Source organism: Mesorhizobium sp. M0052, assembly GCF_040323255.1.
Taxonomy (GTDB): Bacteria; Pseudomonadota; Alphaproteobacteria; order Rhizobiales; family Rhizobiaceae; genus Mesorhizobium.
On sequence record NZ_JAMYUS010000016.1, the window covers coordinates 1 to 112,792 of the forward strand.

General features: G+C 63.4%; 107 protein-coding genes and 1 pseudogene. 49 read left to right on the top strand and 59 right to left on the bottom strand.

The annotated features are described in order from the left end of the window. Nucleotides 1-149 precede the first annotated feature (149 nt). Together tdh and NKJ77_RS21115 are read right to left on the bottom strand one after the other, a co-directional pair. Entirely contained in the window at nt 150-1,184 is a 1,035-nt protein-coding gene (gene tdh, locus NKJ77_RS21110) for an L-threonine 3-dehydrogenase (protein WP_023832869.1), read from the bottom strand. 44 nt (nt 1,185-1,228) lie between these two features. Further along, on the bottom strand, nt 1,229-2,416 hold the full coding sequence (locus tag NKJ77_RS21115) for a glycine C-acetyltransferase (RefSeq protein WP_023832868.1): 1,188 nt from the start codon (nt 2,414-2,416) through the stop codon (nt 1,229-1,231). Between the two features lie 310 nt (nt 2,417-2,726). Between NKJ77_RS21115 and NKJ77_RS21120 the strand changes: the two genes are divergently transcribed. After that, nucleotides 2,727-4,793, top strand: coding sequence for a putative bifunctional diguanylate cyclase/phosphodiesterase (locus NKJ77_RS21120; protein ID WP_023724848.1), 2,067 nt, complete (start codon nt 2,727-2,729; stop codon nt 4,791-4,793). 21 nt (nt 4,794-4,814) lie between these two features. Here NKJ77_RS21120 and NKJ77_RS21125 read toward each other — a convergent pair whose 3' ends face one another. Continuing rightward, a complete protein-coding gene (locus NKJ77_RS21125; RefSeq protein WP_023672921.1) occupies nt 4,815-5,219 on the bottom strand; it encodes a MarR family winged helix-turn-helix transcriptional regulator in 405 nt (134 codons plus the stop codon). 192 nt (nt 5,220-5,411) lie between these two features. On the opposite strand from NKJ77_RS21125, the gene NKJ77_RS21130 reads away from it, so the two are divergent. Continuing rightward, nucleotides 5,412-5,819, top strand: a complete 408-nt coding sequence (locus NKJ77_RS21130) for a hypothetical protein (RefSeq protein ID WP_023682929.1) — start codon at nt 5,412-5,414, stop codon at nt 5,817-5,819. Between the two features lie 220 nt (nt 5,820-6,039). Here NKJ77_RS21130 and NKJ77_RS21135 read toward each other — a convergent pair whose 3' ends face one another. Beyond that, nucleotides 6,040-8,085 carry an oxidoreductase gene (locus NKJ77_RS21135; protein WP_352535708.1) on the bottom strand — a complete coding sequence of 682 codons (2,046 nt, stop codon included), beginning with the start codon at nt 8,083-8,085 and terminating at the stop codon, nt 6,040-6,042. A gap of 140 nt (nt 8,086-8,225) precedes the next feature. Here NKJ77_RS21135 and queF point away from each other — a divergent pair, with 140 nt between their 5' ends. Next, nucleotides 8,226-8,687, top strand: a complete 462-nt coding sequence (queF, locus tag NKJ77_RS21140) for a preQ(1) synthase (protein ID WP_023832866.1) — start codon at nt 8,226-8,228, stop codon at nt 8,685-8,687. Nucleotides 8,688-8,906: 219 nt separating this feature from the next. Here queF and NKJ77_RS21145 read toward each other — a convergent pair whose 3' ends face one another. From NKJ77_RS21145 to NKJ77_RS21160, 4 genes are all read right to left on the bottom strand, one after another. Then, nucleotides 8,907-9,518, bottom strand: a complete 612-nt coding sequence (locus tag NKJ77_RS21145; protein ID WP_352535709.1) for a hypothetical protein — start codon at nt 9,516-9,518, stop codon at nt 8,907-8,909. Between the two features lie 4 nt (nt 9,519-9,522). Then, a complete protein-coding gene (locus tag NKJ77_RS21150; protein ID WP_023832865.1) occupies nt 9,523-10,002 on the bottom strand; it encodes a DUF3828 domain-containing protein in 480 nt (159 codons plus the stop codon). Between the two features lie 92 nt (nt 10,003-10,094). After that, nucleotides 10,095-11,744, bottom strand: coding sequence for an ABC transporter substrate-binding protein (locus NKJ77_RS21155; RefSeq protein WP_023682934.1), 1,650 nt, complete (start codon nt 11,742-11,744; stop codon nt 10,095-10,097). 61 nt (nt 11,745-11,805) lie between these two features. Continuing rightward, the gene (locus tag NKJ77_RS21160; RefSeq protein ID WP_023832864.1) at nt 11,806-13,356 is read right to left on the bottom strand and encodes a trimethylamine methyltransferase family protein; all 1,551 of its coding nucleotides are present in this window, start codon (nt 13,354-13,356) and stop codon (nt 11,806-11,808) included. 89 nt (nt 13,357-13,445) lie between these two features. Between NKJ77_RS21160 and NKJ77_RS21165 the strand changes: the two genes are divergently transcribed. Both NKJ77_RS21165 and mutL read left to right on the top strand, forming a co-directional pair. Continuing rightward, nucleotides 13,446-14,348 carry a LysR substrate-binding domain-containing protein gene (locus NKJ77_RS21165; RefSeq protein ID WP_352535710.1) on the top strand — a complete coding sequence of 301 codons (903 nt, stop codon included), beginning with the start codon at nt 13,446-13,448 and terminating at the stop codon, nt 14,346-14,348. Nucleotides 14,349-14,622: 274 nt separating this feature from the next. Further along, nucleotides 14,623-16,476, top strand: coding sequence for a DNA mismatch repair endonuclease MutL (gene mutL / locus NKJ77_RS21170; RefSeq protein ID WP_352535711.1), 1,854 nt, complete (start codon nt 14,623-14,625; stop codon nt 16,474-16,476). A 25-nt stretch (nt 16,477-16,501) separates the two neighbouring features. On the opposite strand, the gene NKJ77_RS21175 is transcribed toward mutL, so the two are convergent. Beyond that, nucleotides 16,502-16,900, bottom strand: coding sequence for a hypothetical protein (locus NKJ77_RS21175; protein ID WP_352535712.1), 399 nt, complete (start codon nt 16,898-16,900; stop codon nt 16,502-16,504). A gap of 469 nt (nt 16,901-17,369) precedes the next feature. After that, nucleotides 17,370-18,263 carry a DMT family transporter gene (locus NKJ77_RS21180; protein ID WP_023724840.1) on the bottom strand — a complete coding sequence of 298 codons (894 nt, stop codon included), beginning with the start codon at nt 18,261-18,263 and terminating at the stop codon, nt 17,370-17,372. A gap of 90 nt (nt 18,264-18,353) precedes the next feature. On the opposite strand from NKJ77_RS21180, the gene NKJ77_RS21185 reads away from it, so the two are divergent. Then, nucleotides 18,354-19,280 carry a LysR substrate-binding domain-containing protein gene (locus tag NKJ77_RS21185; protein WP_023724839.1) on the top strand — a complete coding sequence of 309 codons (927 nt, stop codon included), beginning with the start codon at nt 18,354-18,356 and terminating at the stop codon, nt 19,278-19,280. 17 nt (nt 19,281-19,297) lie between these two features. Here the strand turns inward: NKJ77_RS21185 and NKJ77_RS21190 are convergent, their stop codons facing one another. Next, nucleotides 19,298-19,903 (bottom strand): hypothetical protein, encoded by a 606-nt coding sequence (locus NKJ77_RS21190; RefSeq protein ID WP_023832860.1) that lies wholly within the window; start codon nt 19,901-19,903, stop codon nt 19,298-19,300. A gap of 112 nt (nt 19,904-20,015) precedes the next feature. Between NKJ77_RS21190 and NKJ77_RS21195 the strand changes: the two genes are divergently transcribed. Then, entirely contained in the window at nt 20,016-20,249 is a 234-nt protein-coding gene (locus tag NKJ77_RS21195; RefSeq protein WP_023694434.1) for a DUF2093 domain-containing protein, read from the top strand. Between the two features lie 230 nt (nt 20,250-20,479). On the opposite strand, the gene lpxK is transcribed toward NKJ77_RS21195, so the two are convergent. The 7 genes from lpxK to epmA all read right to left on the bottom strand — a co-directional run bounded on the left by lpxK (nt 20,480) and on the right by epmA (nt 27,312). Further along, entirely contained in the window at nt 20,480-21,508 is a 1,029-nt protein-coding gene (gene lpxK / locus NKJ77_RS21200; RefSeq protein ID WP_352535713.1) for a tetraacyldisaccharide 4'-kinase, read from the bottom strand. Further along, on the bottom strand, nt 21,509-22,825 hold the full coding sequence (waaA, locus tag NKJ77_RS21205) for a lipid IV(A) 3-deoxy-D-manno-octulosonic acid transferase (protein WP_023694436.1): 1,317 nt from the start codon (nt 22,823-22,825) through the stop codon (nt 21,509-21,511). After that, the gene (locus NKJ77_RS21210) at nt 22,822-23,610 is read right to left on the bottom strand and encodes a lysophospholipid acyltransferase family protein (protein ID WP_023682942.1); all 789 of its coding nucleotides are present in this window, start codon (nt 23,608-23,610) and stop codon (nt 22,822-22,824) included. Before NKJ77_RS21210 ends, waaA begins: the two co-directional genes overlap by 4 nt. A gap of 5 nt (nt 23,611-23,615) precedes the next feature. Then, a complete protein-coding gene (locus NKJ77_RS21215; protein WP_023682943.1) occupies nt 23,616-23,861 on the bottom strand; it encodes a DUF4170 domain-containing protein in 246 nt (81 codons plus the stop codon). Between the two features lie 68 nt (nt 23,862-23,929). Further along, on the bottom strand, nt 23,930-24,736 hold the full coding sequence (locus NKJ77_RS21220; RefSeq protein WP_023747735.1) for a 3'(2'),5'-bisphosphate nucleotidase CysQ: 807 nt from the start codon (nt 24,734-24,736) through the stop codon (nt 23,930-23,932). Further along, nucleotides 24,723-26,066, bottom strand: coding sequence for a TldD/PmbA family protein (locus NKJ77_RS21225; protein ID WP_023756405.1), 1,344 nt, complete (start codon nt 26,064-26,066; stop codon nt 24,723-24,725). The genes NKJ77_RS21220 and NKJ77_RS21225 overlap by 14 nt, the downstream gene beginning before the upstream one ends. Nucleotides 26,067-26,265: 199 nt before the next feature. Further along, nucleotides 26,266-27,312, bottom strand: a complete 1,047-nt coding sequence (epmA, locus tag NKJ77_RS21230; protein ID WP_352535714.1) for an EF-P lysine aminoacylase EpmA — start codon at nt 27,310-27,312, stop codon at nt 26,266-26,268. A 129-nt stretch (nt 27,313-27,441) separates the two neighbouring features. On the opposite strand from epmA, the gene efp reads away from it, so the two are divergent. The 3 genes from efp to NKJ77_RS21245 all read left to right on the top strand — a co-directional run bounded on the left by efp (nt 27,442) and on the right by NKJ77_RS21245 (nt 30,370). Beyond that, nucleotides 27,442-28,011: an elongation factor P gene (efp, locus tag NKJ77_RS21235; protein WP_023682947.1), complete on the top strand. Its 570-nt coding sequence runs from the start codon at nt 27,442-27,444 to the stop codon at nt 28,009-28,011. 71 nt (nt 28,012-28,082) lie between these two features. Next, nucleotides 28,083-29,543: a phospholipase D-like domain-containing protein gene (locus NKJ77_RS21240; protein WP_352535715.1), complete on the top strand. Its 1,461-nt coding sequence runs from the start codon at nt 28,083-28,085 to the stop codon at nt 29,541-29,543. Between the two features lie 26 nt (nt 29,544-29,569). Further along, nucleotides 29,570-30,370 carry an endonuclease/exonuclease/phosphatase family protein gene (locus NKJ77_RS21245; RefSeq protein WP_023671569.1) on the top strand — a complete coding sequence of 267 codons (801 nt, stop codon included), beginning with the start codon at nt 29,570-29,572 and terminating at the stop codon, nt 30,368-30,370. A gap of 1 nt (nt 30,371) precedes the next feature. Here NKJ77_RS21245 and NKJ77_RS21250 read toward each other — a convergent pair whose 3' ends face one another. The 5 genes from NKJ77_RS21250 to NKJ77_RS21270 all read right to left on the bottom strand — a co-directional run bounded on the left by NKJ77_RS21250 (nt 30,372) and on the right by NKJ77_RS21270 (nt 36,992). Next, nucleotides 30,372-32,339, bottom strand: coding sequence for a glycoside hydrolase family 127 protein (locus tag NKJ77_RS21250; RefSeq protein WP_352535716.1), 1,968 nt, complete (start codon nt 32,337-32,339; stop codon nt 30,372-30,374). A gap of 38 nt (nt 32,340-32,377) precedes the next feature. Continuing rightward, nucleotides 32,378-33,235: a carbohydrate ABC transporter permease gene (locus NKJ77_RS21255; RefSeq protein WP_023682951.1), complete on the bottom strand. Its 858-nt coding sequence runs from the start codon at nt 33,233-33,235 to the stop codon at nt 32,378-32,380. Continuing rightward, nucleotides 33,235-34,155 (bottom strand): carbohydrate ABC transporter permease, encoded by a 921-nt coding sequence (locus tag NKJ77_RS21260; protein WP_023832853.1) that lies wholly within the window; start codon nt 34,153-34,155, stop codon nt 33,235-33,237. Before NKJ77_RS21260 ends, NKJ77_RS21255 begins: the two co-directional genes overlap by 1 nt. Nucleotides 34,156-34,574: 419 nt before the next feature. Then, the gene (locus tag NKJ77_RS21265) at nt 34,575-35,816 is read right to left on the bottom strand and encodes an ABC transporter substrate-binding protein (RefSeq protein ID WP_023724832.1); all 1,242 of its coding nucleotides are present in this window, start codon (nt 35,814-35,816) and stop codon (nt 34,575-34,577) included. Between the two features lie 117 nt (nt 35,817-35,933). Next, nucleotides 35,934-36,992: a LacI family DNA-binding transcriptional regulator gene (locus tag NKJ77_RS21270; RefSeq protein WP_023832852.1), complete on the bottom strand. Its 1,059-nt coding sequence runs from the start codon at nt 36,990-36,992 to the stop codon at nt 35,934-35,936. Between the two features lie 412 nt (nt 36,993-37,404). Here NKJ77_RS21270 and NKJ77_RS21275 point away from each other — a divergent pair, with 412 nt between their 5' ends. Next, nucleotides 37,405-39,330 carry an adenylate/guanylate cyclase domain-containing protein gene (locus tag NKJ77_RS21275; RefSeq protein WP_023832851.1) on the top strand — a complete coding sequence of 642 codons (1,926 nt, stop codon included), beginning with the start codon at nt 37,405-37,407 and terminating at the stop codon, nt 39,328-39,330. A gap of 234 nt (nt 39,331-39,564) precedes the next feature. Here the strand turns inward: NKJ77_RS21275 and NKJ77_RS21280 are convergent, their stop codons facing one another. Further along, nucleotides 39,565-40,458, bottom strand: coding sequence for a LysR family transcriptional regulator (locus NKJ77_RS21280; RefSeq protein ID WP_352535717.1), 894 nt, complete (start codon nt 40,456-40,458; stop codon nt 39,565-39,567). A 148-nt stretch (nt 40,459-40,606) separates the two neighbouring features. On the opposite strand from NKJ77_RS21280, the gene NKJ77_RS21285 reads away from it, so the two are divergent. From NKJ77_RS21285 to NKJ77_RS21325, 9 genes are all read left to right on the top strand, one after another. After that, a complete protein-coding gene (locus NKJ77_RS21285) occupies nt 40,607-41,797 on the top strand; it encodes an MFS transporter (RefSeq protein ID WP_352535718.1) in 1,191 nt (396 codons plus the stop codon). After that, the gene (locus tag NKJ77_RS21290) at nt 41,794-42,264 is read left to right on the top strand and encodes a cyclophilin-like fold protein (RefSeq protein WP_502902120.1); all 471 of its coding nucleotides are present in this window, start codon (nt 41,794-41,796) and stop codon (nt 42,262-42,264) included. The genes NKJ77_RS21285 and NKJ77_RS21290 overlap by 4 nt, the downstream gene beginning before the upstream one ends. 19 nt (nt 42,265-42,283) lie before the next feature. Further along, nucleotides 42,284-42,679 (top strand): (R)-mandelonitrile lyase, encoded by a 396-nt coding sequence (locus tag NKJ77_RS21295; RefSeq protein ID WP_023682960.1) that lies wholly within the window; start codon nt 42,284-42,286, stop codon nt 42,677-42,679. 25 nt (nt 42,680-42,704) lie between these two features. Continuing rightward, nucleotides 42,705-43,721: a zinc-dependent alcohol dehydrogenase family protein gene (locus tag NKJ77_RS21300; RefSeq protein WP_023724824.1), complete on the top strand. Its 1,017-nt coding sequence runs from the start codon at nt 42,705-42,707 to the stop codon at nt 43,719-43,721. Nucleotides 43,722-43,778: 57 nt separating this feature from the next. Then, nucleotides 43,779-44,213: a lipocalin-like domain-containing protein gene (locus NKJ77_RS21305; protein WP_352535719.1), complete on the top strand. Its 435-nt coding sequence runs from the start codon at nt 43,779-43,781 to the stop codon at nt 44,211-44,213. Nucleotides 44,214-44,242: 29 nt separating this feature from the next. Then, nucleotides 44,243-45,424 (top strand): arabinose transporter, encoded by a 1,182-nt coding sequence (locus NKJ77_RS21310; RefSeq protein WP_352535720.1) that lies wholly within the window; start codon nt 44,243-44,245, stop codon nt 45,422-45,424. A gap of 304 nt (nt 45,425-45,728) precedes the next feature. Next, a complete protein-coding gene (locus NKJ77_RS21315) occupies nt 45,729-49,817 on the top strand; it encodes a Pls/PosA family non-ribosomal peptide synthetase (protein ID WP_352535721.1) in 4,089 nt (1,362 codons plus the stop codon). Beyond that, nucleotides 49,817-50,275, top strand: coding sequence for a GNAT family N-acetyltransferase (locus tag NKJ77_RS21320; RefSeq protein ID WP_031199606.1), 459 nt, complete (start codon nt 49,817-49,819; stop codon nt 50,273-50,275). Before NKJ77_RS21315 ends, NKJ77_RS21320 begins: the two co-directional genes overlap by 1 nt. Then, nucleotides 50,272-50,940, top strand: coding sequence for a 4'-phosphopantetheinyl transferase family protein (locus NKJ77_RS21325; protein ID WP_023832847.1), 669 nt, complete (start codon nt 50,272-50,274; stop codon nt 50,938-50,940). The genes NKJ77_RS21320 and NKJ77_RS21325 overlap by 4 nt, the downstream gene beginning before the upstream one ends. A gap of 307 nt (nt 50,941-51,247) precedes the next feature. Here the strand turns inward: NKJ77_RS21325 and NKJ77_RS21330 are convergent, their stop codons facing one another. The 5 genes from NKJ77_RS21330 to NKJ77_RS21350 all read right to left on the bottom strand — a co-directional run bounded on the left by NKJ77_RS21330 (nt 51,248) and on the right by NKJ77_RS21350 (nt 57,850). Continuing rightward, a complete protein-coding gene (locus NKJ77_RS21330) occupies nt 51,248-52,108 on the bottom strand; it encodes a patatin-like phospholipase family protein (RefSeq protein WP_023832846.1) in 861 nt (286 codons plus the stop codon). Continuing rightward, nucleotides 52,105-53,481 (bottom strand): M16 family metallopeptidase, encoded by a 1,377-nt coding sequence (locus NKJ77_RS21335; protein WP_023832845.1) that lies wholly within the window; start codon nt 53,479-53,481, stop codon nt 52,105-52,107. Before NKJ77_RS21335 ends, NKJ77_RS21330 begins: the two co-directional genes overlap by 4 nt. 188 nt (nt 53,482-53,669) lie before the next feature. Further along, a complete protein-coding gene (locus tag NKJ77_RS21340) occupies nt 53,670-55,025 on the bottom strand; it encodes a M16 family metallopeptidase (protein ID WP_031195979.1) in 1,356 nt (451 codons plus the stop codon). A 96-nt stretch (nt 55,026-55,121) separates the two neighbouring features. Beyond that, a complete protein-coding gene (gene rsmD, locus NKJ77_RS21345; RefSeq protein ID WP_023832844.1) occupies nt 55,122-55,676 on the bottom strand; it encodes a 16S rRNA (guanine(966)-N(2))-methyltransferase RsmD in 555 nt (184 codons plus the stop codon). A gap of 47 nt (nt 55,677-55,723) precedes the next feature. Further along, nucleotides 55,724-57,850: a pseudouridine synthase gene (locus NKJ77_RS21350; RefSeq protein WP_023832843.1), complete on the bottom strand. Its 2,127-nt coding sequence runs from the start codon at nt 57,848-57,850 to the stop codon at nt 55,724-55,726. Between the two features lie 180 nt (nt 57,851-58,030). Between NKJ77_RS21350 and NKJ77_RS21355 the strand changes: the two genes are divergently transcribed. Continuing rightward, nucleotides 58,031-58,483, top strand: a complete 453-nt coding sequence (locus NKJ77_RS21355) for a nucleoside deaminase (protein WP_352535722.1) — start codon at nt 58,031-58,033, stop codon at nt 58,481-58,483. A gap of 28 nt (nt 58,484-58,511) precedes the next feature. On the opposite strand, the gene NKJ77_RS21360 is transcribed toward NKJ77_RS21355, so the two are convergent. The 3 genes from NKJ77_RS21360 to NKJ77_RS21370 all read right to left on the bottom strand — a co-directional run bounded on the left by NKJ77_RS21360 (nt 58,512) and on the right by NKJ77_RS21370 (nt 63,408). Next, entirely contained in the window at nt 58,512-59,195 is a 684-nt protein-coding gene (locus NKJ77_RS21360) for a hypothetical protein (RefSeq protein ID WP_023832842.1), read from the bottom strand. A 201-nt stretch (nt 59,196-59,396) separates the two neighbouring features. Beyond that, nucleotides 59,397-62,369 carry an isoleucine--tRNA ligase gene (ileS, locus tag NKJ77_RS21365; protein ID WP_023832841.1) on the bottom strand — a complete coding sequence of 991 codons (2,973 nt, stop codon included), beginning with the start codon at nt 62,367-62,369 and terminating at the stop codon, nt 59,397-59,399. Between the two features lie 235 nt (nt 62,370-62,604). Next, entirely contained in the window at nt 62,605-63,408 is an 804-nt protein-coding gene (locus tag NKJ77_RS21370) for a MipA/OmpV family protein (protein WP_023824511.1), read from the bottom strand. A gap of 212 nt (nt 63,409-63,620) precedes the next feature. On the opposite strand from NKJ77_RS21370, the gene NKJ77_RS21375 reads away from it, so the two are divergent. From NKJ77_RS21375 to NKJ77_RS21390, 4 genes are all read left to right on the top strand, one after another. Continuing rightward, a complete protein-coding gene (locus tag NKJ77_RS21375) occupies nt 63,621-63,926 on the top strand; it encodes an ArsR/SmtB family transcription factor (RefSeq protein ID WP_023832839.1) in 306 nt (101 codons plus the stop codon). Further along, on the top strand, nt 63,923-64,405 hold the full coding sequence (locus NKJ77_RS21380) for an SRPBCC family protein (RefSeq protein WP_023730459.1): 483 nt from the start codon (nt 63,923-63,925) through the stop codon (nt 64,403-64,405). The genes NKJ77_RS21375 and NKJ77_RS21380 overlap by 4 nt, the downstream gene beginning before the upstream one ends. A 12-nt stretch (nt 64,406-64,417) precedes the next feature. After that, nucleotides 64,418-64,831, top strand: a complete 414-nt coding sequence (locus tag NKJ77_RS21385) for an MAPEG family protein (RefSeq protein ID WP_023671536.1) — start codon at nt 64,418-64,420, stop codon at nt 64,829-64,831. Between the two features lie 128 nt (nt 64,832-64,959). Further along, nucleotides 64,960-65,514: an HdeD family acid-resistance protein gene (locus tag NKJ77_RS21390; protein ID WP_352535723.1), complete on the top strand. Its 555-nt coding sequence runs from the start codon at nt 64,960-64,962 to the stop codon at nt 65,512-65,514. 29 nt (nt 65,515-65,543) lie between these two features. On the opposite strand, the gene NKJ77_RS21395 is transcribed toward NKJ77_RS21390, so the two are convergent. Further along, nucleotides 65,544-66,527, bottom strand: coding sequence for a bifunctional riboflavin kinase/FAD synthetase (locus NKJ77_RS21395; RefSeq protein WP_023682976.1), 984 nt, complete (start codon nt 66,525-66,527; stop codon nt 65,544-65,546). A gap of 9 nt (nt 66,528-66,536) precedes the next feature. Then, on the bottom strand, nt 66,537-67,397 hold the full coding sequence (locus NKJ77_RS21400) for a TIGR01459 family HAD-type hydrolase (protein ID WP_023832838.1): 861 nt from the start codon (nt 67,395-67,397) through the stop codon (nt 66,537-66,539). Between the two features lie 429 nt (nt 67,398-67,826). Here NKJ77_RS21400 and NKJ77_RS21405 point away from each other — a divergent pair, with 429 nt between their 5' ends. The 4 genes from NKJ77_RS21405 (at nt 67,827) to NKJ77_RS21420 (ending at nt 72,551) form a co-directional block, all read left to right on the top strand. Continuing rightward, nucleotides 67,827-68,855 carry a pilus assembly protein TadG-related protein gene (locus tag NKJ77_RS21405; RefSeq protein WP_352535760.1) on the top strand — a complete coding sequence of 343 codons (1,029 nt, stop codon included), beginning with the start codon at nt 67,827-67,829 and terminating at the stop codon, nt 68,853-68,855. A 253-nt stretch (nt 68,856-69,108) separates the two neighbouring features. Continuing rightward, entirely contained in the window at nt 69,109-71,082 is a 1,974-nt protein-coding gene (locus NKJ77_RS21410; protein WP_352535725.1) for a TadE/TadG family type IV pilus assembly protein, read from the top strand. Nucleotides 71,083-71,241: 159 nt separating this feature from the next. Next, complete coding sequence (locus NKJ77_RS21415) at nt 71,242-71,874, top strand: LysE family translocator (protein ID WP_023671530.1); 633 nt, start codon at nt 71,242-71,244, stop codon at nt 71,872-71,874. 146 nt (nt 71,875-72,020) lie between these two features. Next, nucleotides 72,021-72,551 (top strand): CAP domain-containing protein, encoded by a 531-nt coding sequence (locus tag NKJ77_RS21420; RefSeq protein WP_023671529.1) that lies wholly within the window; start codon nt 72,021-72,023, stop codon nt 72,549-72,551. 29 nt (nt 72,552-72,580) lie between these two features. Here the strand turns inward: NKJ77_RS21420 and NKJ77_RS21425 are convergent, their stop codons facing one another. From NKJ77_RS21425 to NKJ77_RS21445, 5 genes and pseudogenes are all read right to left on the bottom strand, one after another. Then, complete coding sequence (locus NKJ77_RS21425; protein WP_245263080.1) at nt 72,581-75,199, bottom strand: EAL domain-containing protein; 2,619 nt, start codon at nt 75,197-75,199, stop codon at nt 72,581-72,583. A 334-nt stretch (nt 75,200-75,533) separates the two neighbouring features. Continuing rightward, nucleotides 75,534-77,069: a DHA2 family efflux MFS transporter permease subunit gene (locus NKJ77_RS21430; RefSeq protein ID WP_023671527.1), complete on the bottom strand. Its 1,536-nt coding sequence runs from the start codon at nt 77,067-77,069 to the stop codon at nt 75,534-75,536. Nucleotides 77,070-77,418: 349 nt separating this feature from the next. Beyond that, nucleotides 77,419-78,612, bottom strand: a complete 1,194-nt coding sequence (locus NKJ77_RS21435) for an HlyD family secretion protein (RefSeq protein WP_352535726.1) — start codon at nt 78,610-78,612, stop codon at nt 77,419-77,421. Then, on the bottom strand, nt 78,609-79,079 hold the full coding sequence (locus NKJ77_RS21440) for a MarR family winged helix-turn-helix transcriptional regulator (RefSeq protein WP_023705728.1): 471 nt from the start codon (nt 79,077-79,079) through the stop codon (nt 78,609-78,611). The genes NKJ77_RS21435 and NKJ77_RS21440 overlap by 4 nt, the downstream gene beginning before the upstream one ends. A 126-nt stretch (nt 79,080-79,205) precedes the next feature. Beyond that, nucleotides 79,206-79,414: pseudogene (locus NKJ77_RS21445) on the bottom strand (iron chelate uptake ABC transporter family permease subunit); the annotation flags it as partial. Nucleotides 79,415-79,541: 127 nt separating this feature from the next. On the opposite strand from NKJ77_RS21445, the gene NKJ77_RS21450 reads away from it, so the two are divergent. Beyond that, nucleotides 79,542-80,372 (top strand): AraC family transcriptional regulator, encoded by an 831-nt coding sequence (locus tag NKJ77_RS21450; protein WP_352445829.1) that lies wholly within the window; start codon nt 79,542-79,544, stop codon nt 80,370-80,372. Nucleotides 80,373-80,378: 6 nt separating this feature from the next. Here the strand turns inward: NKJ77_RS21450 and NKJ77_RS21455 are convergent, their stop codons facing one another. Further along, a complete protein-coding gene (locus tag NKJ77_RS21455) occupies nt 80,379-81,314 on the bottom strand; it encodes a bifunctional helix-turn-helix transcriptional regulator/GNAT family N-acetyltransferase (protein ID WP_352535727.1) in 936 nt (311 codons plus the stop codon). A 79-nt stretch (nt 81,315-81,393) separates the two neighbouring features. Continuing rightward, entirely contained in the window at nt 81,394-82,581 is a 1,188-nt protein-coding gene (locus NKJ77_RS21460; protein WP_352535728.1) for an MFS transporter, read from the bottom strand. Between the two features lie 169 nt (nt 82,582-82,750). Between NKJ77_RS21460 and NKJ77_RS21465 the strand changes: the two genes are divergently transcribed. Further along, nucleotides 82,751-83,377, top strand: a complete 627-nt coding sequence (locus NKJ77_RS21465; protein ID WP_023682986.1) for a TetR/AcrR family transcriptional regulator — start codon at nt 82,751-82,753, stop codon at nt 83,375-83,377. Here NKJ77_RS21465 and NKJ77_RS21470 read toward each other — a convergent pair. Then, nucleotides 83,374-84,243: a hypothetical protein gene (locus tag NKJ77_RS21470; protein WP_352535729.1), complete on the bottom strand. Its 870-nt coding sequence runs from the start codon at nt 84,241-84,243 to the stop codon at nt 83,374-83,376. The two genes, NKJ77_RS21465 and NKJ77_RS21470, sit on opposite strands and share 4 nt — an antisense overlap. 83 nt (nt 84,244-84,326) lie before the next feature. On the opposite strand from NKJ77_RS21470, the gene NKJ77_RS21475 reads away from it, so the two are divergent. The 3 genes from NKJ77_RS21475 to groL all read left to right on the top strand — a co-directional run bounded on the left by NKJ77_RS21475 (nt 84,327) and on the right by groL (nt 87,325). Then, nucleotides 84,327-85,124, top strand: coding sequence for a class I SAM-dependent methyltransferase (locus tag NKJ77_RS21475; protein WP_023689544.1), 798 nt, complete (start codon nt 84,327-84,329; stop codon nt 85,122-85,124). Nucleotides 85,125-85,309: 185 nt separating this feature from the next. Further along, on the top strand, nt 85,310-85,606 hold the full coding sequence (gene groES, locus NKJ77_RS21480; protein WP_352535730.1) for a co-chaperone GroES: 297 nt from the start codon (nt 85,310-85,312) through the stop codon (nt 85,604-85,606). A 63-nt stretch (nt 85,607-85,669) separates the two neighbouring features. Further along, complete coding sequence (groL, locus tag NKJ77_RS21485) at nt 85,670-87,325, top strand: chaperonin GroEL (RefSeq protein ID WP_023709705.1); 1,656 nt, start codon at nt 85,670-85,672, stop codon at nt 87,323-87,325. A gap of 221 nt (nt 87,326-87,546) precedes the next feature. Here groL and NKJ77_RS21490 read toward each other — a convergent pair whose 3' ends face one another. Beyond that, a complete protein-coding gene (locus NKJ77_RS21490; RefSeq protein ID WP_352535731.1) occupies nt 87,547-88,155 on the bottom strand; it encodes a TetR/AcrR family transcriptional regulator in 609 nt (202 codons plus the stop codon). A 102-nt stretch (nt 88,156-88,257) separates the two neighbouring features. Here NKJ77_RS21490 and NKJ77_RS21495 point away from each other — a divergent pair, with 102 nt between their 5' ends. From NKJ77_RS21495 to NKJ77_RS21510, 4 genes are read left to right on the top strand one after another with little or no spacing between them, the layout of a single operon-like run. Beyond that, the gene (locus NKJ77_RS21495) at nt 88,258-88,557 is read left to right on the top strand and encodes a hypothetical protein (RefSeq protein WP_352535732.1); all 300 of its coding nucleotides are present in this window, start codon (nt 88,258-88,260) and stop codon (nt 88,555-88,557) included. Then, nucleotides 88,464-89,261 (top strand): zinc-dependent alcohol dehydrogenase family protein, encoded by a 798-nt coding sequence (locus tag NKJ77_RS21500; protein WP_502902125.1) that lies wholly within the window; start codon nt 88,464-88,466, stop codon nt 89,259-89,261. Before NKJ77_RS21495 ends, NKJ77_RS21500 begins: the two co-directional genes overlap by 94 nt. A gap of 41 nt (nt 89,262-89,302) precedes the next feature. After that, on the top strand, nt 89,303-89,749 hold the full coding sequence (locus NKJ77_RS21505) for an OsmC family peroxiredoxin (protein WP_023832827.1): 447 nt from the start codon (nt 89,303-89,305) through the stop codon (nt 89,747-89,749). Between the two features lie 15 nt (nt 89,750-89,764). Further along, entirely contained in the window at nt 89,765-90,151 is a 387-nt protein-coding gene (locus NKJ77_RS21510) for a nuclear transport factor 2 family protein (protein ID WP_031195969.1), read from the top strand. 71 nt (nt 90,152-90,222) lie between these two features. Here NKJ77_RS21510 and NKJ77_RS21515 read toward each other — a convergent pair whose 3' ends face one another. Then, a complete protein-coding gene (locus NKJ77_RS21515; protein ID WP_023671510.1) occupies nt 90,223-90,738 on the bottom strand; it encodes an OsmC family protein in 516 nt (171 codons plus the stop codon). A gap of 56 nt (nt 90,739-90,794) precedes the next feature. Next, nucleotides 90,795-91,220: a GFA family protein gene (locus tag NKJ77_RS21520; RefSeq protein WP_352535734.1), complete on the bottom strand. Its 426-nt coding sequence runs from the start codon at nt 91,218-91,220 to the stop codon at nt 90,795-90,797. Between the two features lie 182 nt (nt 91,221-91,402). Between NKJ77_RS21520 and NKJ77_RS21525 the strand changes: the two genes are divergently transcribed. After that, entirely contained in the window at nt 91,403-92,395 is a 993-nt protein-coding gene (locus NKJ77_RS21525) for an AraC family transcriptional regulator (protein WP_023832825.1), read from the top strand. Nucleotides 92,396-92,418: 23 nt separating this feature from the next. Here the strand turns inward: NKJ77_RS21525 and NKJ77_RS21530 are convergent, their stop codons facing one another. The 8 genes from NKJ77_RS21530 to NKJ77_RS21565 all read right to left on the bottom strand — a co-directional run bounded on the left by NKJ77_RS21530 (nt 92,419) and on the right by NKJ77_RS21565 (nt 96,265). Beyond that, nucleotides 92,419-93,030, bottom strand: coding sequence for a LysE family translocator (locus tag NKJ77_RS21530; RefSeq protein ID WP_352535735.1), 612 nt, complete (start codon nt 93,028-93,030; stop codon nt 92,419-92,421). Between the two features lie 69 nt (nt 93,031-93,099). After that, nucleotides 93,100-93,432: a YkgJ family cysteine cluster protein gene (locus NKJ77_RS21535; protein WP_023671506.1), complete on the bottom strand. Its 333-nt coding sequence runs from the start codon at nt 93,430-93,432 to the stop codon at nt 93,100-93,102. Nucleotides 93,433-93,484: 52 nt separating this feature from the next. After that, the gene (locus tag NKJ77_RS21540) at nt 93,485-93,649 is read right to left on the bottom strand and encodes a hypothetical protein (RefSeq protein WP_023671505.1); all 165 of its coding nucleotides are present in this window, start codon (nt 93,647-93,649) and stop codon (nt 93,485-93,487) included. Nucleotide 93,650: 1 nt separating this feature from the next. After that, complete coding sequence (locus tag NKJ77_RS21545) at nt 93,651-94,058, bottom strand: hypothetical protein (RefSeq protein ID WP_023832823.1); 408 nt, start codon at nt 94,056-94,058, stop codon at nt 93,651-93,653. After that, a complete protein-coding gene (locus NKJ77_RS21550) occupies nt 94,058-94,282 on the bottom strand; it encodes a hypothetical protein (protein WP_023671503.1) in 225 nt (74 codons plus the stop codon). The genes NKJ77_RS21545 and NKJ77_RS21550 overlap by 1 nt, the downstream gene beginning before the upstream one ends. Before the next feature lie 293 nt (nt 94,283-94,575). Then, nucleotides 94,576-94,785, bottom strand: coding sequence for a cold-shock protein (locus NKJ77_RS21555; RefSeq protein ID WP_023671502.1), 210 nt, complete (start codon nt 94,783-94,785; stop codon nt 94,576-94,578). A 466-nt stretch (nt 94,786-95,251) separates the two neighbouring features. Beyond that, nucleotides 95,252-95,581, bottom strand: a complete 330-nt coding sequence (locus NKJ77_RS21560) for a YciI family protein (RefSeq protein ID WP_050589967.1) — start codon at nt 95,579-95,581, stop codon at nt 95,252-95,254. A gap of 30 nt (nt 95,582-95,611) precedes the next feature. Then, nucleotides 95,612-96,265 carry a glutathione S-transferase family protein gene (locus tag NKJ77_RS21565; protein WP_023671499.1) on the bottom strand — a complete coding sequence of 218 codons (654 nt, stop codon included), beginning with the start codon at nt 96,263-96,265 and terminating at the stop codon, nt 95,612-95,614. Between the two features lie 171 nt (nt 96,266-96,436). On the opposite strand from NKJ77_RS21565, the gene NKJ77_RS21570 reads away from it, so the two are divergent. Beyond that, nucleotides 96,437-96,616, top strand: coding sequence for a CsbD family protein (locus NKJ77_RS21570; RefSeq protein ID WP_023832821.1), 180 nt, complete (start codon nt 96,437-96,439; stop codon nt 96,614-96,616). Nucleotides 96,617-96,666: 50 nt separating this feature from the next. On the opposite strand, the gene NKJ77_RS21575 is transcribed toward NKJ77_RS21570, so the two are convergent. Beyond that, on the bottom strand, nt 96,667-97,791 hold the full coding sequence (locus tag NKJ77_RS21575; protein ID WP_031195963.1) for a metallophosphoesterase: 1,125 nt from the start codon (nt 97,789-97,791) through the stop codon (nt 96,667-96,669). A gap of 132 nt (nt 97,792-97,923) precedes the next feature. On the opposite strand from NKJ77_RS21575, the gene NKJ77_RS21580 reads away from it, so the two are divergent. Next, nucleotides 97,924-98,517 carry a hypothetical protein gene (locus tag NKJ77_RS21580; RefSeq protein ID WP_023727888.1) on the top strand — a complete coding sequence of 198 codons (594 nt, stop codon included), beginning with the start codon at nt 97,924-97,926 and terminating at the stop codon, nt 98,515-98,517. A gap of 18 nt (nt 98,518-98,535) precedes the next feature. Here NKJ77_RS21580 and NKJ77_RS21585 read toward each other — a convergent pair whose 3' ends face one another. Further along, nucleotides 98,536-99,222, bottom strand: coding sequence for a TetR/AcrR family transcriptional regulator (locus NKJ77_RS21585; protein ID WP_023832818.1), 687 nt, complete (start codon nt 99,220-99,222; stop codon nt 98,536-98,538). Between the two features lie 85 nt (nt 99,223-99,307). Between NKJ77_RS21585 and NKJ77_RS21590 the strand changes: the two genes are divergently transcribed. The 6 genes from NKJ77_RS21590 to NKJ77_RS21615 all read left to right on the top strand — a co-directional run bounded on the left by NKJ77_RS21590 (nt 99,308) and on the right by NKJ77_RS21615 (nt 105,239). Beyond that, on the top strand, nt 99,308-100,069 hold the full coding sequence (locus NKJ77_RS21590) for an NIPSNAP family protein (RefSeq protein WP_352535736.1): 762 nt from the start codon (nt 99,308-99,310) through the stop codon (nt 100,067-100,069). Between the two features lie 127 nt (nt 100,070-100,196). Further along, nucleotides 100,197-100,958 carry an SDR family NAD(P)-dependent oxidoreductase gene (locus NKJ77_RS21595; RefSeq protein ID WP_023832816.1) on the top strand — a complete coding sequence of 254 codons (762 nt, stop codon included), beginning with the start codon at nt 100,197-100,199 and terminating at the stop codon, nt 100,956-100,958. Nucleotides 100,959-100,962: 4 nt separating this feature from the next. After that, nucleotides 100,963-102,048, top strand: coding sequence for a glycosyltransferase family 10 domain-containing protein (locus NKJ77_RS21600; RefSeq protein ID WP_245264530.1), 1,086 nt, complete (start codon nt 100,963-100,965; stop codon nt 102,046-102,048). Nucleotides 102,049-102,626: 578 nt separating this feature from the next. Further along, complete coding sequence (gene fumC / locus NKJ77_RS21605; RefSeq protein WP_023832815.1) at nt 102,627-104,024, top strand: class II fumarate hydratase; 1,398 nt, start codon at nt 102,627-102,629, stop codon at nt 104,022-104,024. Nucleotides 104,025-104,272: 248 nt separating this feature from the next. Then, a complete protein-coding gene (locus NKJ77_RS21610; protein WP_023671490.1) occupies nt 104,273-104,695 on the top strand; it encodes a DoxX family protein in 423 nt (140 codons plus the stop codon). A gap of 136 nt (nt 104,696-104,831) precedes the next feature. Next, the gene (locus NKJ77_RS21615) at nt 104,832-105,239 is read left to right on the top strand and encodes a DoxX family protein (protein WP_023712732.1); all 408 of its coding nucleotides are present in this window, start codon (nt 104,832-104,834) and stop codon (nt 105,237-105,239) included. Between the two features lie 262 nt (nt 105,240-105,501). Here the strand turns inward: NKJ77_RS21615 and ppx are convergent, their stop codons facing one another. Together ppx and NKJ77_RS21625 are read right to left on the bottom strand one after the other, a co-directional pair. After that, nucleotides 105,502-107,034: an exopolyphosphatase gene (gene ppx / locus NKJ77_RS21620; protein WP_023697723.1), complete on the bottom strand. Its 1,533-nt coding sequence runs from the start codon at nt 107,032-107,034 to the stop codon at nt 105,502-105,504. Continuing rightward, nucleotides 107,034-109,226, bottom strand: coding sequence for an RNA degradosome polyphosphate kinase (locus tag NKJ77_RS21625; RefSeq protein ID WP_023700662.1), 2,193 nt, complete (start codon nt 109,224-109,226; stop codon nt 107,034-107,036). Before NKJ77_RS21625 ends, ppx begins: the two co-directional genes overlap by 1 nt. A gap of 232 nt (nt 109,227-109,458) precedes the next feature. Between NKJ77_RS21625 and NKJ77_RS21630 the strand changes: the two genes are divergently transcribed. After that, on the top strand, nt 109,459-109,704 hold the full coding sequence (locus NKJ77_RS21630) for a zinc-finger domain-containing protein (protein WP_031195957.1): 246 nt from the start codon (nt 109,459-109,461) through the stop codon (nt 109,702-109,704). A 19-nt stretch (nt 109,705-109,723) separates the two neighbouring features. Beyond that, the gene (locus NKJ77_RS21635) at nt 109,724-110,962 is read left to right on the top strand and encodes an FAD-dependent monooxygenase (RefSeq protein ID WP_352535737.1); all 1,239 of its coding nucleotides are present in this window, start codon (nt 109,724-109,726) and stop codon (nt 110,960-110,962) included. Between the two features lie 222 nt (nt 110,963-111,184). Here NKJ77_RS21635 and NKJ77_RS21640 read toward each other — a convergent pair whose 3' ends face one another. Next, complete coding sequence (locus NKJ77_RS21640; RefSeq protein WP_352535738.1) at nt 111,185-111,850, bottom strand: TIGR02117 family protein; 666 nt, start codon at nt 111,848-111,850, stop codon at nt 111,185-111,187. Between the two features lie 99 nt (nt 111,851-111,949). Continuing rightward, nucleotides 111,950-112,753, bottom strand: coding sequence for an amino acid ABC transporter ATP-binding protein (locus tag NKJ77_RS21645; RefSeq protein WP_023671483.1), 804 nt, complete (start codon nt 112,751-112,753; stop codon nt 111,950-111,952). Nucleotides 112,754-112,792 lie beyond the last annotated feature (39 nt).

The window sequence follows — 112,792 nt, forward strand, 5'->3', positions numbered from 1 at the left end:
GCGCGAGCACAAGAAGCTCGCTCTGCGCCAAGCCGCATGACCAGCATCATGATCGCCCATTTTGCAGAACTTGACGCACACAACCTGGCCGGCAGGCCAGAGGGGGGTGCTGTCCCGCCGGCTTCTCCAGCTAGAACGTGCCTCTGCGCCTACCAATCCATCACCACCTTACCCGAACTGCCGCTCCTCATCGCATCGAACCCCGCCTGAAAATCATCGATACCGATTCGATGCGTGATCAGGCCGCTGACATCCAGCGGCCCCTGCACCAGGGCGATCATCTTGTACCAAGTCTCGAACATCTCGCGGCCGTAAATGCCCTTCAAGTGCAGCATCTTGAAGATGACCTTGTTCCAGTCGATCTCAAAGCCGGTCGGCGCGATGCCCAGAATGGCGATCTTGCCGCCATTGTTCATGGTGTCGATCATGTCGCGAAAGGCGGGCGCGGCGCCCGACATTTCCAGGCCGACATCAAAACCTTCGGTCATGCCGAGCGCCGGCATGACATCCCTAAGCTTTTCCTTCGAGGCGTCGACGACATGCTGGACGCCGAGCTTTTTGGCCAGCGCCAGCCGCACCGGGTTGATGTCGGTGATGACGACTTTTCGCGCGCCCACACATTGCGCCACCAGCGCGCCCATGATGCCGATCGGACCGGCGCCGGTGACCAGCACGTCCTCGCCGACCAGATCGAAGGACAGAGCGGTGTGGACCGCATTGCCCAAGGGATCGAAAATCGCCGCGATCTCGTCGGGCACATCGTCGGGGATAGAGACGACATTGTGCTGCGGGATCGCCAGATACTCGCCGAAGGCGCCGGGGCGGTTGACGCCGACGCCGAGCGTGTTACGGCAGAGATGGCCCCTGCCGGCGCGGCAATTGCGGCAATGGCCGCAAACGATGTGGCCTTCGCCGGAGACGCGCTGGCCGACCTTGTATTCGGTGACCGCAGCGCCGAAATCGGCCACCGTGCCGACGAATTCATGGCCGGTCACCATCGGCACCGGCACGGTCTTCTGCGCCCACTGGTCCCAATTGTAGATGTGGACGTCGGTGCCGCAGATCGCCGTCTTCTTGACCTTGATCAGCACGTCGTTGGGGCCGATCTCCGGCACCGGTACCTCTTCCATCCAGATGCCCGGTTCGGCCTTGGCCTTCACCAGCGCCTTCATCATGTTCGACATGCTTTTGTCCCTTGAATCCCTTGATCCGGAATCGCTTTTGGCGATCAGGAAATGACGCCCAACTCTTTTCCCACCGCCGCGAACGCTGCCACGGCGCGGTCGATGTCGGCGCTGGAATGCGCCGCCGACATCTGCGTGCGGATGCGCGCCTGGCCTTTCGGCACCACCGGGAAGGAAAAGCCGATGACATAGATGCCGCGCTTCAGCATGCGCGCCGCCATTTCCTGCGCCAGGCTGGCATCGCCCAGCATCACCGGAATGATCGGATGATCGGCGCCGGCCAGCGTGAAGCCGAGCTTGCCCATTTCGGAGCGAAAGCGCGCCGCATTGGCATAGAGGCGTTCGCGCAGGGCGTCGCCATTTCGGATCAGCTCGAACACCTTGATCGAGGCGCCGGCGATCGCCGGCATCAGCGTGTTGGAGAAGAGATAGGGCCGCGAGCGCTGGCGCAGCCAGTCGACCACCTGACCTTTGCCCGAGGTGTAGCCGCCCGAGGCGCCGCCCAGCGCCTTGCCGAGCGTGCCGGTGATGATGTCCACCCTGCCCTCGACGCCGCAATGCTCGGCCGAGCCGCGGCCGTTCTTGCCGACGAAGCCGACGGCATGGCTGTCGTCGACCATGACCATGGCGTCGTATTTTTCCGCGAGGTCGCAGACGCCTTTAAGATTGGCGATGATGCCGTCCATGGAGAACACGCCGTCGGTGGCGATCAGGCGGAAGCGGCAGTCTTTCGCCTCTTTCAGCCGCGCTTCGAGGTCGGCCATGTCGTTGTTGGCATAGCGGAAACGCTTGGCCTTCGACAGCCGCACGCCGTCGATGATCGAGGCATGGTTCAGCGCATCGGAAATGATCGCATCCTCCTCGCCGAGCAGTGTCTCGAACAGGCCGCCATTGGCGTCGAAGCAGGAGCCGTAGAGGATGGTGTCGTCCATGCCGAGGAATGATGAAATCGTTGATTCAAGCTGCTTGTGCTCTTCCTGCGTGCCGCAGATGAAGCGCACCGAGGCCATGCCGTAACCGTAGCGGTCCAGCGCGCCTTTGGCTGCATCGCGCAATTCTGAGCTGTCGGCGAGGCCGAGATAGTTGTTGGCGCAGAAATTCAGCACCTTGTCGCCGCCGACTTCGATCTCAGCCGACTGGGTCGAGGTGATCACCCGCTCGGATTTGTAGAGCCCGGCGGATTTCAGCCCTTGCAGTTCGTTGTCGATATGGGAGAGGAATGCCGCGCTCATGGATCAGGTCCTGTTGAGATTGGCGCGACTGTCGCGCTACGCGCACTAAAAATCCATCGCAAAAGCGACCGTTTCGGTGGCACGGCGGGCTCAACCCTGGCGCGACCCGATCGCATGGCCCGCATGCTGGAGTAGCAGGCACGCGAATACGGCTATGCCGCGAAAGAACATGATAACCATCTCGGCAGCTTTCGTTTACTGCCGAAGCAACAGTTCCGCCGGCTTCCAGACCTGTTAACCCTTTCAAGCCAATGGTCTTCTCGCCACGAATCGGTGGCAGAATCAGTTCGACCGAGGGGTCACCTAGAATATGTCGCAGCAGCCGGCGCAAACCGTCTCGGGCAAACTCATCCTGCTGATCAAGAGCGGCTATTGGCTGGCGCTGCTGATCATCGCCGCCATGGTGATGGCCTCCTTCATCCTGCTGCAGCAGATGATGGCGGCGCAACAGCACAACCATACTCTGCTCGACATCGTCAGCACCCAGAAGGCGCTGTCGCAGCGCATCGTCTTTTTGACCAGCGCAACCGGCTCCGCCGCGCGTGACAAGCAGCCGGCCCTAGTTGCCGCGCTGAAACAGGCGACCGCCGAGTTCGAGACGAACTACGACCTGCTCCTCAAACAGACGGGAGCCGACCCGCTGTCGCCGGCATTGTCCGACCCAAGGTCGATCGAGAGCGTGCTCTACGGCAAGCCGTTCCACCTCGACTATTTCTCGGTCGGGCTGGTCGCCAATGGCGAAAGGCTGATCTCGTCCTTCGAATCCCAGCTCTCCGGCAATGCCGCCTACAAGGGCGGCGGCGAGCGCGTCAATCTCGATGCTTCCGTCGCCAATGCGACGCTGTCGGGTTATGCCGCGCTCGGCCAACGCATCGCCGCATTCGCAGACGAGCGGTCGGAAAAGCTCCTCGATCTCCATCGCACCTTGTTCTACGCCACCATCGGCGTCATCGTCCTGGTGGCGCTTTTCATCTTCCGGCCGATGTCGAAGGCGATCCTGCGCAAGACGCACGAGCTTGTCGATGCCCGCAACTCGATGGCCTTCATCGCCGTACATGACGGGCTGACCGGCCTGCACAACCGCACCTTCCTGACCGACCACTTCGAAACGCTGATCAAGGGCGCGCATCGCCGGCGCGAGAGGCTGGCGGTGATCCAGCTCGACCTCGACCGGTTCAAGCAGATCAACGACACACTCGGCCACGCCGCCGGCGACTATGTGCTGGTCGTCACCGCGCAGCGCATGCGCGATTCCTGCCGTGCGTCGGATCTCTGCGCGCGCCTTGGCGGCGACGAATTCGTGATGATCCTCAATGGCGCCGGCGGCCCCGAGGACATCAACATGCTGGCCCGGCGCATCCTGGAGGAGATCAACGAGCCGATTACCTTCCAGGGCACGACCATCCTTCCAGGGGCCAGCGCCGGCATTGCCGTCTATCCCATCGACGCCGACAATGCCGAGGATCTGCTCGTCCACGCCGACCTCGCGCTCTATTCCGCCAAAAAGCTCGGCGGCGGCAGCTTCTCGTTCTTCTCCGAGGAACTCAGGCGCGAGCTAGACTACCGCAAGCAGCTCGAGCACGACATCAAGGTCGCGATTTCGGAGAACGCCTTCCAGGTCTATTTCCAGCCGCAGGTGTCGCTGAGCAACGGCGCCATCAGCGGCATCGAGGCGCTGGTGCGCTGGAAGCATGCCGAGCGCGGCATGATTGCGCCGGGCGAGTTCATTCCGGTCGCCGAAAAATGCGGCTTCATGCCCGAGATCGGCCGCATCGTCTTTACCAAGGCGATCGAGCAAGCAGCCGAATGGGATCGCGCCGGCATTGCCTTCGGCCGGCTTGCCGTCAACGTGTCCGGCACCGAGCTGCGCGAACCCGACTTCGACCGCTTCCTGTTCGCGACGCTGGAAAAGGCGGGCCTGGCGCCGCAGAAACTGTCGCTTGAAATCGTCGAATCCGTCATTCTCGACGACGAGAAGACGGGCATCGCGGCGAAGCTGCGCCACATCCGCGCTGCTGGCGTCCATCTTGAGCTCGACGATTTCGGCACCGGCTATGCCTCGCTCAGCCACGTCAATCCCAACGAGATCGACCGGCTGAAGATCGACCGCCGCTTCGTCCAGAACATCAACGAGAATGGCGACAACACCAAGATCGTGCGCGCCATCACCGAGCTGGCGCGCGGTCTCGGCATTTCGATCGTCGCCGAGGGCGCGGAAACCGAAGCCGAGCTCGATTCGCTGATGGCAATCGGCTGCGACCAGGTGCAGGGCTATTCCATCGCCTTCCCGATGCCGCAGGACAAAGCGCGCGAATGGCTGCTGGCGCGCAGCCCGAAGAAAGCCAAGCTGAAGGTGCTTCAGGGCAATTTAGCCTAGACTATTGCCCACCGGTGCCGGTCATTTGGCCGGCGCGACATTCGCCCGCAATGCCGCCAGCACCTCGGCGAACTCCGCCAGCCTGTCGTCCGGCAATCCCGCGCGCAGCCGCTTGTCGAAGATGAGAGCCGCCGCCCGCAGCTTCAGGAACATCGTTTCGCCCGCCTGCGTCAGCTCGACCAGATGAACCCGGCGGTTGTCCGGATCGCGGCGGCGCGTCAGCAAGCCTTGCGCCTCCATGGCGTTGAGATGGTGGGTGAGCGTGGCGCCCTGGATGCCGATCATGCCGGCAAGTTCGCGCTGGTTGGCAAGCTCGCTCGACTTGACCGAAAGCAAGGTCAGCCACACCGGCAGCGTGCCGCCGGCCTCGACCAAAGCGGCGTCAAAGGCCTGCGCCACCAGCTTGGAGGTGCGCGCGAGATTCATGCCGATTGGCGGACGGTCAAAGGGAGTCATGCGCCGACAGTAGAACAAGGCGCCGAGCGATGGAACGCGGCATTATACATTGACATCGAACCATTTGATATCTAACTATCATGCGTGTCGATCTACCGAGTTCGTATCATCCTGCATTCGACAGGGATCCGAGGACGGGCGGCGGGCAAGGAGGAAGCGGTCATGCAATATGTCTACATCGTCGTTATCGGCCTTCACGTCATGGCCGGTGTGTTCTGGGCCGGCACCACCATCACGCTTGCCCGCGACCCCGAGATCAGGGCGGAGCGCTTTATCGGACCGCAAATGGGCTCGGCCGGCATGGTGTTCGTGACCGGCGCCCTGCTCTGGTATTTCTTCCACGGCGCCTATTTCGGCTCGATGGAAATGGTGCTGGCGCTAGGCATCCTGGCCGCCTTCGCCGCTGCCGGCGTTCTCAGCGTCGTCGTCCGCAAGACCAGCCGGCAGCTTGCCGGCGCGGACGTCGCAACGGAAGCGGCGCTGCGCACCAAAATGGCCCGCGGCGAGCGCATCGCCGCCTGGCTGCTGGTGCTCACTGTGCTTTGCATGGCGACCGCCAGGATGATTTGAGCCCTGCCGCACGTCGCCTCCCGGTTGAAGACCATTCCGCATCGTGCGTCGCCTGGCTCTCGGCTGGTGGCGTACGCGGCGCGCAGTTCGGATGGATGTGCAAGGTGGCTCTCCGCACAGAGGTTTGGCTGCGCGCCACCCATCACTTTGATCGATCGAGATGCGCCCGCCGGAAGGGTGAGATCGAGCTTTGGAACAAGCCGTAGGCCGGCTTGTAGGCTCAAACCCGCAAGCCGAACCTGATGCCATCATAGATGGCGGCGTGGATGTTGCGCGAGGCGACCGCATCGCCGATGCGCAACAGCACGAAGCCGCCTTCGGGGTTGCGTGAAGGAAAAATATCGCCGCCGCCGACCAGCCGCTCGTAATCGACCGCGCCACCATTCTTCGACAGCGGTTTCAGCTGGAGATAGAGATCGTCGAGCGGCGCCGTGCCGTGCTCGACCACCACCTGGTCGACCCGCCTTTCGCCACGCCAGCCATCGGCAAAGTCGGAGGCGAGTTCGGCGACCAGCTGGTTGCCCTCGCGCCGTACCGAGCGCAGCCTGGTGTTGATGGTGATGGTGACGCCCTTCTCCTGGAAGGCGCGCATATAGGGCACGTGGTTCATGCCGCCCATTTCGGGGGCGAAGAAGCGCTCCGGCGAAACCAGTTCCAGTTTTGACCCTGCATTGGCGATCAGCTCCGCCGCGCCCATGCCCTGGTGGCCACCATTGTCGTCGAAGAGCAGCACGTTCTCCGCCGGCTTGATGCTGCCGGCCATGATGTCCCAACTCGACGTGACGAGATTGTCGCCTGATGTCAGCGGCGGGTTCTGTGGCAGGCCGCCGGTGGCGATCACCACCACGTCGGGCGACAGCGCCAGCACTTCGTCCTGCTCGGCCCAGGTGTCGTAGCGGATCCCGACGCCGAGCCGGTCGAGTTCGGCCAGCCGCCAGTCGATGATGCCGATCAACTCCTTGCGGCGCGGGTTCTGCGTCGCCAGCCGAACCTGGCCGCCGGCCTGACCGGAGGCTTCAAGCACCGTGACATGATGGCCGCGTTCGGCCATCACGCGAGCTGCCTCGAGCCCGCCAGCGCCAGCGCCAACGACAACGACGTTCCGCCTGGGCCCTTCGGTCTTCAGGATGATATGCGGAATCTCGGCCTCGCGGCCGGTCGCGGCATTGTGGACGCACAGCGCCTCGCCGCCTTCATAGATACGATCGAGGCAATAGGTGGCGCCGACGCAAGGCCGGATCTCGTGCTCGCGGCCTTCCATGACCTTCTTGATGATGTGCGGATCGGCGATATGGGCGCGGGTCATGCCGACCATATCGAGCTTGCCGGTGGCGATGGCATGGCGCGCCGTGGCGACATCGGAAATCCGCGCCGCATGGAAGGTCGGGAACTTCGTCGCCGCCCTCACCTCGCCGGCAAAATCGAGATGCGGCGAAGAGCGCATGCCGGCGACCGGGATGACCTTGGTTAGTGCCGCATCGCTCTCGATCGAGCCGCGAATGATGTTGAGGAAATCGACCTTGCCGGAACCGGCCAATCGCCGGGCGATCTCAACGCCCTCCTCCTTCGACAGGCCTTTGTCAAAATCCTCATCGGCGACCATACGGATGCCGACGACGAATTTTTCGCCGACCGCCGCCCGCACGGCATCCAGCACCATGTCGGTGAAGCGCAGCCGGTTGTCGAGCGAACCGCCGAACTCGTCGTCGCGATGGTTGGTGGCCGGCGACCAGAAGCCGTCCATCAGATGGCCGTAGGATTCGAACTCGATGCCGTCGAGGCCGGCGGCCTGGCAGCGCTGCGCAGCGGACGCATAGTCGGCGACGATACGCTCGATGTCCCAGTCCTCGATGGTTTTGGGGAACGCGCGGTGTGCCGGCTCACGCACCGGCGAAGCCGACAGCACCGGCAGCCAGTCGGCCTTGTTCCAGCCGGTGCGGCGACCAAGATGGGTGATCTGGATCATCACCTTGCAGTCATGCTCGTGGCAGGCGTCCGCCAGTTCGGCCAGCCACGGCACGATGCGGTCGTCATAGACATGCAGATTGCCAAAGGCGGCCGGACTGTCGCGCGAGACGATCGCCGAGCCCGCCGTCATGGTCAGCGCCATGCCGCCCTTGGCCTTTTCGGCGTGGTAGAGCCGGTAGCGCTGTTTCGGCATGCCGTCCTCGGAATAGGCCGGCTCGTGGCTGGTCGACATCACCCTGTTCTTCAGCGTCAGGTGTTTGAGCTGGTAAGGCTGGAGAAGCGGGTCGTTGCTGGTCATCATCTTCCTGCGATTCCAATTTGTGTCGGAGCAGCGCGTGCTGCTCCAGTTCTTGTCTTAAGCATCGAATTTATTCGAAAATCGCTGCACACTTTTCGGTCCGGTGCTAATGAGCGCGGAAAATCCCCAGGAAAACCGCGATGATCGATGCCAAAACCCTCACCCAGCTCGGCGCCCACGTCGAGACGCCACAGAGCCCGGAGACCGCGGTCCTGGAGACCGTGCCGTTCCAGCGCGGCGACGGACCGCCGGCGATCGTGCGCTTCACCTGCCCGGAATTCACCTCGCTCTGCCCGGTAACCGGACAGCCGGATTTCGCTCATATCGTCATCGACTACGCACCCGATGCCACGCTCGTGGAATCGAAGTCGCTCAAACTGTTCATGACCTCGTTTCGCAACCATGGCGCTTTCCATGAAGACTGCACGGTGATGATCGGCCGCCGCATTGTGGCGGCAACGAAGCCGCTGTGGTTGCGCATAGGCGGCTATTGGTATCCGCGCGGCGGCATTCCGATCGATGTCTTCTGGCAGACCGGCGCTCCGCCCGAAGGCGCCTGGTTGCCCGACACCGGCGTTGCCCCCTATCGCGGAAGGGGCTGAAGCTATTTTGCGGAACTTTAGCGGGACAGCGCCCCCCTCTGTCCTGCCGGACATCTCCCCCACACGGGGGGAGATTGGCCGCCACATAGGCTTTAGCTAATCTCAAATGATGCGGAGCGGGCGAGACGCTGGAACTGCTGATCTCCCCCCGTGTGGGGGAGATGTCCGGCAGGACAGAGGGGGGCGCGAAGGATCGCAGGCGCTGATCCTCAATCAACATTATTCGCACTGGTACTGGCTGAGCGCCCATTCACCGGTCACCGAAAGCAGATCGGATATCTTCCAGTCGCCGTCGACTTTCCTGAATTTCCATTCAAGGCGATGCGGGTTGCCGGCGACGACGAAGGCGACAATGACCTTGGCCTGGTCGCCATTGATCGCTTCGAGTGTCTTCAGGCTCTTATCGATCTCGGTCTTGTCATAGTCGGCATTGTCGAGCGCCATGTTGGGGTCGAGACATTCTCCCTGCCCGGATGTGCGCAACGCGTCGCTCTTGTCGAGAACGGTTTTTGCCGGGTCGATGAAGTGGCTGCGCTGCGCCGGATCGATCTCCAGTCCCACCTGATCGTAAAATGGCCGCACCACCGCCGTCGGGGATCCCGGCAGAATGGGTGCGGCCGGTGGGGCGTCGGCCGGCGGCCACCCAACCGGCGGTGTCGCCGGTTCCACCGCTGTCCCGGGTGGATTTGCGGGCGGTGCTGGGCCGGCCGGTGCCGTCACGGCCGGCGCATTGGCTGGCGGCGGGCCCAACAGGCCTTGTGCTGCGGCTGCGCTCATACCCACCGACAGCACGCACATGGGCGACAGCGCCAAGGCAAGACGGCGGAGCACGGGATCACTCCGGCGCTTTGTCGGGCATGCATTCCAGCGCGCTCAGCGTCCAGTTGCTGGTCTTGGAGGTAATGTCGGCGACCTTCCATTTGCCGTCGATTTTCTTCAGCGACCACAGCATTTCGCGTTTGGAATCATCGCCTTCCGCAAAAAGGCTGAAGGTGGCGGTGACTTCGGCCGTATCGCCATTGACGGTCTCGGCCAGCTTCAATGTCTTGGCAATCGACTTCTGGTCGAAATCCTGGGCGTCAAGGCCGGGATCGAAGTCGAGGCAGGCGACTTCGTCGGGCTTGTTCTTCGTTGCCAGATCGTTGAGATCGAACAGCTTGGTCACCGGCTCGGTGAAGCGGTCGCGGTACTTTGCATCTCCCTCGAATTTCACTTCAGGCACATAAAAGAACTTGACGGCGTTGGAAGCCGGCCCGGCCAGCACCGTCGCAGGCAAGGCAATCGAAAAGACAGCGGCAAGCACTATCGGTTTCATGCAGGATCTCCGGACGTTTGGCGGCAAGGTGCAATACCAGACATCCTGCATATCGGTTTTTTTGCGGCTCATGAAGCCCCGGCTGCACCGTCTCAGCCATCAAGCCAGACGTTCTGCAGGTCCATCTCGAAGGTCTGGTGGACGCCGTAGTTCTTCACCTTCTTGTTCATGTGGCTGTAGAGCTTCTGCCAGAAGGGTTGAATGATGACGCCGGAATCCTGCAGGATCTGCTCGACATCCTTCATCACCTCACGCCGCTTCTCCACATCGATCAGCGACAGCGCCTGCTTCAGCTTGGCGTCGAAGTCCGGGTTGGAATAGGCCGATTCATTCCAGGCCTCGCCGGTGCGATAACCAAGCGCCAGGACCTGGACGCCAAGCGGGCGCATGTACCAGATGGTCATCGAATAGGGATATTTCGTCCAGTCGTTCCAGAAGGTCGAGCCCGGCAGCACCGTGCGCTTGACCTTGATGCCGGCGTCGCGCAGTTGGCCGGCAATCGCGTCGCCGGTGTTCTTCTGCCAATCGTCCTCGACGGTGATCAGCTCGTGCTCGAAATCGGCCTGCCCAGCGTCGGCCATCAGTTTCTTGGCGCCGGCCGCGTCGCGCGTCTTCTTGGGCAGCGCGAAATATTCAGGATGGATAGGGCTGACATGGTGGTTTTCACCGACCGTCCCTCGCCCGGCATAGCCGAGTTCCAGCACCGCATTGTTGTCGACCGCCATCTGCAGCGCGTTGCGCACCCGCTGGTCGTCATAGGGCTTGTGGGTAACGTTCGTGCGGGCAACCAGCGTGGTTGCCGTCGCAACCTCGGACTTCTCCAGCCCCATCTTATCCAGGATGTCGATGAAGTCGGCCGGCGTCTCGAAATTGAGGTCTATCTCGCCGGATTCGAAGGCGTTGATCGAAGCGTTGAAGTCGGTGCCGTAGTCGATGAACTCGACGCTGTCGAGCGGCGCTTCACCACCCCACCACTTGCCGTTTTCACGACGCTTGACCACCGCCTTCTGGCCAACATCGTAGGAGACCAGTTCGAACGGGCCCGTGCCGATCGGCTTCTTGACCGGGTCGGCGCCTTCGGCGTCGAAATTGCGGTGGACGACGAGCGCGGGATAATCGGTGAGGTTCGGGATCAGCGAAATGTCGGGCGCGCTGAGCGTCAGCTTGACCGTATTGTCGTCGACCTTGGCGATCGCGCCTTCCCTGGCCTTGCCCGACTTTTCGTCGATCAGCCCGCCGACGCGAGCGGCCATGGAGTTGCCGGCGACCTTCTTCTCGCACCAGCGGGTAACATTGAAGACCACGTCATCGGCGTTGAAGGCATCGCCATTGTTCCAGGTGATGCCCTTGCGCACATGCAACGTGTATTCCGTGGCGTCGTCATTGATGTCCCAGCTTTCGAGCAGCACTGGCTCGAAGGTGAATTCCCTGGTGTAGCGGACCAGCGGCTCCAGCCAGCAGCGCGAGATGTTGGCCAGTTCCACCCAGTCATAGGTGCGCGGATCTTTTTGTGCCTTGACCGACATCGATATGTGCAGCGTGCCGCCCTTCTTCGGCTCCTCGGCAAAAGCCTGTCCCGGCGCGGCAAGGCCGATCATGCCGTAGGCCAGCGCCGTCGATGCGCCGAACGCACTTGCCAATGCAAGAAACTCGCGCCGGTCCATACGGCCAGCACGCGTCTCTTGCGCCATCGCCTCGATGGCCGTCGGCACGCGATCGCCATTGCTTTTGAAAAGTGTCATGTCTTTCTCCCTTGCGGTTCCCATCGGGTCTTCGCCCGTTATCAACTCATTCGTCGTTCTCTTAGCTAACGCTGTCGGGCAGCCTCTCTTCGCGCTGCGCGATAAAGTCCCTGAGGCCCTCGGCAATGCCCTCATCGAGTTTCGGCTCTTCATAGTCGGCCAGCATGTTGCGGGCTTTCTCGCGGCCGCGCGTGTCGTGGTCCTTCGCCCCTCCGGCCTTCCATTGTTCGTAGGAGTTGAAATCCATGATGGTGGGCATGAAGAATGCCGACTCGTAATGATCGAGCGTGTGCTGGGTGCCGAGGAAATGGCCCTGCGGCCCGACTTCGCGGATCGCCGCCATGGCCTCCTTGAAATCGTCGAACGGCAGGCCGCCGGCATATTTATACCAGCCGACAAGCTGCTCGCAGTCGGTGGCGAATTTCGAATAGCCGCATGTCAGCCCGGCCTCCAACCAGCCGGCGGAGTGCCAGATATAATTGGCGCCGGCGAGGATGGCGGCATGCATCAGCATGTTGGATTCATAGCCGGCCTGGGCGTCGTTGAGCTTGGAGCCGACATGGAAGCCGGAGGTTCGCCAGGGCAGTTTGTATTTCCGCGCCAGCGCGCCCATCAGATACATCATCTGGGCGGCTTCCGGCGTGCCGCCCATCGGCGCGCCGGTCTTCATGTCGACCGTCACCATGAACTGGCCGTAGATTTGCGGCGAACCCGGGCGCAGCAGTTGGGTGAAAGCGACGCCGGCCAGTGCTTCGGCATTGACCTGCGCCACCGCGCCGACGGCCGAGGCCGAAGTCGATGCGCCGCACAGCGCAAAGGGAGCCAGGATCAGCGGCTGATTGCTGCGCGCATAGACCTTCATCGCGTCCAGCATGGTGGCGTCCCACACCAGCGGCGAGTTGCAGTTGGTAATCGACACCAGCACCGGGTTGTCGCGAACGAAATCTTCGCCAAAGACGATGCCCGCCATCGCCATCGTGTCTTCGGCGCGGTCTTTGGAAGTAACGATGCCCATGAACGGCTTGTCGGAATGCTTCAGCGCCGAATGGATGATGTGGAGATGCCGTTTCGGCACCGCGATCTCCATCGGCTCGCAGATGATCGAACTCGACGAATGCAGCGCCGGGGCCATGTAGGCGAGCTTGTGGAAATTGTTGAGGTCTTCAAGCGTGCCATAACGCCGGTTGTTGTCGAGGTCGCGCACGTAAGGCGCGCCATACATCGGCGCGAAGATGGAGTTCTTGCCGCCGACGCTCACGGTGCGCTCGGGATTGCGCGCATTGAGGGTGAACTCGGACGGAACCTTCGCGACCAGTTCCATCAGCAGGCCGCGGTCGATGCGGACGCGTGTCTCGGACACGTCGGCGCCCGCCGCCTTCCACATGGCGATCGCCTCGTCGTCGCGGAACTCGCAACCGACCTCTTCGAGGATGGCGAGTGACTCCTGGTGGATCAGTTCCACCGCCTCGTCCGGGACCATCTGGTAGGTGGGAATCTCGCGGACCAGCGTTGGGAACGAGGTGACGGGGGCGCTCCTCAGCGCCTTGCGTCCGAGGCGACCACCGCCGCGGCGGTGGGTTTGCTCGGTCAGTTCAGCGGCCGGTGCGTTCATGGAGCCTCCTCATTCCGTCCAACCAAGTTAGCGAGAGGAAATATGGATGTGACGCTGGAAAATCCTGATCTCTTGTATAAGCTCAGCTTATGCGAAGCCTGCGCCACCTCCTGCCCTCGGCCGGCAGCCTGATCGTCTTCGAGGCGGCGGGCCGGCTGTCGAGCTTCACCGCTGCCGGGCGCGAGCTCGGCATGACGCAGGCCGCCGTCTCCTATGCGGTGCGCGGGTTGGAGGAACAGCTTAGCGCGCAGCTGTTCCAGCGCCGCCACCGCCAGGTCGTCCTGACAGAAGCGGGCGAACGCTTCCATGCCGACGTCTCGCTCGGTCTGTCGCATATCCGCAAATCGGCCGAGGATCTGCGCCTGCAGGCGAGCGGCGGCCATGTCACGCTGGCGGCGTCGACCGCCTTCGGCTCGTTCTGGATGATGCCGCGCCTGCAGCAGTTCCGCGACGAACTGCCGGGCATCGACTTGCGCATCCAGACCGCCGACCGCGATCTCGACATCATCGCCGAGGGCATCCCGCTCGCCGTTCGCGGCGGCGAACCGCGGGACTGGGCCGATTATTATTCGCTGCCGCTGGCCGACGAGGAGATTTTTCCGGTGGTTGGCGCCAGCTATCTCGCGAAATTCGGCATGCCAAGGAGCGTCGCGGAGCTGGCGACGCATCGCCTGATCCACCTCGAGGAGCCCTACCGCGAGGCGGCTAGCTGGGACGAATGGTTCCAGTCTGCGGGCGGCAGGCTCGACAACACCGCGCGCGGCCTGCGCATCAACGATTACGGCCTCGTGATCCAGGGCGTCATGGAGGGCCAGGGCATCGCGCTCGGCTGGCGGCATCTGGCCGAACGGCTCCTGGCGTCGGGGCTGCTGGTGCCGGTGACCGACCATGTGCTGAAAACCGGCAAGGCGTTCTATGTGGTTTGGCCGAAGAACCGGGAGTTGAGCGAGAATGCGCGGAAAGTCAGGGACTGGCTGGCGGCGCAGGCTTGAAATCGGTTGCAGCGTAGTCACTATCGCGGAGTTCCTTCACACCCCCCTCTGTCCTGCCGGACATCTCCCCCGCAAGGGGGGAGATTGGCAGTTCATATGTCGCGTCACCCTTCAAGCATTGAAGATTGGCGAAAGCCGTCGTGACATCTGATCTCCCTCCTTGCGGGGGAGATGGCCGGCAGGCCAGAGGGGGGTGCTGTCCCGCTGGCGTCTCCAATGTCCGGCATTCATTGAAGCCTTCCGCACACCCTTCGAATCCGCCTATAATACCCCCATGCCCATTCGCCAGCTTTCCGAAACGATGATCAACCAGATCGCCGCCGGCGAAGTCATCGAGCGTCCGGCGAGCGTGGTGAAGGAACTGGTCGAAAACGCGCTCGACGCCGGCGCCTCCCGCGTCGAGGTCGTCACTGCCGGCGGCGGGCTGAACCTGATCCGCGTCACCGATGACGGCTCCGGTATCCCCGAACAGGAACTGGCGCTGGCCATTGCGCGCCACTGCACCTCGAAACTTGCCGACAACATTCATGATATCCGCTCGCTCGGCTTCCGTGGCGAGGCGCTGCCGTCGATCGGTTCGGTGGCGCGGCTGTCGATCCGTTCGCGCACGACCGCAGGCGACGCTGCCGCCGAGATCGCCATCGAAGGCGGCCGCGTTTCGGCGGTCAAGCCGGCGGCGGCCAATCGCGGCACAACGGTCGAGGTGCACGACCTGTTCTTTGCCACGCCGGCGCGGCTCAAATTCATGAAGGGCGAGCGGGCCGAAAGCTCGGCCACCAGCGACGTGGTCAAGCGCATCGCCATCGCCTTCCCCGCCGTGCGCTTCACGCTGGCCGGCTCGGACCGCTCGACGCTGGAATTGCCGGCGACCGATGACAGTACCGAGGGCAGCCTGCGCCGCGTCGCTCAGGTGATGGGCGCCGAGTTTCCCGACAATTCCATCGCTATCGACGCCAGCCGGGACGGCGTGCACCTGACCGGCCACGTCTCGATCCCGTCCTTCACCCGCGCCAACGCGCTGCAGCAATATGCCTATGTCAACGGCCGTCCGGTGCGCGACAAGCTGATCGCCGGCGCCATTCGCGGCGCTTTCGCCGATGTGCTGCCGCGCGACCGGCACGCGGTGACCGTGCTGTTCCTGACGCTCGATCCGGCGACCGTCGACGTCAACGTCCACCCAGCCAAGGCCGATGTGCGCTTTCGCGACCCCGGCCTGGTGCGCGGGCTGATCGTCGGCGCCATTCGCGAGGCGCTGGCCAATGCCGGCATCCGCGCCGCCACCAGAGGGGCCGCCGGGATGGTGGCGGCGTTCCGGCCGGGAGCCGCCTCCTACGCCCATGCGGGTCCTGCCAACGGTCATCGCAGTTATGACGCGGCCTACCGGGCCTCGGGCTTTTCGGGCTTTGACCGCTCGCCACAGCGGCCGCTGGATATGGGATTTAACGGCGTCGGCTTCCGCGAAAACGACCAGGCTGCATTCGACGCCGGTCCGCTCGCCAGCGCCGATGCGCGTGCCGGCTTAGCCGAGCCGGCCGAGACGCTGCTCGGCACCGCGCTGGGCGCCGCACGCGCGCAGGTCCACGAGAACTACATCGTCGCCCAGACCAGGGATTCGCTTGTCATCGTCGACCAGCACGCGGCGCATGAGCGGCTGGTCTACGAGGCGCTGAAGAATGCCCTGCACTCGCGCGCGGTGCCCTCGCAGATGCTGCTTCTGCCGGAGATCGTCGACCTGCCGGAGGAGGACGCCGAGCGGCTGGCCATGCATTCCGAAACGCTGGCCCGGTTCGGCCTCGGCATTGAGCGTTTCGGTCCCGGCGCGGTGGCGGTGCGCGAGACGCCGTCGATGCTCGGCGAAACCAATGTCCAGCAATTGGTGCGTGATCTTGCCGACGAGATCGCCGACAACGACACGATCGAGACGCTGAAGGAACGACTGGACAAGATCGCCGCGACTATGGCCTGCCACGGCTCGGTCCGCTCCGGCCGCCTGCTCAAGCCTGAGGAGATGAACGCGCTGCTGCGCCAGATGGAAGCAACGCCGGGCTCCGGCACCTGCAACCACGGCCGCCCGACCTATATCGAACTCAAGCTCGCCGATATAGAGCGGCTGTTTGGGCGGCGGTGAGCACAAGCCAGGTCAGGGCACACGCTCAATTCACCAACAGGCGATAATCCTTGAACCTATGAGAGAAAACGTAATCCCTTGAGTAACCGGCGCTACCGCCGCGAAAATTCACGGAGATTATCTCGAAGCTTCTCCCAACCTGTTTTTGAACATTCATGTAGATGGGAGTCATCAGCATGCCGGCATCGCAATCGTCGTCATCGAAAGCGATCTCCTGAACGACCTTCTTTTTCTTCTTATCGATGACCCGCAGCTTATTCATGCAGACGAGAAAGCCCGCTTTCTCGTAGACCCCGGCAAATCTGTGGGTGGCTGTCTGCGCCCAGAAGGGAATCTCGACGGTGCCGTCAACCTTCGCCTCACCGGTATCATCGAGGCTTGCGACTTCAGCGTGATCGGGAACTTGTCCGAGCCCTTGCTCCAAGTCCCTGTTGCGCCGCTTTCGCCAAGGTCGAGAGAAAACGGACATCCGGCGGTGCCAACGGGCGTTTTCGATCCCATGACCAGCACCCGGTCGAACTCCCTGTCGTCCGCAATCTCGCAAAGGAAGACGCTGGTGCCACTGATCTTGCCGTACACCGCTATCGGGCTTTGCTTCGCGTCGTGGAAATAGCTCCCCTCGACCGTAATCCCGCTGCCGAAACTGTCATATCTCTGCAGCGATAGGTGGACGGGGTTAGGTCCGATGGAGCCTTCGTAGTTTTCGACCTGATACCAGCCCGCGGCGGCTTTCCCGGTCAGCAGCAAAACGCAAAAAAATTGCCGATATGAACAGTCTTGCCATTCCGTCCCCCAGTGAAGGCAGCGTACCATAGCTGTCCTTCCTCTGGGTGTCTGCATTCTGATGGAAGCGGTTCTCGGTTTGAGTCCGAAAACAGCTCAAATCATTTGTTTTAACGCTTTAAATTCACCACGATCACGCCGCCCAGCGCCAGTGCGCCGCCGAGGATACCAAGTAGCGTCGGCACTTCGCCCAGCCAGAAGAAGCCGATCAGGGCCGACATGGGCGAGACCAGATAGAGGAAGTTCGACGCGCGCGCTGCCGGGAGGCGCGACAGTGCGGTTGCCCATGCGGCATAGGCGATCAGGCTGGGCACGATGCCAAGAAAGATCACGGCGCCGATACCGGCCGTGTTGGCGGCCGCGGCCTGCGCAAAGCCGCTTGGCAGAAAGGGTGCCAGGCAAAGCGCGCCAAGGATCATGTTGGAGGCCGAAATGGTCAGCGGGTGATGGCGGGCAAAGAGCGGCTTCTGGACGATCGTGTTGACGGCCGAGCACAGCGCGGAGCCAAGAACCAGCAGCGCGCCGGTGTCGAAACTCAAGCCATTGCCGTCGGCCACGGCGATGATGCCGATGCCGGCGAAAGAAATCGCCGTGCCGAACCAGGCCCAGCTTGAGAAGCGCTCGCCCAGCAATGCCATTGCCATGATGGCGGTGAAGACCGGACTGACATTGATGATGAAACCGGCGGCACCCGCCGACACGGTCAGTTCGCCGAAATTGAGCATGACAGTGTAGAGCGCGACGAAGATGGCGCCGCCAAAGACCAGGCGCCACACTTCGTCGAGCCTCGGCAGCGCCGGGCGCTTGACGGCAAGAAAGATCGCCGCCGGCACCGCGGCAATGGCAAAGCGCAGCGCACCGAGTTCCAGCGGCCCGAAAGCGGCGAGGCCGGCACGGATCGCCGGAAAGGCCGAGGCCCAGCCGACCACCGTCAACGCCACGGCGATGGCCGCCGTGGTGTCCATCCGCTGTGTCGGATTCGACGTGCTAGTCGTTGCGCTCATCTGCCTGTCCTCGGGTTCCCAGAGTTGAAAGGCAGAAAGCGCCTTTTCGGCGCCGTTGACAAACGATCAAATCGAGGATCACCTGTGACTATGGATCACAGCTCAGACACAATGGTGCCGCTCGAGACCCTGCGCGCCTTCGATGCGGCGGCGCGAACGGGGAGCTTTTCGGCCGCGGCCGAGAAGCTCAACATCACCCACGGCGCCGTCAGCCGGCAGATCGCCAAGCTGGAGGACTGGCTGGGCTTGAAAGTGTTCGACCGCGGCGCGCGCGGCGTCTCGCTGACCATCGAGGGCAACCGCCTGCATCTGCGCACGGCGGAAGCCTTTGCGCTGATCTCCAGCCATTCCGACCGCTGGGTCGAGCCGCGCGGCACCGCCGTGGTGCGGCTGACCTCGATACCCTCCGTCAGCGGGCTGTGGCTGATGCCACGCATGGCGGCGCTGGAGAACAATCCCACCAAGCTGCGCATCGTCCTCGACGTCGACATCCGCCAGGCCGACCTTGCCGATGAAGGCATCGACCTGTCGGTCCGCTGCGGCCGCGGCGGCATTCCGGGCCGCATCTCGGTGAAGCTGTTCGAGGAACATGTCTTTCCCGTCGCCGCGCCCGGCCTTGCCCGCGAGATCGGCCGCGGCGACCCGGCCCGGCTGCTGAGGTTTCCACTGATCAACGATTCCGACGCCTCCGGCTGGCGTGCCTGGTTTGCCGCGCAAGGGATGGACTACCGCCCGCGCCCGCAGGATCGCCGCTTCGAGGACTACAATCTCGTGCTCGACGCCGCAGCTTACGGGCTCGGCATCGCGCTGGCGCGGCCACCGCTGACCGGACACCAGTTGGAGGCAGGCCGCATCGTCGCCGTCGACGAGCGCAGGGCGCTGAACCCGGTGTCGTACTGGCTCGACCGGCCGCTGGGGCGGCCGCGTACGGCTGCCGCCGAACTTTCACGCCGTATCGCTGTCGAGGCGGGGCTGGCGATGGACAAGATGGAAGCTTTCCTCGAAGCCGAGCGATAGCGGCGATCGTTCGGTGCTCAGCCAAGCACCAGCAAGGCGAGCCCGACAATGGCGACGGCCAGAAACCCGGCTGCCAGCGCCATCAGGCCGACACGCATCTGCTGCCGGCCTTCGGGCTGGACCGTGTCATTCGACCCAGACATCGCCTGCCCCCGCTTCGCCGCCGCGTCGGTGGCGGAGGCGCGGCGCGGCGGCGAAACCCCCGGTGCGAGAAGCGCAAACCAGGGCAGTCCTGCCGGCTTTGCGGCAGCGCCATCATCGGCCCTGGCCGGCGGCACCGGCAGACCGCGCTGTGCATCGTCGTTGGCTGGCGTCGCCTTGCCTGTCGCAGCCGTTGTCGGCCCGAAATCGTCGGGCGCCGCGTCACCCGGTTCGGCAAGCGCCAGATAGGCCTGCAGGATCTCGGCAGAACCCGTCTGCTGCCCCTTTGCGGTGGCTGCGGACAACAGCGCCTGCAGCGCCGGCGCCGCTGCCGGCTGCAAAGGCGCGCCGGACGGCGTCGGCGGCTGCACCAGCGCCTTTATAAGTGCTGCTTTCGCCGGATCGGCCTTCGCCGACGGCAACGCTGCCAACATCATGGCCTCACGCAGCAGCGCGGTCAGGCGGGCGGATGAAATGTCCATGCCGGTCCCATAAGAATGGTTTGGAGCGACAATAGCGCCTCAGCATTGCGTCAAGCTTGACCTTGCCGGCAATTTATGGCGATGAAATCAGCATGAACCTTGGCACCACTCCATGATGAACCGCTTCGAAGGCCCCGGCGGCAAGGAAGCCCGTATCCGCTATCTCGACGGCGACTTCCAGGTCACCAGCCCCGGCGCCTTCGTGCGCTGCGCGGTGACCGGCGAGAGCATTCCGCTGGACGAGCTCAAATATTGGAGCGTCGCCAGGCAGGAGCCCTATGTCAGCGCCGCCGCCTCGCTGCGCCGCGAGATCGAGATGCATCCGGACCTGCGCAGCCGGGGTTAAAGGCGCGCACAGAGCCGTTGGTCGCGTTCCTTCACACCACCCTCTGTCCTGCCGGACATCTCCCCCGCAACGGGGGAGATTGGATGATCATCTTTGCTTTCGCCAAATCAACAGCGTTGCAGAATGAGCGCCATTGGCAAAGCTGCTGATCTCCCTCCTTGCGGGGGAGATGGCCGGCAGGCCAGAGGGGGGTGCTGTCCCGCCAGCATCTCCGCGTGACGCTGCACGCCCTACCCTCGCAGCTTCCGCTGTCTCCAGGCATCCAGCGTCTCGTCGATGATGCGCTCCGGCACAGTGTCGAGTTCGAACGTGGCGTCGATCTCCAGCACGGCGAGTTCAGCGAGGAAATCGGCCGGGGCAGCGCCGTGGCGCAGCCGGGCGGCGTCCTTGGCGGTGGTGACGAGGCCCAGTCCATCGCGGCGCGCGGTTGCCGCCAGTTCGGCGAGTTCGTCGGGGGCATAAAAATGATGGTCCGGAAACGACCGGCTCAGCGCCACTTCCGCACCACTGCCGCGCAGCGTGTCGAAGAATTTTTCGGGGTGGCCGATGCCGGCAAAGGCGAGGAACCGCCGGCCGGCGAACCGCTCCTTGGCCGCGGGCTCGGCATGCGCCTCGAAGATCGGCCGGCCGGCGCGCGCCGCTTGGCGCACGACCTGGTCGGCGGCAGCGCCCTCGCCCATCTTCAACAGCCCGTCGGTGAACACCAGTTGGTCGACGATGTTGGCTCTCAGCGGACCGCCCGGAATGACCCGGCCGTTGCCGATGCCGTAACGGGCGTCGACGACGACCAGCGCATAATCGATATGGATGCGTGCGCTCTGAAAACCGTCATCCATGATCAGGAAATCGCAGCCATGGGCTTCCATGAGCAGCTTGGCGCCGGCAGCGCGGTTGGGGCTCACCGCAACCGGCGCGTGCTCGGCCAAAAGCAGCGGCTCGTCGCCGACATGCTTTGCAGCGTCGTGACTGGCATCGACGACATGCGGCTGCGCGAACGAGCCGCCATGGCCGCGCGACAGGAATCCGGGATTGAGCTGCATGCGCCGGGCCTGCTTGGCCAGCGCGATGGCGATCGGCGTCTTGCCGCTGCCGCCGACGGTGAAGTTGCCGACGCAAAGCACTGGCGCGTCGATCTTTTCACGTACCGCCCGATGCATGCGGCGGCCGGCGACGATGCCATAGACGGCTGATAGCGGCGACAGCGCAAAGACCCGCCAGTCCGGCGCTTCCCACCAGAAAGGTGGTGCTTCCGACGCCACCTATCGCCCGTCGGCGCCCTTCAGGCGCGACTTGACGATCAATGGCTGGATATAAGGCTCGAGCGACTTCAGCGTGTGCGCCAGCGCACCGCGCATCTGGTCGACTGTGGCGGCACCGGCCGCCATCATCTCATGGCGCGCAACTTCATTGCTCAGCAGGAAATTGACGGCGCCGGCCAGCATGTCGCGGTCGCGCACCAGCTTGGCGCCGCCGCTGTCGAGCAGGCGCTGATAGGCCTCGCGAAAATTCTGGACGTTGCGGCCGGCCAGCACAGCGGTGTCGAGCATGGCCGGCTCCAGCGGATTCTGGCCGCCTTCCGAGGTCAGCGAGCGGCCGACAAAGGCGATTTCCGTCAGCCGGAGATAAAGCCCCATCTCGCCGATCGTATCGCCGAGCAGGATATCGGTGTCGGCGGTGATCCGGTCGCCCTTGCTGCGCCGCGCCAGCTTCAGGCCCATGCCGGAAATCTGTGCGGCCAGCGCTTCGGCGCGGTCGGGATGACGCGGGACGATGATCGTCAGCAGGCCATGGTGGCGCTTGTAGAGCGTGGCGTGGACTTCCGCCGCGACCACCTCCTCGCCGTCATGGGTCGAAATTGCCGCCCAGGTCGGGCGGCCGGCGATCTGGCGCTTCAGCGTCGCCAGCGCCCGTTCGTCGACCGGCGGCGGCAAGGTGTCGACCTTGAGGTTGCCGGACACGGTGACCGGCCGGGCGCCAAGCGCGCGAAACCGTTCGCCGTCGACATCCGACTGGGCAACGACGTGTGCGAGGTTCTCGAACAGCGCCTCGGCGATGTTGGCGCGCTTCTTCCAGGATCTGAACGAACGGTCGGAGAGCCGGCCGTTGACCAGCACCTGCGGCACGTGTCGGGCGCCGAGTTCGAGGATGGTCATCGGCCATATCTCGGATTCGGCGATGATAGCCAGGTCCGGCCGCCAGTGATCGAGAAAGCGGCTGACGGCCGGCTTGAGGTCGAGCGGAACATATTGGTGGATGATGCGGTCGCCCAGCCGTTCGTCGGCAACCTGCGCCGAGGTCACTGTTCCCGTCGTCAGCACGATGTTGACACCGTAGTCGAGGATGCTTTGCACCAGCGGCACGACCGCAAGGGTCTCGCCGACGCTTGCCGCATGGATCCAGATCACCGGCCCTTCGGGGCGCGGCCGCCCGGCAACGCCGTAGCGCTCACGGCTGCGGCTGCGGTCTTCCTTGCCCTGCGATGTGCGCCAGGCGACATAGGGACCCATCAGCGGATAGGCGGCTGCACCGGCAAGGCGGTAGGCCGCCAGGAAGGCGCGCGCCCAGCCGACGCTCATGGCCTGCCGTCCACGAGCCGATAGGCCTCGGCGGTTGCGGCATTGAGCGCGGCCGTGACTTCCTGGCGCTTGCGCTCCATTTCGGCCTCGTCGGCATTGGCCGGCACGAAAACCGGCGTTCCGATGACGATCGAGGAGCGGCCGAACGGCAGGTTGATGGTGGTCTTGTCCCAGCTCCTTTCCAGCACCTTGCGGCGGCTGGTGGCGATGGCGGCAGGCATGATCGGCCGGCCGGAAAGGCGTGCCAGCAGAACGATACCAAGCCCCGCGTCGCGCGGCGTGCCGTGGGGAATGTCGGCGATCATGGCGACGTTCTTGCCGGCCACGAGTGACTTTTTCAGGGCGATGAGCGCCTTGGCGCCGCCCTTGTCGAGATGCTTCGTGCTTTCACGCCCGCCGGAGCCGCGCACCGCCTCGATGCCGAATTTTTCGATCATCAGCGCGTTGAGTTCGGCGTCGGCGCTGCGCGAGACCATGGCGACCAGCGGCCGTCCCTTGGGATAATAGGCTGGGGTCAGCAGATGCTGGCCATGCCAGAGCGCGATGATGCCGGGTTCGAATTCGGCGTAGTCGCCGCCTGAAAATTTAGCCGAGCCTTCGACCACGCGGTTGGTCAGGCGCACCAGGCGGACGAACTGGGCGAGCAGGCTGACGATCATGCTCTTGACGATTCGCGACTGCGCCAACGGCTCGCGGATCTTGCGCCAGAATGTCTTCGAACTGCCGCCGCGTCTTCTTCGGACCGCGGCGCCGGTGGGCTGCCCTTTCACCGCTTCATGCTCCATCGCTGTCAACCGGCGGCCTTGCTTTCAGGGTCGAGCAGCCGGTGCAGATGGACGACGAAATAGCGCATATGGGCATTGTCCACGCTGGCTTGCGCCTTTGCCTTCCACGCGGTGTGCGCGGTTTGATAGTCCGGATAAACCCCAACGATGTCGAGCGCGTCGAGATCGCGGAACTCGGTGCCTCCCAGCTTCTTCAGCTCGCCGCCGAACACCAGGTGCAAAAGCTGTTTCTTTCCGTCTTCCGCGGCCATTTCGGTCCTTCACATATTGTGAGTTTGCGACAGGTCTAGCCCAAAGCTGCCGACTTTGGAACCTTCGATCACGCTTCCGTATCGGCAATGACGCCGGCAAGCACGGTCAGCAACTGCCCGCTGCCGGCGACCAGCGCGCCGTGACGGATGATCTCCCCGGCATAAAGCGGCGCGCGGCCATGGCCGTCGAGCACGGCGCCGCCAGCCTCGCGCAAGATGAGATCGGCGGCGGCGATATCCCAGTCATGCGCGTTGGGCTTGACGAAGGTTGCGTCGAGCGTGCCGTTGGCGACCATGGCCAGCCGGTAGGCGAGCGAGGGAATGTGCGCCGCGCGCCGCACCCGGCTTTGCCATTGCGCCGGCATCAGGTCGATCAACTGCTTCAGCCCGCCGATCTCGACCGTCTTACCCAGGCCGCGCACGGCAATCGGCTTGCCGTTGCGGAAAGCTCCATGGCCAGGCAGCGCCCAATAGGTTTCGCCCTTGGCCGGACATTCGAGCACACCGGTGAGCGTGCGGCCATTCTCGACCACCGCGACGCTGACGCACCACGAGCGCAGACCTTCGAGAAAGCCGCGGGTGCCGTCTATGGGGTCGACGACAAAGGTGCGCCGCGCCAGAAGCCGCGCCGGATCGTCAGTCGTTTCCTCCGACAGCCAGCCATAGTCCGGCCGGGCCGCCAGCAGGGTATCGCGCAGATAGGCGTCCGCCGCGTGGTCGGCTTCGCTGACCGGCGAGGTGCCGCCCTTCATCCACACTTGCGGGTTTTTGCCGAAATAGCGCATGGCGATCGCGCCCGCCTCGCGGGCGGCGTCGCGCAGCAGATCGAGGTCTTCCGAGGCCCCGGCCGATATGACCGGGTCACGCTCCGGCAAGGGTCATTCCTTCGATCAGCAGCGTCGGTGCGGCAGTGCCGAAATCGCGGTCAAGATCGCTCGCCGGAACCATATTGAGGAACATCGTCTTCAAATTCGAGGCGATGGTCACCTCGGCCACCGGATAGGCAAGCTCACCATTGTCGATCCAGAAGCCGGATGCGCCACGGCTGTATTCGCCGGTCACCATGTCGACGCCCTGGCCGAACACTTCAGTGACATAAAAGCCGGATTTTAGCGACCTGATCAGGTCTTCCGGCGTCCTGTCGCCCGGCTCGATGGCGAGATTGGTCGAAGACGGCGATACCGACGAGCCGCTGCGCGCGCCGCGTCCGTTGGTGGTCAGCCCCAATTCCCGCGCGGCGGACGTCGACAGGAACCAGTGCTTCAGCACGCCGTTCTCGACCATCAACAGCTTTTCGCCCTCGACGCCTTCGCCGTCGAACGGGCGCGAGGCCTGGCCGCGACGCCGCAGCGGTTCGTCGGTGACGGTGATGGCAGCCGACGCAACCTGCTTGCCCATCATCTCGCGCAAAAAACTGGTCTTGCGCGCCACCGAAGCGCCGTTGATGGCGCCGGCGAGATGGCCGGCAATGCCGCGCGCGACGCGCGGGTCGAACACCACGTTGACCGGACCGGTCGCCGCCTTGCGTGCGCCGAGGCGGCGCACGGCGCGCTCGCCGGCCTTGCGGCCGATCAGGTCCGGCGCGTCGAGATCGGAAAAATGCTGGTTCGAGGAGTATTCGTAGTCGCGCTCCATGCCGGTGCCTTCGCCCGCAATAACGCTGGCCGAACGCGAAAAGCGCGATGCGACATAGTGGCCGACGAAGCCGTTCGACGTGGCCAGCACCAGCCCGCCAAGACCGGCGCTGGCGCCGCTGCCGGCCGAATTGGTGACGCCCTTGACGGCAAGGGCTGCTTCCTCGGCGGCAAGGGCCGCTTCTTTCAACTGATCGGCCGAAACCTCGGTGGCGTCGAACAGATCGAGGTCGCGCACCTTGCCGACCAGCAAAGCCGGATCGGCGAGACCCTGATAGGGATCCTCGGGCGAGACTTTGGCCATGGCCACGGCGCGCTCGGCCAATGCCCTGGGGTCCGATGCCGCCGTCGCCGAGACGCTCGCCACCCGGTTGCCGACGAAGACGCGCAGCGAGACATCGTCGCCCTCGGACGCCTCAGTGTTCTCGACCTTGCCCAGCCGCACCGACACGCCGATCGAGCGGCCGCGCACGGCAACCGCGTCGGCGGCGTCGGCGCCGGCCCGCTTGGCAGCCTCGACCAGTGCCGCGACGCGGTCGGTCAATTTCGCTGCCTCTGATGTATCGGTCATGCGCGTGGTCCTGGCTGAAGCCGCGCCGGGCGGTAGCGGCTGTTGCACCATCTATTGTCCCAATGCGGCTTGTGCAATGGCGCACGGGCAATTGTCCCGCTGCGGCATAGCGCCCAAGCGGCCCGCAAAGCCCATCCGCGGCGGCCGCCACAGACGCGCGGCTTGACCGGTTTGTGAGTTTAACCGAGGCCGATTTCCGTCAAGGAGTGGCGACCGGCGTCCAGATCACGTCATCGATCCTCGTCGCGCCCGTTGCCAGCATCACCAGCCGGTCGAAGCCAAGCGCCGAGCCGCTGGCTTGCGGCATGATGGCGAGGGCGGCGAGAAAATCCTCATCCAGCGGATAGCGCTCGCCATAGACGCGCTCCTTCTCGTCCATCTCGGCGGCAAAGCGCCGGCGCTGCTCGGCCGGATCGGTCAGTTCGCCAAAAGCATTGGCGAGCTCGACGCCGCAGCAATAGAGCTCGAAGCGCTCGGCCACGCGCTGGTCCTCCGCGCTCGGCCGGGCGAGCGCCGCTTCCGAGATCGGATAGCCGTACAAGATGGTGGCCCGCCCCTGCCCCAGCACCGGTTCGACCTTCTCGACCATTACCCGGCTGAACAAATCGGCCCAGTTGTCATCGTCGGCCGTGCGCAGGCCGGCCTTGACCAGAGCATCATGGAGTGCGGCGCGGTCTGTGCTGCCATCGGCAGAAACGGTGGCAAGAAGATCGATGCCGGCGTAACGCGCAAAAGCTTCCGCCACGCTCACGCGTTCCGGCTCGGCAAACGGATCGGCCTCGCGGCCGCGGAAGCGGAAGGTTTTGGCGCCGGCCCGCTCAGCCGCGAGCTTCAGCAGTTCGGCGCAATCGGCCATCAGGCTGTCATAGGTTTCGCCGACCCGATACCATTCCAGCATGATGAATTCGGGATGGTGCAAGGGGCCGCGCTCGCGGTTGCGCCAGACGGCGCCCAGGCTGAAGATGCGCCGCTCACCGGCGGCCAGCAGCTTCTTGCAGGCGAACTCCGGCGAGGTGTGGAGATAAAGCGGCCGGCGCGCGCCGTCGGCGCCGATCGCCTCGGTGGCGAAGGCTGAGAGATGCGCCTCGTTGCCGGGCGAAATCTGCAAGGCCGCCGTCTCGACCTCGATGAAGTCGCGCTCGCCAAACCAGCCGCGCATTGCGGCAGCTATGGCGTTGCGGGCCATCAGCCGCGGCCGGCGGTCGGCGTGAACATCCGGCGTCCACCAGGGCGAAGCGCCAGTCATGGGTTTGCCGGGCAACGGAATTGCTGACAGGGCTGGCGGTTCGGGCCAAGATGCGCTACGGCGACGGCTCTCGCAGCCGATTTGCGCCGAACGATCGTTTCAGGCCAACGAAGTCTAGGATTGAAAACCGTGGTGAAGGTCATCGCCAGTTCGCTCCGTAAAGGCAATGTCGTCGACAAGGACGGCAAGCTTTACGTCATCCTCTTTGCCGAAAACATCCACCCTGGCAAGGGTACGCCGGTCACCCAGCTCGACATGCGCCGCATCTCCGACGGGGTGAAGGTTTCGGAGCGCTACCGCACCACCGAACAGGTCGAGCGCGCCTATGTCGAGGAGCGCGAGCACACCTTCCTCTACGCCGACGCCGAGGGGTATCACTTCATGAACCCGGAAAGCTACGACCAGGTCGCGGTGCCGGAAAGCGTGGTCGGCGACATGGCGCCCTACCTGCTCGAAGGCATGGCGGTGCAGATCTCGCAGTTCAACGGCATCGCCATAGCCCTGGTGCTGCCGCAGCGCGCTACTTTCGAAGTGGTCGAGACGGAGCCGACGACCAAAGGCCAGACGGCGTCCTCGTCCTACAAGCCGGCCGTGCTTTCGAACGGCGTGCGCACGCTGGTGCCGCCGCACATCGCGCCGGGCACCCGCGTGGTGGTGATGACGGCTGACGGTGCTTATGTGGAGCGGGCGAAGGACTGAGGCGCGAGCGCCTCCGTCCTGGTTGATCCGTTGCATTGCCTTCTGCGGCCGCTGGCTCGATAGTCCTGCCGATGTGGCAGACCTTTGTGACCTACTGGCCTCTGATCCTTGTGATCATTCCGATGCTGATGGCCGCCATCGGCATCGTCCACGCAATCATGACCAAGGAAGACGTGCGCGCCGCCACCGGCTGGGTCGGCGTGATGATCTTGTCGCCGTTCCTTGGCGCGATCATCTATGCCATTGCCGGCATCAACCGCATCCGCCGCGCCACGATCAGCGCCATGCGGCCCGTCGCCGGTGAAGCCGAGACAGCCAAACACGACCACGACATTGCGCTCGAAACACTCATCTCAGCCGAATTCGGCCAGCGCTTTGCCGGCCTGAAGACGCTAGGCGACAGGGTGGCGCGGCGCGGCCTGCTTTCGGGAAATGCAATCACCATCCTGAGGACCGGCGACGAAGCCTACGCGGCAATGTGCGGGGCGATCGACGGCGCACGGCGCAGCATCCTGCTCGAGACCTACATCTTCGACAATGACGAGATCGGACGACGTTTTGTCGGATCGCTGGCCGGAGCGGTCCGGCGCGGTGTGACGGTTCGCGTGCTGATCGATGCGGTGGGCGTGCGCTATTCCGTGCCCAGCATTCTTGGGACACTCCGGGAAGCCGGCGTCACCGTCGATCTGTTCAACGGCAACATCGTCATGGGCCTGAGACTTCCCTATGCGAATTTGAGGACGCACAGGAAAATTCTGATCGTCGACGGTGTGGTGGCGTTCACGGGAGGCATGAACATCCGCAAGGGATTTTCGGCCGAATGCGCCGGCAGCGCCAGTTCGGCGGATACGCATTTCCAGGTGACGGGGCCGGTCGTGGCCGACCTGTTCGCGGTTGCCGCCGAAGACTGGCGTTTTGCCGGCAACGAGGCCCTCAAGGACGAGGTCTGGCACGTGGCAAAGCCCTCGCCGCCTCCCGGTCAGCCGATCCTGGTGCGGGCGGTGGCGTCGGGGCCGGACGCCAGCATCGAAACCAACCACAAATTGCTGACGGGGGCATTTTCCGTCGCCCGCAAATCGATCCGCATCATGTCGCCCTATTTCCTGCCGGACCGGGAATTTGTCAGCGCGCTGGTCACGGCTGCCCGGCGCGGCGTCGAGATCGACATCGTCGTGCCCGCGGTCAACAATCTCTTCCTGGTCGGCCGCGCCATGACGGCGCAATACGACCAGGTGCTGAAGCACTATTGCCGCGTCTGGCGGCATGAAGGGTCGTTCGACCATTCGAAGCTGTTGTCGGTCGATGGCGTCTGGGCCTATGTCGGCTCCTCCAACCTCGACGCGCGGTCGCTGCGGCTGAATTTCGAAATCGACCTTGAGGTTCTGGATACCGGCTTTGCCGCCGAGATCGAGGGGCGCATCGGAGCGGCAATCGCTTCCGCCAAACCCGTCACACTCGCAACCCTAAGAGCGCGGCCATTTGTCATCCGGGTTTTTGACCGGTTGTTATGGCTGGGATCGCCCTATCTTTAGAATCAGGACAGATTGAACGCAGGCCTATGGACATAAACGGACGCAGCCTTCCTGAAACAGTGCTCCTGTCGATCCGCGGCAGGAAAGCGCGCAAGGCGAACGCGACGCCGCGCAAGCACATTGAAGGCGCCCAGATGGTGGTCGCCTCCTACAACGTCCACAAATGCATCGGCACCGACCGCAGGTTCGACCCCGAACGGACCGCCCGCGTCATCCGCGAGATCGGCCCCGACGTCATCGCGCTGCAGGAGGCCGACAACCGCTTCGGCGACCGCGCCGGGCTGCTCGACCTTGCCCGGATCGAACACGAAACAGGGCTTGTGCCGGTGCCGGTTTCCGGAAGCGGCAAGGGCCATGGCTGGCGCGGCAATGTGCTTTTGTTCAAGCGCGGCACCGTGCGCGACGTCCATCAGATCAAGCTTCCGGGACTGGAGCCCCGCGGCGCGCTGGTTGCCGAGATCGACCTCGACGAAACGCGCACTCTGCGCGTCATCGCCGCGCATCTCGGCCTGTTGCGCCGCTCGCGTTCGGAGCAGGCCCGCGTCGTGCTCGACATCATGAGCAACCAGGATGAAAGGCCGACCTTGCTGCTCGGCGACCTCAACGAATGGCGGCTGGGCAACCGCTCGGCGCTCAAGACGCTGCACGCCACCTTTGGTTTCACGCCGGCGGCGGTGCCGACTTTCCCCTCAGGCCTGCCGGTGCTGGCGCTCGACCGGATCATGGCCAACCGGCACGGCATGGTATCGTCGGTGGAAGCCCATGACACGCCGCTGTCGCGGGTTGCGTCGGATCATTTGCCGCTGACGGCGTTCGTCAGCCTGTAACTCATCCGTCCCGCAGCCAGACCAGCATCTCACCGGGTTCGCGGTTGTCCCAGGCAAAGTACGGGACGGCGGTGATTTTCGTTTCGCTCACCGCCGGCGGATCGGTGCGATAGAGCCCGGTTTCCCAGTTTTCCTGGGCTTCCTTGCTGCCAAGTGCCGAAAGCGTGACGATGCCGCCGAGCAGGTTCGGCTCGGCATGCGCCTCGATTGTTGCCGTTCGCGGCAGAGCGATCCGATGCAACTGGCCGGGATTGTCGGTCTCCTCGACGCAATAGATCAGCGGACCGCGCGCAAGTGCGACGCGGCCGATGTCCTGACGCACCTCCGGATTGGCGAACAGACGGGCGATCGACATTTCGAGATCGAGTTCGACCCGGTCGCCCTGGCGCCACTCGCGCCGGATCGCGGCATAGCCGTCGCTGGTGATGCCGTCCAGATCGACCGCGGCGCCGTTGATCTTGAGCGCCGCCTTGCCGCACCAGGACGGGACGCGCAGGTGCAAGGTGAATTCCACCGGAGCGTCGGCTTCGATCCGGATCGAGACCGCGCCATCCCAGGGATAATTGCTGGTCTGAATCAGACTGACCGCCCGGTTCGATATGTCGAAGCGCGCGGTGCTGTCGCCGTAGAGATGGACCGCCAGCGCATCATCCGAGAGGGAGTAGAAATAGCTGCCGATGGAGGCGACCATGCGGCCGATATTGGGCGGGCAACAGGGGCAGCGATGCCATTTCCAGCGATTGTGCCTGCCCCGGCTCTCCAACGGGTTCTCGTAGAAGAACAGGGAGCCGTCGAGCGACAGGCCGGAGATCGAGCCGTTGTAGAGCGCCCGCTCCATCATGTCGGCGTAGCGGGCGTTGGGACCCATGCCGAGCATGCGACTGGCCCAGAACACCAGGCCGACCGAGGCACAGGTCTCGGCATAGGCGGTTTCGTTGGGCAGGTCGTAGTCGCTGGTAAAGCCCTCATTGTGCGCCGACGGCCCGAGGCCGCCGGTGACATAGAGGTTCTTGGTGGTGAGATCGTTCCACAGACGGTCGAGCGCTACCCTGAGCGTATCGTCGCCATATTCGGTGGCGATGTCGGCCATGCCGGAATAGAGGTACATCGCCCTGACCGCATGGCCGACGACCTTGTCCTGCTCGCGCACCGGCTTGTGCGACTGGTTGTACTCATAAGTCTTGAAATGATAGGCCTTTGGGTCGGCGCCGCGCGCACGCGCCTCCTCGTCGAAATAATGCGGCTGTTGCCCGCGCTGGTCGATGAAATACCTGGCCAGGTCCATGTATTTCTGCTCGCCGGTCGCCCGCGCCAGCTTGACCAGCGCCAGCTCGATCTCCTCATGGCCGCAATAGCCCTTCTTCTTGCCCGGCTCCGGACCGAAGGTGTCGGCGATATGGTCGACATAGCGGCACATGATATCCAGCAGCTTGCGCTTGCCGGTGGCCTGGTAGTAGGCGACCGCGCCTTCGATCAGATGGCCGGCGCAATAGAGCTCGTGGCAATCGCGCAGATTGGTCCAGCGCTTGCCGGGCTGGATACGCTGGTACCAGCTGGAGAGATAACCGTCTTCCTGCTGCAGTCTGCCGTAGAGGTCGATGACGGCATCGATCTTCTTCTCGAGCGCCGCGTTCTTGCGCCGGTAGAGCGAATAGGCCGCGGTCTCGATGGTCTTGCCCCAATCGGAGTCCCAGAACATCTGCGTCGTCACCGTCGAGCCGGTGAAGCCGGGGCTGGCAGCCTCGTCGGGCGACGGCGAATGGAACGGAATGACGACGCCCGGCGAGGGCCGGTCCGGGTCGATCTGCTCCAGCATGCGCGCCTCGACGCAGCGCTCGTAGAGGATGTCGGCGGTGCGCGACGCCACGGCATCGACACGGTCGCCCCAGAAGCCGCGGACATCGACCTGCGGCACCGGCAGCGGGCGGAAGGCGAGTTTGCCGGGCTTGGCGGATGGTTGAACGGTCATCGTGTCACTCCGTTGGATATTGGTCATTTCACGGGGGGTCATTTCACCGCGCCGGCCATCAGGCCGCGGATGTAGAAGCGCTGCAGCAACAGGAAGAGCACCAGGCACGGCACCATCATCACGGTGACGCCCGCCTGCACGGCGCCCCAGTCGATGGCGCCGAAGCGGCCCGACTGAAGTGCGGTCATCATGATAGGCAGCGTGAATTTGGACTGGTCGGTCATCAGCACCAGGGCGGCCAGGAATTCGTTCCAGGCGCCGAGGAAGGCAAACAGCGCGATGGTGACGATGCCCGGCCAGACCAGCGGCAGCATCACCTTCAGCAGCATGGTGACGTTGTTGGCGCCGTCCATGCGCGCGGCCTCCTCGATCTCGCGCGGCACCGCGTCGAAGGCGTTGCGCATCATGAAGATCGAGAACGGCAATTGCAGCGTGGTGTAGACCAGGACCAGCCCGGTCAGCGTGTTGTGCAGGCCGACCTTGGTCAGCACCAGGAAGATCGGCGTCAGGATCGACTGGAACGGGATCATGATCGTCGACAGGATCACGATGAAGAGCACATCCTTCATCGGAAACCGGAAGCGCGAAAAGCCGTAGCCGGCCAGCACGCTGACGACGACCGACAGGATCACCGTCATGGAGGCGACATAGAGGCTGTTTTGCGCCGGCAGCCAGAGGCCGTCGCCAAAGGTGTCGAGCGTGCGATAGTTCTCGACCGAGAAGCCTGTCGTCGGCCATGGCGGCAGCGGCGGCTGGCGCGCCTCCTGCGCCGGCTTGAAGGTCGACAGCACGGCCCAGACGATCGGCGCGATGAACAGCACTGAGGCGATCATGCCGGTCGAATGCTCGGCGATCCTGAGCCAGAGGCGGCTGCTGCGGCTTCTTGCCTGCGCCATCAGTCGATGCCCTCCGGCTTGCGCAGCAGCCACAGCTGCACCAGGCTGAGCGCCACCAGTATGGCCAGCAGGATCATCGACAAAGCTGCGCCATAGCCGAGCTTGAACGAAACGAAGGACTGGTTGAAGATCCAGTAGACGGCGGTCAGCGTCTGGTTGCGCGGGCCGCCGCGCAGGATGATGTAGAACTGGTCGAAGGCCAGGATCGAGCCGGCGATCGACAGGATCAGCGCCAGCGCCAGCGTGCGGCGCATCAGCGGCAGGGTGATGGCGCGAAAGCGCGCGAACGGCCCTGCCCCGTCGATCATCGCGGCTTCCTGCAGATCGGTCGGGATCGACTGCAGGCCGGTCATCAGGATGATCATGGTGAAGCCCGCCACCTTCCAGACGACCATGGCGATGATCGACCAGAAGGCCGGCTGGAAGGTCGCCAGCAGGTTGAACTTCTTCGCGGTCAGGCCGAGGTCGTAGGCGGCAGGGCTGAACAGGCCGGAATCGACATTGAGCAGCCACGACCACAGCAGGCTGGCCGAGGCGAAGCCGACGACCGCCGGCATGAAGAAGGATGTCCGGTAAAAGCCGGTCAGCCGCCTGGGCTTTTCGATGAACAGCGCCAGCGGAAAGGCGACGGCGAAGATCACGATGGTGACGATCACGGTGTAGTAGGCGGTGAAGCTCAGCGCGTTCCAAAAACGGTTGTCGCGCAGGATCGCCCGGTAATTGTCGAAACCGATGTAAAAATGCTCGCCCATCAGCGGCCAGTTGTGCAGCGACATCCAGGCGGTCATGCCGAGCGGAATGATGAAGAACACGACGACCAGCGCCACGGCCGGCGCGACATAGAGCAGGCCGATCCACTGCCGGCGGCCGGCGCCGACGAGTTTTCTGGCGCGTGGCGGGGTGGTGGTGATGGCGGTCATTTACCCTCCCCCTTGTGGGGAGGGTCGCTGCGCAGCAGCGGGGTGGGGGGGGGGGGGGGGGGCGCGCGTGTGTGGGGGGGGGGTGGGCGGGCGGCGGGGGGCGGGGGGGGGGGGGGGCGGCGGGCGCGGGCGCGCCCCCCCCCGCGGCGCCGCCCCCCCCATCCGAACCGGTCCGACCTCCCCACAAGGGGGAGGTAGGGCGTCGGTGCCATGATTGCGAATGCCAGGGGTCATGCTGCTCTTCCGTTGGATCTCGTAGGGCGGTGGGACACACCTCCCCCACCCCGCTGCTGCGCAGCGACCCTCCCCACAAGTGGGAGGGTAAGGAGCGCCGGCCGCCCGTCCAGGGAGACGATCGGGCGGCCGGATCAGGACCTGCGACGGCAGGGGCGTCATGCGCCCTCGCCGCCGGCCAGTCCTTATTTCTGCGCCTGGTCGATGATCGACTGCATGGTCTCTTGTGCATTGGCGATGGCGCCATCGACGTCGTCGCCGAAGACGACCTCGTTGATCATCTGCGTCCACGGACCGTTGGCCGAGTTGATCAAATCGTTGAACACCACGGAATAGGGCGTGCGGCCCTTGGCCATGGCTTCGGCGGCGATCTGGTAGCGCGGATCGAGATCCTTCAGCGCCTCCTTGGCGATGTCGCCGCGCACCGGCAGGCTGCCGTATTTGGCCAGGATGGTCTGGCCTTCTAGCGAATAGGCGAAGTCGAGAAACTCCTTCACCACGGCGAGCTTCTTGGTGCCCTTGGTGACGACGAAATTGTCGCCGCCGGCAAACGAAGACCAGCCGCTGTCCTTGCCCGGCAGGAAGGTGACGCCATAGTCGATATCCGGATACTGGGTGTTGAGCGCGCCGATGGCGAAGGCGCCGGACGGCGAAATGCCGATATTGCCGGTGGCGAAGGCGGCAAAGAAGTTGGCGCCGGTGTCGGTCTGCGCGCCGGCCGGCACCAGATCCTTCTTGACCATCGAGCGGTAGAGGTCGATGGCGCCGCGCAGCTGCGGGCTGTCCAGCGTCGCCTTCGAGCCGTCCTCGGAGAGGATGTCGCCGCCCGAGGCCCAGATCAGCGGCGTGAAGGTGAAGATATTGCAGCCGCCGCAATTGCCGGAGAAATAAAAGCCCTTGATGTCGCCGCCGAGCGCGTTGACCTTTTCGGCATCGGCCTCGATCTCGGCCCAGTTGGCCGGCCCCTTGTCCGGATCGAGCCCCGCCTGCTTGAACAATTTCTTGTTCCAGATCAGCACCGAGGCGTCGGCCGAGAACGGCAGCCCATAAATGTGGTCCTTGTAGGTGCCGGTCTTGACGTGCGCCGGCGACAGGCTGGCGAAATAGGGCAGCGACTTCGCCCAGTCGGTAATGTCTTCGAGCTGGCCGGCGGCGGCAAAGGACGGCGTGTAGATCAGGTCGAGCGACAGCGCGTCGGGCGCCGTGCCGCCGGCGGCGGCGGCGCCATATTTCGGGATGATCTCGGCATTGGGAATGATGTCCAGCTTGACCTGGTTCTCATGGCCCTTGTTGAAGGCATCGACGATGCGGGGCATGAAGTTCGAGCCGTCGGCGCGAACCCAGATGTTGGCGGTGTCGGCGGCAAAAGCTGTTGCCAGCGTGCCCAGAATGCTCGCAAAGGCGAGCCCGGCGATCATGGTCTTCATGGTTCTCCTCCTCATGGTTCAGTTCTCCTCCCTGTAACCGCGCTCCCCGCGCGGCCTTTGCTTGATGCATGTCGTTGTCCCAAACCGCTGCGCACTTTTGGGCGACAGGCATTGGTCTCAGCCGCCCGGCGGACGGCCGCATGACTGACGCACCACCAGCCGGCACGGCAGTTTTCGAATGCCCGGCGCGGCGGGTTGGCCGCCGACGAGCGAAAGCAGTGTGAGGCCGGCCTCGCGGCCGAGCGCCGCCAGGTTCATGTCGACCGAGGTCAGCGGCGGGCGGGTTGCCTCGGCCACGATCTCCCAATTGTCGAAGCCGATGACGCCGACGTCGCCAGGCACGCCTAAGCCGCGCTCGCGCAGCGCATCGATGACGCCGCGCGCGATCTGGTCGTTGCCGCAGAACACGGCGTCGGGTTTCTCTCCCTTCTTGTTGAAGAGCGTTGGGCCGTCGAACAGCTTTCCGACGGCTTCATGCCCCCAGGCTTCCGACCACGAACCGAGCAAGGGCTCGCTCACAGGCAGGCCGTGGGCGGCCAGCACATCGCGAAAAGCCTGTGCCCGCTCATTCACCACGGCAAAACTGGCGGGACCGCTGACATGGGCGATGCGCCGACGCCCGAGCCGGCAAAAATGCTCGACCGCCAGCCGCGCCCCGCCGGCATCGTCGGAGACGAAGGCGACGGCATCGGGATCGGGCTGGCTGAAGGCGTAGATCACTGGCACGCCGAGATTGGCGAGGTCGACCGGCAAATGGCGGTCGATGCGCTTGCCGCTGGCGATGATGCCGTCGATGCGCTTGTCCAGCATCGCTTCGACATGCAGTTGCGCCAGCCGCGGATCGTCCTCGACATTGCACATGAACACCGACACGCCGGCATCGACCAGCGCATCCGAAATGCCCGACATGACCGGCAGCGAAAAGCGGCCATAGGTATCGTTGGTCAACAGCCCGACGGTAAAGGAGCGGCGCCGCAGCAGGCTCTGCGCCAGGCTGTTGGGGCGAAAGCCGAGCCGCTGCGCCGTTTCGCGAATGCGCTGCCGCGTCTCGGCCGTCATCCGCCCCTGCCCGTTCAGCGCCTTCGACGCCGTGGCCACACTGACACCAGCCATCGCCGCGACTTCACGCAGGGTGATGGGTTGTTTGGCGGGTGGTGGCGAAGCGTCGGAGGGCATTGGTCGGGAATAAGTCTCGGATTGGGGAAAAGGTTTTCTCTTACGGCTCGTTACCTGTCGAGGTGGACATCGGCGGTTGCGGCGGGGTTTGGGAAAAGGTTTTCTCAGAGGGAGATTAGGATGAGAATTTGGGTATGGCAAGTGGGTGTGGGGAGTGGAGACGCGCGATCGACGAGGTTCTTCTTCATGACCGCGTCGCGCAGAAGGGTGATTGTTGAGCAGATATTCTGATGTCGCCTTTTGGGGCCGGAAGCGGACTTGCGGCTTGGAGGCTTGGAATGTGAGAAGCGGACGTTCAGGCGCCGCCATGCATCGACGCCCTCTGACCCATCTCGGAAGTCGGCCGGATAGACTCCAGGCCAGATGACCAATACAATCCCAGATGCCGGGTTTCTGAAAGTATTCAACCCACATGGCCGAGATTCGAGCCCAACGCCGCCTTGCCGCGATTCTAGCTGCTGATGTCGTTGGCTTTTCGCGCCTCATGGAGCACGACGAGGCTGGCACACTGGCCGCTCTCAAAGCGCGGCGGCGCGATGTTCTGGTTCCATTGGTTGCCCAGTACCACGGCCGCGTGGTCAAGGTGATGGGCGACGGTGTGCTGGTGGAATTTGGCAGTGCGGTTGATGCCGTCCAATGCGCCGTCGAACTGCAGAAGGGTTTTACCGGGGCCAACGAGAGCGTGGCCGAGGCCTACCGCATCGTCCTGCGTATCGGCATCAATCTGGGCGACGTCATCGTAGAGGGCAGCGATCTCTATGGCGACGGTGTCAACGTAGCAGCCCGGCTGGAGGGTCTGGCTGAGCCCGGGGGCATCTACGTCTCCGCCACCGTGCACGATCATGTCACCGGTAAGCTGACATTGGCGTTCGACGATCTCGGCGAGCACGCGCTCAAGAATATCGCAAAGCCGGTGCAGGTTTACCGCGCCGGAACAGGCGGGACCGGCAAACACGCGGTGCAACCGGTGCATCAACTCCCGGATAAACCATCGATCGCGGTTCTGCCCTTTGTCAACATGAGCGGCGATCCTGAGCAGGAGTACTTTTCCGACGGCATCACCGAGGACATTATCACCGACCTTTCGAAGGTGTCCGGGCTCTCCGTGGTCGCGCGTAATACCGTCTTTACCTTCAAGGGCAAGGCGGTATTAATCGAGGAAGTGGCGAAGAAGCTGAATGTTGCCTACGTCCTGGAGGGAAGCGTACGCAAGGCTGGAGGACGGGTGCGCATCACGGCTCAGCTAATCAATGGTCTTGGCGGTGACCATACCTGGGCCGAGCGATATGACCGGACGCTGGACGATATCTTCAAACTGCAGGACGAGATTTCCAAGACCATAGTCGATGTCCTCAAAGTGAAGCTGTTGCCCGAAGAACTGGAGACTATTACAAACCGCTCGACCGACAACCCAGAGGCTTACGAGACGCTGTTGATGGGCAGGTCGTTCCTCAACAGGGGAGTCGAGACGAAGTTTATCAAAACAGCGCAGCGACTGTTTGCTAGAGCTGTTGAAATTGACCCAAATTATGCGCGCGCTTATGCCGCTTTGGCTGATTGTGAGTGGCTTCTGTTAACTTGCAACGATCCCGACGCCAGCTTCGAGGCAGTCCTTTCCAACAGCTCACGGGCGCTGGAACTTGAGCCAGGTCTCGCCGACGCCCATGCATCACGTGGCGGGGCCTTGTTCGTAAATGGCCGGTATGCCGAGGCGGAAGTCGAGTTCGAGCGAGCTTTAGAATTAGACGCTAGCTCTTCCGATACCTATTTCGCTTACGGCCGGAATTGTTTCATTCAAGGTCAATACGAGAAAGCTGCCGGTCTGTACCAGCGTGCTGTATCGTTGTCACCCGATGACTATCGGGTCTGGACCAATCTAGGGATGGTCAATGTTTCACTCGGCCGCAGCGACGACGCCAAGGAAGCAGCAAGGCAAGGTGTGCTGCGAGTGGAAAAGGAAGTCAAAGCGCATCCCGACAATGCCACCGCGCTATGTTACGGTGCCGCAATGCTGGCAGAAATTGGCGAGATTGAACGCGCGCTGTCGTGGGCCTCTCGTGGGGAAATGTTCGCCGGAGACAACATTCCGGTTCAGTACAACTTAGGCTGTTTTTATGCGAAGCTGGGCAAGACGGAGCAGGCTATCGATTGCCTTGAACGTCAGCTAACTGCATCACATGCTTACCTCGTTTTGCGCGTGCCTTGGATGCGTCAAGATAGCGACCTCGACTCGCTCCGCGCTCATCCCCGTTATATCGCGCTTGTCAATCGGATGGTGGCCCAAATAACCGCGACTGGGGCTCGAATATCAGCAGGCCACGAGGGAGTGAAGCATTGACCCTGAATATGATGCCCAGAAAATGAGTTGGTTGAGGGCAGGTCCGTTCCAGGCGCAACTACGCCCTCAAGCGCGGTCGCCGGTAATGTCCGCTGTCAGGTGGTGGCACAAGTCAACTTTAACGGCCGACATGGGGCGCAAAGCAGCCTTCCGCAGCGTCGAAGTCGAAGAGCCTTGGAGGGCAGAACCCGCCATTTACCAAGCTCAGCTACATGATCCAAACAGTCCCTGCGGTCAGATGCGATGGCGGAGCGCGTCGATGATCACCGCCATCGCAGGGGAGAGCTGTCGCCTGCTCGGATAGTAGAGGTGATAGCCGGCAAATGGCGGACTCCAGTCGTCAAGCACGAGCCTGAGGCGTCCCTCGGCGATGTGGTGGCTGACGAGGTTTTCCGGGACATAGGCGATCCCGAAACCGCTTGTCGCAGCCTCGATCATGGGAATGGACGAGTTGAAGGTGAGTTGGCCTTCCACCCGCACACGAAGGTCGCGGCCATCCCTGGCGAATTCCCAGGCGTACAGTCCGCCGAACGTCGCCTGCCGCATATTGATGCAGTCGTGATCGACCAGGTCCTGGGGCGCGGTCGGAACCGGATGGCGGGAAAAGTAGTCCGGCGAAGCCACGGCCACGAGCCTCCAATCCGGCCCGATGCGCACCGCGATCATATCCCGGTCGATGCTCTCGCCAAGCCGCACGCCTGCGTCGAAGCGCTCCTCCACAATGTTCTTCATGCCGTTGTCGCTGTAGAGCTCGACGCGCACGTCGGGATTGTCGTTGAGCAAGGGCTGGAGCTTCGGCCAGACGGTCGTCTGGAGCGCATGGTCGGACAGGGTGATGCGGACCGTTCCGGAGGGCTTGTCGCGAAACGCCACCAGGCTTGCGAGGTCGGATTTGATTTCCTCGAAGCGGGGAACGAGAGATTGGAAAAGTCGCTCGCCGGCCTCCGTCGGAGAGACGCTCCGCGTCGTACGCGTCAGCAGGCGGACGCCAAGACGAGCTTCAAGCTCCTTGATTGTCGAACTCAGGGTCGACTGCGAGGTTCCGAGCTTTGCCGCCGCCCTGGTGAAACTGCGCTCCCGGGCGACCGCCACGAACCAGAGCAGATCCTTCATGCCATCGCGCTGCATAGGGCACCTCCCATCGGACATTCATATCATGAGCAGATAAGTCCATGCGGATTGCTTAGTCTACTTAAATGGGTTCCCCTGCAATATCTTCTGGCAGCGATGGGGATTGGCGGCTGATCCGTCCGGTCGCTTTGCCAGGATGCCAATCATGGAAACCACGTACGACACAAGGCTTGTTGAAAACCGCGCCGCATGGGGCGCGGTGTTGTCGATGGCGCTGTGTGTTTTCGTGCTCATCGCGTCGGAATTCATGCCGGTCAGCCTGCTGTCGCCGCTAGCGGCCGATCTCGGCATCACCGAGGGCCGGGCGGGACAGGCGATCTCGATTTCGGGCGCTTTCGCCGTCGTGACCAGCCTGCTGGTCGCCGGCCTCACGCGCCACATCGACCGCCGACTGGTCGTGACCGGCTTTACCCTCCTCCTCATCGTGTCCGGTCTGGCTGTCACCTTCGCGCCGAACTACGCGTTGCTCATGGTCGGCCGGGCGCTGCTCGGTATCGCGATCGGCGGGTTCTGGTCGATGTCGACCGCGATCGTCATGCGCCTCGTGCCGCAAGACATGGTTCCGAAGGGTCTCGCCATGCTGAACGCCGGCAATGCCATTGCGGCCACCATCGCCGCGCCGCTGGGCAGTTTTCTTGGCGCCTATGTCGGCTGGCGCGGCGCTTTCTTCCTCGTCGTGCCGTTTGGTCTCCTGGCGCTGGCCTGGCAGTGGACAAGCCTGCCGCCGCTGCCGCCGCGCCGCAGGAAGCGTGCCGGCAATCCGCTGGCGCTGCTCGGCCGTCTTCCCGTCGCCACCGGCATGGCGTCGATCATGATGCTGTTCATGGGCCAGTTCGCGCTCTTCACCTATCTGCGGCCCTTCCTCGAGAACGTCACCCGGCTCGACATCGCCGCCCTCTCGGCGGTCCTGCTGGCGATGGGGCTGGCCGGGGTGCTCGGCACATGGTGCGTCGGCCGGCTTTTGCGCACGCGTCTGTTCAGCATCCTCACCGTCATCCCGCTGGTCATGGCTGCGCTGGCCGCCGCGCTCATCGCCCTCGGTGCACTCCCGGGTCCCACAGCGCTGCTGCTCGTTGCCTGGGGCTTCTTCGGCATGGCCGCGCCGGTTGGTTGGGGCACGTGGCTCAGCCGAACGTTGCCGAACGACGCGGAGGCCGGCGGCGGGTTGCAGGTTGCCGTCATCCAGCTCGCCATCACCGGCGGCGCCGCGATCGGCGGCACGCTCTTCGATACGGTCGGCTGGTGGGGACCGTTCACTCTGGGCGCGGTGCTGCTCTGCGGATCGGCGCTCGCCGCCCTTGCCGCAGCGCATATGGCCCGGAGGTCTTTGCCGTGACGAACGAACATGCGCCGCTCAGCCGCCGGACATTGCTCGGCGCCGCGCTCGCGGTGGCGGCCCTGCCTCGCACAGCCGCCAGCCAGGAAGACCAATCTCCCGTCAGCCAGGAGCCCACCGACATGAAGATCAGGATGGTTTTCAACGGCCGCACCATGACCGCCACGCTCTACGACAATCCGTCGGCGCGCGACTTCTTCTCCATGCTGCCGCTCGACCTCGAGATCGAGGACTACGCCCATAACGAGAAGATCGCCTATCTGCCACGCAAGCTGACCGAGGAGGGAAGCGGTCCGTTCGCCGACGAGCAGCCCTATGACCTGTGCTATTTCATGCCCTGGGGCAACCTGGCCATGTTCTACGCCGACTACCGCCATCCCGGGCTGATCAGGCTTGGCCGCTTCGACGAGGGCGAGCAGGCCCTGCACATTCGCGGCAAATTCCCGCTTCGCATCGAACGCATTTGAGGACGCAAAGGAGATCACCATGGACATTCTTCGCGCCGGCACCAGGCCTTCCGGCAAGGGACCGCCTGACTGGTTCACCGGAACGGTGCGGATCGATCCGCTCTTCAATCCCTTCGACGCCGAGCGGGTTCAAGGCGCACAGGTGACCTTCGAGCCCGGCGCCCGCACCGCCTGGCACACGCATCCGCTCGGCCAGACGCTGATCGTCGTCTCCGGCCTCGGTCGCGTGCAGCGCGAAGGTGGCCCGGTCGAGGAAATCCATCCGGGCGATGTCGTCTGGTTCGCTCCCGGCGAAAAGCACTGGCACGGCGCGTCGCCTCGGACCGCCATGACCCACATCGCCCTCCAGGAGGTCAAGGACGGCAAGGTCGTGGACTGGCTGGAACATGTCAGCGACGCCGACTACGGCGGCTGATCTTCTCCCCTCGGAAGGAACCAACATGCTTGCAACCGTTCTTCACAAACCGGGCGACATACGCTGCGAGGAAATCGCCGATCCGAAAATCATGCGGCCGACGGACGCCATCATCAAGCTGTCGGCAAGCTGCATCTGCGGCTCGGACCTGTGGCCCTATCGCGGGCTGCAGCCGGTCGCCGGGCCGATGCATATGGGCCACGAATATTGCGGCATCGTCGTCGAGGTCGGCGCAGAGGTGCGAACCGTCCGTCCCGGCCAGTTCGTCGTCGGCTCGTTCTGCCTCTCCGACAATACCTGCCCGCATTGCCGCTTCGGCTTCCAGTCGTCTTGCGTGCAGCGCGAGTTCATGTCGGGCGCGCAGGCGCCTTACGCCCGCGTACCCTTGGCCGATGGCACACTGGTCGCCACCGCCGAGGTGCCGCCGGCCGACCTCATCCCTGACCTGCTGGCGGTGTCCGATGTGCTCGGCACCGGCTGGTATGCGGCCGACGCAGCCGAGGTCCGCGAAGGATCGACGGTGGTCGTGGTCGGCGATGGTGCGGTCGGCCTGATGGGCGTGCTTGCGGCCAAGGAGATGGGCGCCGAGCGCATCATCGCCATGAGCCGGCACGCCAGCCGCCAAAAGCTCGCCCGCGAGTTCGGCGCCACCGAAATCGTCGCTGAGCGCGGCGAGGAAGGCGTGGCCCTCATCAAGGAACTCACCAAGGGCGTCGGCGCGGACTCCGTGCTGGAATGCGTCGGCACGGGAGAATCCTTCGACCAGGCGCTGGCCTGCTCCCGCCCCGGCGGCACCATCGGCTATGTCGGCGTGCCGCATGGCGTGAACTTCGACGGCCAAAAACTATTCTTCGGCCAGAAACGCATGCTGGGCGGCCCGGCGCCGGTGCGCCGCTTCCTGCCCGACCTGATGGACCGTGTGCTGCAAGGTCGGATCAAGCCCGGCAAGGTCTTCGACCTCAAGCTGCCGTTGGCCGAGGTCGCTGAAGGCTACCGCGCCATGGACGAGCGTCGCGCCATCAAGGTCATGCTTTCGGTGTGAGCAAGATCGGGCGGACGGTCTGTGCGCTCCCACAACTCAGAAAAGGAACAACGACATATGACGATGAGATTGAAGATTGCCGCCCTTGCTCTTGCGCTTTCGGTCGCCACGCCGGCTTTCTCGCAAGAGTCCGCGATCATCGGCGCATGGCGGATGATTTCGCTCGAGGCCGGGGCAGAGGGAAACCTGAAGCCCGTGCCCTATTCCGGCCAGGTCATCTTCACCGAGGCCGGCACCCTCTCGGTGCAGGCGCAGAACCGCGACCCCAAGGCGCCGGACACGCCTTACACGGCGAATGGCTACGAAGCCTATTACGGGCCGGTCGCCATCAACGACCAGGACAAGACCTTCGTCATCACCATCGAGTCCTCCCTGGTCCGCAACCTTGTCGGGAAGAGCATGAAACGCAAATTCCAGGTCTCGGACAACGAACTGGTCCTCACGCCGGACAACCCGGCCGAAGGCTGGCGCGTAACCTACGAACGCTACTGATCCGAACAGTTGGGTTACCGAAGGCCAAAATGGCGCGGATGTCAGACCGAAATGGCGTCATCGCGGAACTGGTGCCAATCATGGCGGCTGTCTTCGCCGGCTTCCTGCTGATCGGACTGGCGCTACCCGTCCTGCCGCTGCATCTTCACCAGCAGCTCGGCTTCGGCCCCTTCGCAGTCGGGCTGGTGACGGGCAGCCAGTTCGTCGCCTCGATGCTGTCGCGCATCGGGGCTGGAAACTATGCCGATGGACGCGGCGGCAAGCGCGCCGTCGTCGTCGGCCTCATTGCCGCTGCCCTTGCCGGGTTATTTTACCTCGGCTCGCTGGCATTGCTCGACCGGCCGGTAGCGTCCGCATCGGCGCTGTTCGCCGGCCGGGCGGTGCTGGGCGCGTCCGAGAGCTTCATCATCACCGGCGGCGTCGCCTGGGGCCTCTCCGTTGCGGGCGGACAGAACTCCGGAAAAGTCATAGCCTGGGTGGGCACGGCGATGTTTGCGGCGCTCGCGCTAGGAGCGCCGGTCGGATCTGCGCTCTACGCAGCGAGCGGTTTCACCGCGATCGCGCTCGCGACAATCGTCCTGCCGCTGGCGACGCTGCTTGCCATCCTGCCGATGCGCGGCACCAGCGCCGCCGCGGGCAGCGTGCCGCAGTCATGGAGGAGCGTGGCGAAAGCGGTCTGGCTTCCTGGCGTCGGAGCTGCTTTCAGCAGCCTCGGCTATGGTGCTATTCTGGGCTTCGGCGCCCTGCTCTTCGCCGAGCGGGGCTGGCAGCCGGTCTGGCTTCCCTTCACGGCCTATGCCGCGTCGCTGATCGTGGCAAGGCTGTGCTTCGGCCACCTGCCCGACAGGCTTGGGGGCGCACGCGTCGCTGTGATCTTCGTCGCGGTCGAGGCGGCAGGGCTGATGCTGATCTGGCTTGCGACCGGGCCTGTTGTCGCCGCGATCGGAGCGGGTCTGACTGGCCTCGGCTACTCGCTGGTCTATCCCGGCCTCGGCGCCGAGGCCGTAGGCCGTCTTCCGTCGCGCAGCCGCGGCCTGGCCATGGGACTCTACACCGTCTTCCTCGACGTGGCGCTCGGCTTCGGCAGTCCGGCGCTCGGCCTGGTCGCCGCGTCGACGGGGCTGCAATTCGTCTTCTTCGCCGTCGCGGCGGCAACGCTTCCGGCGTTGGGCATCGCTCTGCTGCTGGGTCGCCGTAGCGCTCCATTATAGACAGCTCGCCGGCGCCGTCCGCATGAGGTTCGCTCATAGTCTCTTTCCGGGTCGCCACGGAGGCTGAACCCCTCCCCGCAAGGGTCAACGAGGCCCGGCAAATCCCCGCCCAGACACACTCCAGAAACAAAATTCAACAGTTCGGAAAAACCGGCGAAAAGATCGGGTGGCATAAGCTTCCCCGTCGGGATTCCGGGCACTTCCTTTTTGGAAGCCCTCCACCAACAAAATCGCAGCGGCGGCGCAGTGCCTGCTCCAGCGGCGGCATGAACAGCCGGGCAATGCCCGGCGAGGACGAGAAAGTATGGACATGGACTACGACATCGCCGAACTGGACAGCGACGCGGCAACACCGATCGGCGGCCTGCCAGGCATCGATGCGCTGGCACGGATCGCTCGCGGCCCGACAAGGAGCGGCCAGGTCCTGACGGGCGCCGACTTTGCCCGGCAGCCGGGTGAGCGGCTCGATACGGTGTTCGAGCAGCTCGCCGTAACGTTTGCCGCACTGCCGGCGGTGATCTCCGAAGGGCGCGTGTGGACCTATCAGGAGCTGAACAGCCGCGCCAACCAGTTCGCCCGCATGCTGATCAAGCACGGCGTGCGGCCGGGCCACCGGGTCGGGCTCATTCTCGACCGGTCGGCGGAAACCTATGTCGCGTTGCTGGCGGTGATGAAGGCGGGGGCTGCCTTCGTGCCGCTGGCCACCGCGTTTCCGCAGGAGCGGATGGCGCTGATCATCGAAGACGCCGCCGTCAGCATGATCGTCACCATCGCCGCCTATGCGTCGCGCGCCGGTCAACTGCCCGTTGCCCATGTGCTGATCGACAGCGCCGCCGCCGAAATCTCCGCACAGTCGCCCGCGCCGCTGAAGCAGCAGGCGACCGACGACATTTGCTACATCCTCTATACCTCGGGCACCACCGGCAAGCCCAAGGGCGTGGTCATCACGCACCAGAGCTTCGTCAATTTCATACACGTCGCGGCCGCCTCCTACGGCTACCGGCCGGGCGACCGGGTGTATCAGGGCATGACCATTGCCTTCGACTTTTCCTCCGAAGAGATCTGGGTGCCGTTCGTCGCCGGCGCGACGGTGGTGCCGGCACCTGGCCAGATGCCGCTGGTGGGCGAGGAACTGGCGGATTTCCTGCGCCTCCATGACATCACCTGCATGGCCTGCAGCCCGACATTGTTGTCATCGATGACATCGGACGTTCCCAGCCTGCGCACGCTTCTGGTGGGCGGCGAGGCCTGCCCGCACAATCTGGTGGTGCGCTGGTCGAAGCCGGGCCGGCAGATCCTCAACACCTACGGGCCGACCGAGGCGACCGTCACCGCAACGATGGGGGCGCTGACGCCGGACCGTCCCGTCACGATCGGCGCGCCGTTGCCGACTTACTCGATCGTCATTCTCGACGCTTCGCTGCCGCAACTTGCCGAGCCCGGTGAACTGGGCGAGATCGGCATTGCCGGCATCGGGCTCGCCGTCGGTTATCTGAACCGGCCGGACCTGACCGACCAGAAATTCATCGCCGATTTCGTCGGCCTGCCGAACAACCCGTCGCAGCGCATCTACCGCACCGGCGATCTTGGCCGGATCAACGATAGCGGCGAGATCGAGTATGCCGGGCGCATCGACACGCAGGTGAAGATTCGCGGATATCGCATCGAGCTCGGCGAGATCGAGGCGGTGCTGCTCGACCAGCCCGAGATCGCGCAGGCCGCCGTCACCACCTGGGAGATCGAGCCCGGCCGCGTCGAACTGGTTGCCTATTACGCGCTTAAAACCGGCGTAGCGGCGATTTCCCGAGGGGATCTCGCCCAGACGATGAAGCGGCGGCTGCCGGACTACATGGTGCCCGCCTATCTGGAGGAGCTGCCCGCCATCCCGATGACCGTCTCCAACAAGGTAGACCTGCGCCAACTGCCGAAGCCGACGAGCGTCCGGCTTTCGGCCGATCGCACGATGGTGCCGCCCGGCAATGAGGACGAGCGATTCCTGGCGGAAGCGCTGGCCACGGTGCTGAAATTCGACGCGGTGTCGGTCGAGGATCACTTCTTCGACGATCTCGGCGCCAACTCCTTGCTGATGGCGCATTTCTGCGCGCGCGTGCGCACCAGGAAGGAATGGGCGACGACGTCGATGCGCGACATCTATCTCTATCCCACAGTGGCGCGCCTGGCGCTGCATCTGGGGGTAGCGGAGGAGATGACGACGGCAACCAACGAGCCGGTCCTCACCCGCCGGGCCTCGAATTTCGCCTACTGGACCTGCGGCGCGGCGCAGCTTTCGTTCTACGGCCTCTACAGCTACGTGGCGCTCTGGGCGATCAATGACGGCCTCAACTGGATGTATGACGCGCTCGACGATCCGCTGCAGCTCTATATCCGGTGCGTGGCGCTCTCGGCCGCCGTGTTCTTCGGCATGTCGGGCTTTGCCGTCCTGGCGAAATGGGTGCTCATCGGCCGCTGGAAGGCCGAGGCGTTTCCGATCTGGGGCGTGCGCTACTTCCGCTTCTGGGTGGTCAAGACGTTGATCCGCACCGCACCCGTCGTGCTGTTCCGCGGCAGCCCGCTCTACAGCCTCTATCTGCAGCTGCTCGGCACCAAACTCGGGAAAAACGCCGTCATCGAATCGAAGTCCGTGCCCGTCTGCACGGATCTCATCTCGGTCGGCGCCAATACCATCTTGCGCAAGGAATCGATGATCCTAGGCTTCAGGGCCGAGGCCGGCTACATCCATACCGGACCGCTTACCATCGGCCGCGATGCCTTCGTCGGCGTCGGCTCCACGCTCGACATCGACACCAGCATCGGCGACCGTGCCCAGCTCGGCCATTCGTCCTCGCTGCATCGCGGGCAAAGCATTCCGGACGGCGAGCACTGGCATGGATCGCCGGCAGTGCCGACCACGGCGGACTATTGCAAGGTGCGCAATGTCAATCCTTACCAGGTCCGGCGCTTCCTCTATGAAGCGCTGCAGCTGATCGGCCTGTTTGGCCTCGTCACCCCGCTGCCGCTCCTGTTCCACAGCTACTGGGAATATGTCGGCGACGACTATCAGGAGACGATCGGCCTTGTCGCAATCGGCACCACGGTCACGCTTTTCGGCTATATCGCGGCGGCTTTCCTGGCGGCGACGCTGGTGCCGCGCCTGACCAGCCTCATCTTGAAGCCGGGCCGCACCTACACGCTTTACGGTTTCCGCTACTGGCTGCAGACCGTCGCCGAATTCGCCAGCAATTCCCGCGTGCTCGGGCTCCTGGCCGGCGACAGCTCGGCAATCGTGCACTACATGCGCGCCATCGGCTGGAACCTCAACAGAGTGGTGCAGACCGGCTCCAATTTCGGCTCCAACCAGCAGCACGAAAACCCGCTTCTGTGCGAGATCGGCACCGAGACCATGGTCTCGGACGGGCTGTTCATGATCAACATGCACAAATCCGCCTCGGCCTTCAGGCTCGAGCCGACGCGCATCGGCGAACGCAACTATCTCGGCAACAACATCTATTATCCCCCGGACGGCCGCACCGGCGACAACGTGCTGCTCGGCACCAAGGTGATGATCCCCATCGACGGGCCGGTGCGCCAGAATGTCGGCCTTCTCGGTTCGCCCGCCTTTGAAATCCCGCGCATGGTGAACCGCGACAAGGAGCTTATCGCCGGCGTCGACGAGGCCGACCGGCGCCGGCGCATCCCGCACAAGAACCGCCACAACCTGGTGACCATTCTTCTGTTCCTGGCAACGCAATGGGTCATGCTGTTCGTCACGCTGGCGATCTGGGACCGGGCGCTAAACTACTATACGGAATGGGCGGAGGTCGCCCTGTTCGCCGCCGTGCTTTTGACCTCGGCGATCACCATTCCGTTCTACATTCTGGTCGAGCGGGCAAGCCTTGGCTTTGGCCGGTTAAAGCCGCAGATGACGACGATCTACGACGTCGCCTTCTGGCGCCACGAACGCCACTGGAAGCTGGCGGATTCGCCGATCGTGCGCCTGTTCGCCGGCACGCCGTTCCGGCCGATGATCCTGCGCCTGCTCGGCGTCAAGGTCGGCAGCCGGGTCTATGATGGCGGCAGCAACCTGACCGAGCGCTCGCTGGTCGAGATCGGCGACGACGTCACGCTCAACGAGGGCTGCGTCATTCAGGCCCACTCGCTGGAAGAAGGCGCGTTCAAGTCCGATTTCATCCGCATCGGCGATGGTTGCACGCTCGGACCTTCCGCCTTTGTCCACTACGGCGTGGTGATGGGCAAAGGCTCGATGGTCGACGCGGACTCCTTCGTGATGAAGGGCGAAGAGCTGGAACCCAACTCGATCTGGCGGGGCAACCCGGCCAAGCTGCATCGCTTCGTCGAGCCGCTGCCGGAGGATAGCGTCAAGGCAACGGCTTGATGGGCGCAGACGTCCGTCTCGTTTCGGTGACTGCGGCCAACCGGGCCCTGGTCGCGGCTCTGGAACTGGCCGCGGATCAGATCGATTTTGTCGCCAGCAATGCGGAGTCGCTGGACGAAGCCGAAACCGACGGGGACGCACGGCCGCGCGTCGTCATGGCAGGGGATCGCGTCGTCGGTTTCCTGATGTATGAGGCGCCAGAGGACGACGACGAGGCGCGGATCTACCGCTTCATGATCGATCGCGTCCATCAGGGCCAAGGCTACGGCAAGGCCGCTTTGCGCGAAGTGCTGGATGAAATCATGCGGCTCGGCCACATCAGCCACGTTTCGATCTGCTACGAACCTGGGAATGAAGCGGCACGCCGCCTCTATCGCGCTGCCGGTTTCGTCGAAGAAGGGCCCGACGAGGACGGGGAAATGATCGCCGACCTCGCTCTGCGGGGCGAACAGCCATGACGCGCCCGCTCGATGCCGGCGCCAGCCTGTCGGCGCAGTTGCTGGCGGCGATGGCCGCCATGGCACCCGCCGGCGTTCGGATCGGATGCCGCACGATCCGCGAAGGCGATGAGAACCATTTGCTGCCGCAGGAAGCACACTCCATCCCGTCACGCCTGCCGCTGATGCGGCGGGCGAGTGGCGCGGCGCGGTGGATCGCGCACGAGTTGCTGGCGGATATGGGCTTGAACGACGTCGCTATCCTCCGCGGCTCCTCCGGCGCACCGGTATGGCCTCATGGAGTAACGGGGTCGCTGGCTCACGACGACGAGATGGCCGTGGCGGCCGTCGCGCCGCTCTCCCACGTCGCCTCGCTCGGCATCGATATCGAGCCCGCTTTGCCCCTGCCCGACGACATCTTCGCGCTGGTTGCAGCCCCCGCTGACCGGATCGACGCAACCGACCCGTATCTTGCCGGTCGCATCCTTTTTGCCGCCAAGGAAGCTGTCTACAAGGCCGCCTACCCGCTTGATGGCGAAGTGCTGGGCTATGAGGACATCACCGTCGATCTCGACGCAAGCGACGCTGTGACGAAGACGGGCCGCAGAGCGAGACTGGTTTACTGCGTTGCTCCGTGTGTGGTCGTTCTGGCGTTTGTCGATGGTGTCCGAAGCGCCCCCCTTTAAGCGCGAATGGGCCAGCGCCCGACAGCTGCTCAACAAAGCGCATTTTGTTCGCAGAGCGGTCGCAAGGAGCCTGTCTCGACCGTACAGTTCAGCAATGGCGTGGTGGCGCTGGAATATGCGGCTGGGAAGGTGTGAGACGCTGGTCGGGGTAATCTCCCCCCTTGAGGGGGAGAATGTCGCCGAAGGCGACAGAGGGGGTCGGTCCGTCCTGACGCACCTCCTACCGACCGCAGGAGGTCGAGCTTCACGCGAGACGACCCCCTCTGGCCCGCCGGCCATCTCCCCCTCGAGGGGGGAGATCGGCAGCTCACCCTGCTTTCTTCCCCCGCTTGCCCTTGGCACGCGCCTCGACCACTCTTTCCACCTCGCGCTTCAGTTCGTCCTTGACCTCCTGCGTCTCGGCAAGCAGCGTGTCGATCTTCATGAAATCGAGCACGCGGTATTTCGACACTGGCGGGCGGATCAGTATGTCGGGGGGGCGCTGGTTCAGCTTGTGGGCGATGATCGACTGCATCATCAATTGCGTGGCGCCATACATCAGGTCGACCGTGGTCGGGTGCTTGCGCTCGGCCTCGCTCGGCGCGCCGACGACGTCGATGGCGATGATGATGTCGGCGTCGTTTTCGATGAGGTCGAACGGCACCGGATTGTAGATGCCGCCGTCGATCAGCACGCGGTCGTCGCGCGTCACCGGGCGGAACACGGCGGGAATGGCAGCCGAGGCGGCGAGCGCCGAATGCAGGTCGCCCTCGTCGAAGACGGCCAGCTTGTGACCGAAATAGTCCGTCGCCGTCACCTTCAGCGGGATTTTCAGCTCGGCGAAGGTTTCCGGGATGGCTTCCGGCAGGAACGCCTTCAAGATGCGCTCTATGTTGAACTGGCTGACTCGGATGCCGCCCTGCATCGCCTCGGCGATGGTGCCGGGACGCGAGCGCCACATGCGCGCCGCCACCTCGGCGCGGCGGCCGAGGATCGAGCGGGCGTAGTCCTCGATGTCCTTGCCGCTCATGCCCGAGGCCATGCCGGCGCCCATGATGGCGCCGATCGAGGAGCCGGCGATGGCCACGGGCTTGATGCCGAGCTCGTCCAGCGCCTCGACGATGTGGATATGGGCGAGGCCGCGCGCGCCGCCGCCGCCAAAGGCGATACCGAAAGTCGGACCTGTCATTTGGCCTCCAGCTTCGGCCCGATGCTCATGATCGCGGGCGCCGGCGTCAGCAGCTTCTTCGCCGCTGCCTTGACCTGATCGAGCGTCACGCCGTTGATGAGCGCCGCGCGGCGCTGCACGTAGTCGATGCCGAGATTGTCGAGCTGCAATTCCACCAGGGTCGCGGCAATGGCGCTGGAAGAATCCAGATTGCTGATAGCATAGGAGCCGACCATGTATTTCTTGGTGGCGTCCAGTTCGGCCTCCGTCGGCCCCTCCTCGGCCATCTTCTTGACCACCTCCTTGACGATGCCGAGCGTCTCGGCGGCGCGATCGGAACGCGTTGCGGTGGTGATGATCAGCGCATTGGAATGCTGGTGGTCGACCAGGTTGGAATCGACGGAGTAGGCCAAGCCGCGCTTTTCCCGCACCTCGTCATAGAGGCGCGAGGTGAAGGTGCCGCCGCCGAGAATCTGGTTCATCAGCACCGCAGGGAAGAAATCCGGCGCATCGCGCTTCACACCGGGATAGGCAAACTGCAGCGAGGTCTGCGGCAGGTCGTAGTCGACCTCGAGCTGCTGGCCGAGCTTCAGCTCGGTATCGGCAACCGGTTGCAGCACCTGCTTTTCCGGCAGATCGCCGAAGACCTCATCGAGCTTCCGTTTCAGCGTCGCGGCATCTATGTCGCCGACCACCGCAACATGCAGGCCGCTGCGGGCGAAATTGGCCTTGTGGAAGGCAGCCAGATCCGCTGCCGTGATGGTGGCGATGCTGTCCTTGGTGCCCTGGTCGGGCCTGGAATACGGATGTTCGCCATAGATGGCGCGCAGCCATTTGGTTTGCGCGACGGTGTTGGGGTCACGCTCATTGGCGATGATGCCGGACAGGATCTGGGCGCGGATGCGGTCGATCGGCGCCTGGTCGAAGCGCGGGCTGGTGACCGCCAGCCTGAGCAGGTCTAAGGCCGCATCCTTCTGCTCGGCCAGCATCCGCATCGCGCCATAGGTGCCGTCGCGCGCCGCTTCGAAGCCCATCTCTGCGCCGGCATCGTCAAGCTTGATCTGGAAGGCCTCGCTGTCGAGGTCGCCGGCGCCCTCGTCGAACAGGCCGGTCATCAGATTGACCAAGCCTTCCCGCCCCGCCGGATCCTGCGTCGAGCCGCCATCGAAGACGAAGCGGATGGCGATGATCGGAATGGAGTGGTCCTCGACCAGCCAGGCATTGACGCCCTTTGACGAGGTCACCGGCTGAATGTCCATCGCGTGCGCGGCAAGCGCCGGCAGGATGAGGAAGAAGATGCCGAGGAACAGTGTGGCGAAGGCGTGGAGAACCGCGATGCGCCTATGAGTAATCGCATCAGGCCATTGATCGCCAAGGTCAGTGCCGCCCCTCATCGCCCTGCCGGGCACTTCTCCCCGTATAGTGACGGGGAGAAGGGGGCTCGCCGCGACGCTGGCGCTCTTCTTACGATGCTGATGGTTGGCGAAATCGGCGATGACAGCGCCCCTCTCCCCGTCACTATACGGAGAGAGGATGCCGGCAGGCAGGTGAGGGGCAGCGCCAACGCTCAATCTTGTCATCATCAATTCCCCGCCTGTTGCTGCGGCAAGAGATAGCCGGTCGTCGTACGGTCGAGCAGCAGATAGCGTGCGGCGACCGCCTTGATCTCATCGGCGGTGACCTTGCGAATGCGGTCCGGCCATTCCTCGATATCCCTGACGTTGCCGCCGGTGGCGAGCTCGGCGCCGTAGAGATTGGCCATCTCGTCCTGCTTGTCGCGGGCGAAGATCATGGCCCTGATATAGCGGGCCTTGGCCTTCTCCAGCTCGTCCGCGGTGACGCCGTCCTTGACGATGCGGGCGATCTCGGCCTCGACGGCCGCCTCGACGTCGCTCAGCTTGGCGTCGCCGCGCGGCGCGCCATAGACGGTGAAATTGGTGGCGTCGAGCATCGTACCCTGGAAGAAGGCGCCGGTCGCCGATGCGATGCCTTGCTTGACCACGAGCTGCTGGTAGAGCCGGCTGCGGCTGCCGCCGCCAAGGATCTCTCCCAGCAGGTCGAGCGCCTCGGCCTCGCCCGGTTTTGCCGTGTGGTAGGACGGAACCACCCATTGCGTCGAAAAGCTCGGCACCGAAACGCGCCCATCGGTGAGCGTCACCGTCCGCTTGGTGTTCTGCTCCGGCTCGACCGGGCGGATGCGCGGGGGCAGGTCGGGACCGCGCGCGACCTTGCCATAGGTTTTTTCGGCCAGCGCCTTCACGACCTCCGGCTCGACATCGCCGGCCACGATCAGCACCGCATTGTTGGGCCGGTAGTATTTGTCATAGAAGGCAACCGCATCGGTGCGGTTCAACTGCTCCATCTCCTGCATCCAGCCGATCACCGGAATGCGGTAGGGCTGGTTCTGCCAGAGCGTCGCGTCGACCTCTTCGTCGAGCACCGCCTGCGGATTGCTGTCGATGCGCGCGCGGCGCTCTTCCAGGATCACGTCGCGCTCGGTCTTGATGACCTCGTCGGTCAAGATGAGGTTGCGCATGCGATCGGCCTCGAAGCTCATCATCTCACCAAGTGCCGGGGGCGCCACCGTCTCGTGGAAGGCAGTGTAGTCATATGAGGTGAAGGCGTTGTTGGAGCCGCCGATGGCCGATATGGCGCGGTCGAACTCGCCCGCGGCGTGGTTGGTCGTGGCCTTGAACATCAGGTGTTCGAAGAAGTGCGCTATGCCGGACTTGCCTGGCGGCTCGTCGGCGCTGCCGATCTTGTACCACACCATATGGGTGACGATGGGGGCGCGATGATCGGGAACGACCACCACCTCCATTCCATTGTCGAGCAGGAAGTTGGCCACCTTGCCATCATCCGCGGCCAGGGCCGGGCCGGCCATGGTCAGCGCGGTGGCGAGCAAGGCTCTCCGCAGCCATTCAGTATGAAATGTCATTGATGGCTCCGGTTGTTATCGCGCGACGATAGGCAAGGTTAGCCGCGGAGGCAAAGTGAATTGTGCGTCATTTTGAAGGCGCCGGTCGCTCCACCCTTACGCAAGCTCGATGAACCGGACCACCGTCTCGCCGTAGTTTCGTTCATCAACCACCGAGAATTCCGGCCCAATCTCGAAGGGCGCCGAGGCGGCTTCCTCGACCACGCAGAGCGCGCCGGGCAGCAACCAGCCGCCATCCCTGGCCGAGCGCAGGGCGCGCTCGCCAAGGCCCTTGCCATAGGGCGGATCGGCGAAGACCAGGCCGAATGCCGCAAGCGTACCGGCCTCACCCAGGGCGGTCGCGTCGCGGCGGAAGATCTTGGTGCGGCCGGTAAGGCCAAACGCTTCGACATTGGTGCGGATCAGGCCGCGCCCTTCGGCCGATTCTTCGATAAAGACGCCATAGGAAGCGCCGCGCGACAGCGCTTCGAGGCCGAGAGCGCCGGTGCCGGCGAAAAGGTCGAGCACGCGCGCGCCCTCGAGCTTGTCGGCAAAGCGGTGCGCCAGCACGTTGAAGACGGCCTCGCGGGCGCGGTCGGTCGTCGGGCGGATGGCATGGTCGCGCGGCGTCGCCAGCGGACGCCCGCGAAATTGGCCGCCGACGATTCTCATTTATGCCCGGGTCTCATTTAAGGCCGGATCTCATTTAAGTCCCGGCATCATCTGGTCCTCGGGCCCTTGGGACCGTTGCGTGGCCGCTCGCCGCCCCGACCGCCATCCGGACGCTCGCCACCCGACTTGCCGAACGGCTTGGCGCCGCCTGGCTTGCCATAGGCGGGCTTGCCATAGCCCGGCTTGCCATAGGACGGCTTGAATGACGCCTTGCGCGCCTTGGCCTCGGCCGCCTTGGCGGCATCGGCTTCCGCCCTGCCCTTGCCGATCGGACGCGCGCCCGGCGCCATCCAGACATTAGCCTTGCGCTGGCCCGGCGGATCGATCGGCCGCTGCTCGCGCTCGGGCTTCTTGCCGCCGCGCGGTTTGTCACCAAAGGCGCCGCGCGGCTTGTCCGAAAACTCGCTGCGCTCGGGTCTCGGGCCGCGTTCGCCAAAGCTCTTTTCCGGCCTCGCGCCCCTTTCGGGACTGGTCGACAGCTTGCCCAGTGCTTCGTCGCGGCTGCCTTCGCGGCGCTTGCGGTTCTTGATCAGACCGCCCTCGCCGATCGGCCGATGGTCACCCTCGCGGGTGACTTTCGGCCGTTCCGGCTCCGCGTCACGCTCTCGCCGCACCGGCTGGTTGGAAAACGGCTTGATGATCTCGGCGTCGAAATTGGCGCCGGATTCCTCGACCAGACGCTCGCCGAGTTGGTCGCGAAGCACGCGGCCCTTGATCTCCAGCACATGGCCTTCGGCGAGATCGTCGAGCTGGAACGGTCCGTAGGAGATACGGATCAGCCGCGTCACGTCGAGGCCGAGCGATCCAAGGATGTTCTTCACTTCGCGGTTCTTGCCTTCGCGCAGGCCGATCGTCAGCCAGGCGTTGGTGCCTTGCTCACGGTCGAGCGTCGCTTCGATGGCGCCGTAGAAGACGCCGTCGACGGCAATGCCTTCACGCAGGCCTGCGAGCATGCTTTCCTCGACCTTGCCATGAACGCGCACGCGGTAACGGCGCAGCCAGCCAGTGGCAGGCAGTTCGAGCACGCGCGACAGACCGCCATCGTTGGTGAGCAGCAGCAGGCCTTCGGTGTTGATGTCGAGGCGGCCGATGGTCATCAGCCGCGGCAATTCGGCCGGCAGCACGTCGAACACGGTCTTGCGGCCCTCGGGGTCGCGGTTGGTGGTAACAACGCCGGCAGGCTTGTGAAACAGGAACAGGCGGGTGCGCTCGATCGGCGGGATCTCCATGCCGTCGAGATGGATGATGTCGCCCGGCATGACGTTGAAGGCCGGCGAGGTCAAAGCCCGGTTGTTGACCTTGACACGGCCCGCCGCGATCAGGTCTTCGGCGTCGCGGCGCGACGCCAGGCCGGCGCGGGCCAACCGCTTGGCGATACGCTCGCCGGCTTCTTCCGCATCTGCCGGACGCGGGCGCGGCTTGAAGGCGCCGCCAGATGCTTGCGGCCAGTCACCACCGAAATCGCGCTTGGGGCGATCGCTGAAGTCACGCTTGGGACGATCTCCGGCGTCGCGCTGCGGGCGATCGCCAAAATCGCGCTTTGGCCGGTCAAAACGCTTTTCGCCCTCGGCGGAAGCAGGCCGATCGCCACGCGGTGCGTAGGGCTTGCGCGGCCCTTCACGCTTTTCGAAAGGCTTGCCTTCGGGACGCGGCCCCTTGCTGAATGGCCGATCGCCGCCCTTGAAATCGCGCTTTGGCCGCTCGCCATCGGCCGCAACCGGCCGATCGCCGCGCGGTGCATAAGGCTTGCGCGGCCCCTCGCGCTTTTCATACGGCTTGCGTTCACCCTCGGCCGCCATAGGGCGATCCCCACGCGGCGCATAGGGTTTGCGCGGCCCTTCGCGCTTTTCATACGGCTTGCGCTCGCCTTCGGCTGCCATCGGCCGGTCACCGCGTGGTGCATATGGCTTGCGCGGTCCCTCGCGCTTTTCGAAGGGCTTGCCTTCGGAACGCGGACCTTTGCTGAATGGCCGGTCGCCACTTTTGAAATCGCGCTTGGGCCGCTCGCCCTCAGCCACTGCCGGCCGGGCGCCGCGCGGTGAATAGGGTTTCTTGGCCCCGAAGGAGGGTTTGCCGCTTTTGCCGGCGGCGCCATCGCGGCGCGGCCCCGCGGCTCCAGGGCCGCTTTTGCCCGGGCCTTTGTGGCGCGGAGATTTCTTGTCGTTGTCGTCCATGTGGCCTTTGCCTTGTTGCGCTGCTACAGCGTGGCGCATCCTTTCGGACGCGCAAAGGACGCTATAGCACTTTGATTTGGCGCATGATCATTTCCGAAAATCTGTTCCGATATTCGGGTTGACGCGCTCCATAACAGGATCACCGCCAAGTGGCGAGGAGATAATCGGAATGGAAACCGCGTGAAGCGGCCGGATTTCATGGCGCTGGCGCTGAAAGAGGCGCAAGCCGCCGCCTTGCGCGGAGAAGTTCCGGTTGGCGCCGTCATCGCCAGCGGCGACACGGTGGTGGCATCCGCCGGTAACCGCACCCGCCAACTTGCCGATCCGACGGCGCATGCCGAAATGCTGGCCATCCGTGCGGCCTGCCAAACGCTCTCCAGCGAGCGGCTGACCGGCCACGACCTCTATGTGACGCTGGAACCCTGCGCCATGTGCGCAGGCGCCATTTCCTTCGCCAGGCTGCGCCGGCTCTATTTCGGCGCGGCCGACGAGAAGGGCGGCGCGGTGGTCAACGGCGTGCGCTTCTTTGCCTCGCCGACTTGCCACCATAAGCCCGACATCTATCCGGGCATGGCCGAGGCCGACGCGGCGCTGCTGCTCAGGGAATTCTTTCGGGAAAGACGCGAAACGTAGAGCCTTCAGCTACCGAAGGCGACGGTTCCTACCAGGAGGGCAGCCAGTCGAAGAGCCCGCCGCTCTTGCCCTTGGCGGCCGCTTCCTTCTTGAGGCGGCGTTCCTTCTTGTATTCATCCTCGCCGAGTTCGCCCTGCGGCGCCGTGTCGGAGGCAGCTCGATAGGCCAGAGGCGGCTCGCTCAGATATCTGCGAGTGTTGGGGTCGCCCTGCTTTTGCTCTGCGGTGCGGCGCTGGATCTCGGCGGCGCGGCCCTTGTCTGAATCCTTCGGCGACCAGGCCGGCGGGTGGCTGGAGCCCGAATCCGCCAGCGCCTTCTTCACGGAAGCCGGATCGGTCTGCACGTCATCGACGATCCCCGACTGATAGGACGGGTCGTCCTGGTGGGCAGTGGCGTCGGCACGCAGGCGGGCGCGGCGCTGCTCGGGCGATTCGGGCCAATCGGTGCTCGCCGTCTCGATGCTTTCCTGCGGCGGCGGCAGCACTTCCTTCTGCCCCGGCGCCGGCTTTACCAGCTCCGGACGCGGCCTGTAGTCGATCTGTTCCTTGTGCTTGGGCGTGATGGCGAAGGCGCCGGAAAGGTCGCCGGCAAGCTGCTCGCCAGCCGTCTTGTCGGTGCCGTAGGTCGGCGAACCCATGCAACCGGACAGAGCGAGGCCGGACGCGACAAGCGGCGCCAGCAGCGCAACGCGCATGGAAGTTCTGTCGATCATGCCAAAAAGTCCCACTCTAGACAGCCTCTCGATCGCCACCGGCCGAAGGTCCGGTCCCCATCGTCCACGCTCTTGCGACGGAATTCCGGCGACAATTTGTCTTCCGGAGTTTCGTCTGTTTAGCTGAACCACTCGTTAAGGGCAACGCGCGGGCGGGTTTCACCCGCCCGCCCTGGCATTTGTGCACCGGCTTATGAGCGCTTACAAACGCCCCAGAGCCTTGAGTTCATGCAGCACGGCGGCATCGCGGGCAGACACGTCGGGGAATTCCACGTCCTGCCCGACATCGGCGGTATAGCGCCACGAGCGCGCGCATTTGACCAAGCCGCGGTCCTCGGCCTTTTCAACCACCACCGCGACACCCCTGACGTCGTCGAGCGCAAAGGCGCCTTCCGGCGCCTTGCCGTGGGCGATGACGAGATCGCTGGTGATCGCCATTTCGGCCATGTCGACATCGGCGATCGCGGCTTCAAGCGCGGCATCGTCGAGGGTCACGACCGGCACGGCTTCCAGCGAGGCACCGATGACCTTCTGAGCGCGTGCGATCTCGAGCGCGCCGGTGACGACTCGGCGGACCTGCCGCACCTTGCGCCATTTTTCCGCCAGTGCCTCGTTCTTCCAGTCGGCCGGAATCTCGGGGAACTGGTCGAGATGCAGCGAGACAGCATCCGGATGACGGTCGAGCCAGGCTTCTTCCGTGGTGAAGGGCAGCATCGGCGCCAGCCATTTCACCAAGCAGTCGAAGAGGTGGCGCACCACTTGCACCGAGGCCTTGCGCTTCACGCTGGCGGGTCCCTCGCAATAGAGCGCGTCCTTCCTGATGTCGAAATAGAAGGCCGACAGCTCGACCACCATGAAGTCGAGCAAAGTGCGGGTGATGCGTTTGAACTCGAACGCGTCGTAGCCCGAGCGCACGACCTCATCGAGCTCGGCCAGCCGATGCAGCATCAGCCGCTCCAGTTCCGGCATCTTGTCCAGCGGCACCTCCTCGCCATCGTCATGGGCGAGCGTGCCCAGCATCCAGCGGATGGTGTTGCGGAGCTTGCGGTAGGCGTCGATGTTGGTCTGCAGCACGTTCTTGCCGAGACGCTGGTCTTCCCAATAATCCGTCGTCACCACCCATAACCGCAGAATGTCGGCGCCGGACTGCTTGATGACGTCTTGCGGCACGACGGTGTTGCCGAGCGATTTCGACATCTTTCGCCCCTCCTCATCCATGGTGAAGCCATGGGTGACGACGGTGTCGTAAGGTGCCCTGCCCCTGGTGCCGCAGCTTTCGAGCAGCGAGGAGTGGAACCAGCCGCGATGCTGGTCGGAGCCTTCGAGATAGACGTCGGCCGGCCATTTCAGGTCCGGACGGTCTTCCAGCGTGAAGACATGCGTCGAGCCCGAATCGAACCAGACGTCGAGGATGTCCATCACCTGCTTCCATTTGGAGGCCTCGTGATTGCCGAGGAAACGCTCCTTGGCGCCGGCAGCGAACCAGGCGTCGGCGCCTTCCCTCTCGAATGCGTCCATGATGCGCTGGTTGACGGCTTCGTCCTTCAGCACATTGCCGTCCTCGTCGGCAAAGACGGCGATCGGCACGCCCCAGGCGCGCTGGCGCGACAAGACCCAATCCGGGCGTTCCTCGATCATGGCGCGGATACGGTTCTGGCCGGCCGCCGGCACGAAGCGTGTGTCATCGATCGCCTTCAGCGCACGGCTGCGCAGCGTCGTGCCGTCGCCGAGGTCCTTGTCCATATAGACGAACCATTGCGGCGTGTTGCGGAAGATGATCGGCTTCTTCGACCGCCACGAGTGCGGATAGCTGTGCTTCAGCCGGCCGCGCGCGAACAGCGCGTTGCGCTTGATCAGTTCGTCGATGACCGCCTGGTTGGCATTGCCCTTCTTGCCGTTGTCGTCGATGACGCGCGCCGCCCCGCCTTCGCGATCCGGGCCAAAACCCGGCGCGTCCCTGGTGAAGAAGCCGGCATCATCTACAGTGAAGGGGATGGCAGGGTCGATGCCACGTGCGCGCAAATCCGATGCCGCATCCATCCAGGCATCAAAGTCCTCGCGGCCATGGCCGGGCGCGGTGTGGACGAAGCCGGTGCCGGCGTCGTCGGTGACATGATCGCCGGCCAGCATCGGCACGGCGAATTCGTAGCCGCCGCCGAGACCTTTGAAGGGATGTGAAAGTGTAAGGCTTCCAAGCTCTTCGACCGAAACGCTGCGAAGGCGATTCAAGGTGACCTTGGCCTTGGCCGAAGAGTCTTCGGCAAGCGCATCTGCAAAGATCAGCTTTTCACCGGGCTGTGGACCGAACGAATTTTCGGCTGCGGTAACTTCATAAAGGCCGTAGCCGATCCGTGACGAATAGTTGACGGCACGGTTGCCGGGGATCGTCCACGGGGTTGTCGTCCAGATGACGACGTGGGCATCCCTCAGTTCCTTGATAGCTTCCCAAGCGCCACCCAACTCGGGTGTCGTGACAGTTCTTCCTGATCCAGCGCCGACGATCGGGAACTTCACCCAGATCGTGTCGGACTCATAGTCCTGGTATTCGATCTCGGCCTCGGCCAGTGCGGTGCGCTCGACGACGCTCCACATTACCGGCTTGGAGCCGCGATAGAGCTGGCCCGACATGGCGAACTTCAACAACTCCCCGGCGATGCGCGACTCCGAGTGGAAAGCCATTGTCGTATAGGGGTTCTTGAAATCGCCAACGACGCCGAGCCGCTGGAACTCGCCGCCCTGCACCGTGATCCAGTTCGCGGCGAAGTCGCGGCATTCCTTGCGAAACTCGTTGACCGGCACCTCGTCCTTGTTCTTGCCCTTGGCGCGGTACTGTTCCTCGATCTTCCATTCGATAGGCAGGCCGTGGCAGTCCCAGCCGGGCACGTAATTGGAGTCGTAGCCGCGCATCTGGAACGAGCGGGTGATGACGTCCTTGAGGATCTTGTTCAGCGCGTGGCCGATATGGATGTTGCCGTTGGCGTAGGGCGGGCCGTCATGCAGCACGTATTTTTCGCGGCCGGCGGCCGCCTCGCGCAGCTTGGCGTAAAGGTCCATATCCTGCCAGCGCTTGACCAGCAGCGGTTCCTTTTCCGGCAAGCCGGCGCGCATCGGGAAATCCGTCTGCGGCAAATAAAGCGTCTTGGAATAGTCGATCGTTTCAACAGTGTCGGTCATTGGTCTGCCATGTGCATTGCCCGGCGGGCGTAAAAGCTCGGGCGTGAACTATCATGATTTGGAAAAAGCGCGAGGGGGCGCGCAAAACTCCCCGGCGGCTCCGGCGGCGCTCAGGCCGCCCGGAACACCGGGCCTGTAATTCGTATCGTCAGCGCACGAAGGCGCGAAAAGCTAGTCATTGCCGGGCTTTTAGCCGAGAAAGCCGCAGGAATAAAGCGTCTCTTGTTCGATTCACTTACATCGCGAAGTCGAAGCGATAGGTGGTCGAGACGCCGACCGTGAACTGGTTACGGTCGCCGCGCTCCTTGACCAGGCTGGAATCGGCGGCCGGGCCCATCAGGCGCGCATATTCGCCGAACAGGCTGGCGGTCATCGGATCGGTCACCTTCCAGGTGATGGCGCCACCAAGGCCGGTCGATTTCAGGCCGCCGCCAGGATGGTATTCGCTCAGGCCCGAGGCCGCAGCCTCCTTGGCGTTGACACCATAATAAGAGTCGAAATAGCCCGACGAGGCAAAGGACACGCGTGGTCCGCCCGAAATTCTGACAGTCGGCGTCACGTCGTAGAAAGCATCGGCGGCGATGTCGGCGACAAAGCCATCATGGGCACGAATGCCATGGCGCAGTTCGGCGCGGGCGCGCAGCCAGTCCGTCGGATAGATTTCGAAGAAGCCGCCGACCTCACCGCCCCAGCGCACCGGGTCGAGGCCCTTGAGCTCATCCTTGCTGTCGCGGGAAAACAGGAATTTTCCGGTCAGGCCGGCGCGGACGCCGCCATCGTCGACCAGCGCCAGCGAGATGTTGTCGTTGCGCGAGGTAAAGCGCGCGGCCGGGCCGGCTTTGCCCAGCGAGATGATCGGAGATGCGCTGAGCAGATAGCTGTTGGAGCCCTCGAATTTCGGCGCGACCATGCCGGTGGCGCCAAGCGTCAGGTACCAGTCGCCGGACATCCAGCCGAAGGCACCCTCGCCCGCATTGGCGGTGGACACAGTGAGCAGCGCCGAGGCGAGAAACAGCGGAATCGTCCAGACAATACGCATCATCACCCCATACGCGAAACAAACGGAGAGAACACCCGGCAGCCAAAGCCATGGCGCCGGTTCGGTAAAATTTGACTTAAAATCTACAGCAGTGGCGGCAACTGCGACCCTGTTTTTTTGCGCTGTGGCCCATTTGAACAGGGCGCCGCCGGGCCTGTGGCGATTTGACAGAAATAGCGAGGTTGCCTAAATTCGCGTTAGTGCAGACTAACATGAACAGATGGACCGCGCTTGGCGACCCGACCAGGCGGACGATCTTCGAACTGCTGGTCGAACAACCCTGTTCGGTCGGGGAATTGGCTCGTGCGCTTCCTGTCACCCGGCCGGCGGTCTCGCAGCACCTGAAGGTGCTCAAGGACGCCGGCCTCGTGGCCAACACACGGCTAGGCAAGCAACGCATCTACCGGGTCGAACCGGAAGGCTTGGCCAGCCTGCGCGCCGAACTCGACCGGTTCTGGAGCAAGACCTTGGCGGCCTACAAAGTGTTCGTCGAACAGCCCTTGAAGGAGCAGGAATGAGCACACATCAACCGCCCGTGAGGCACTCCATCCTTGTCGAGGCTCCGATCGCACATGCCTTCAAGGTCTTCACCGAGGACTTCGGCAGTTTCAAACCCAAAGAGCATAACCTGCTTGCGGTGCCGATCGCGGAGACGATCTTCGAACCCCGCGTTGGCGGTCACGTCTACGACCGCGGTGTGGATGGCAGCGAGTGCCGCTGGGCACGAGTGCTGGCCTACGAGCCGCCGAACCGACTGCTTCTGAGTTGGGATATCAGCCCTCAATGGCAGATCGAGACCAATCCGGACAGGACCAGCGAGTGGGAAGTCCGGTTTACGGCGGAGACGAATAGCCGGACCCGCGTCGAGATCGAGCATCGCAATCTCGAACGTCATGGCGAAGGCTGGGAAGGCGTGCGCTTTGGGATTGACGGTGATCGAGGCTGGCCGCTGTATCTCAGGCGATTCCAAGATCTTTTTGCCAGCAAGGTGACCTGAAGGAGCACAATTATGGAACCCTATTGGCTAAGCATCCTCGGTGTACTGATCCTCTGTCTTTTGTCAGTCGCGCTGGCGGTTTACTCGGGTTCGTCCAAGGGATTTGCCGGAGCGCTTTCCGGTCCGGTGATCCCGGCCGACGACGCCAATCTCCTCTACAGGATCGACCGCGTGCATATGAACTCGGTCGAGGCGCTGGCGCCTTTTGTCGTCCCGGCGGTGCTGGCCATGATGGTTGGCGTTGGGTCGGCCACGTTGGCGACCATTGTCTGGGTTCATGTGGCGATACGCCTGCTTCACCTGGGGGTTTACCTACGCGGCGGCAATGCCGCCAAGGGTGGCAGTGTCAGAACGATCGTCTACGTCTCTGGAGCGATCGTCACGCTTGTCCTCGTCCTTGTGACTGGGTGGGCTGCCATAAATTGACACGTACGCGCGAACTTCAAGCCACCGACGCTTTGTTTATTTACTAGCCGTCGCCATCGGCTGGACGTCCGCTATAGCCGGGGCTAACCTCCCGGCAAGGTGCCAGGCGATTTCGAGGAGATGCAGCAATGACCCTGCACGGTGATACCCTGAAAGATGCGATCGGCCGGACACGGGACAAATGGGGGTGGTTCGTCGCGCTCGGGGTGCTGCTGCTCATCTTCGGCGGCATTGCCTTCGGCAATCTGTTCATCGCCACCGTCGCCTCGGTCTCTGTCGTGGGCTGGCTGATGCTGATGGCCGGCATCATCGAGATCGTGCATGCCTTCGGCGTGAAGACCTGGAGTCGCTTCTTCTATTGGCTGCTCAGCGGTCTACTTTATGCCGTTGCCGGTTTCTTTGCCTTCGACAATCCGCTTCTGGCCTCGACGGTGCTGACCTTGCTGCTGGCGGTGGCGCTGGTCGCTTCAGGCGCGCTCAGGGCCTGGGTCGGCTATAGCCACCGACCGGAAAAGGGCTGGGGCTGGGTCGTCGCGGCGGGCCTGATCAGCGTGCTGGCGGGGCTGACCATCGCCATGGGCTGGCCGGTCAACAGCCTGTGGGTGCTCGGCCTGTTCCTGGCCATCGACCTGATCTTCCAGGGCTGGAGCTTCATCGCTCTCGGACTGGCGTTGAAGAAGTAGGGGCTTGAAGAGGTAAGCGGCCGGAAGGCTCAAAAAGCGATGGCGCCGTCCAGATCCGAAAGCGGCCTGACGCCGGCCAGCAGCGCGCGCGCCTCCGCCTCGTCGCGCTTCATTTGTGCCACCAGCCCATCGAGCCCATCGAACTTCACCTCGGGACGCAAAAAGCCGAAGAGCGATACGTCGCAGATCTCGCCATAGAGATCGCCGGCAAAGTCGAAGACGAAGGTTTCGAGCAGCGGCGCGCCATTGTCGTCGACAGTCGGGCGACGCCCGAAGCTGGCGACACCATCATAGAGCGTGCCGTCGGCGCGGCGAAAGCGGACGGCATAAATCCCTTCCTTCAGAGTCGTTTCCGGCGAAAGCCTCATGTTGGCTGTCGGGAAGCCGAGCGTGCGGCCGAGCTGCTGGCCGCCGATCACTTCGCTTTCGACGGTGAAGCGGTAGCCGAGCAGGCCTGCGGCCTCGGCGACCTCTCCCTCGCAGAGCAGCTCGCGGATACGGCTCGACGACACCACCTCGGCGCCCTCGTCGCGAAAGGCGTCGACCAGGGTGACGCCGAAACCATGGCGCTCGCCTGCCGCCATCAGAAACGCAGGACCGCCCTGCCGGTCCTTGCCGAAGTGAAAATCGAAGCCGGTGACGGCATGGGTGATGCCGAGGTTCGTCTCCAGCACATCGGTCACGAAAGCCTCGGCCGACAGGCCGGCAAAGGCGCGCGTGAACGGCTGTTCGACGAGTGCGGCAAAGCCCAGATGCGACAGCAGCCGCGCCTTCATCGGCGGCGGCGTCAATACGAACAGCGGCATATCGGGCCTGAACACCTTGCGCGGATGCGGGTCGAAGGTCAGCACTAGCGCCGGCACGCCGCGCCGCCCGGCTTCGGCAAGCGCGCGATCGAGCACCGCCTGGTGGCCGCGATGGACGCCGTCGAAATTGCCGATCGCCACCACGCCGCCGCGCAAATGCGGCGGCAGCGGCGCGGTTGCTGAAATGTGTTCGAAAGCTGCGCTCATGCAGCAACCCTACCGCAGTCTCGGAATGACGGCGACCGGCCGGTAGCCGTGCTTTTGCAGAAAGGCTGCAAGCCTGGCGGGGTCCGGCTGCATGGGATCGCCATAGTCGCGCGCGTGAATGCCGCCCGAGACGTAAAGCACGTCAATGCCGTTGTCGGCGGCGCCCTTGACGTCGGTCATCATGCCGTCGCCGATGGCCAGCACCTCGGTGCGCGCGACGTCTCGGCCGAGAAGCACGGCAACCTCCCGCAGCGCTACGTCATAGACCGGCGCATAAGGTTTTCCGGCGATCAGCGTGCGGCCGCCAAGCTGGGCATAGTCGCGCGCCAAGGCGCCGGCGCACCAGATCATGCGCTCGCCGCGTTCGACCACGATGTCGGGATTGGCGCAGATGAAAGGCAGGTTCCTGGCGCGCAGCCGGCGCAGCAGATCGGCGTAATCCTCAGGCGTTTCCACCTCGTCGTCGAACAGCCCGGTGCAGACCGCGCCGGAGGCCTCGAACTCCTCGACGAGCTCGACGTCCAGACCGTCATAGAGGGTGAAATCGCGGTCGGCGCCGATATGGAAGATTTTTCGTGGGCCTTCGGCGATAAGGTCGCGGGTCACATCGCCTGAGGTCACGACGCGGTCGTAGGCGGCGGCGGGAACGCCGATCGCATTCATCTGCACCACCACATCGGCATTGCGGCGCGGCGAGTTGGTGATCAGGACGACCGGGACCTTCGCCGCACGCGCGGCGGCAAGCGCTTGGGCAGCCGCCGGAAAATGCCATTCGCCATTGTGGATCACGCCCCAGACATCGCACAGGATGGCCGAGTAGGCGCCCGACAAATCCGCGAGCGAGCCGATGATATCAGGCGAATCCGCCATGCCGTTTACCTGCTGTGACGATCATTGCGAGAGCTGCAGCCGACGGTCCGCCGCAACCGGCCCCGCATTAACCGAAGCGTTTCATCCTGTCACCAGCTTTTCGGCACGTGCCAGGCTGTTGCGCAACGGGCTGATCGAAGGTTGCACAGGCAGGAACCACCCTACTCCGAGCTTCGGTCTATCGAAACAATGTCGCACCGCTGATCACCAGGGCCGAGTGGTTAACGAGCCTTGAAAAGATGGGCCTATGTTGAACGCATTTCAGCAACCTGAAATTTAACGATTTTGTGGGCATCTTCGGACCGATATTGGGGTCCTGGCAGGGGTGCTGAAGGCATGATCCGCAGATTTCTGAACGACAGACGCGGCAACTATGCCGGAATAGCTAGAACAGCCGGCCAGTTGGTTCGTTCGCGCGATGGGTCGATGATGCCTGTGGTCGTGTTGCTGATCATCCCGCTGATCGCCGCCGTGGGCCTTTCGGTCGACTACACATCGGCCGTGAACACCAAAGACGGTATGCGCAATGCGCTCGATGCGGGCATCCTGGCGATCACGACGATGCCGACCAACACCAGCAAGGGCGATCGCGAGGCGATGCTGCAGCAGTCCTATAAGGCCAATGGCGGCCTTGGCACCGCAACGCTTAACAACGTGACGATCGACGCCTTCGGCAGCGCGAGCTTTACCGCTTCGGCGAGCTATCCTATGCCGACCGACTTCATGTCGATCGCCAATATCAAAACGGTGCAGATCGGCGTGAACTCGGCGGTGCGCAAGACGCCGGCGCTGGTAGAGACGACATTCAAGGTCAGCAAAGTGTCGGGTCATTGGGGCAAGACGATGACCCTCTACGGCACCAAGTTTGGCGCGACCACAGCCAAGCCGATGATGACGATCGAGTACGCCTATAACGGCTTTGGCGATCCGAAAGGCTATGGTACGACCATCGTCAAAAAGATCACCAATGCGGGCGGCGCCGACATCATCACCACGGTCCAGAAGCAGGAGTGCAAGACCGCTACCGTGAAAAATTTCAACAATCTTCCGGCAGGGGCCATCACCCAGACCAGCGGCAGCACTAAATACCTGACGACCTGCACCAATACGATGTATCCTGCCAACAGCGACGGCGCGATAATCGATGTCAGCCAGATCAACGAGCTTTATCTCGAGATGAATGTGCCCTCGGGAAACCCGAAGATACTGAAATCGAACGATCCATTGACGTCAAACCGCCTCTACATCGGCCCGAGCGCCACCGACATGCCCGAAGTGGCGACCGGGAATAAAGTCGACATCTTTACCTCCGTTCCCTGCGGCCAGACCGGCTATCAGGCTTGGGAAGACGGCGGCAACCCCGTGCCGGCACCGGTTGCCAATGCCGACTTCTTCTACACCGTGCAGGGCAAGTGCGATTACAACCAGCGGCCGTCTGAGACGGTACTGACGCAATAGAGGGCTGCCGCCCGCAATATGACCGATCCGAAAGTTCAGAGGGATGATGGCCTCGTGAGGCTATTCTGTGGCCGCGATACGGACTGCCGCGCGCCGCCTTGCTGTGAGCATCATAGCCAGTTGGAGACGCCAACTGGTTAGCGCCTCGTGAAGCGCTATCCGCGCAATCGAGCAGTTTCCCCAACCCGTCCTTCAACGTTTTGTGAAACTGTGGCGGCATTGAAGAATCCGCAGGCGGGGCCGCTTACATCACATGCGTGAACTCTGGCGCACATTCCGGCGTGACTTCTGGCGTGACCGCCGCGGCAATTACGCTCTGATGACCGTTGTGGCGATGGTGCCACTGATGGGCGGCGTGGCAATGGCTGTCGACTACACCGGCGTGGTCAGCGAGAAGCAGAGGGTGGTCAACGCGCTCGACGCCGCCAACTTCGCCACAGCGCGCCGGCTGGTGGAAGGCGCCACCGACGACCAGTTGCGGGCCTATGCGCTCGACTTCTTCAAGGCAAACCTCAACCACGTCGATCCCGCCGACACGACGCTCAGCGTTACGCTGCCCAGCAGCACGACCGGCGGCGGCATCGTCAAGCTGTGCGCCAGCCTGGTCTACAAGCCCTATTTCCTGCCGGCAGCGGCGATGCTGATCGGCAGGACGTCGGAAAACGTCACCTACTCCGTGTGTTCGCAAGTCCGGCTGAAGAACACGCTGGAAGTGGCCATGGTGCTCGACAATTCGGGGTCGATGTCGAACACGGGCACGGGTGCCGGACAAAAGCGCATCGACCTTCTCAAGCAAGCCGCCAAGCAGCTCGTCGACACGCTTGCCTTGCAGGCCGCGATGATCAAGCAGATCGACAAGCCGGTCCAGTTCAGCCTTGTGCCGTTCGCCGCCTCGGTCAATGTCGGCGCCAGCAACGACAACGCGTCGTGGATCGACGCCTACGGGCTGTCGCCCATCCACAATGAGAATTTCGCCTGGTCCACGCTTAACGCAGCCGACAAATATGCCCAGAAGATCGGCGGCATCTGGTACAAGAAAGGCACTGGCTGGGGTGAGCAGGAGGGGCAGATGCTGACCCGCTTCTCGCTCTACCGCGACATGAAGGTGGTCACCAGCCACGAGCGCATCGTCGGCAGCAAACGCGTGGTCTGCGACAAATATCGTGCCAATCATACATGCTCGGACAGCCACAACGAATACGACTACAACGACACATACGGACCGTTCGCCAGCTGGCAGGGCTGCGTCGAGGTCCGTCCCTACCCCTATAATGTCACCGACGCGCCGGCCTCCGGCGGACCGAACAACACCGGCACCGGCGTCGGCGATCCCGCGACCATGTTCGTGCCGATGTTCGCGCCAGACGAGCCGGGCAATCATTGGTACATAACGCAGGACCCCGACGAGGTGGCCCCCAAGACCTATGGCGCGGCCAACAGCTGGTGGAACGACGATCCGGCGAGCACCTCCGGCAAGACCAGGCAGTCCAACATGGCCAAGTATTTCCAGCCGCGGCCGATCAATGCTCCGGTGCTGTCGGCCGGTGCCGGTCCTAACTACAGCTGCACGACGACACCGATCACGCCGCTGACCGACGTCTCCAACACCGCCGGGCTGACCAAGATCAAGGCTGCGATCGACCTGATGGCGCCGAACGGCTTCACCAATGTGCCGGAGGGCATGGCCTGGGGCTGGCGCACCGTCTCCAGCACGGAGCCTTTCACAGGAGGACGTCCTGAGACGGAGCGCGGCAACGACAAGGTGGTCATCGTGCTCACCGACGGCGAGAACACCTACGCGGTGCCCAGCAGCGATCCCGCCGGCAACAAGTCGACCTATGCCGCCTATGGCTATACCGGCGTCGGCTACAACGGCACTGCGGTCACCCGCCTGTTCGGCGGCACGTCGAGCGCCATCGGCCAGCTCAACTATTCGTCGAGCAACTACACCGCCGCCCTCAACGAGCAGATGGCGACGCTGTGCAACAACGCCAAGGCGGCCAACATCATGGTGATGACGGTGGCGCTCGACATGTCGACGACCGACGCCGGCGACAAGAGCGCGATGGAGGCACTGAAGGTGTGCTCGTCGGACTCGCGCTTCCGCAAGGATCCGGCCGACCCGAGCAAGCCTGCAAAACTGTTCTGGAACGCGACCGGCGCCACGCTGTCCGACAATTTCAAGGAAATCGCCAACGAGCTCTCGAACCTGCGCGTGGTGAGCTGAGGGTTGAAGCTGCTGATCTTCCCCCACCTTGCGGGGGAAATTGGCGGCTTCGCCGCTTTCGCCAATTTTCGACGCTGGCGCAAAGGCTCCGGCCATCATGCTCTTGCGGTGAGGTCAAAACGCGTGGTGGGTATCGTCACCGCTTCCCGGAGATTGCCAGTGCCCGAAACCGCCAACCATCTCGCCTTCGCGCTGGTCTGCCTGGGCATGGTGCTGACGCCCGGGCCGAACATGATCTACCTGATCTCGCGCTCGCTGTCGCAAGGCCCGAAGGCCGGGCTGATCTCGCTCGGCGGCGTGGCGGCCGGCTTTCTGTTCTATGTCGTATCGGCAGCGCTGGGCATCACCGCGCTGCTGCTTGCCGTGCCGTTTGCCTATGACGCACTGCGCATTGCCGGCGCGCTCTATCTGCTATGGCTCGCCTGGCAAGCGGTGCGGCCCGGCGGGCGCTCACCATTCCAGGTGCGCGAACTGCCGAAGGACAGGCCGCGCAAGCTGTTCGCGATGGGCCTGATGACCAATCTCCTCAATCCCAAGGTGGCGGTGCTTTATCTGTCGCTGCTGCCGCAGTTCATCTCGCTGGGCAACGGCCATGTGCTGTCGCAGCTTCTGGTGCTCGGCGCCACGCAGATCTCGATCAGCCTGACCGCCAATGCCATCATCGCGGTAACGGCCGGTTCGATCGCCACCTTCCTTGCCGGACGGCCGCTATGGATGGTCATCCAGCGCTGGATGATGGGCACGGTGCTCGCCGCGCTGGCGCTTAAAATGGCGACCGACGCGCAACGCTGATCGGACGCAGCGCGCCGAGACTACATCGGCCGCCGACCTTCCCATTCGAATCGGCCGGCCGAACCTGCACGGAGGCCAGCGATTGAGATTTTCGCAGCCCTGCCCGGCAAAAGCCATGATCGCGGCTAAGTCAGGCAGGCATGACAATGATCTGCACCACCAATCATCCGCTCGCGCAAACCCGCTCTGGCGCAGCAAGTCCAAAACCAAACAGGCGCCTGCTGCTGATCGGCCTTGCAGCCATGGCCGGCCTCGCTGCTTGCAGTACGGTCTCGGTGCCGACCGGCGAAGGCGCCGGTGTGTCGTCCTCGGCCACCGCGACGCTGGCCGGCATCCGAGCTTCGGCCGGACTGCCGGCGCTGGTGCCGGACGCCCAGCTCGAGCAGGCCGCTCGGCAGCAGGCCGGCTATATGGCCTCACGCGAACGCATGAGCCACACGACGGGCTGGGGAAAGGATTTCGCGTCGCGGATGAAGGACAATGGGGTGCGGGGCGCCGCCGCCGAGAACATCGCCGAGGGCCGCTTCGACCAGCAGAAACTGTTCGACATCTGGATGCATTCGGCCGGCCACCGCCGCAACATGCTCGATCCGGATTTCAGCCGCTTCGGCCTCGCCTATGTACGCGACGGACGCGACAGCGCCATCCGCTACTGGAGCCTGGTGCTCGGAAAATAGCAGCCAGCGGTTACGGCGCGAGCCAGCCGTCAGCCTTTCGCGATCAGCTCGCCGATATCCCCAGCCGACAGGGGTTTGCTGAAATAATTGCCCTGCACCTCGTCACAATTGTTCTTGCGCAGGAAGGCGACCTGGTCTTCCGTTTCGACACCTTCGGCCAGCACCCGAAGGTTCAACTTCTGCCCCAGGGAAATCACGGCGCCGGTGACCGCTTGATCGTTCTCGTCGGTCGCGAGATCGTTGATGAAGGACTTGTCGATCTTCAGCCGCGCCACCGGAAACGTCTTGAGAGCGCTGAGACTGGAATAGCCTGTTCCGAAATCGTCGATCGATATCTGCACGCCGAGCTTTTGCAGTCCGTTCATCGTTGCGACCGCCAGCTCGAAATCCTGCATGATCAGGCTTTCCGTCACTTCGAGCTCGAGATACCTCGCCTCCAGGCCGCTTTCCTTCAATGCGTTGACGACGCGGTCGATCAGGTTCTTCTCCCGGAACTGCCGCGCCGACACGTTGACGCAGACGGTTACGGGCGACAGACCGGCGCGCTGCCAGGCTTTGTTCTGCCGGCAGGCTTCGTGCAGGATCCAGTCGCCGAGCGGCACGATCAGCCCGGTCTCCTCGGCGGTCGGGATGAACATCGCCGGCGAAACCAGGCCTCGCGTCGGGTGGTTCCAGCGCACCAGCGCTTCGACGGCGAAAACCTGCCCCGATCGCAGATCCACCTGTGGCTGATAATGCAGAGCGAATTCCGACCGGGCGAGCGCGTTTCGCAATTCCTCCTGAAGCAGGAATTTTTCATGTGCCGTTGAGTTGAACTCCGGGGCATAGAACTGGAAATTGTCGCGGCCGAATTCCTTGGCGCGATACATGGCGGCGTCGGCATTGGCCAACAGCGTATCCGGGCTGGTCCCGTCCTTCGGGTAATTTGCGATGCCGATGCTGGCCGTCGTTCTCAGCCGATGCTCTCCGACAAGAACCGGTTCCGCGATCGCATCCCTGATCGTCTGCAGGGTTTCCGAGACCACATCGACATTGGTGGTTTGGTCGAACAGGACGATGACAAATTCGTCGCCGCCAAGCCGCACGACGGTGTCGGTGGCCTTCACGCATCCAACCAAACGGCTGGCGACGGTCTTGAGGAGTTCGTCGCCGGCATTGTGGCCAAACGTATCGTTCACCAGTTTGAAATTGTCGAGATCGATGAACACTACCGTCATCCAGCGATTGTATCGCTGCGCGTAGAGGACCGCCTGGGAAAGCCGATCCTCCAGCAAAGCGCGATTGGGCAGGCCGGTCAGCGCATCATGGTTGGCCATGAAGTGGATCTGGTCTTCCGCCAGTTTGCGCTCGATCGCGATGCCGGCAATGTGTGTGGTGAACTCGATCAGGCGGGTCTCGGCATGGGTGGGTTCGCGCACGGTCATCGAATACATGGCAAAGGCGCCCAACACGACGCCCCGATGCGACAGGATCGGGGTTGACCAGCACGAACGATAGCCATGGGGTGCCGCCAGTTCGCGGTAATCGTCCCAAAGCGGATCCTGCAGAATATCGGTAACAATGACCGGTTCCCGCCGGTAGATGGCGGTTCCGCAGGATCCCACCTTGGGACCGATGGCCGCCCCATCGATGGCGCTCGTATAGGCTTTCGCCAGGCCCGGCGCCGCACCGTGACGCAAATGAATGCCGTCCTTGTCGAGCAGCAGGACGGAACCGAATATCCCCTTCAACTGAGCCTCGACGAAGCGCATGAGGCGGTCGAGCACGTCCTCCAGCGGCGCGCTCGTGGCAATCATTTCGAGGATCTGCGCCTGCCCGCTGCGAAGGACATCCGCCTGCTTGCGGGCGGTGATGTCGTGGGCAATGCCAACCAGGCCGAAGATTTCATTTTGGCGATTGCGCAACGGCACCTTCGTCGACGAAAGCCATTTGCCGTTCCCCGACGCATCGACGACAAACTCTTCCGCGTCGATCATTGGTTGTCCGCTCTTGAGCAGGCGCTGCTCGACCAGGCGAAATTTCCGCGCAACTTCCGGGGGGTGGAGATCAAAATCGGTCAAACCGATCATGTCGCTGGTCTTGTTGCGGCCGCTATCGGTCGCAAGGGCGCTGTTGACCACGACGAAACGGCTTTGCGTATCCTTGACCCAGAGGTAATCGGGCACCCAGTCGATCAGCGCCTGCAGCGAAATGCGCTCGTCGACGATCTGCCGATTGGCGAGGAGTTCAGTGATGTCCTCATGCGTGGCGATCCAACTGCCATCGGGCATGGGCTGGTTACGGATCTGGATTGTGCGACCATCGACAAGTTTGGCGGTCCAGAGCCGCGAAGCCTTGCCCGAATTGATCGAGCGAGCCGTTGCGAGATAGGTGTCGGCGGCCGTCGCCGCCGTGCCGGCGGCGACGCGGCGTTCGACGATTTCGCTCAGTGTCACGCCAGGCCGCAATTCCTCGGGCGCAATGCGGTAGATTTCCGCATAGCGCCGGTTGCTCAGGATCAGCCGTTCATCGGCATCGAAAAAGCAGATGCCTTGCGAAATATTCTCGATCGCAGTCTCGAAGCGCAGGGTCTGCCCTTCGAGACCCGCAATGGTCGTGCGAAGTTCTCCCTCGAGCGTATCGTAGGAAACGTCAGCCAGTCTTGCCAATGCGGCTACGCCCACCGGCCCGCGCGCCCCGACGGATCTTCTGGATGACTTCGTGACCAAACAGACCTCCTCCGGTTTGGCACCTGAAACAAGAAAGGGCCTCTGTCGTGCCAGACGAAAGTCGACTGACAATGTTACAGATGTGCTAATTCAAGATGAACTGTAACGGAATTGGAGGCGTCAGCAACCAGATACCAAAGGTGCAAATGTCATTTCAAATCAACTTCCAACGGCTCATTATCGATATTCTTTTTCACACGCGGGTTTTGACGATCATCCGAGCAACAAATCATCAGGGGCAACCAGCTTGCTGCCAGCGCTACCGGCGCCCGCCTCAATCCATATGCGCGGCAGGAGCTGCCGCGCCGGCCGGAGCGGTCTTCGGCTTGCGCAGCAGGAAGACAAACGGAATGGCAACCAGCGTCATCACCATCAGCAGTTTGAAGTCGTTGACGTAGGAGATCATCATCGCCTGGATGTTGACCATGCGGTCCACCTGCGAAAGTGCCGTCGGATCGCCGCCTGCTGCCGCCGGCGAGGCCGCCCACAAATTGGGGTTGAACGGGTTGATGAAAGCCGACAGTTCGGTGTGATTGACCTGCGTGTTGCGCACCATGAGAACCGTCACCACCGACACACCGATCGACGAACCGAGATTTCGAACCAGGCTGAACAGGGCCGTGGCGTCGGTGCGGAAGCGCACGTCGAGCGTAGCGAAGGCCACCGTGGACAGCGGCACGAACACCATGCCCATGCCCAGGCCCTGGATGACGCCGGAGCTGAGGATCAGCCAATTGTCCATCTGCGGCGTGAAGGAGGACATGGTGTAGAGCGACTGCGCGGTGAGCAGAAAGCCGATGACGACGAGGATGCGGGCGTCGATCCTGCTCATGAGCCGTCCAACGACAAGCATCGAAATCATCGTGCCGACACCGCGCGGCCCCAGGACGACGCCGATGGTGACGGTCGGATAGCCGAAGATGGTCGACAGCATCGGCGGCAGCAGCGACATCGAGGCCAGGATCAGCACGCCCATGACGAAGATGAAAGCCAGACCGGTGACGAAATTGCGGTCGAGGAAGATCTTGGGGTCGATGAAAGGACGTTCCGCCGTCAGTGTATGGATGATGAAAACCCAGAAGCCGGTGATCGAAAGAGCAAGCTCGATCCAGATTTCGACCGAGGAAAACCAGTCGACCTCGCCGCCGCGGTCGAGCAGCAGCTGCAGCGCGCCGACGCCGAGCGAAATCATGGCGAAACCGAAGAAATCGAAGCTGCGGATCCGCCGGGCAACGACCGGCAAATAGGCTGCCATGCCGAGGAAGGCGATGATGCCGACCGGCAAATTGATGAAGAACACCCAGCGCCAGTTGAAATTCTCGGTCAGCCAACCGCCCAGCGTCGGACCCAGGATCGGCCCCAGCATGATGCCGGCGCCCCAGATGGCCATCGCCTGGCCGTGGCGTTCCCTGGGGTTGATGTCGAGCAGGAAGGTCTGCGACAGCGGCACGATGGCTGCGCCGAACACGCCCTGCATCAGCCGGAAGAACACTATGCTCTCCAGGCTCCAGGCAATGCCGCACAGCATCGAGAACACGGTGAAGCCTACAACCGCCGCCAGGAACAGTTCCTTGCGGCCGAAGCGGTCGGCCAGCCAGCCGGTCACCGGCGTCATGATCGCGGCGGCAACGATGTAGGAGGTCAACACCCAGTTTATGTTGTCGGGCGACGCGCCGAGGTCGCCGGTCATGGTCGGCAGCGCGACATTGGCAATCGTGGTGTCGAGCGCCTGCATGACCGTCGCCAGCATCAGCGCCACGGTGATCAGGCCGCGATGCGGCACTTCCTTGAAAGGTTCTGGTGTGGTCATGATGCGGAACTTCCGACAGGTTACAAAAACGTGTACATTAGGTTTCCGGGCGGCGAGGCCTTCTCTGGTGAAGAGACCCTCATCGCGGTGGGACGCGATCTATCGATGTGGGGGTTACATCGATCGAAGGTCTCGACACATCAGGCGCTTGCCGCCCGGAAATCCAAGGTCCGAAGGATGGGCGCCGAGATGGTCCAGGTTCTGGGCAGGCCGCGATGCGGCCCGGTCCAATCCACCCCTCGTTCAACCTGCCGTCGGACCGATCCTGTCATCTCAACTTCACCTCGCCTGCGGCGGGCGTTCTGCCGGGCCGTGTTCCTGCTTTTCGAGATCACGGTCCATTCACAGTCTATTGTGCTTCGCCTGCGGTGGCGTGGCCGAAGATAGCGGGGAAGCCGCGGGCAACGCCGGTATCCACCGTAACCGAGGCGCTCATGCCGGTGCGCAGCGCCATTTTGGCGTCGGCATCGGTCAGCTCCAGGCGCACCGGAATGCGCTGCGTGACCTTGACCCAGTTGCCGGTCGCGTTTTGAGCTGGCAGCAGCGAAAACTCCGCCCCGGTGCCGGCGCCGATCGCCTTAACGGTGGCCTCGAAAGTTCTGCCCGGATAGGTGTCGACGACGACCTCGGCCTTCTGGCCAGGCTTCATGTGGGTAAGCTGGGTTTCCTTGAAATTGGCATCGATCCAGGTGTCGCCGGTCTCGACCAGCGCAAACAGCGGCGTGCCGGAACCGACATACTGGCCGATCTTGAACGAGGAGGCCTGGCTGATGACGCCGTCGGCCGGCGCCTTGACCGTGGTCTGCGCCAGATCGTAGGCGGCCTTGTCGCGCGCGGCGAGTGCGGCCATCACCGTCGGATGCTTGTCGGTCTCGATATCGGGATTGCCGGCGAGAGCCGCCTTGGCGCTGATGATGCCTTGCTCGGCAACGGCCAGTTGCTGCCTGGCTTTGTCGAGATCGTTCTTGGCCTCGTCCAGCGACGATTTGGCGTTGATGCCCTTCTGGGCAAGGTCGGCGGCGCGGTCATACTGCGACTGCGCGTAGTCGACCTGGCTGGCATCGGACTTTTCCTGCGCCAGCGCCTGGCTGTAGGCGGCGCGCAGCTGTTCGATACCGACGCGTGCGACTGCGACCGCCGCGTCGGCCTGCGCCAATGCAATCCGGTAGGGCTCGGGGTCGACGGCAAACAGCACATCGCCCTGCTTGACCTGCTGATTGTCCGAGATGCCGACCTGAACGATGCGTCCGGCGGTGTCCGAGGCGATCGACACCTTGGCCTGCTGCAAATTGGCGTTCTCGGTTTCCTGATAGCGGCCGCCGGTCACCCAGACATAACCGCCACCAATGGCCAGCGCGGCCGGCAGGGCGACCATCAGCAGCAAGCGGCCGAGGCGGCGCTTCTTGACCGGAGCCGGAGCGGGTTGAACCGGGGGAGCCACCGCGACAGGTGCTGCGGCCGGCTGTGCAGGCGCTTCGGCGGCCGGCTTTGCCGGCGTCTCGATCTTGGTTACATTCTCGTCCAGCTTGGCTGCCGCGTTCATGCTGCTGCCCCTTCCGTACTCTTCAAGGACGACGTCTCGCCGTCCGCCAGGTTTTGCACGATGGTGTCCAGCGCCCGGATAAGGACGCGGCGGTCGTCCGGCGAAACGCCGACCAGCGATTCCTCATAAACTTCGCCAGCAAGGCTTTTGACCTCGGCATAGGCCGCGTTCGCCTTGGCTGTCGGGAAGATCATGCGCACGCGCCGGTCAGTTGCATCGGAGCGCCGTTCGATCCAGCCGCCCTCCTCCATCCGGTCGACGAGGCGTGAAACGCTGATCGGCTCGATTTCGAGAAGTTCGGCGAGGCGAGCCTGGGCGACGCCGGCCTCCTTGGCGACGCGAACCAGAAGCCGCCATTGTGCCGAGGAAAGGCCAAGACCGCTGGCGCGCGCCTCGAAGCGCTTGCGCATGAGGCGCTGCACGTCGTGGATCAAAAAGCCCAATCTATCTATGCCGTCGGAAACCATGAGCGGTATATATTATAAGCGTGCTTACCATTCAAGGCGCCGCATTGCGCCAGAGCCAAAAAAGAGGGATGGCAGCCATGCAGATGCGGTCATGGCACAGTCAATGACGGTTGCGGATGACCTCCCGACCGTGACGTGAATTGCCGTCGAGAACGCCGCGAGGAGAAAGGTCGTCATGCGCGTCCCCGCCACTGGCACACCTAGGCTTTCGGCGGCATTTTCGCCGGCGGGGAAGGCATCGAGCCGGCGGTGGTTCCACAGGGCATAGGCAAGGATGGTGCCCGCACCCAGCGCGCCCAGATATTGTCCCAGCGAGCCAGGCCGAGGCCGCCCAGCAGCGGCTTTCCACGATGGTGACCTGCCACAGTCGACCAGCGCCCTTCGATTTTACGACAGGCGCAATTTCGATCAAACTGGCCTCGCAAAAGCCGACAAAATGTGCCGCCAAATGCGAGGAGACCTATGAACCCGACCGAGAAAGCGCTGTGGTTTGTCGAGAGCCATCTGCCGGAAGCGATCTCGCTTGAGGATGTCGCGCAAAGCAGCGGCGTCTCGCGCTTTCATGTGACGCGCGCCTTTGGCGCCGCCACCGGCCGTTCGGTGATGGGCTATATGCGCGCGCGCCGGCTGACCGAAGCGGCGCGCAAGCTGGCCTCCGGCGCGCCCGACATCCTCGCGGTCGCGCTCGATGCCGGCTACGCCTCGCACGAAGCCTTCACCCGCGCCTTCCGCGATCAGTTCGGCACGACGCCGGAACTGGTGCGCGCGCAGGGCAGCCTCAGCAATCTCGACCTTGTGGAGCCGATCATGATGGACCAGTCCTTCCTCGCCTCACTGCCGCCGCCGCGCTTCGAGACCGGCCGTCCCTTCCTCATTGCCGGCCTCGGCGAGCGCTACAGCTGCGAAACCAGCGCGGCCATTCCGATGCAGTGGCAACGCTTTGGGCCCTATATCGGCAACATCCCGGGCGAGACCGGCGACGTCGCCTATGGCGTCTGCGTCAATGGCGACGATGCCGGCAATTTCGACTATATCGCCGGGGTCGAAGTTTCGGATTTCTCGGACCTGCCGAAGGAGCTTTCGCGGGTGCGGGTGCCGGCGCAGAAATACGCCGTGTTCACCCATGCCGAGCACATCTCCACCATCCGCCGCACCGTCAACACGATCTGGAACAAATGGCTGCCGGCCTCGGGGCACGATATAGCCGACGGCCCCGAATTCGAGCGCTACGGCCCGGAGTTCGATCCGCGCAGCGGCAATGGCGGACTGGAGATATGGGTCCCGGTGGCCTGAACGCCGCTACAGCTCCAGGTTCCAGTTCTGGCCGACCAGATCCTTGCCGAAGGCGTGATGGCGCTCTTCGTCCACCAGCCTGAAGCCGGCACTCTCGTAGATGTGGCGGGCGGCGGTCAGGATGTCGTTGGTCCACAGGGTCAGCGTCGTGTAGCCCTTGGCACGAGCAAAGCCGATGCACTCCTGAACCAGCCGCTTGCCGATGCCGAGGCCGCGCGCCGATGGTTCGACATAGAACAGGCGCAGCTTCGCCACCGCGTCGGATTTGCGCACGACGAAGACCGAGCCGACCACCTCCCCTTGCCGTTCGGCAATCCAGCTGCGTTCCCATTCTGGATCGAAGGATTTTACGAAGGCGCCGAGGATTTCGGCGACCAGCGCCTCGTAGGTTTCGTCCCAGCCATAGTCCTGTGCGTAGATCTGTCCTTGGCGGCGCACCACCCAGCCGATGTCGCCGACCTGCAAGGGGCGCAGCATATACGGCACTTTGGACTCCGGGCTGTCGCCCAGGAGTTGCTGCACCGTCTGCATGGCCTTGACCAGCCGGTCCTGTTCGGCAGCAGGAAGCCGCTCCAGCAAGGCCGCGACCTGGTCGTGCGAAGCCCGGTTCAGCGGCGCGAAGGCCTGCCGCCCCACCGGCGTCAGCGTGATCGACGACTGCCGCGCATCCGACGCCAGCGGCGCGCGCGCAATCAGCTGCAGGTGCTCGAACTTCTTCAGGAGCCGGCTGACATAACCGGCGTCGAGGCCGAGATCGCGGATGAGATCGCTGGCGGTCAGGCCATCGCGATGCGCCAGTTCGTAGAGCACCCGCGCCTCGGTCAGCGAGAAGGCGCTTTTCAGCAGGCCTTCGTCGAGCAGACCTATCTGGCGGGTGTAGAAGCGGTTGAAAGCCCGCACCGCGTCGATGCGCTCCTTGCCGGGTTGATGATGGATCGTCATGGGAAGCCTCCTGCCCATCAACGATCGGTCATTTATTTGACTTAGTCAAGTATCGAGGAGATGCTCCCCCGGTCGTGTCTCAGGCGATGGCGCGGCGGCGCCGTGCGATCAGGACGAACAGGCCGAGCAGCACGACGCTGGCCGCAGCACTGGCGGCGGCAAATTCCGGCACCGGCCGAAAATCCTTGCCGTCGATCAGCAGCGATGCCGCGACCGGGCCGATCGCCAGACCGAAAAGCTGGGCCGCCGGCACCAGAAGCACGGCCGTGCGCGTCTCGTCGGCGGTGATCGCCAGCCGGATCTGATAGGGCACGATGAACAGAAGGATGAAGCCCATGATCAAGGCCGCGACCCAGAAAACCGTTAGGCCGGGGCTGCCGGCGAGCACCACGGAACTGGCGACGGCGACCACGCCGATCGCCACGATGGCGAAGCGGTAGTCGATACGCGCCTCGAAGACGGTAGCCGTCATTGCGCCCAGCACCTGCAATGCGAGGCTGGCCGAGACGATCAGGCCGACGCTGCGGCCATCGATGCCGTATTGTGCGCCAAGCGGCTCGAGAAACGCCCAGACCGAGCCGAAGAACATAAAGTAGCAGAAGACGCACAGCAAAGCGGCAAGCGAAGGAACGGTCAGCACATTGCTGAACTGTTCCTCCTTGGGCAGGTCGGCATAGCTATCGGGGACGATGAAGGCGACCGCCACCGAAGCGATGCAGACGACGGCAAGGACGATGAAGCCGCCTGCCGATCCGGCGGCCGGGATGATGTAGAGGGCCAGCAAAAGTGCCAGCGCGCATTGCGCCAGGGTCTGAAGGGTGACGAAGAAGCCGCCGATGCGCTCGGCCCGGCGCGAACGGGCGATCAGTTCCGTGGCGACCGCCACCAGCCCACCCTCGGCTAGGCCCGCCACCGCGCGCGCGGCAATCAGCGAGGTCGAGGTCAGCGCATAGGCGGTCGCGCAGTTAGCCAGCGCCAGCAAGAGCAAAAGGCAGGCACTTTTCGAGCGCATATTGTGGGCGGACAGCATCATGGCGATGACCGCCGATCCGATGCCGATGGCGATCATCTCCGCCGTGGCGACCAGCGCGAGTTCGTCACCGCTGACATGCCCTTCGGTGTAGAGCGCGCCGAGAAGCACCGGCTGCAGCCCGAGAATCAGCAGGCCGACCGAGCCGATCCACAATGCCGAGGCGAGCTGCGCCCCAGTCGGGTTGCCGACCAGCCAGTCGCCGTTCCCGGCATCGGCGTTACCAGCAGAAGTCACGGTCGCCTCCCAACGTCCTTGCCTGTCGGCAAAAAAACTGACAGTCTGTCAGCATTTAGAGCTGATACTCGATCATATTCGTTTGTCAATCAGTAGCGGGACTTGGCACCAATAAGGCTGGGGATGGTCTTGGCGATCGAATGGTCTGGGCGATCGAGAGGATGGCGGCATGAACGAAGCAGTGCAGATGACGACCGAACCGAGGCGCAGGCCCAAACAGGAGCGCAGCCGCGAGCGCATCGACGCCATCCTGTCGACGACCATGCGGCTGATCGGCGAGAAAGGCATCGACGCCGTCACCATGAAGGAAGTCGGCGCACAGGCCGGCGGGCCGATCGCCACCGTCTATCATTACTTCCCCAACAAGTCGGCGATCCTGGCGATGCTCTACGAGCGATTCTCCGAAGTGAGCCGCGCCCGGCTTGCCGCGATCGTTGCCGACGTCGGCGGGCTGAGCGACGTTATCGCTGCGGCCGACCGGCTGCTCGACGACTACTATGAGCGCGTCGCCGGCGACCCCGCCATTCAGGACCTGCAAAACGCCATCCAGGCTGACAAGGCGCTGAAGAATCTCGACATCGCCGAAACCCGGCGCCAGGCGACGATGTTCTGCGACCATGTCGGCCCCTTTCTCGCGCCAGAGCGACGCAATGAGTTCGGCCGTATGGTTTTCCTGATCTTCCAGCTGGCCGGCGGCGTCGTGCGCATGGCGCTGACCCAGAACCAGGAGGAAAGCCGCCACACCATCGAGGACTACCGGTCGATCATCCATACGCAGTTGGGACTGTTTCTCTAGCGCCCGATTCGACCCCGTCCGGTCTGGTGGATGAGGTTTTCGAAGCCGTCGGCCAGGTTGGCTGTGCCGGCGGCAACGATCTTCGATAGGTTTCTGGCGCGACCTGGGGTCTTGTTGGCATCGAGCAGCACGGCCCTGCCCTCATGCACGACAAAGTCGAATTTGCCGTAGTCGAAGCCCAGCTTCCGACGCAAGGCGCGCAGTTCGTCGGGAACCGCAACCGGCTCCCGGCGGACGGTGTCGTCGCCCTTGACCAGGCGCTGCGGCGAGACATAGCGGGTGCAGCGCTCCCGATCGCCGCAGAATATCCAGAACCGCGCCGCAAACCCGTCGGGCTCGATTTCGGGAATGAATTTTTCCACGATCAGGTCGGCACGCCTGAAAATCTCCGGCGCCACATCGGCCAGCGAGGCATGCACCTGATAACGATCGAAGGTCTGCGCGCCCGGGAAAGGCACTGCCTTGCCGGCGCGAACGGATTTTCGGTTGAGCTGCTCCTCGGGCGTCCCCCAATGATTGAGGTTGCTCTTGACGATGACCTGGCCGCTCCAGTTGGCACCCTCCTCGAGGATCGCACCGCTGATGCGGCGCTTGGAAATGTCGGTTGCACCAAGATTGAGACAAATCGGAAATCCGCGCGCGTAGTCGACATAGTCCGATGGCGTCACTGTCGCGTCGACATGCAGGACGGCAATATCGGCGTTATGACTTGCCGAAGGTCCACGCATGATCTGCACGGAGTGACCGCGCCGTTTCAGCTCCGCCAGGACGTCGAACAGCATGTAGGGGCTGTCCTGGCGCAGCAGGAGGCCCCACCGGCTCTGGAAGCGGTCAAATTCATGCGTTATGACGGCAATGCGGGCCATGGCCTTTCCATGCATGAGGTAACTCGCAAGGCAACCAACAGCCTGGAAGGAAATATGTCCAGCCTTTCCCCAAACCGTTCCGCATGACTGAGCATTGGGACGCAATTCGCCGTCATTGGCGGCTTCTCGGGTCGCCGCTGTGTCCGCCCCCGGAAGCTGTCGCCGCCTATGAGCGCGAACTTAGCCTGCAATCAGTCGATGTGGTGCTGCTCGGGGTCACGCCGGAGCTTGCCGGCCTCGGAAGGACCATGCTCGCGATCGACGAGTCCACTGCCATGATATCGGGCATCTGGCCGGGCGATACCGCCTCACGCAAGGCGGTGATCGGCAACTGGCTGGAGTTGCCGCTGGGCGACGAAAGCGCCGGGGCGGTGATCGGCGACGGCTGCCTGTCGGCGCTGGACTCCTCGGTTGCACGGCAGGCGCTGCTTGCCGAGATCGCGCGTGTGCTGAAGTCCGATGGGCGGGCTGCATTGCGCGCCTATGCAAGCCCTCAGGTGCCGGACGATCTGCAGGAGGTCCGGGCGCTGACGCTGTCCGGTGGTGTCGCGACCTTCCACGAACTCAAATGGCGCATTGCCATGGCTTGTGCCGGCGGCGATCCCGACCGCGCCATTCCGGTGCGGGCGATCCTCGACGCCTTCGATGCGCTGTTTGCCGACCGGGAGGCCCTTGCCGCGACGACCGGATGGGAGATGCCGGTCATCGGCACCATCGATGTCTATGCGAATTCGCAGACTGTCTACAGTTTCGCCCCGGCGGCGACGCTGGTCGAAGAGGCGAGTCGGTTTTTTGACAGTGTCCGCCTCGCGCCGACAGGGACCTATGGGCTGGCTGAACGCTGTCCGCTTCTGGTGCTTAAATCGCCGCGGCGCCGGTAGGGTCTGCCGTCGGATCGCGGCACGGCTCCAATTGGCACAATTGTGCTCACCGTTCGCCTTGACTCTCGAAAGCCACGCGCTTATTTCAGCGCCACGTTAGCACTCTCCTCAAGTGAGTGCTAACGCACATCCGGCACCGCCGGATCGAGGAACAGCTCTCACCGTTCTCATTCGAGGAAGAAAAAATGGCAAAGTCGAAGTTCCGCCCGCTTCATGACCGCGTGGTCGTACGCCGGGTCGAATCCGAATCCAAGACCGCCGGCGGGATCATCATCCCGGATACGGCAAAGGAAAAGCCGCAGGAAGGCGAGATCATCGCCGTCGGCACCGGCGCTCGCGACGAAGCCGGCAAGCTGGTCCCGCTGGACGTCAAGGCCGGCGACCGCATCCTGTTCGGCAAGTGGTCGGGCACCGAAGTCAAGCTCAATGGCGAAGACCTTCTGATCATGAAGGAATCCGACATTATGGGCATCATCGGCTGATCATCGGCCCCACCGTCAACTAATTTCGGGCTTGATCGCAAGCCCCCTGCCAGGAGCTAAAAAATGGCTGCTAAAGACGTAAAATTCTCCCGCGACGCCCGCGAGCGCATGCTGCGCGGCGTCAACATCCTCGCCGACGCAGTGAAGGTCACGCTCGGCCCCAAGGGCCGCAACGTCGTCATCGACAAGTCGTTCGGCGCACCGCGCATCACCAAGGACGGCGTCACCGTCGCCAAGGAAATCGAGCTTGAAGACAAGTTCGAAAACATGGGCGCGCAGATGGTCCGCGAAGTGGCTTCGAAGACCAACGACATTGCCGGCGACGGCACCACGACCGCGACCGTTCTGGCGCAGTCGATCGTCCAGGAAGGCCACAAGGCCGTTGCCGCCGGCATGAACCCGATGGATCTGAAGCGCGGCATCGACCTGGCCGTGACCGAAGTCGTCGCGGCTCTCGGCAAGGCTGCCAAGAAGATCAAGACCTCCGAGGAAGTTGCCCAGGTCGGCACGATCTCGGCCAATGGCGACGAGTCGGTCGGCGCCATGATCGCCGAAGCGATGCAGAAGGTCGGCAATGAAGGCGTCATCACGGTTGAAGAAGCCAAGACCGCCGAGACCGAGCTGGAAGTCGTCGAAGGCATGCAGTTCGACCGCGGCTATCTCTCGCCCTACTTCGTCACCAACGCCGACAAGATGGTTGCCGAGCTCGAGGACGTCTACATCCTCCTGCACGAGAAGAAGCTGTCCAACCTCCAGGCCATGCTGCCGGTTCTCGAAGCCGTCGTGCAGACCTCCAAGCCGCTGCTCATCATCTCGGAAGACGTCGAAGGCGAGGCTCTGGCCACGCTGGTCGTCAACAAGCTGCGTGGCGGCCTGAAGATCGCCGCCGTCAAGGCGCCGGGCTTCGGTGATCGCCGCAAGGCCATGCTGGAAGACATCGCCATCCTGACCGGTGGCCAGGTCATCTCGGAAGACCTCGGCATCAAGCTCGAGAATGTCGGCCTCAACATGCTCGGCCGCGCCAAGAAGGTGTCGATCTCCAAGGAGAACACCACCATCGTCGACGGCGCCGGCAAGAAGGCCGAGATCCAGGGCCGCGTTGCCCAGATCAAGCAGCAGATCGAAGAGACCACGTCGGACTACGACAAGGAGAAGCTGCAGGAACGTCTGGCGAAGCTCGCCGGCGGCGTTGCGGTGATCCGTGTCGGCGGCGCGACGGAAGTCGAAGTCAAGGAAAAGAAGGACCGCGTCGATGACGCCCTCAACGCGACCCGTGCGGCCGTGGAAGAAGGCATCGTTGCAGGCGGCGGCGTCGCTCTCCTGCGCGCTTCGGCCAACATCAAGGTCACCGGCGTCAATGCCGACCAGGCTGCCGGAATCAACATCGTTCGCCGTGCACTGCAGGCTCCGGCCCGTCAGATCGCTTCGAACGCAGGTGCTGAAGCTTCGATCGTTGCCGGCAAGATCCTCGACAACAAGGGCGCGACCTACGGCTACAACGCCCAGACCGGCGAGTATGGCGACATGATCGCCATGGGCATCGTCGACCCGGTCAAGGTCGTTCGCACCGCTCTCCAGGACGCGGCCTCGGTCGCCGGCCTGCTCGTCACCACCGAAGCCATGATCGCGGAGGCTCCCAAGAAGGAGTCGGCCGGCGGCGGCATGCCTGGCGGCATGGGCGGCGGCGGCATGGGCGGCATGGGCGGCATGGATTTCTAAGAATCCATAAAGCCGCCCATGAGCTAAAGTTGCTCAAGCCCGCAAGCGGGCTTGAGTGGCGGAATGGATTTCTAAGAATCCATAAAGCCGCCCATGAGCTAAAGTTGCTCAAGCCCGCAAGCGGGCTTGAGTGGCGGCATGGATTTCCAATCCAGCCAACCTGGCTTATGCATAAGGAAAGGGCGCCGAGAGGCGCCCTTTTTGTTTTAGAGACCAGTTAGTTAGGCCGCGCTCTCCGCCTGCCGCGCAACCTTGCCCGCAAGCACCGCCTGCTCGACCAATGCAGCCACCTCATCGGCCACCACCAGCACCGGTGCACGGTCGCGGGTGGCCCGCGCAATCACCATCAGCCCTTCCAGCGAGGATTCGATCAGCAGCGCCAAAGCGTGCGCGCGGCGTTCGGGCACCCCTGCCCTGACAAAGGCCTGTCGCAGCAAGCCGATCCATTGCTCGAAAGCCGATCGGCAGAGTTCCGCCAGTTCCGGCACGTCGATGGGCGAATCCAGCACCACGGGCGCGATGGGGCAACCCAGCGAAAAATCATTGTCCTCCAGCATGCGCCCGACCGACTGGTAGATGTGATGGACGGCCACTGCAGGATCGCTCTCGGCTGCCAGTGCTTCGCCCAACCTTTTCGTGACGTCGGCAACGCTGTTGCGCGTCACCTCGATGACCAGTTGGTCCTTGCCGCCTGGGAAATGAAAATAGAGCGAGCCGCGCGGCGCCCCGCTGGCGCCCAGAATGTCGTTGAGCGAGGTGCCGTGATAGCCGCGCTGCCTGAGCAACAGGCCTGTGGTCTCGAGTATGCGGGTGCGGGTGTCATTGGCCATGTCAACCTCTGTCAGCAGTGACGCATTATAGGCCTTGCCAACAATATGACAATCGGTCTATATAATATGTAGATCAGTCTATATATTAGATGGGAGAGTGATATGCGCAGCTACCGTCTTGAAGGGTTTGTTGGAACCGAATCCTTGGCCATGCGCGACGAGGCGCGGACGGAACCGAAACCGCATGAGATCGTGGTGCGAGTCCGCGCCGCCTCGCTCAACCGGCGCGACACGATGATCCTTGGCGGCACCTATCCGTTGCCGCCGCGGCAAGGCATCGTGCCGCTGGCGCCGGTGACGTCGTCGCAATCGGCGATGCCGTCACCCGTTTTGCCGTCGGCGACCGCGTCACGGGCAGCTACTTCGCCCGCTGGATCGATGGCCGCATCAATGCCGGTCTGATCGACCAGCTCGGCTGTACGCTGGACGGCATGCTGACTGAGTTTGCCGTGCTCGACGAACAATGGGCGGCGCGACTGCCCGATCATCTGAGCTGGCACGAAGCGGCGACGCTGACCTGCGCCGGCGTGACGGCCTGGAACGCGGTGACCGGGACCCGGATTCCGAAGCCTGGTCAATGGGTTCTCACCATCGGTTCGGGTGGCGTTTCGCTGTTTGCTCTGCAGTTCGCCAAGTTGCTCGGCTGCCGGGTTGTCGCCATCACATCGCGAGCGGAGAAGGCCGACAGGCTGCGGGCGCTGGGCGCCGACCTCGTTGTCTCCAGCACCGACATACCGGAATGGGGCGGCTGGGCGCGCGAGCAGACAGGCGGCATCGACCTCGTCGTCGAAACCGGCGGCCCGGCCACCTTCGCGCAGTTGCTGATTGCCAGCACGCTTTATGGACACATCGTGCTGCTGACGCTGCAGGACGCTAGTGGCAGATCGATCGAGATGGCGGCAGCGCTTTATCAGCGCAGCCTCGCCACCATCAGCCGCCTGTTCGTCGGCAGCCGCAGCAATCTCGAAGCCATGCTGCGCGCCGTGTCGCAGCATCGCCTCAAGCCCGTTATCGACAGGGTCTTCCCCTTTGCCGAAGCCCCCGAAGCGTACCGCCACTTCCAGCAGGGCGACGTGTTCGGGAAGGTTGTCATCGACTGCGCCTGACCCAATTGCCCGCTTTTCAACCCCGAATCAGGAGAACGACCATGACCATCCGTGAAGCTTCCGCAGAATGGCAAGGCACGCTGAAGGAAGGCGGCGGCCGTCTGCGGCTTGGCAGCGGCGTCTTCGAAGGCGCCTATTCCTTTCCGTCGCGGTTCGAGAACGGTCCGGGCACCAATCCCGAAGAGCTGATCGGGGCAGCACATGCCGGCTGCTTCTCGATGGCGCTGACCTTCATCCTCGGCCAGGAAGGCCACGTCGCCCGCACCATCCGCACCGTCGCCAAGGTGCATCTCGGCGCGACCACCGCCGGGCCGACGATCACCCGCATCGAGCTCGAAACGGAGGCGGAGGTCACGGATCTCGCCGAAGACGAGTTCGAACGCCTGGCGCAGTCGGCCAAGGCGACTTGCCTCGTCTCGCGCGCCTTGGCCGGCGTGCCTCAGATCACCCTAAAGGCCGTGCTGGTCAAAGCCGTCAAAGATCAATGAAACCGGGAGAATATGATGAAACAGGAGCTTATCATGGACGCAGTCGGGAATGATTTGTCCCGGCAGACGGCCGAGATCATGCATCGCTTCAACGATGTGTTCCAGCTGCACGATCCGTCCGCGCTTGCCGAGTTGGTGGCGCAGGATTGCGTTATCGAAAACACCGTGCCGGCGCCGGACGGCGCCCGCCATGCCGGCAAAGAGGCATGCATTGACCTATGGTCGGCGATCGCCACCCAGCCCGGCACGCGCTTCGACCTCGAGGAAACCTTCGTCGCCGGTGAACGGGCGACGATCCGCTGGCGCTACTTCATGGCCGACGGCAACTCCATCCGCGGCGTCAACCTGATGCGTGTCGCGGACGAGCTGATCGTCGAGGCGATGGGTTACGTCAAAGGATAGAAGCGTTGCCCGGCACTCCCGTTCCCAGCCCGGAATCTCGCTCAAGTCGAGTTTCCGGGCCGGTTTTCTGGTCACTGGATGACGCGGTGCAGCTTCACCGTGGTGCTGGGACTGTTCTGGATGGTCTGGAAGATCACGCAATAGCGATCCGTGAGTTCGAGCAGTTGGTCGAGCTGACTTTGGGGAGCGTCGGTGTCGATGTCGAACCGCAAGCGGATTTCCTTGAAGCCGACTGGAACACCCGCAGTCACGCCGAGCGTGCCGCGAAGATCGACGTCACCTTCCGCGGAAACTTCGGCGGACCTGATCGGAATTTCGAGCACGGCCGCCGCCGCGCGCATCGAGACACCGGCGCATGCGATCAGCGCCTCGAGCAGCATGTCGCCGGAGCACAGTTCCTGGCCGCTGCCCCCGGCCATCGGATGAATGCCGGCAAGCGCCAGCCCGCGTCCGGTCTCCACCTTGCAGGTCACGGTGGACGCGTCGGCGACGCCTTTGGCCTTCAAGGTGAGGAACGCGGCCTTCGCATCCCTGCGATAGAGATCCTTGATCGGCTCCTGCGTGGCGCGAAATGTTGCGATTTCCATGAACAATCTCCTGTCTTGAATTGTCGTTGTCAAAAATGGCGAGCAGTGGCCGGGCCTTATTCCGGCACCGCGATGCCGGAGCCGCCGAGCTCAGCCGGAAAGTCCCTGAGCTTGGGCAGCCCGTCCTTCATCGGCAGCACGGTCTCAGCGTAGTTGACGTGAACCCCAGGCGTGAATTTCACGCCTGGTATGGTTGCCGCATAGACATCGACCAGGCCGAGCGGCGGATGAACGGTCATCAGATGACCACCGCATTTCGTGCAGAACTGGCGATCGCTCATTTCGGTCTTCTCGAACCCGGACAGGAACTCCGCGCCCCTGGTGACCTTGACGTTCTGAGGCTTCCACAGCGTGAAGGCGTTCACGGGAGACGCCGACCACGATCGACACGAACCGCAATGGCAATAGCCCATTGCCTCGGCGGCTCCGTGCACTTTGATTTCCACGGCGCCGCAAAAACACCCGCCCTTATGTACCGTCATGACTTTTGTCCCTGGTTGGTTTCGACAGCACTCAGCGCCCACTCTCGGCAGCGCTTGAGCACCGGTGCAGGTTTAGGAGTTCTGGCCGCGAACTGAATGATACGGCGTCCGCCTCGCTTGACAGCGCGTCCGGAACTCGAAAGGGATGGCTCACCGGCTAGCCGGGTGCGGGACGAAACGGAATGGCCGGGGATGCTCTGTCTGACCTGTTGAGGACGGTACGCCTTACCGGCGCGACGTTTTTTGACATTGAGGGCCACGAGCCGTGGGCCGTCTGCTCGCCGGCGCCATCGTCCATCCTGCCGAAGATCCTGCCCGGTGCGGACCATCTGATCTCCTACCATGTGGTAACGGCCGGTCGCTGCTTCGCGCGCATCATCGGCCAGGAAGCGATCGCGCTGGAGGCCGGCGAAGTCGTCGTCTTCACCAGGAGCGACCCGCACATTATGTCCAGCAATCCGGCGTTGCGCGCCGATCCGCCGACAGCCGACGTTCTCGACATCGCAACAGCCGGCCGGATGCCGTTTTACATCAACTGCGCCGGCGACGGCGCGACCTCGGCCAGGCTGGTTTGCGGCTATCTCGCCTGTGATGCACAGCCTTTCAATCCACTGCTCGAGGCTTTGCCGCCGGTGATCAAGGCCGGAGATGCCAAAGGCGATGGCGGCTGGCTCAGCCAGTTCATCAACCTGGCTGTCACGGAGGTGGCGCAAAAGCGCGCAGGCAGTGAAACGGTGCTCACCAAACTGAGCGAACTGATGTTTGTCGACGTGTTGCGCCGTTACTTGGAATCGCTGCCGCCACAAACCACGGGATGGCTGGCTGGCCTGCGCGATCCGCACCTGGCGAGGGCACTGGCGCTGATCCACGACCGGCCGGCGCATAACTGGACGGTGGAGGCGCTGGCGAAGGACTCCGCGCTGTCGCGCAGCGTGCTCGCCGAACGCTTCACCAGGCTGGTCGGCATGCCGCCAATGCATTATCTCGCCAAATGGCGCATGCAGATCGCCTCGGAGCTGCTCAGCGCCGGCTCCAGCAACATGGCCAGCATCGCCGCTGAAATCGGCTACGAATCCGAGGCAGCGTTCAGCCGCGCCTTCAAGAAGATGATCGGCCTTCCGCCCTCGGCCTGGCGTCTAGGCATCCGGACCGGATCCGGAACCGACGAAGAGTAGGCCGAGGCCTGGCAGCTCATGTTCTATCGATCAGCCAGCGCCAGCTTGGCGCCGAGCATGACAAAGGCGCCGGCGAAGGTGCGGCGCATCCAGGTCAGCACCATCGGCCGCGACACGACATGGCTGCGGATCGAGGCCGCAAAGATCCCGTAAGCGACGAAGACGACGAAGGTCAGCAGCATGAAGACGCTCGAGAGTTCGAGCATCCTGGCAAATGCGTTCGGTTCGGTCGTGCTGACGAATTGCGGCAGGAAGGCAAAGAAGAAGATCGACAGCTTCGGGTTCAGGATGTTGATCAGGATACCGGAGGTGATGACCTTGGCTGCCGAGCGGGGTGCCGCGTTTTCATCGACGCTCAGGCCGCCCTTCTCCTTCAGCGTGTTCCAGGCCATGTAGAGGAGATAGGCGACGCCGAGATATTTCAGCGTCTCGAAGGCGACAGCACTTGTGTGCAGCAGCGCCGCCAGGCCGGTGATGGCGGCGGCCATATGCGGGATGATGCCAAGCGTGCAGCCGAATGCAGCAGTGATCGAGGCGCGCGCGCCTCGCGAAAGCCCGGCGCTCAGCGTGTAGAGAACGCCGGTGCCGGGCGAAGCCACGACGATCAGCGACGTCAACAGGAATTCGATGCTCATGGTTCCTCCAACGCCCTGCCCGTGGTGGAAGCTATCGGGGGATGTGGGATCAGGCAAGGTGGGCGTCGGCTAGATCGTTGGCATCCCGTGCGCCTTGCGCGCCATCAGGCAATCGTCGCCGCCAGGCATGCAGGCGTGGCAGACGTCCGGGCGGATCTCGTAGATGCCGCAGGCTGTGTGCTTGCCGATCTCGCCCGTAAGCGCCGAACAGCGCACGCCCTCGCAGCGCATCCCGGACAGGTCGGCGGACACGAACTTTTCCGGAATCCGGTCAAGTTGCGCATCGTCCTCGGTCGAGAAGCGCGGCCATTCGGCCGAGTAGGAACAGCAGGCGCCGCAGCTCTGGCAATCGAAAACCGGCTGGTCGTCCTGTTTTGACGACCGGATATCCCTGGCGGCCAACGCGACCAGCCCAGGTGCTGCGAGATTGCGATCGGCTTGGTGCGGCAAGGCGCTATTTCTTCTTGCCTGCCTTGCCCTTGGGCGTGGCGGCTGGCGCCTCGAACAGATCGGTTGCCGACGGTTCGGCGGCCTTCGGCGCGGCAGCGGGCTTGGCCTGCTTTGCAGTGGCAGCAGCCGGCGCTGCCGGCTGGTCCTTGGTGGAAAACTTTATGGCCATGTCAGTCCTCGTCGGAAAAGCGGGATGATGGTGCGCGCGGATTGCGCAAGCGGCCGATCAGCGCCGAGACCGCTGTGATGTTCATTTCCTCGGGCGACCAGTTCCTCGCCTCGGCAATGTGGTGCGCCGCCAGTTCGCGATGCGTGCTGCCGCTATAGGCGGCATCCTGGTAGGTCACGCGCTCCTGGGTCTTTTTGTCCTCGCGGACATATTCGACCAGATAGTTCGGGGCTTCGGCACGGCCGCGCACGCCGACGCGCACCTGGGCATCGCCATGCGCGCGCTTGCAGCGCTCGAGCTTTTCCAGCACACGGCGGACATATTCGACCGGCTTGTCCAGGCCCGGGACCATGGACGCTATGGTCGCATCGGCATCGATCGGCGTCGGCGGTATGCGCTTGGTGGCCATCAGCGTTTGCCTGCCCGCTTCGGCAGCGCCGCAAGGGCTGCGGCCGCTGCCATGTCGTCGGCTTCCTTTTCCTTGCGCAGTTCGCGCAAGCGCGCGGTCTTGGCTTCGCGCGCCTCGCTGACGGCATCACGCTCGGACAGGATGCGGTTGAGTGACATCGACTGGGTTTGCGTCTTGCTGAACAGCGAGCCGGCCTGGTCGGCGGTCTTGGATTGAGTGGTCAAAACTTTCTCCTGACGGGAGCCTGGTGCCGATAGAGCGAGAGCGGCCTTCGATTACGATCAAAGCAATACGGCAGCGGGGCAGTATGGGCGGTTCAGATTGCTGGAGCGTCCCTTAGCACGTTCCGGCCGGCGTGCGGCGCACTTTTAGCGGCATGACGCATAAAATGAAAAAGGCCAGGCACCGCCTGACCTTCCATGAAAGCGCCGCGCATCCAGTTGGATGCGCAAGGCGCTCCTTTCAGCCTTTCATCGGTGCCAGTACATCCGTGGTCACCGGAAGGCCGAATTCCTTATCAGGCCGCCTTCAACTGGTCGGCGGACATCTTGCCCGACTTGTTGTCGCGGGTCATCTCGTAGCCGAGCTTCTGGCCCTCGACGATGTCACGCATGCCGGCGCGCTCTACGGCCGAGATGTGGACAAAAACGTCGGCGGAGCCGTCGTCAGGCTGAATAAAACCAAAACCTTTGGTGGCGTTGAACCATTTCACTGTGCCGGTGGCCATGAAGAACCCTTTCCCTGGCAAATATTCGTTCACCATCGTGCGACTGCACAACAGCGTTTTGTCTCGATTTTTGATGGGGAAGTTCGTCAAAGGCGCGCATCATGCGCGGATAACAAAAGTCGGTCAAACAAATATCGACATGTTTCTTATAGACTTCTTTTAGCGCCGAGTCAATTTCTGGTTTGGCCGGAGCCCAAATTCAACCTGAGGGTGCCTGAGGCATAAGCCTCAACTGACGAGGTGGCGGAGCTCAAGGCGTTCCAAAAAATATTCCACGCCCCGGAACCAATCGCAAGCCGGCGCATTTCCGTGGTGTCAGCAATTCAGAGAGCAATCTCGGTAATGCTGGCAAAAGAACGCCTCCCGCACATTAAACGGTGCGAGAGGCGTTCTTGTAAGTGCCGTTGTCTGACGCAATTCCCAAGGGAAAACCGTTTCACACTTTCCTTAAACTCACGCTGGCGGCCTACAGGATCGCGCTGATCAGCGGCAGGATCTCGTAGCGGAAACCGCGGCCGGAGCTCGACACCGGATCGCCGTCGGTGACCGCTCTTGCCTCGGCTTCGCTGCCGACACGCAGGATCAGCAGACCCCAAGGGCCGGCCGGGTCGGCGACCGGCCCGGCCAGGATCATGGCGCCCTCGGCAAGCTTGCCGCGCAGATAGTCGGCATGCCGGCCCATCAACTCCCTCTCCTCCTCCGTCAGGGTGAAGGCGAAGTCCGGCCGAGGCGGGATCAGCCGGCAGTGGAAGATTGTTGGCGCGGTAGTCTCACGCGGTCCATCATTGCTGGCCATCGGTCACTCACCGTGATGTCATTAGTGGTCCTATTCGTCCGGGCCGGGTTCCGGCCAAGTCTCCTTCGCTGCTTCCGCATACCAGTGCCGCATCGCCGGCGTTGCCAACACGGCGTCGACGTAGGCGCGCGTGTCGGGCGCGAGCTTGCCGCCATAGGTGTCGAAGCGGGTGACGACAGGTGCATACATGGCATCGGCCGCGGTGAAATGACCGAACAGGAAGGGGCCGCCTTTGCCGTATTGTTCCCGGCACTGGCGCCAGATCGTTTCGATGCGCGCGCGCTGCATTTCGCCTTCGGCGTCGAGCGGCTTGTGGGCCTTCGGCCGGCGCAAATTCATCGGCCAGCCATAGCGCACCTCGCGAAAGCCGGAATGCATCTCGGTCGCCACCGAGCGAGCCAAGGCGCGGGCGCCGATATCCTGCGGCCAAAGTTTTTTCTCCGGAAACAGGTCGGCAAGATATTCAAGGATGGCAAGGGTTTCCCAGACGATCCTGCCATTGTGATTCAACACTGGCACAAGGCCGGTGGGCGAGACTTTCGCCAGAGCGGCAAAGGTCTCGGGCGTGCGCAGGCGCACGAAACCTTCCTCGAACGGGATCTCCAGATGCTTCATCGCCACCCATGGCCTCAGCGACCAGGACGAAAAGCACTTGTTGGCGATGATGAGCGTAAATTCAGCCAAGGCGGTCTCCCCAAAATTTCGTCACACTAGTCACACGATACGACGCGGCAAAGCGTTTCGGCGACCATATAAGCGACCAGATGCGACGATGATCGCCGCCCAGGGAACCTAAGCCAAGCCGGCCCGTTTGCCTCCTGCGAATGAATCCCCGGAATCCCAGGAGATGCAAAGATGGTGAACAAGGATCAGGTTGCCGGCGTGGCCAAGCAGGTCAAGGGCTCGGTCAAGGAAGCCGGCGGCAAGGCGACCGGCAACAGGCAGACCCAGTCCGAAGGCACTGCAGACAAGACCGCCGGCAAGGTGCAGAAGGTCTATGGCGACGTGAAGGACAAGATCAAAAAGGCGCTCTGACCCGATCTCGCAGGCAATGAGGAAGGCGGCTCAAGGCCGCCTTTTTCTTGTCAGAGGCTGAGGCTCTTGCTGAAGGCGCTGGTGAACTTGACCTCGCCCTGGTCGCCGGCCGCCTCGCCCAGCACTACGTCCATGCTGTCCCCGGTTACCCTCACCAGCGCGAAGCCGCCCATATAGGCGGCCTTCGGCTTGAACAGGTCGAGGCCATCGCTTTTGTAGATCATCGGCACTTCGTGCTGATGGCCATGGAAGATGGCGATGACATTGTAGCCCTTCAGCGCCGCCAGCAGCGCCTGGCGGTCGGCCTCGCTCCACCAATGCGGCGCGCCTGCGCCGTCATCGTCATAGGTGCGCTTGGCCGGATCCCAGCGCTCGACCGAGAAAGTGTCCCAGCCATAGTGCTGGAACAGGATGACGGGACGGCCATCCGCCGCGTAGATCGCCAGATCCTGCTTCAGCCACGGCAGGCTGCTCACCGCGCCATGGCCGGTGTCGCCGGCAAAGCGGTGGGTCTGGACGAGATGCAGGCCGCCCCAGTCCCAGGAGTAGCAGTCGGTGTCGATATCGTATTCGGTGGCCGGCACCGGCGGCTTGAAGAATACGCCGGGGCGGTGGTTGACCTCGACATAGTCGCGCAGTTCACGCCGGTACCAGTCGACATGCGGCGGCGAGCCGTTCTGGTCGAGATCGTGGTTGCCGAGCCCGACATAGACCGGCATGTGCACGCGATCGGGGCCGACGCCCTGTTGATAGCGCTGGCTGAACTGCAACAGTTGCGTGCCTTCGCTGGGCTCGGTGATCTGGCCGCCGCCATCGTCGGTGATGTCGCCGCCGACAACGAGGCCGAGCGGCGCATCGATGCGGCTACCGGCCGAACGCAGGCGGGTTGCAACGCCATCGATCTCGACTGGCCATTGCCGGCCGGCCAAGCCATTAAGGACAGCGACATTGCGCAACAGCGCGGCATCGGTCTTGCCTTCCTCCAGGCAGTTGGGGCTGAGGCCGCTCGACATGCGGCAGGCATGGACATCGGCGATGAACAGAAAGGTGGCGTCGATGGGCTGGATGCGCTTGCCGGTCTGGCCAAGCGCGGCGCGCGGCAGCATACCAGCCATGGCAAGGCCGGCTGCCTGTGTGAGGAAATTGCGACGGGAGAGGACGAGCTTACGATTCATGACCTGAAATTCAGCACAGCCGGCGCCCCACCGTCCAGTTGCCAGGAATGGCAGGTCGACACGGCACTGTGGCTCTGGCATTTCTTGGGTCATGCTGGCGCGCAGCAAATACAAGCAGAGGGGGAGGATTTCATGAGAGCCGTTTCGATAGGCGTGGTGCTGGCTGGGTTGCTGCCGGGGGCTGCGGTGCATGCCGCCGATTGTGTCGACGCAAAATCGGCCAAGGCCGGCTTCGTTCTGGAAATGCCTGGCGTCCGCAGCGAGTTTCGGCCGGTGGCCGGCGGCATGGTGTCCGTCGCCAACACCTACGAATCGCAATCACCGCAGACACAGTTCCTGTTCGCAGGCCTGGTCGAAGTGTTTCGCGACAGCGATACCGGACGGGTGGCGACGATCCCGTTTTCCGATCTGCGAAAACTGTTTCCGCTGAAGACGGGAGCCAAGAGCACGATCGAATTCGTCGAGTTGTCGCCGAACAAGCAGCCGAAGAGCACCAAGACACTGAGCCTGGTCGTCAAGGGCAAGGAGACGTTCAGCGTCGGCGGCTGCAAATACAACGTGCTGGCGGTCACGGAGACCTTCAAGAACGGCGCCGGCGAAACGCTGGACACATTCACCGCGCTTTATGCTCCCGATCTGCAAGCGTCTCTCGCCCGGCGTTACGACGAAGGGACCAGCGCGGAATCGGTGAACGGTTACGAGACGATCAAGCCGCTTTCCAACTAGAACAGCGCAGTTCCGGCCTCAAGGTTTTCCCGGCCGCAGCAGGATCCTGCGACGCCGCTTCGCTCTGCTCGGGAATGGCGGCGTTGAGCTGCCCTGAAGTTCGGCCAGGCAATCGCGCAGCACGCTGGCATCCTGTGCCGCCTTGGCCATCGACATGGCGCCGGAATAGGCGGCGATGGCGAGTGCCGCAAAGCGCTCGGGGTCGGTGCCCTGCTCCCTCCCCGACTGCTGGTCGGCTCGCACCTTGTCGGCAACCGCCTGACGCCATCCGGCAAAGATATCGTCCAGAGCGGCGCGGAAATCCGGGTCAGCGAGCGACAGTTCATGCGCCAGATTGTTGAGCGGACAGCCGCGCACGAAGCCTTGCTGCTCAAGCTCGGTCGCCACCGCATCGAACACCGCGCGCACGCCTTCGCGCGCCGAGCCTGCCGCCCGTACAGGGTTGATCCAGGTTTCATCGAGGGCCGCTGCCACGCGCTCCTCGATCACCGCCAGAGCGAGCGCCTTCTTCGTCGGGAAATGATGATGCAGCGCGCCGCCGCTGACGCCTGCGGTCGTCATCAGCTCGCCAAGGGCGGATGCATGATAGCCACGCGCCTGGAACGACGCTTCGGCGATATCGAGCACCTTGTTGCGCAGCCCTTCGGGATCGTTGGTGCGTTTTCGCGGCGGCCCTTTCGGAGCCCGAGCAATCTCTGCTGACATTTGCCAACGATAGCAGATTGACAAAACAGGACAACCGGTCTGTTTTATAAACCGGATGATCATCCTGTTTTTTGGAGACGACACAATGACCGTACCCCTGAATGCGCCTGCGGCGGCAAAACTGCTCGCTTCGCCTGTCGTCGAGTTGCGGCAGTACACGCTGAAGCCGGGCCGGCGCGAGACGCTGATCGACATCTTCGACAGTCGGTTCATCGAAGGCCAGGAACACGCCGGCATGACCATCATCGGACAGTTCCGCGACCTCGACCGCCCCGACATGTTCGTCTGGCTGCGCGGCTTCGATGGCATGGAAGCGCGGAAGCAGGCGCTCACCGCCTTCTATGACGGGCCGGTGTGGACGGCGCACCGCGACGCCGCCAATGCGACGATGATCGATTCCGACGATGTACTGCTCTTGAAGCCGGCATGGCCAGGCGCCGGCTTCGATCTGTCAGGCTCGCAGCGAGGCGCCATGCCGGCGGATGGAAAGCCGAGCGCAGACAATGGCTTGACCGGTGTTGTAGTCATCCAGATTCATCATCTGCGGTCTGGCGCCGAAGCCGATTTCGCCGGCAATTTCGAAACGGATGCCGTTCCGGTCCTTATCGGCGCCGGCGGACGGTTGCTTGGCGCCTTCATCACCGAGCACGCCGAAAACAGCTTTCCCCGCCTGCCGGTGCGCTTGAGTGAAAACGTCTTTATCGCGGTGACGGGTTTCAACAGTCCCGAGGCGCATGCCAGTTACGAAGCCGCAGTTGCCGCTTCGCCCCAATGGCAAGCGGCCGATGTGACCTGGCGGACCGAAACCTTGCGCCTGACGCCGACGTCGCAGTCGCTGCTGCGGTAACCGGATCGGCACGCGGCCAACCGAAGTTCATACTGAGCGATAGGCCGGCGGCTTGACCGCCCTCGCCGATCGGCATTGCTTCGTGACGCGGGCAACAGCGAGAGCATTCGATGCGACTTGGCCTTCAATGAGACTTTCTGGCAAGCGAGCACTGGTGACCGGCGGCTCGGACGGCATCGGCCTGGCCATATCGGAAGCTTTCTTGCGCGAGGGCGCCGACGTGCTGATCATCGGCCGCGACACCAGCAAGCTCGAGACCGCCCGCGAGACACTTGCGGCGGCGGGCAACGTCGGCACCCAGTCGGCCGATCTCTCGACCTTTTCCGGCATCGATGCCGTGGTCGATCGCGCGAAAGCAACCGGCCCACTCGACATCCTCGTCAACAATGCCGGCGTCGCTTATCTGGTGCCTTTCGAGACCGTCACCGAGCACCAATTCCAGCAATCCTTCGCGCTCAATGTGACGGCGGCGTTCTTCCTTACCCAGCGGCTGCTGCCGCATCTCGGCGCCAACACCTCCGTCATCAACATCTCGTCCTACTTCGCCGACAAGATGATCCCGAAGCGGCCGTCGAGTCTGTATTCCTTGTCCAAGGGCGCGCTGAATTCGCTGACCAAGTCGCTGGCCTTCGAGCTTGGTCCGCGCGGCATCAGGGTCAATGCGATTGCGCCCGGCACGGTCGACACCGCCATGCGGCGCAAGTCGATCGACAACCTGCCGGCGGCAGCGCAGGCCGAGCTGAAAACCTATGCCAAGCGCAGCTACCCGCTCGGCCGCATCGGCCAGACCAGCGATCTTGCCGGCATCGCCGTCTATCTCGCCAGCGACGAGGCGGCGTGGACCAGCGGCGGCATTTTCGCGATCGATGGCGGGTATACGGCGGGGTGACCGTTTGGACGGCCCTCTGCCTCGAACAAGCGGAGCACTTGACCAAACTTCCGATACCGCGTCTGTCTGCAGATTGAGCAATGCTTCAGACATTCGTGGTGCCATGCCGTCTATCGATCCACTGATCCTCTTCTACACAACGTTCTTCAGCAAACCCGTCGATATCGCGTCGATACAGTGCGAAATGCCCGGGCGGTGGACACTGGACAAACGACGGATTTCCGAGGCCGCGGCAGTCGTCTTCCATATTCCGAACTTTCGCGAAGTTGGCGATGCCTACAAATACCCTGGTCAATATTGGGTCGCCTGGTCGATGGAATGCGGCCAAAACTACAAGCGACTTGCCGACCCCAAAACCATGGGGCACTTCGATATCATCATGACGCATGAATCCCGGTCCGATGTCTGGGTACCCTACCTTCCGCGTGCGGTGTGGTGGAAAGATGCGCTGGCCAGACCAATCGTGCCGAAAACGGAAGAAGCGCCGGTCGCACTCTTCCAGTCGGCCGGCCTGAATTATAGCGGCCGTGTCGATTTGGCGAACGAACTGGCGCGCCACATCAAGATCGATTCTTATGGCCGATATCGCAACAACCGATCGGTCTCTGGCCCCGATCTGGGCTCGAAGACCAAGATCGAAACCATTGCGCGGCACAAATTCTGCCTGGCCATGGAGAACTCGATCGAGGCCGACTATGTCACCGAGAAAATCTATGACGCGTTCATGGCGGGCACGGTGCCGATCTACCTTGGCGCTCCCAATGTGGACGAGTTCGTTCCGGAGCACTCCTTTATTGACGCCAGTGCCTTCGCCAGCGCCAGCGATCTTGCAGCCTATCTCCAGCACCTGATCGCAACGCCGAAAGACTACGAGGCTTATTTCGACTGGCGCTCAAAGCCATTGCCCGACAATCTCGTCAAACGGGTGCAATCATTGGAAACACCCGCGTTCTGCAGACTGATGAGCGTCGTGCGCCAGCGTCTGGAGGCGCGGACAAGCACGCCTTCCGGACGGCGAACACTTCCGTTCGGCTATAGATCCTATCTCAGGACAAAGCTGCGCCGTTGGAGGAAAAAGGTTCCGAGCTGACGGTCCGCGATCAGGCGCGCTTTCAGCAAAATACGGAGGACAAAGAGCGTCTCTTGCGACGTCGAGACGGCTTCGACCTTGCCGCCATGCATCTTGGAAATCTCCGAGGCTATGTGGAGGCGCTCCCAGGGTGGAGTTGAAATTCTCGGCTTCGCGATCCGAAGCTCGATCCGGATGCGATGCCGGATTTTGGTCGGGAAACTGAACAGAAGGACAAGTGCATAAGCTACCTCATCGCTGCTGTTGCCAGTGAGACGCCGGCACTGATGGTAGTTTGTGTGGCATCGTCGCTCGTATGTAGACGAGAATTGCGCATTGCTGATCCTGGGGGAAGTTTGCGTAGAGCAATCCGCCAGCTCGACATGATCTTATCGAGCTAAATCCGCAAGTTTCCGTCCACTTTATGGGATCAAGCCGCACTGAGGAGCAATTTCCTTCACACGAAAGTGGAGGGTGCAGGATCCCGAAGGGCGGCGCTACCGCTTCAACCGATTTACTGCCTGCCGGCCGCAATCTCTGCTTGAAGGCCATTGTGCAACGCGATACGCCGTTGCCGAATTCGATCGTCGGAGAGACAAGTGACCGCTGCCAGGACCAGAACCGAAACCGACACGTTCGGCCCCATCGAGGTTGCCGCCGACCGTTATTGGGGAGCGCAGGCGCAGCGTTCCCTCGGCAATTTCAGGATAGGCTGGGAAAAGCAGCCGGCCTCGATCGTGCGTGCGCTCGGCATCGTCAAGCGAGCGGCGGCGGAAGCCAATATGGAGTTGAAGCGGCTCGATCCGGCAGTCGGCAAGGCGATCATCGAGGCGGCGCAAGAGGTGATCGACGGCAAGCTGAACGATCATTTCCCGCTGGTCGTCTGGCAGACCGGCTCGGGCACGCAGTCCAACATGAACGCCAACGAGGTGATCTCCAACCGGGCGATCGAACTTCTGGGCGGCGTCATGGGCTCTAAGAAGCCGGTGCACCCTAACGACCACGTCAATATGAGCCAGTCGTCGAACGACACCTACCCGACAGCCATGCACATCGCGTGCGCCGAGCGCATCGTGCACGATCTGCTGCCGGCGCTGAAGCATCTGCACGCTGCGCTCGAGGTCAAGACGAAGGCCTTCGCCCACATCATCAAGATCGGCCGCACCCATACGCAGGACGCGACACCCCTCACGCTGGGCCAGGAATTTTCCGGCTACGCCGCGCAGGTGGCCTCTTCGATCAAGCGCATCGAGATGACGCTGCCCGGCCTGCAGGAACTGGCGCAGGGCGGCACCGCCGTCGGCACCGGCCTCAACGCGCCGGTGGGCTTTGCCGAAACGGTGGCGGCGCGCATCGCCGAAATCACCGGCATCGCCTTCGTCACCGCGCCGAACAAGTTCGAGGCGCTCGCCGCGCATGATTCCATGGTGTTCTCGCATGGCGCCATCAACGCGGCGGCCGCCGCCCTCTTCAAGATCGCCAACGACATCCGCTTCCTCGGCTCCGGCCCGCGCTCGGGCCTCGGCGAACTGTCGCTGCCGGAAAACGAGCCGGGTTCCTCGATCATGCCGGGCAAGGTCAACCCGACCCAATGCGAGGCTCTGACGCAGGTCTGCGTGCAGGTGTTCGGCAACAACGCCTCGCTGACCTTCGCCGGCAGCCAGGGCCATTTCGAGCTCAACGTCTACAACCCGCTGATGGCCTACAACTTCCTGCAGTCGGTGCAGTTGTTGGCCGACGCCTCGATCTCCTTCACCGACAATTGCGTCGTCGGCATCGAGGCTCGCGAAGACAACATCAAGACCGCGCTCGACCGCTCGCTGATGCTGGTGACCGCGCTGGCGCCGACGATCGGGTACGACAATGCCGCCAAGATCGCCAAGACCGCGCACAAGAAGGGCACCACCTTGCGCGAGGAAGCACTGGCCACCGGGCTGGTCAGCGAGGCAGACTACGACCGGCTGGTGCGGCCGGAGGACATGACGCATCCGGGTTAAGCGATTCCAGGGAAAGTGCCTTCCTCGAAGCGCGCAGCCCTTCCTCTTTGGAATTGCGTCAACTAGAAATCCAAATTTTGTGGCGGGACAATTTGCTCCCGCCGCTGCTGGCCGCGACAAGAATTTTGCGTCGGTCGAACGATCCCGAAATGTACGTCCTGTGAACAATGTGTCGCCGGACGGGCGGCTTTGGTGAACAGTCGGCTTGGTCTATCTGACGGGACATCAACCCTTTTCGGAGAGCCACCATGTCCATCAACACTTCCGCTGCCGGCGCCGGCATCGCGTCCAACAGCTCCACCACCATCCTGCTCGGCCGCATCCTGCTCGCCGCCATCTTCCTGCTTTCCGGCTTCGGCAAGCTCACCGCCATTTCCGGCACCGCCGGCTATTTCGGCGCCATGGGCCTGCCGGTGCCGACCATAACGGCCATTGTCGTCGGCCTGATCGAATTGCTCGGCGGCCTTGCCGTGCTCGTTGGCTTTCAGACCCGCATCGCCGCCTGGGTGCTCGCGGTCTTCACCATCGCCTCGGCCTTTGTCGCCCATACCGGCTGGGCCGACCAGAACCAGATGATCCATTTCCTGAAGAACGTCGCCATCACCGGCGGTTTCCTGCTGCTGGCTTCCTCGGGCCCTGGCGCCTACTCGATCGACGCCAAGCGCGGCTGAGCTTTCCCTCCCAAGCCTGAAAAAAGCGGCGTGGAATTTTCCACGCCGCTTTTTCGTTGTCTGCCCAAGCGCGCACGCGTCCCATCCCTGCTAGGATCGGTCTCGAACAGCCGGCGGACAGACAACGGAGATGACCATGCCCCGCGATGCATTGCTTCTGATTTCCCGGCTGCTGCTCGCCGCCCTGCTCGTTCCCTCCGGCTACCACGCGCTCGCCGACATTGCCGGGACGACCGGCTATTTCGCCGGCCTCGGCATGCCATTGCCGACGCTTGCCGCCTGGGGCACCGGGCTGTTCGAGTTGATTGCCGGTCTCTTGATACTGGTCGGCTTTCAGACGCCGGTCGTTGCGATACTTCTTGCCGCTTTCTGCATCGTTGCAGGCTCCATCGGCCACTACGGCCAGGGCGGCGATGACCCGATGCTCACCTTCCTGCACCAGCAGATGCTGATGAAGGACATTGCCATCGCCGGTGGATTCCTGGCGCTAGCCATGGCCGGCGCCGGGGCCTGGTCGATCGACGGGCGCCGCGCCGCGGTCTGATATCGTCAAATATCGTCCCGGTTGAACCATCGACGCCCGTGCCAGGTCGACCCCCACTCCGTCTCGGCTTCGTCGAGCCACCTCTCCCCCGATCGACGGGGTAGAGGAAGGGCGCGAGCCTATTGCCGCCAACCCTTTCCAACGAGGCTCCCTTCCCTTTCCCTCCGGAGGGGGAGGTGGCGCTGCGAAGCAGCGACGGATTGAGGAAGCCGGTGCTCGAACGCGAGGCCGACGACGACATGGTTTTGCTGTCAGGCCGCGCCTACTTCACCGACACGCTCTGCCCACCCTCGACCGCCAGCACCAGACGGCGGTTGGTGATCCGCGCCAGTTGCGCCAACCGTCCGGCCGGGCGTTCGCCGTAAAGATCGGAAAGTGAGGCCGGCAGCACCAGCGCCAACGTGCCATTGCCGCGGTTTTCCCATTTCAGCCGCGGCATGACGCCGGGCATAGCCGCAGTCAGCAGATAGACGACGCGCAGCACCGCCGCCAGAATGCGGGCGCGCTCGAGATAGCGCGGCGTCGCCAGGCCGCGGATTTCCGGCGCCGCATCGTTGAACACGCCTTCGTGGCGGAACAGGCCGACCAGCGCCAGGAAGGCACGGCCGGGGTGATCGACGCCGATGAAGGACGCGTGGGCAATGATGTTGAGCGACTGCTTGCCGCGATATTCCGGGTGTGCGCGCCAGCCTATATCGGCCAGCAGACAGGCAGCGTGGCGATAGCGCGCCTCATCCTCCGTCTCGTCGATGCCGAAGGCGGCAAAGGTCTTGTCCGTCCATTCGACAAGCTCATGCGCATGGGTGACCGAGCGCGACCGCAGCCGCGCCAGTTCCTCCGAAGCGGAGACCAGCGGATCGGCCTTCTGCTCGGCAGGGTCGAGCAGCGAATAGAGAAACCCTTCGCGCACGCCCAATGCCGAGACGATGATCTTCGACGGCTGCATCGCCGCCATGATCTCCTGCAGCACGACCGCGCCATAGGGCAGCAGCGAACGGCGGTTCTTCGACACACCTTCGATGCCCTTGACCTTCTCGATCTCGCCTTTCGCCACCTGCTTCAGGAAATTGGCGGCGCTTTCGACACCGATCTCATAGTGGTGCATGACGCCAAGCGGGTAGTTGGTCATTTCCATGTGCAGCCGGGCAAGGTTTCGCCAGGTGCCGCCAACGGCGTAGAAGGGCCGTCCCAGCCCGCCCTTCAACAATTTGGCGCGCGCCAGTTCGTCGCGGGTGATCTTTGCCGCCTGGGCGAGCGAATTCCTGGCCATGTCCTGCAGCCGCAGGCCACCCAGCGGCAGTGTGATGCCGTCGCCGATCGCCTCGCCATTGATGTCGATAAGCTCCAGGCTGCCGCCGCCAAGATCGCCGGCAATGCCATTGGCGGGGTGGAAGCCCGAAATGACGCCAAGCGCCGAATAATGCGCCTCCTGCCGGCCAGTGAGCACGCGGATCTCGGTCTTGAGCACATCTTGCGCGCGGTGGATGAAATCGGGGCCGTTGATCGCTTCGCGGGCCGCGGCCGTTGCCAGCACAAACATGTGCTCCGCACCCGCCTGATCGGAGAGCGCGCGGAAACGGCGAAACTCCTCCATCGAGCGCGTCACCGCCTCGGGATCGAGCTTGCCGGTCGAAACGATGCCGCGGCCGAGGCCGGCCAGCATCTTTTCGTTGAACAGCAAGGTCGGCGAGCGCGCCAACCCTTCATAGACGACAAGGCGGATCGAGTTCGAGCCGATGTCGATGATGGACAGCGGCCGGCGATCCTGCAGCCGGCCTTGGGACGTTGAAATCATCAGCCGGTGTTCTTCTTGCGACGCTTGAACTGCGCGATGCGCTTGGGCGCATGCGACTTCAGCGCGTCACCCCGTCCCGACAGGCTCGGATTGGTCATGAAATATTCCTGCGCGTTGAACGGTTCCTCACCCTCCTCCAGCACGACGCGCCGGGAGGTTCCGTCAGCCAATACGTCGAAACTTTGCTGGTTGTCCATGATGTTGCCCAGCATGATCTGGCCAAGGATCTGTTCATGCACCGTTGGATTGGTGATCGGCACCATGGTCTCGACGCGGCGGTCGAGATTACGTGGCATCAAGTCGGCCGAGGCGATGTAGACGATCGCCTCGTCCGACGGCAGGCCATGGCCGTTGCCGAAGCAGTAGATGCGGCTGTGTTCGAGGAAGCGGCCGACGATCGACTTGACCCTGATGTTTTCCGACAGGCCGGGCACCTGCGGCCGCAGGCAGCAGATGCCGCGCACGACGAGATCGATCTCGACGCCGGCACGGCTGGCGTCATAGAGCGCGTCGATGATGTTGGGATCGACGAGCGCGTTCATCTTCATCCAGATGCGCGCCGGACGGCCAGCCAGCGCGTAGGCGACCTCGTCGGCAATGTGCTTGAGGATACGGCTGCGCAGCGTAAACGGCGAGATGGCGATCCGCATCTCATCGGTCGGCTCGGCATAGCCGGTGATGAAGTTGAACAGCTGGGCGACATCGCGCGCGATCGTCGGATCGGTGGTGAAGAAGGACAGGTCGGTGTAGATGCGCGCGGTCACCGGATGGTAGTTGCCGGTGCCGAGATGCACATAGTTGCGCAGCTTGCCGTCCTCACGCCGCACTACTAGCGACATTTTCGCATGGGTTTTGAGTTCGAGGAAGCCGAACACGACCTGGACGCCGGCGCGTTCGAGGTCGCGCGCCCAGCGAATGTTGGCTTCCTCGTCGAAGCGCGCCTTGAGCTCGACCAGGGCGGTTACCGACTTGCCGGCCTCGGCCGCGTCGACCAAGGCGCGCACGATCGGGCTGTCGTTGGAGGTGCGGTAGAGCGTCTGCTTGATCGCCACCACCTCGGGGTCGGCCATCGCCTGGCGCAGGAATTGGACCACCACGTCGAAGGATTCATAGGGGTGGTGGACGACGATGTCCTTCTCGCGGATGGCCGCGAAACAGTCGCCGCCATGCTCGCGGATGCGCTCGGGAAAGCGTGGATTGTAGGGGGTGAACTTCAGGTCGTCGCGTGGCACGGCGACGATCTCGGAAATCTGGCTGAGCGCCAGCGGGCCGGTCAGAACGCTGATGCGGCTCGAAGAGACGCCAAGCTCGCCGGCGACGAACTCGCGCAATTCGCCGGGCATCGACTTGTCGAATTCGATGCGGATGACCGAACCGCGGCGGCGCCGCTTCAGCGCCGTCTCGAACAGGCGCACGAGATCTTCCGACTCTTCCTCGACCTCGATATCGCTGTCCCGGATGATGCGGAAGGTGCCGGAACCCTTGACCTCATAGCCGGGGAACAGCTTGCCGATATAGAGGCCGACAGCCTCCTCCAACGGAATGAAGCGAACGTGCTGCTTGCGGTCGGGCAGACGGATGAAGCGCTTCAGCGCCACCGGCAGGCGCAGAAGAGCGCTCATCTCCTCGCCATTCTTGCGATGGCGCAATTGCAGCGCCATCGAGAAGCCGAGATTGGGAATGAACGGAAACGGATGCGCCGGGTCGATCGACAGTGGAGTCAGCACCGGGAAAACCTGGTCCTGGAAATGGTCTTCCAGCCAGACTTTTTCATCCTTGGTCAGTGCATCGCGGGTGATGCTCTCAATGCCTTCCTTGTTGAGCAGCAACATTAGCGCCGAAAGGCTGTTCTGCTGGTCCTCCTGCAGCCGCTCGACCTCGCGCAGCAATTGTTCCAGCTGCTGCTCCGGCGTGCGGCCGTCGGGGCTCTTGAGCGCAATGCCTTCGCGCACCTGGCCCGCAAGGCCGGCGACGCGGACCATGAAGAATTCATCGAGATTGGCGGCCGAAATCGACAGGAAACGGACGCGTTCGAGCAGCGGATGGTGCTCGTTCTGTGATTCCTCGAGCACACGCCGGTTGAACTGCAGCCAGGAGAACTCACGGTTGACGAACCGATCGGGGTTGCCGCCCTCGGGGCTCGCCACCTCGACATTGATGAATTCGCTCTGCACCGGCTTCAGTTCGTTCATGGTTCCTGCTCTTCCCCGCCAACCGTCCTTGGAGCGCCGCTGGACGTGCCATGCCTCTAACACGCTTTTGTGGCGCATGACCCTTCGGCGAAAACCGTTCCGATTTCAGGGACATGCACTTAACCGGCTCAACGTATCCTCTGACAGGCTTTTGCGACAGTTTCATTTCAACGATCTTGCAAACAGGCCTGTTATGTTCCAGATGCTTTTCGACGAGATCAAGGAGACGATGATGGCAGGCGGTTCCATTCCCCATTTCCAGAACGATGCGGGCCATCCGGCAATCGACATCGGCGTCAAGGAATTCATGTGCACCGGCGCCAACCCGCCCTTCGACCACCCGCATGTGTTCCTCGACATGGGCGACGACGATGAAAAGGTCTGCCCCTATTGCTCGACGCTCTACCGCTATTCGGCGAAGCTGAGGGCGACTGAAACGCTGCCGGCTGGTTGCCTTTATATCGACCAGGCCGCCTGATCCTTCCGCGACAAGCCCGATGGAAGACATCAGGTCCCGGCAGGTCATAATCGCCGGGGCCGGCATCGCCGGGCTGACCGCCGCCCTTGCCTTCGCCGGACGAGGTTATTCCGTAAAGCTGATCGAACAGGCACAGCACCTCGAAGCGGCCGGCGCGGGCATCCAGCTTTCGCCCAATGCGACGTGCATCCTTGGAAAGCTCGGCGTTCTCGACCGGCTGCTGCCGGCAGCCTCGCGGCCCGAAGCGGTGGTGCTGAAGGATGCAGCGACGCTGCGTGAACTGGCGCGGGTGCCGCTTGGGCAAGCCGCCGAAGCGCGCTGGCAGGCGCCTTATCTCGTCGCCCACCGCGCCGATCTGCAGGCAGCGCTGTTGGCGCAAATGGCTGAACGGCCGCAGATTGAGCTCGTCACCGGCGCCCGCGCGACCGGCATCGTCAAAGACGCGCAATATGTCGCCGTGACCGCCGAAGTGGACGGCCGCGAGATCGAGGCACGCGGCAAACTGCTGATCGGCGCCGATGGCGTCTGGTCGGCGGTCCGGGCGCAACTCGCAGGCGAGGACTTCGTCAAAAGCCGTTTTTCGGGCGAACTCGCCTGGCGGGCTACAATCGCAGCCGACGGTGCGGCCGGAGAAGCCTTTGCCGCGATCGGCGCCGCCGACTGCGTCACCACGTTCCTGCATCCAGGCTTCCACATGGTCGCCTATCCCGTCAGCAAAGGCCGGGCCTTCAATCTCGCGGCCTTCACCAAGGGTGAGCGCATGGCCGAAGGTTGGTCGGGCCATGCCGATCCCGCGATCCTCACGGCTGCCCTGCGCGGCACCGCGCCGGGCCTGACGAAGCTTGTGGCACTGGCCGGCCCATGGACGGCCTTTCCGATCCACACCGTCGAACAACAGCGGTGGACAAGCCCGCAGGGCATCGCGCTGATCGGCGACGCCGCGCACGCGATGACGCCGTTTGCGGCGCAAGGTGCCGCGATGGCGATCGAAGATGCCATCACGCTTGCCGACGCTATCGCCGATTTCCCTGGCGATCTGCCCAGAAGTTTTCAAATCTGGGAAAATCTTCGGCGGCCGCGTGTCGCCAAGGCCGCGCGTCGTGGGGCCGTAAACCGCCTCGCCTGGCATGCTGCCGGCCCGGTGGCGATCGCCCGCAATCTGTTCCTGGCCATGCGCTCGCCCGACAAGCTCGCCGCCGACCTCGACTGGCTCTATGGATGGCGAGCGGACACTCGGCAGTCTAGATCGTCGACGTAGCGATCCTTCCCACCCCCTCTGTCCTGCCGGACATCTCCCCCGCAAGGGGGGAGATTGGATGTCGCCGGCGCCTTCGCCAAAATCGCCGGCGTTGCAGCAGGAGCGCCGCGGGCAAAACGGCTGATCTCCCCCCTTGCGGGGGAGATGGCCGGCAGGCCAGAGGGGGGTGCTGTCCCGCTGACTTCAAAAGATCCAACACTGTCGCGATGCGATGAAGGACTGCTAGTTATAAAACCGCATCGACAAGCCCAGCGAGGCCGGCAGCGGGTTCCACCAGCCGGTGCGCAGGCCGGCGGTGCGCAGGCCGGCGGCTGTCCAGGTGTTGCAGCCGACAAGCGCGTTGAAATGGCCGTTCGCCTCGAAGAAGCGGTCGAAGCTGGAATAGGCGGCGTTCTCGATGACGACCGGACCATGCGGCCTTTGCTGGAAACTCGCGTCGATATAGTCGAGCAGCGCTGCAAAATGCTCCTCATCGATGTCGAAACCGGTGACAGCACGGTGCGGCTCGGCGATGGTCCCGGCGATATCGACATGCATGACCGAGGCGTCCAGTGTCAGCGCCTTGAGGACGGGCACTGCCTTCAGCTGCGACCAGCTCGGCGTCTCCAGATAGAAGGCCCGGCCGCCCCAGCCAAAGACGATGTAGCGCACTTCTGGGGCGTCGACGGGGATGCCGGCAGCGACCAGGAAATGGAAGCGCCGGCGCACCTCGTCATCGACGGGAATGGCGATGTCGGTGTGGATCGGATTCTCCAGCACCAGAATATGGCGCGTGCCCTCACCCGCCGCTGACGCCGGCCACAGCGGACGCGGCACCAGCGTGCCGAGCGTGGCAGCGAGCGCGACCACGATAATCAGCATGGCCAGGAAACGCAGGGCTTTTCTCATGCGGCGGCGGCTTTGCGTTTCAATGGAGAAGATCGACCCCAGATAGCAAAAGAGCCCGGCCGCATTGCAGCCGGGCTCTTTTGCTTCGCATGAAAATGCTCAGTGCAGGATCTGCGACAGAAACAGCTTGGTGCGCTCGTGGCGCGGATGGTCGAAGAACTCGGCCGGCGTGTTCTGTTCGACGATCTGGCCCTGATCCATGAAGATCACCCGGTTGGCGACTTTGCGGGCAAAGCCCATTTCGTGGGTGACGCACAGCATGGTCATGCCTTCCTCGGCCAGGCCCACCATCGTCTCCAGCACTTCCTTGATCATTTCTGGATCGAGCGCCGAGGTCGGCTCATCGAACAGCATAATGCGCGGGTTCATGCACAGCGAACGCGCGATCGCCACGCGCTGCTGCTGGCCGCCCGACAGCTGGCCCGGATATTTGTTGGCCTGTTCGGGGATCTTGACGCGCTTGAGGAAGTGCATCGCGATTTCCTCGGCCTGCTTCTTCGGCGTCTTGCGCACCCAGATCGGTGCCAATGTGCAGTTCTCCAGGATGGTCAGATGCGGGAACAGGTTGAAGTGCTGGAACACCATGCCGACCTCGCGGCGCACCTCGTCGATCTTCTTGAGATCGTTGGTGAGTTCCTTGCCGTCGACGATGATCTTGCCCTTCTGGTGCTCTTCCAGCCGGTTGATGCAGCGGATCATGGTCGATTTGCCCGAGCCCGAAGGACCGCAGATGACAATGCGCTCGCCGCGCATCACCTTGAGGTTGATGTCCTTCAGCACATGGAACTCGCCATACCATTTGTGCATGCCGATGATGTCGATTGCGACATCGGTGGTCGAGATGTGCATCTTCTTGGCATCGACCTTGATCTCTTCGGCGCTGACGGCGTTTTCTATGACCATGGCAGGTTCCCCTTTTTGTTCTGTCTTTTAGCTATGATG

Excerpts from the sequence above, each read along its gene's own strand:
- NKJ77_RS21275 (WP_023832851.1), top strand. The coding sequence starts at position 37,405 with ATGGCCGAGATTCGAGCCCAACGCCGCCTTGCCGCGATTCTAGCTGCT.
- NKJ77_RS21330 (WP_023832846.1), bottom strand. The coding sequence starts at position 52,108 with ATGACAGGTCCGACTTTCGGTATCGCCTTTGGCGGCGGCGGCGCGCGC.
- NKJ77_RS21115 (WP_023832868.1), bottom strand. The coding sequence starts at position 2,416 with ATGAGCGCGGCATTCCTCTCCCATATCGACAACGAACTGCAAGGGCTG.
- NKJ77_RS21265 (WP_023724832.1), bottom strand. The coding sequence starts at position 35,816 with ATGAAGACCATGATCGCCGGGCTCGCCTTTGCGAGCATTCTGGGCACG.
- NKJ77_RS21630 (WP_031195957.1), top strand. The coding sequence starts at position 109,459 with ATGGCAGGCGGTTCCATTCCCCATTTCCAGAACGATGCGGGCCATCCG.
- NKJ77_RS21520 (WP_352535734.1), bottom strand. The coding sequence starts at position 91,220 with ATGACGGTACATAAGGGCGGGTGTTTTTGCGGCGCCGTGGAAATCAAA.
- mutL (WP_352535711.1), top strand. The coding sequence starts at position 14,623 with ATGCCCATTCGCCAGCTTTCCGAAACGATGATCAACCAGATCGCCGCC.
- NKJ77_RS21490 (WP_352535731.1), bottom strand. The coding sequence starts at position 88,155 with ATGGCCAATGACACCCGCACCCGCATACTCGAGACCACAGGCCTGTTG.
- NKJ77_RS21505 (WP_023832827.1), top strand. The coding sequence starts at position 89,303 with ATGACCATCCGTGAAGCTTCCGCAGAATGGCAAGGCACGCTGAAGGAA.
- NKJ77_RS21625 (WP_023700662.1), bottom strand. The coding sequence starts at position 109,226 with ATGAACGAACTGAAGCCGGTGCAGAGCGAATTCATCAATGTCGAGGTG.
- NKJ77_RS21315 (WP_352535721.1), top strand. The coding sequence starts at position 45,729 with ATGGACATGGACTACGACATCGCCGAACTGGACAGCGACGCGGCAACA.
- NKJ77_RS21335 (WP_023832845.1), bottom strand. The coding sequence starts at position 53,481 with ATGAGGGGCGGCACTGACCTTGGCGATCAATGGCCTGATGCGATTACT.
- NKJ77_RS21455 (WP_352535727.1), bottom strand. The coding sequence starts at position 81,314 with ATGACGATCCATCATCAACCCGGCAAGGAGCGCATCGACGCGGTGCGG.
- NKJ77_RS21360 (WP_023832842.1), bottom strand. The coding sequence starts at position 59,195 with ATGATCGACAGAACTTCCATGCGCGTTGCGCTGCTGGCGCCGCTTGTC.
- NKJ77_RS21270 (WP_023832852.1), bottom strand. The coding sequence starts at position 36,992 with ATGCCCTCCGACGCTTCGCCACCACCCGCCAAACAACCCATCACCCTG.
- NKJ77_RS21540 (WP_023671505.1), bottom strand. The coding sequence starts at position 93,649 with ATGGCCATAAAGTTTTCCACCAAGGACCAGCCGGCAGCGCCGGCTGCT.
- NKJ77_RS21495 (WP_352535732.1), top strand. The coding sequence starts at position 88,258 with ATGCGCAGCTACCGTCTTGAAGGGTTTGTTGGAACCGAATCCTTGGCC.
- NKJ77_RS21450 (WP_352445829.1), top strand. The coding sequence starts at position 79,542 with ATGAACCCGACCGAGAAAGCGCTGTGGTTTGTCGAGAGCCATCTGCCG.
- NKJ77_RS21215 (WP_023682943.1), bottom strand. The coding sequence starts at position 23,861 with ATGGCCGCGGAAGACGGAAAGAAACAGCTTTTGCACCTGGTGTTCGGC.
- waaA (WP_023694436.1), bottom strand. The coding sequence starts at position 22,825 with ATGAGCGTCGGCTGGGCGCGCGCCTTCCTGGCGGCCTACCGCCTTGCC.
- NKJ77_RS21545 (WP_023832823.1), bottom strand. The coding sequence starts at position 94,058 with ATGGCCACCAAGCGCATACCGCCGACGCCGATCGATGCCGATGCGACC.
- NKJ77_RS21320 (WP_031199606.1), top strand. The coding sequence starts at position 49,817 with ATGGGCGCAGACGTCCGTCTCGTTTCGGTGACTGCGGCCAACCGGGCC.
- queF (WP_023832866.1), top strand. The coding sequence starts at position 8,226 with ATGATCGATGCCAAAACCCTCACCCAGCTCGGCGCCCACGTCGAGACG.
- NKJ77_RS21160 (WP_023832864.1), bottom strand. The coding sequence starts at position 13,356 with ATGAACGCACCGGCCGCTGAACTGACCGAGCAAACCCACCGCCGCGGC.
- NKJ77_RS21635 (WP_352535737.1), top strand. The coding sequence starts at position 109,724 with ATGGAAGACATCAGGTCCCGGCAGGTCATAATCGCCGGGGCCGGCATC.
- NKJ77_RS21150 (WP_023832865.1), bottom strand. The coding sequence starts at position 10,002 with ATGAAACCGATAGTGCTTGCCGCTGTCTTTTCGATTGCCTTGCCTGCG.
- NKJ77_RS21475 (WP_023689544.1), top strand. The coding sequence starts at position 84,327 with ATGACTGAGCATTGGGACGCAATTCGCCGTCATTGGCGGCTTCTCGGG.
- NKJ77_RS21125 (WP_023672921.1), bottom strand. The coding sequence starts at position 5,219 with ATGAATCTCGCGCGCACCTCCAAGCTGGTGGCGCAGGCCTTTGACGCC.
- NKJ77_RS21385 (WP_023671536.1), top strand. The coding sequence starts at position 64,418 with ATGGAACCCTATTGGCTAAGCATCCTCGGTGTACTGATCCTCTGTCTT.
- NKJ77_RS21555 (WP_023671502.1), bottom strand. The coding sequence starts at position 94,785 with ATGGCCACCGGCACAGTGAAATGGTTCAACGCCACCAAAGGTTTTGGT.
- epmA (WP_352535714.1), bottom strand. The coding sequence starts at position 27,312 with ATGACTGGCGCTTCGCCCTGGTGGACGCCGGATGTTCACGCCGACCGC.
- NKJ77_RS21440 (WP_023705728.1), bottom strand. The coding sequence starts at position 79,079 with ATGGTTTCCGACGGCATAGATAGATTGGGCTTTTTGATCCACGACGTG.
- NKJ77_RS21420 (WP_023671529.1), top strand. The coding sequence starts at position 72,021 with ATGATCTGCACCACCAATCATCCGCTCGCGCAAACCCGCTCTGGCGCA.
- NKJ77_RS21185 (WP_023724839.1), top strand. The coding sequence starts at position 18,354 with ATGGATCACAGCTCAGACACAATGGTGCCGCTCGAGACCCTGCGCGCC.
- NKJ77_RS21640 (WP_352535738.1), bottom strand. The coding sequence starts at position 111,850 with ATGAGAAAAGCCCTGCGTTTCCTGGCCATGCTGATTATCGTGGTCGCG.
- NKJ77_RS21225 (WP_023756405.1), bottom strand. The coding sequence starts at position 26,066 with ATGACCGATACATCAGAGGCAGCGAAATTGACCGACCGCGTCGCGGCA.
- NKJ77_RS21615 (WP_023712732.1), top strand. The coding sequence starts at position 104,832 with ATGCCCCGCGATGCATTGCTTCTGATTTCCCGGCTGCTGCTCGCCGCC.
- NKJ77_RS21430 (WP_023671527.1), bottom strand. The coding sequence starts at position 77,069 with ATGACCACACCAGAACCTTTCAAGGAAGTGCCGCATCGCGGCCTGATC.
- NKJ77_RS21255 (WP_023682951.1), bottom strand. The coding sequence starts at position 33,235 with ATGGCGCAGGCAAGAAGCCGCAGCAGCCGCCTCTGGCTCAGGATCGCC.
- groES (WP_352535730.1), top strand. The coding sequence starts at position 85,310 with ATGGCAAAGTCGAAGTTCCGCCCGCTTCATGACCGCGTGGTCGTACGC.
- NKJ77_RS21580 (WP_023727888.1), top strand. The coding sequence starts at position 97,924 with ATGAGAGCCGTTTCGATAGGCGTGGTGCTGGCTGGGTTGCTGCCGGGG.
- NKJ77_RS21350 (WP_023832843.1), bottom strand. The coding sequence starts at position 57,850 with ATGGACGACAACGACAAGAAATCTCCGCGCCACAAAGGCCCGGGCAAA.
- NKJ77_RS21120 (WP_023724848.1), top strand. The coding sequence starts at position 2,727 with ATGTCGCAGCAGCCGGCGCAAACCGTCTCGGGCAAACTCATCCTGCTG.
- NKJ77_RS21435 (WP_352535726.1), bottom strand. The coding sequence starts at position 78,612 with ATGAACGCGGCAGCCAAGCTGGACGAGAATGTAACCAAGATCGAGACG.
- NKJ77_RS21165 (WP_352535710.1), top strand. The coding sequence starts at position 13,446 with ATGCGAAGCCTGCGCCACCTCCTGCCCTCGGCCGGCAGCCTGATCGTC.
- NKJ77_RS21260 (WP_023832853.1), bottom strand. The coding sequence starts at position 34,155 with ATGACCGCCATCACCACCACCCCGCCACGCGCCAGAAAACTCGTCGGC.
- NKJ77_RS21340 (WP_031195979.1), bottom strand. The coding sequence starts at position 55,025 with ATGACATTTCATACTGAATGGCTGCGGAGAGCCTTGCTCGCCACCGCG.
- NKJ77_RS21570 (WP_023832821.1), top strand. The coding sequence starts at position 96,437 with ATGGTGAACAAGGATCAGGTTGCCGGCGTGGCCAAGCAGGTCAAGGGC.
- NKJ77_RS21510 (WP_031195969.1), top strand. The coding sequence starts at position 89,765 with ATGAAACAGGAGCTTATCATGGACGCAGTCGGGAATGATTTGTCCCGG.
- NKJ77_RS21280 (WP_352535717.1), bottom strand. The coding sequence starts at position 40,458 with ATGCAGCGCGATGGCATGAAGGATCTGCTCTGGTTCGTGGCGGTCGCC.
- ileS (WP_023832841.1), bottom strand. The coding sequence starts at position 62,369 with ATGACCGACACTGTTGAAACGATCGACTATTCCAAGACGCTTTATTTG.
- NKJ77_RS21645 (WP_023671483.1), bottom strand. The coding sequence starts at position 112,753 with ATGGTCATAGAAAACGCCGTCAGCGCCGAAGAGATCAAGGTCGATGCC.
- tdh (WP_023832869.1), bottom strand. The coding sequence starts at position 1,184 with ATGTCGAACATGATGAAGGCGCTGGTGAAGGCCAAGGCCGAACCGGGC.
- NKJ77_RS21395 (WP_023682976.1), bottom strand. The coding sequence starts at position 66,527 with ATGAGCGCAGCTTTCGAACACATTTCAGCAACCGCGCCGCTGCCGCCG.
- NKJ77_RS21525 (WP_023832825.1), top strand. The coding sequence starts at position 91,403 with ATGGCCGGGGATGCTCTGTCTGACCTGTTGAGGACGGTACGCCTTACC.
- NKJ77_RS21305 (WP_352535719.1), top strand. The coding sequence starts at position 43,779 with ATGACGATGAGATTGAAGATTGCCGCCCTTGCTCTTGCGCTTTCGGTC.
- NKJ77_RS21465 (WP_023682986.1), top strand. The coding sequence starts at position 82,751 with ATGAACGAAGCAGTGCAGATGACGACCGAACCGAGGCGCAGGCCCAAA.
- NKJ77_RS21585 (WP_023832818.1), bottom strand. The coding sequence starts at position 99,222 with ATGTCAGCAGAGATTGCTCGGGCTCCGAAAGGGCCGCCGCGAAAACGC.
- NKJ77_RS21325 (WP_023832847.1), top strand. The coding sequence starts at position 50,272 with ATGACGCGCCCGCTCGATGCCGGCGCCAGCCTGTCGGCGCAGTTGCTG.
- NKJ77_RS21470 (WP_352535729.1), bottom strand. The coding sequence starts at position 84,243 with ATGGCCCGCATTGCCGTCATAACGCATGAATTTGACCGCTTCCAGAGC.
- NKJ77_RS21250 (WP_352535716.1), bottom strand. The coding sequence starts at position 32,339 with ATGACCGTTCAACCATCCGCCAAGCCCGGCAAACTCGCCTTCCGCCCG.
- NKJ77_RS21610 (WP_023671490.1), top strand. The coding sequence starts at position 104,273 with ATGTCCATCAACACTTCCGCTGCCGGCGCCGGCATCGCGTCCAACAGC.
- NKJ77_RS21410 (WP_352535725.1), top strand. The coding sequence starts at position 69,109 with ATGCGTGAACTCTGGCGCACATTCCGGCGTGACTTCTGGCGTGACCGC.
- NKJ77_RS21375 (WP_023832839.1), top strand. The coding sequence starts at position 63,621 with ATGAACAGATGGACCGCGCTTGGCGACCCGACCAGGCGGACGATCTTC.
- rsmD (WP_023832844.1), bottom strand. The coding sequence starts at position 55,676 with ATGAGAATCGTCGGCGGCCAATTTCGCGGGCGTCCGCTGGCGACGCCG.
- NKJ77_RS21300 (WP_023724824.1), top strand. The coding sequence starts at position 42,705 with ATGCTTGCAACCGTTCTTCACAAACCGGGCGACATACGCTGCGAGGAA.
- NKJ77_RS21130 (WP_023682929.1), top strand. The coding sequence starts at position 5,412 with ATGCAATATGTCTACATCGTCGTTATCGGCCTTCACGTCATGGCCGGT.
- NKJ77_RS21590 (WP_352535736.1), top strand. The coding sequence starts at position 99,308 with ATGACCGTACCCCTGAATGCGCCTGCGGCGGCAAAACTGCTCGCTTCG.
- NKJ77_RS21380 (WP_023730459.1), top strand. The coding sequence starts at position 63,923 with ATGAGCACACATCAACCGCCCGTGAGGCACTCCATCCTTGTCGAGGCT.
- NKJ77_RS21370 (WP_023824511.1), bottom strand. The coding sequence starts at position 63,408 with ATGCGTATTGTCTGGACGATTCCGCTGTTTCTCGCCTCGGCGCTGCTC.
- NKJ77_RS21190 (WP_023832860.1), bottom strand. The coding sequence starts at position 19,903 with ATGGACATTTCATCCGCCCGCCTGACCGCGCTGCTGCGTGAGGCCATG.
- NKJ77_RS21595 (WP_023832816.1), top strand. The coding sequence starts at position 100,197 with ATGAGACTTTCTGGCAAGCGAGCACTGGTGACCGGCGGCTCGGACGGC.
- NKJ77_RS21560 (WP_050589967.1), bottom strand. The coding sequence starts at position 95,581 with ATGGCCAGCAATGATGGACCGCGTGAGACTACCGCGCCAACAATCTTC.
- NKJ77_RS21195 (WP_023694434.1), top strand. The coding sequence starts at position 20,016 with ATGATGAACCGCTTCGAAGGCCCCGGCGGCAAGGAAGCCCGTATCCGC.
- NKJ77_RS21245 (WP_023671569.1), top strand. The coding sequence starts at position 29,570 with ATGGACATAAACGGACGCAGCCTTCCTGAAACAGTGCTCCTGTCGATC.
- NKJ77_RS21285 (WP_352535718.1), top strand. The coding sequence starts at position 40,607 with ATGGAAACCACGTACGACACAAGGCTTGTTGAAAACCGCGCCGCATGG.
- NKJ77_RS21210 (WP_023682942.1), bottom strand. The coding sequence starts at position 23,610 with ATGGAGCATGAAGCGGTGAAAGGGCAGCCCACCGGCGCCGCGGTCCGA.
- NKJ77_RS21135 (WP_352535708.1), bottom strand. The coding sequence starts at position 8,085 with ATGACCAGCAACGACCCGCTTCTCCAGCCTTACCAGCTCAAACACCTG.
- NKJ77_RS21575 (WP_031195963.1), bottom strand. The coding sequence starts at position 97,791 with ATGAATCGTAAGCTCGTCCTCTCCCGTCGCAATTTCCTCACACAGGCA.
- NKJ77_RS21310 (WP_352535720.1), top strand. The coding sequence starts at position 44,243 with ATGGCGCGGATGTCAGACCGAAATGGCGTCATCGCGGAACTGGTGCCA.
- groL (WP_023709705.1), top strand. The coding sequence starts at position 85,670 with ATGGCTGCTAAAGACGTAAAATTCTCCCGCGACGCCCGCGAGCGCATG.
- NKJ77_RS21180 (WP_023724840.1), bottom strand. The coding sequence starts at position 18,263 with ATGAGCGCAACGACTAGCACGTCGAATCCGACACAGCGGATGGACACC.
- NKJ77_RS21515 (WP_023671510.1), bottom strand. The coding sequence starts at position 90,738 with ATGGAAATCGCAACATTTCGCGCCACGCAGGAGCCGATCAAGGATCTC.
- NKJ77_RS21390 (WP_352535723.1), top strand. The coding sequence starts at position 64,960 with ATGACCCTGCACGGTGATACCCTGAAAGATGCGATCGGCCGGACACGG.
- NKJ77_RS21405 (WP_352535760.1), top strand. The coding sequence starts at position 67,827 with ATGCCTGTGGTCGTGTTGCTGATCATCCCGCTGATCGCCGCCGTGGGC.
- NKJ77_RS21155 (WP_023682934.1), bottom strand. The coding sequence starts at position 11,744 with ATGACACTTTTCAAAAGCAATGGCGATCGCGTGCCGACGGCCATCGAG.
- NKJ77_RS21400 (WP_023832838.1), bottom strand. The coding sequence starts at position 67,397 with ATGGCGGATTCGCCTGATATCATCGGCTCGCTCGCGGATTTGTCGGGC.
- NKJ77_RS21240 (WP_352535715.1), top strand. The coding sequence starts at position 28,083 with ATGTGGCAGACCTTTGTGACCTACTGGCCTCTGATCCTTGTGATCATT.
- ppx (WP_023697723.1), bottom strand. The coding sequence starts at position 107,034 with ATGATTTCAACGTCCCAAGGCCGGCTGCAGGATCGCCGGCCGCTGTCC.
- NKJ77_RS21295 (WP_023682960.1), top strand. The coding sequence starts at position 42,284 with ATGGACATTCTTCGCGCCGGCACCAGGCCTTCCGGCAAGGGACCGCCT.
- NKJ77_RS21530 (WP_352535735.1), bottom strand. The coding sequence starts at position 93,030 with ATGAGCATCGAATTCCTGTTGACGTCGCTGATCGTCGTGGCTTCGCCC.